At 55.7% G+C, this 111,728-nt stretch carries 110 protein-coding genes and 2 tRNA genes (1 of these 112 only partly in view); 49 read left to right on the top strand and 63 right to left on the bottom strand.

Going from position 1 to position 111,728, the window contains the following annotated elements:
• Positions 1–142: 142 nt before the first annotated feature.
• Genes AC2CGP_RS14750 through AC2CGP_RS14760 form a run of 3 tightly spaced genes read left to right on the top strand, consistent with a single transcriptional unit; the run spans position 143 to position 3,849 of the window.
• On the top strand, positions 143–1,198 hold the full coding sequence (locus tag AC2CGP_RS14750) for an amidohydrolase family protein (protein ID WP_015367314.1): 1,056 nt from the start codon (positions 143–145) through the stop codon (positions 1,196–1,198).
• A complete protein-coding gene (locus AC2CGP_RS14755; RefSeq protein WP_015704942.1) occupies positions 1,188–2,456 on the top strand; it encodes an MFS transporter in 1,269 nt (422 codons plus the stop codon). The genes AC2CGP_RS14750 and AC2CGP_RS14755 overlap by 11 nt, the downstream gene beginning before the upstream one ends.
• Before the next feature lie 58 nt (positions 2,457–2,514).
• Positions 2,515–3,849, top strand: a complete 1,335-nt coding sequence (locus AC2CGP_RS14760) for an MFS transporter (RefSeq protein ID WP_015367312.1) — start codon at positions 2,515–2,517, stop codon at positions 3,847–3,849.
• 39 nt (positions 3,850–3,888) lie between these two features.
• Here AC2CGP_RS14760 and AC2CGP_RS14765 read toward each other — a convergent pair whose 3' ends face one another.
• On the bottom strand, positions 3,889–4,605 hold the full coding sequence (locus AC2CGP_RS14765; protein ID WP_015704943.1) for an IclR family transcriptional regulator: 717 nt from the start codon (positions 4,603–4,605) through the stop codon (positions 3,889–3,891).
• Between the two features lie 166 nt (positions 4,606–4,771).
• Here AC2CGP_RS14765 and AC2CGP_RS14770 point away from each other — a divergent pair, with 166 nt between their 5' ends.
• Entirely contained in the window at positions 4,772–5,467 is a 696-nt protein-coding gene (locus AC2CGP_RS14770) for an RraA family protein (protein ID WP_015704944.1), read from the top strand.
• Entirely contained in the window at positions 5,464–6,411 is a 948-nt protein-coding gene (locus tag AC2CGP_RS14775; RefSeq protein ID WP_048230758.1) for a hydroxyacid dehydrogenase, read from the top strand. The genes AC2CGP_RS14770 and AC2CGP_RS14775 overlap by 4 nt, the downstream gene beginning before the upstream one ends.
• Before the next feature lie 79 nt (positions 6,412–6,490).
• On the opposite strand, the gene AC2CGP_RS14780 is transcribed toward AC2CGP_RS14775, so the two are convergent.
• A complete protein-coding gene (locus AC2CGP_RS14780; RefSeq protein ID WP_015704946.1) occupies positions 6,491–6,970 on the bottom strand; it encodes a GNAT family N-acetyltransferase in 480 nt (159 codons plus the stop codon).
• Between the two features lie 92 nt (positions 6,971–7,062).
• Between AC2CGP_RS14780 and AC2CGP_RS14785 the strand changes: the two genes are divergently transcribed.
• Positions 7,063–7,998: a LysR family transcriptional regulator gene (locus AC2CGP_RS14785; RefSeq protein WP_032711340.1), complete on the top strand. Its 936-nt coding sequence runs from the start codon at positions 7,063–7,065 to the stop codon at positions 7,996–7,998.
• Between the two features lie 2 nt (positions 7,999–8,000).
• On the opposite strand, the gene AC2CGP_RS14790 is transcribed toward AC2CGP_RS14785, so the two are convergent.
• Positions 8,001–8,408 (bottom strand): MAPEG family protein, encoded by a 408-nt coding sequence (locus AC2CGP_RS14790; protein WP_046884168.1) that lies wholly within the window; start codon positions 8,406–8,408, stop codon positions 8,001–8,003.
• Positions 8,409–8,508: 100 nt separating this feature from the next.
• Here AC2CGP_RS14790 and AC2CGP_RS14795 point away from each other — a divergent pair, with 100 nt between their 5' ends.
• A complete protein-coding gene (locus AC2CGP_RS14795; protein WP_045365521.1) occupies positions 8,509–9,399 on the top strand; it encodes a helix-turn-helix domain-containing protein in 891 nt (296 codons plus the stop codon).
• A gap of 484 nt (positions 9,400–9,883) precedes the next feature.
• Here the strand turns inward: AC2CGP_RS14795 and sra are convergent, their stop codons facing one another.
• The 14 genes from sra to fliF all read right to left on the bottom strand — a co-directional run bounded on the left by sra (position 9,884) and on the right by fliF (position 20,960).
• Positions 9,884–10,018 carry a stationary-phase-induced ribosome-associated protein gene (sra, locus tag AC2CGP_RS14800; protein WP_015367304.1) on the bottom strand — a complete coding sequence of 45 codons (135 nt, stop codon included), beginning with the start codon at positions 10,016–10,018 and terminating at the stop codon, positions 9,884–9,886.
• A 262-nt stretch (positions 10,019–10,280) separates the two neighbouring features.
• Positions 10,281–11,063: a flagellar biosynthetic protein FliR gene (gene fliR / locus AC2CGP_RS14805; RefSeq protein ID WP_209162582.1), complete on the bottom strand. Its 783-nt coding sequence runs from the start codon at positions 11,061–11,063 to the stop codon at positions 10,281–10,283.
• Positions 11,064–11,065: 2 nt separating this feature from the next.
• Complete coding sequence (gene fliQ / locus AC2CGP_RS14810) at positions 11,066–11,335, bottom strand: flagellar biosynthesis protein FliQ (protein WP_015367302.1); 270 nt, start codon at positions 11,333–11,335, stop codon at positions 11,066–11,068.
• Between the two features lie 17 nt (positions 11,336–11,352).
• Positions 11,353–12,114 carry a flagellar type III secretion system pore protein FliP gene (gene fliP, locus AC2CGP_RS14815; RefSeq protein WP_020079205.1) on the bottom strand — a complete coding sequence of 254 codons (762 nt, stop codon included), beginning with the start codon at positions 12,112–12,114 and terminating at the stop codon, positions 11,353–11,355.
• A gap of 2 nt (positions 12,115–12,116) precedes the next feature.
• On the bottom strand, positions 12,117–12,509 hold the full coding sequence (gene fliO, locus AC2CGP_RS14820; RefSeq protein ID WP_045360128.1) for a flagellar biosynthetic protein FliO: 393 nt from the start codon (positions 12,507–12,509) through the stop codon (positions 12,117–12,119).
• Entirely contained in the window at positions 12,509–12,925 is a 417-nt protein-coding gene (gene fliN / locus AC2CGP_RS14825; RefSeq protein ID WP_015367299.1) for a flagellar motor switch protein FliN, read from the bottom strand. Before fliN ends, fliO begins: the two co-directional genes overlap by 1 nt.
• Positions 12,918–13,925 carry a flagellar motor switch protein FliM gene (gene fliM / locus AC2CGP_RS14830; RefSeq protein ID WP_209162584.1) on the bottom strand — a complete coding sequence of 336 codons (1,008 nt, stop codon included), beginning with the start codon at positions 13,923–13,925 and terminating at the stop codon, positions 12,918–12,920. The genes fliN and fliM overlap by 8 nt, the downstream gene beginning before the upstream one ends.
• A 5-nt stretch (positions 13,926–13,930) precedes the next feature.
• Positions 13,931–14,419 carry a flagellar basal body-associated protein FliL gene (fliL, locus tag AC2CGP_RS14835; RefSeq protein ID WP_015367297.1) on the bottom strand — a complete coding sequence of 163 codons (489 nt, stop codon included), beginning with the start codon at positions 14,417–14,419 and terminating at the stop codon, positions 13,931–13,933.
• A 162-nt stretch (positions 14,420–14,581) separates the two neighbouring features.
• Entirely contained in the window at positions 14,582–15,775 is a 1,194-nt protein-coding gene (locus AC2CGP_RS14840) for a flagellar hook-length control protein FliK (RefSeq protein ID WP_213759514.1), read from the bottom strand.
• Positions 15,772–16,218: a flagellar export protein FliJ gene (fliJ, locus tag AC2CGP_RS14845; protein ID WP_015367295.1), complete on the bottom strand. Its 447-nt coding sequence runs from the start codon at positions 16,216–16,218 to the stop codon at positions 15,772–15,774. Before fliJ ends, AC2CGP_RS14840 begins: the two co-directional genes overlap by 4 nt.
• Positions 16,219–16,239: 21 nt before the next feature.
• Positions 16,240–17,601 (bottom strand): flagellar protein export ATPase FliI, encoded by a 1,362-nt coding sequence (fliI, locus tag AC2CGP_RS14850; protein WP_484502382.1) that lies wholly within the window; start codon positions 17,599–17,601, stop codon positions 16,240–16,242.
• Positions 17,601–18,302: a flagellar assembly protein FliH gene (fliH, locus tag AC2CGP_RS14855; protein WP_042892810.1), complete on the bottom strand. Its 702-nt coding sequence runs from the start codon at positions 18,300–18,302 to the stop codon at positions 17,601–17,603. Before fliH ends, fliI begins: the two co-directional genes overlap by 1 nt.
• A complete protein-coding gene (gene fliG, locus AC2CGP_RS14860; protein WP_020079200.1) occupies positions 18,295–19,287 on the bottom strand; it encodes a flagellar motor switch protein FliG in 993 nt (330 codons plus the stop codon). Before fliG ends, fliH begins: the two co-directional genes overlap by 8 nt.
• Positions 19,284–20,960 carry a flagellar basal-body MS-ring/collar protein FliF gene (gene fliF / locus AC2CGP_RS14865; protein ID WP_484502383.1) on the bottom strand — a complete coding sequence of 559 codons (1,677 nt, stop codon included), beginning with the start codon at positions 20,958–20,960 and terminating at the stop codon, positions 19,284–19,286. Before fliF ends, fliG begins: the two co-directional genes overlap by 4 nt.
• A 299-nt stretch (positions 20,961–21,259) precedes the next feature.
• On the opposite strand from fliF, the gene fliE reads away from it, so the two are divergent.
• The 3 genes from fliE to AC2CGP_RS14880 all read left to right on the top strand — a co-directional run bounded on the left by fliE (position 21,260) and on the right by AC2CGP_RS14880 (position 22,926).
• The gene (fliE, locus tag AC2CGP_RS14870) at positions 21,260–21,574 is read left to right on the top strand and encodes a flagellar hook-basal body complex protein FliE (RefSeq protein ID WP_015367290.1); all 315 of its coding nucleotides are present in this window, start codon (positions 21,260–21,262) and stop codon (positions 21,572–21,574) included.
• A gap of 263 nt (positions 21,575–21,837) precedes the next feature.
• Complete coding sequence (locus AC2CGP_RS14875) at positions 21,838–21,951, top strand: YmiA family putative membrane protein (RefSeq protein WP_071609815.1); 114 nt, start codon at positions 21,838–21,840, stop codon at positions 21,949–21,951.
• A 561-nt stretch (positions 21,952–22,512) separates the two neighbouring features.
• Positions 22,513–22,926, top strand: coding sequence for a hypothetical protein (locus AC2CGP_RS14880; protein WP_228304185.1), 414 nt, complete (start codon positions 22,513–22,515; stop codon positions 22,924–22,926).
• A 394-nt stretch (positions 22,927–23,320) separates the two neighbouring features.
• On the opposite strand, the gene fliT is transcribed toward AC2CGP_RS14880, so the two are convergent.
• Genes fliT through fliD form a run of 3 tightly spaced genes read right to left on the bottom strand, consistent with a single transcriptional unit; the run spans position 23,321 to position 25,566 of the window.
• A complete protein-coding gene (fliT, locus tag AC2CGP_RS14885) occupies positions 23,321–23,728 on the bottom strand; it encodes a flagella biosynthesis regulatory protein FliT (protein ID WP_045397410.1) in 408 nt (135 codons plus the stop codon).
• The gene (fliS, locus tag AC2CGP_RS14890; protein ID WP_015704959.1) at positions 23,728–24,138 is read right to left on the bottom strand and encodes a flagellar export chaperone FliS; all 411 of its coding nucleotides are present in this window, start codon (positions 24,136–24,138) and stop codon (positions 23,728–23,730) included. The genes fliT and fliS overlap by 1 nt, the downstream gene beginning before the upstream one ends.
• Positions 24,139–24,162: 24 nt before the next feature.
• Complete coding sequence (gene fliD, locus AC2CGP_RS14895) at positions 24,163–25,566, bottom strand: flagellar filament capping protein FliD (RefSeq protein WP_032711349.1); 1,404 nt, start codon at positions 25,564–25,566, stop codon at positions 24,163–24,165.
• Here fliD and AC2CGP_RS14900 point away from each other — a divergent pair.
• The 3 genes from AC2CGP_RS14900 (at position 25,560) to AC2CGP_RS14910 (ending at position 28,031) form a co-directional block, all read left to right on the top strand.
• Positions 25,560–25,805: a hypothetical protein gene (locus AC2CGP_RS14900; RefSeq protein WP_015367282.1), complete on the top strand. Its 246-nt coding sequence runs from the start codon at positions 25,560–25,562 to the stop codon at positions 25,803–25,805. The two genes, fliD and AC2CGP_RS14900, sit on opposite strands and share 7 nt — an antisense overlap.
• Positions 25,806–25,848: 43 nt before the next feature.
• On the top strand, positions 25,849–27,111 hold the full coding sequence (locus AC2CGP_RS14905; RefSeq protein WP_049052970.1) for a flagellin FliC: 1,263 nt from the start codon (positions 25,849–25,851) through the stop codon (positions 27,109–27,111).
• A gap of 197 nt (positions 27,112–27,308) precedes the next feature.
• Positions 27,309–28,031, top strand: a complete 723-nt coding sequence (locus tag AC2CGP_RS14910) for an RNA polymerase sigma factor FliA (protein WP_015704963.1) — start codon at positions 27,309–27,311, stop codon at positions 28,029–28,031.
• A gap of 30 nt (positions 28,032–28,061) precedes the next feature.
• Here AC2CGP_RS14910 and AC2CGP_RS14915 read toward each other — a convergent pair whose 3' ends face one another.
• The 4 genes from AC2CGP_RS14915 to AC2CGP_RS14930 form a co-directional block, all read right to left on the bottom strand.
• Entirely contained in the window at positions 28,062–29,231 is a 1,170-nt protein-coding gene (locus tag AC2CGP_RS14915; RefSeq protein WP_407248933.1) for a YncE family protein, read from the bottom strand.
• Positions 29,232–29,259: 28 nt separating this feature from the next.
• A complete protein-coding gene (locus tag AC2CGP_RS14920) occupies positions 29,260–31,482 on the bottom strand; it encodes a TonB-dependent receptor domain-containing protein (protein ID WP_047041766.1) in 2,223 nt (740 codons plus the stop codon).
• Between the two features lie 169 nt (positions 31,483–31,651).
• The gene (locus AC2CGP_RS14925) at positions 31,652–32,443 is read right to left on the bottom strand and encodes an energy transducer TonB (RefSeq protein ID WP_227509979.1); all 792 of its coding nucleotides are present in this window, start codon (positions 32,441–32,443) and stop codon (positions 31,652–31,654) included.
• Complete coding sequence (locus AC2CGP_RS14930) at positions 32,440–33,303, bottom strand: ChaN family lipoprotein (RefSeq protein ID WP_213759510.1); 864 nt, start codon at positions 33,301–33,303, stop codon at positions 32,440–32,442. The genes AC2CGP_RS14925 and AC2CGP_RS14930 overlap by 4 nt, the downstream gene beginning before the upstream one ends.
• A gap of 420 nt (positions 33,304–33,723) precedes the next feature.
• On the opposite strand from AC2CGP_RS14930, the gene AC2CGP_RS14935 reads away from it, so the two are divergent.
• Genes AC2CGP_RS14935 through AC2CGP_RS14945 form a run of 3 tightly spaced genes read left to right on the top strand, consistent with a single transcriptional unit; the run spans position 33,724 to position 37,368 of the window.
• On the top strand, positions 33,724–34,740 hold the full coding sequence (locus AC2CGP_RS14935) for an iron ABC transporter substrate-binding protein (protein WP_045375453.1): 1,017 nt from the start codon (positions 33,724–33,726) through the stop codon (positions 34,738–34,740).
• 23 nt (positions 34,741–34,763) lie between these two features.
• The gene (locus AC2CGP_RS14940; protein WP_213759509.1) at positions 34,764–36,338 is read left to right on the top strand and encodes an ABC transporter permease; all 1,575 of its coding nucleotides are present in this window, start codon (positions 34,764–34,766) and stop codon (positions 36,336–36,338) included.
• A 1-nt stretch (position 36,339) separates the two neighbouring features.
• Positions 36,340–37,368 carry an ABC transporter ATP-binding protein gene (locus AC2CGP_RS14945; protein WP_048230764.1) on the top strand — a complete coding sequence of 343 codons (1,029 nt, stop codon included), beginning with the start codon at positions 36,340–36,342 and terminating at the stop codon, positions 37,366–37,368.
• Between the two features lie 246 nt (positions 37,369–37,614).
• Here AC2CGP_RS14945 and AC2CGP_RS14950 read toward each other — a convergent pair whose 3' ends face one another.
• The 5 genes from AC2CGP_RS14950 to AC2CGP_RS14970 form a co-directional block, all read right to left on the bottom strand.
• Positions 37,615–38,580 (bottom strand): PDR/VanB family oxidoreductase, encoded by a 966-nt coding sequence (locus tag AC2CGP_RS14950; protein WP_032707732.1) that lies wholly within the window; start codon positions 38,578–38,580, stop codon positions 37,615–37,617.
• Between the two features lie 57 nt (positions 38,581–38,637).
• Positions 38,638–40,086 carry an NAD-dependent succinate-semialdehyde dehydrogenase gene (locus tag AC2CGP_RS14955; protein WP_213759508.1) on the bottom strand — a complete coding sequence of 483 codons (1,449 nt, stop codon included), beginning with the start codon at positions 40,084–40,086 and terminating at the stop codon, positions 38,638–38,640.
• An 18-nt stretch (positions 40,087–40,104) separates the two neighbouring features.
• A complete protein-coding gene (gene yeaW, locus AC2CGP_RS14960) occupies positions 40,105–41,229 on the bottom strand; it encodes a carnitine monooxygenase, oxygenase subunit YeaW (RefSeq protein WP_020079182.1) in 1,125 nt (374 codons plus the stop codon).
• Positions 41,230–41,267: 38 nt separating this feature from the next.
• Positions 41,268–42,875, bottom strand: coding sequence for a BCCT family transporter (locus AC2CGP_RS14965; protein ID WP_032705652.1), 1,608 nt, complete (start codon positions 42,873–42,875; stop codon positions 41,268–41,270).
• A 764-nt stretch (positions 42,876–43,639) separates the two neighbouring features.
• Positions 43,640–44,725, bottom strand: coding sequence for a tartrate dehydrogenase (locus tag AC2CGP_RS14970; protein WP_015367268.1), 1,086 nt, complete (start codon positions 44,723–44,725; stop codon positions 43,640–43,642).
• Positions 44,726–44,807: 82 nt separating this feature from the next.
• Here AC2CGP_RS14970 and AC2CGP_RS14975 point away from each other — a divergent pair, with 82 nt between their 5' ends.
• On the top strand, positions 44,808–45,803 hold the full coding sequence (locus tag AC2CGP_RS14975) for a LysR family transcriptional regulator (RefSeq protein ID WP_015367267.1): 996 nt from the start codon (positions 44,808–44,810) through the stop codon (positions 45,801–45,803).
• Here AC2CGP_RS14975 and puuE read toward each other — a convergent pair.
• From puuE to puuD, 5 genes are all read right to left on the bottom strand, one after another.
• Positions 45,790–47,055, bottom strand: a complete 1,266-nt coding sequence (gene puuE / locus AC2CGP_RS14980; protein ID WP_032707736.1) for a 4-aminobutyrate transaminase — start codon at positions 47,053–47,055, stop codon at positions 45,790–45,792. The two genes, AC2CGP_RS14975 and puuE, sit on opposite strands and share 14 nt — an antisense overlap.
• A gap of 46 nt (positions 47,056–47,101) precedes the next feature.
• A complete protein-coding gene (locus tag AC2CGP_RS14985) occupies positions 47,102–48,382 on the bottom strand; it encodes an NAD(P)/FAD-dependent oxidoreductase (protein ID WP_045365559.1) in 1,281 nt (426 codons plus the stop codon).
• Positions 48,383–48,384: 2 nt separating this feature from the next.
• A complete protein-coding gene (puuC, locus tag AC2CGP_RS14990; protein WP_045386351.1) occupies positions 48,385–49,872 on the bottom strand; it encodes an aldehyde dehydrogenase PuuC in 1,488 nt (495 codons plus the stop codon).
• A 250-nt stretch (positions 49,873–50,122) separates the two neighbouring features.
• Positions 50,123–50,680: an HTH-type transcriptional regulator PuuR gene (gene puuR / locus AC2CGP_RS14995; protein WP_002898590.1), complete on the bottom strand. Its 558-nt coding sequence runs from the start codon at positions 50,678–50,680 to the stop codon at positions 50,123–50,125.
• A gap of 25 nt (positions 50,681–50,705) precedes the next feature.
• Positions 50,706–51,458, bottom strand: a complete 753-nt coding sequence (gene puuD / locus AC2CGP_RS15000; RefSeq protein ID WP_161798760.1) for a gamma-glutamyl-gamma-aminobutyrate hydrolase — start codon at positions 51,456–51,458, stop codon at positions 50,706–50,708.
• 225 nt (positions 51,459–51,683) lie between these two features.
• Between puuD and AC2CGP_RS15005 the strand changes: the two genes are divergently transcribed.
• The 8 genes from AC2CGP_RS15005 (at position 51,684) to AC2CGP_RS15040 (ending at position 62,805) form a co-directional block, all read left to right on the top strand.
• Positions 51,684–53,102, top strand: a complete 1,419-nt coding sequence (locus AC2CGP_RS15005; protein ID WP_015367262.1) for a glutamine synthetase family protein — start codon at positions 51,684–51,686, stop codon at positions 53,100–53,102.
• Positions 53,103–53,453: 351 nt separating this feature from the next.
• Complete coding sequence (locus AC2CGP_RS15010) at positions 53,454–54,845, top strand: APC family permease (RefSeq protein ID WP_015367261.1); 1,392 nt, start codon at positions 53,454–53,456, stop codon at positions 54,843–54,845.
• 264 nt (positions 54,846–55,109) lie between these two features.
• Entirely contained in the window at positions 55,110–57,620 is a 2,511-nt protein-coding gene (locus AC2CGP_RS15015; protein WP_484502384.1) for a DUF2345 domain-containing protein, read from the top strand.
• Positions 57,620–59,761: a T6SS effector phospholipase Tle3 domain-containing protein gene (locus tag AC2CGP_RS15020; RefSeq protein ID WP_475702350.1), complete on the top strand. Its 2,142-nt coding sequence runs from the start codon at positions 57,620–57,622 to the stop codon at positions 59,759–59,761. Before AC2CGP_RS15015 ends, AC2CGP_RS15020 begins: the two co-directional genes overlap by 1 nt.
• Positions 59,762–59,770: 9 nt before the next feature.
• Positions 59,771–60,466, top strand: a complete 696-nt coding sequence (locus AC2CGP_RS15025; RefSeq protein WP_032710191.1) for a T6SS immunity protein Tli3 family protein — start codon at positions 59,771–59,773, stop codon at positions 60,464–60,466.
• Between the two features lie 2 nt (positions 60,467–60,468).
• On the top strand, positions 60,469–61,155 hold the full coding sequence (locus AC2CGP_RS15030; protein ID WP_475702349.1) for a T6SS immunity protein Tli3 family protein: 687 nt from the start codon (positions 60,469–60,471) through the stop codon (positions 61,153–61,155).
• Between the two features lie 13 nt (positions 61,156–61,168).
• Complete coding sequence (locus tag AC2CGP_RS15035) at positions 61,169–61,426, top strand: PAAR domain-containing protein (RefSeq protein ID WP_045412213.1); 258 nt, start codon at positions 61,169–61,171, stop codon at positions 61,424–61,426.
• Entirely contained in the window at positions 61,426–62,805 is a 1,380-nt protein-coding gene (locus tag AC2CGP_RS15040; RefSeq protein ID WP_045411904.1) for a hypothetical protein, read from the top strand. Before AC2CGP_RS15035 ends, AC2CGP_RS15040 begins: the two co-directional genes overlap by 1 nt.
• Before the next feature lie 96 nt (positions 62,806–62,901).
• On the opposite strand, the gene AC2CGP_RS15045 is transcribed toward AC2CGP_RS15040, so the two are convergent.
• Positions 62,902–63,024 carry a small membrane protein gene (locus AC2CGP_RS15045; protein WP_015367255.1) on the bottom strand — a complete coding sequence of 41 codons (123 nt, stop codon included), beginning with the start codon at positions 63,022–63,024 and terminating at the stop codon, positions 62,902–62,904.
• A 265-nt stretch (positions 63,025–63,289) separates the two neighbouring features.
• Here AC2CGP_RS15045 and AC2CGP_RS15050 point away from each other — a divergent pair, with 265 nt between their 5' ends.
• Both AC2CGP_RS15050 and agp read left to right on the top strand, forming a co-directional pair.
• Positions 63,290–63,514: a hypothetical protein gene (locus AC2CGP_RS15050; RefSeq protein WP_015704988.1), complete on the top strand. Its 225-nt coding sequence runs from the start codon at positions 63,290–63,292 to the stop codon at positions 63,512–63,514.
• A 442-nt stretch (positions 63,515–63,956) separates the two neighbouring features.
• On the top strand, positions 63,957–65,204 hold the full coding sequence (gene agp, locus AC2CGP_RS15055) for a bifunctional glucose-1-phosphatase/inositol phosphatase (protein WP_484502385.1): 1,248 nt from the start codon (positions 63,957–63,959) through the stop codon (positions 65,202–65,204).
• A gap of 66 nt (positions 65,205–65,270) precedes the next feature.
• Here the strand turns inward: agp and AC2CGP_RS15060 are convergent, their stop codons facing one another.
• On the bottom strand, positions 65,271–65,498 hold the full coding sequence (locus AC2CGP_RS15060; RefSeq protein ID WP_015367252.1) for a YccJ family protein: 228 nt from the start codon (positions 65,496–65,498) through the stop codon (positions 65,271–65,273).
• A 20-nt stretch (positions 65,499–65,518) separates the two neighbouring features.
• Complete coding sequence (gene wrbA, locus AC2CGP_RS15065) at positions 65,519–66,115, bottom strand: NAD(P)H:quinone oxidoreductase (protein WP_015367251.1); 597 nt, start codon at positions 66,113–66,115, stop codon at positions 65,519–65,521.
• Between the two features lie 391 nt (positions 66,116–66,506).
• Between wrbA and AC2CGP_RS15070 the strand changes: the two genes are divergently transcribed.
• Together AC2CGP_RS15070 and AC2CGP_RS15075 are read left to right on the top strand one after the other, a co-directional pair.
• Positions 66,507–66,680 (top strand): con-10 family general stress protein, encoded by a 174-nt coding sequence (locus AC2CGP_RS15070; RefSeq protein ID WP_015367250.1) that lies wholly within the window; start codon positions 66,507–66,509, stop codon positions 66,678–66,680.
• Between the two features lie 157 nt (positions 66,681–66,837).
• Positions 66,838–67,764 carry a DMT family transporter gene (locus tag AC2CGP_RS15075; RefSeq protein WP_032707741.1) on the top strand — a complete coding sequence of 309 codons (927 nt, stop codon included), beginning with the start codon at positions 66,838–66,840 and terminating at the stop codon, positions 67,762–67,764.
• 37 nt (positions 67,765–67,801) lie between these two features.
• Here AC2CGP_RS15075 and rutG read toward each other — a convergent pair whose 3' ends face one another.
• The 7 genes from rutG to rutA are packed head-to-tail and all read right to left on the bottom strand — an operon-like array spanning position 67,802 to position 73,224.
• On the bottom strand, positions 67,802–69,124 hold the full coding sequence (rutG, locus tag AC2CGP_RS15080; RefSeq protein ID WP_045386339.1) for a pyrimidine utilization transport protein G: 1,323 nt from the start codon (positions 69,122–69,124) through the stop codon (positions 67,802–67,804).
• A 21-nt stretch (positions 69,125–69,145) separates the two neighbouring features.
• A complete protein-coding gene (gene rutF, locus AC2CGP_RS15085) occupies positions 69,146–69,640 on the bottom strand; it encodes an NADH-dependent FMN reductase RutF (protein WP_020079167.1) in 495 nt (164 codons plus the stop codon).
• Between the two features lie 10 nt (positions 69,641–69,650).
• Positions 69,651–70,241 (bottom strand): malonic semialdehyde reductase, encoded by a 591-nt coding sequence (locus tag AC2CGP_RS15090; RefSeq protein WP_020079166.1) that lies wholly within the window; start codon positions 70,239–70,241, stop codon positions 69,651–69,653.
• A complete protein-coding gene (gene rutD / locus AC2CGP_RS15095; RefSeq protein WP_020079165.1) occupies positions 70,238–71,041 on the bottom strand; it encodes a pyrimidine utilization protein D in 804 nt (267 codons plus the stop codon). Before rutD ends, AC2CGP_RS15090 begins: the two co-directional genes overlap by 4 nt.
• Entirely contained in the window at positions 71,038–71,430 is a 393-nt protein-coding gene (gene rutC / locus AC2CGP_RS15100) for a pyrimidine utilization protein C (RefSeq protein ID WP_020079164.1), read from the bottom strand. The genes rutD and rutC overlap by 4 nt, the downstream gene beginning before the upstream one ends.
• Positions 71,423–72,133, bottom strand: a complete 711-nt coding sequence (rutB, locus tag AC2CGP_RS15105) for a pyrimidine utilization protein B (protein WP_047058261.1) — start codon at positions 72,131–72,133, stop codon at positions 71,423–71,425. Before rutB ends, rutC begins: the two co-directional genes overlap by 8 nt.
• Entirely contained in the window at positions 72,133–73,224 is a 1,092-nt protein-coding gene (gene rutA, locus AC2CGP_RS15110; RefSeq protein WP_020079162.1) for a pyrimidine utilization protein A, read from the bottom strand. Before rutA ends, rutB begins: the two co-directional genes overlap by 1 nt.
• A gap of 284 nt (positions 73,225–73,508) precedes the next feature.
• Here rutA and rutR point away from each other — a divergent pair, with 284 nt between their 5' ends.
• Positions 73,509–74,147, top strand: a complete 639-nt coding sequence (gene rutR, locus AC2CGP_RS15115) for an HTH-type transcriptional regulator RutR (RefSeq protein WP_015367241.1) — start codon at positions 73,509–73,511, stop codon at positions 74,145–74,147.
• On the opposite strand, the gene AC2CGP_RS15120 is transcribed toward rutR, so the two are convergent.
• Together AC2CGP_RS15120 and putA are read right to left on the bottom strand one after the other, a co-directional pair.
• Positions 74,144–74,539: a lysozyme inhibitor LprI family protein gene (locus tag AC2CGP_RS15120; RefSeq protein WP_032707747.1), complete on the bottom strand. Its 396-nt coding sequence runs from the start codon at positions 74,537–74,539 to the stop codon at positions 74,144–74,146. The two genes, rutR and AC2CGP_RS15120, sit on opposite strands and share 4 nt — an antisense overlap.
• Positions 74,540–74,704: 165 nt before the next feature.
• On the bottom strand, positions 74,705–78,667 hold the full coding sequence (gene putA, locus AC2CGP_RS15125; RefSeq protein ID WP_484502386.1) for a trifunctional transcriptional regulator/proline dehydrogenase/L-glutamate gamma-semialdehyde dehydrogenase: 3,963 nt from the start codon (positions 78,665–78,667) through the stop codon (positions 74,705–74,707).
• A gap of 422 nt (positions 78,668–79,089) precedes the next feature.
• Between putA and putP the strand changes: the two genes are divergently transcribed.
• Positions 79,090–80,598 carry a sodium/proline symporter PutP gene (putP, locus tag AC2CGP_RS15130; protein WP_015704992.1) on the top strand — a complete coding sequence of 503 codons (1,509 nt, stop codon included), beginning with the start codon at positions 79,090–79,092 and terminating at the stop codon, positions 80,596–80,598.
• Between the two features lie 96 nt (positions 80,599–80,694).
• On the opposite strand, the gene AC2CGP_RS15135 is transcribed toward putP, so the two are convergent.
• Positions 80,695–81,783 carry an AI-2E family transporter gene (locus AC2CGP_RS15135; RefSeq protein WP_015367237.1) on the bottom strand — a complete coding sequence of 363 codons (1,089 nt, stop codon included), beginning with the start codon at positions 81,781–81,783 and terminating at the stop codon, positions 80,695–80,697.
• A 241-nt stretch (positions 81,784–82,024) separates the two neighbouring features.
• Here AC2CGP_RS15135 and AC2CGP_RS15140 point away from each other — a divergent pair, with 241 nt between their 5' ends.
• A complete protein-coding gene (locus tag AC2CGP_RS15140; RefSeq protein ID WP_032707750.1) occupies positions 82,025–82,459 on the top strand; it encodes a DUF3574 domain-containing protein in 435 nt (144 codons plus the stop codon).
• Between the two features lie 33 nt (positions 82,460–82,492).
• Here AC2CGP_RS15140 and AC2CGP_RS15145 read toward each other — a convergent pair whose 3' ends face one another.
• Positions 82,493–83,677, bottom strand: a complete 1,185-nt coding sequence (locus AC2CGP_RS15145; protein WP_171829370.1) for a NupC/NupG family nucleoside CNT transporter — start codon at positions 83,675–83,677, stop codon at positions 82,493–82,495.
• Between the two features lie 274 nt (positions 83,678–83,951).
• Between AC2CGP_RS15145 and efeU the strand changes: the two genes are divergently transcribed.
• The 5 genes from efeU (at position 83,952) to AC2CGP_RS15170 (ending at position 88,831) form a co-directional block, all read left to right on the top strand.
• Complete coding sequence (gene efeU / locus AC2CGP_RS15150; protein ID WP_015367234.1) at positions 83,952–84,782, top strand: iron uptake transporter permease EfeU; 831 nt, start codon at positions 83,952–83,954, stop codon at positions 84,780–84,782.
• Positions 84,783–84,835: 53 nt separating this feature from the next.
• Positions 84,836–85,963, top strand: a complete 1,128-nt coding sequence (gene efeO / locus AC2CGP_RS15155; RefSeq protein WP_032714256.1) for an iron uptake system protein EfeO — start codon at positions 84,836–84,838, stop codon at positions 85,961–85,963.
• Positions 85,964–85,967: 4 nt separating this feature from the next.
• Complete coding sequence (gene efeB / locus AC2CGP_RS15160; protein WP_475702347.1) at positions 85,968–87,251, top strand: iron uptake transporter deferrochelatase/peroxidase subunit; 1,284 nt, start codon at positions 85,968–85,970, stop codon at positions 87,249–87,251.
• Between the two features lie 510 nt (positions 87,252–87,761).
• Positions 87,762–88,550, top strand: a complete 789-nt coding sequence (gene phoH / locus AC2CGP_RS15165; RefSeq protein WP_015367231.1) for a phosphate starvation-inducible protein PhoH — start codon at positions 87,762–87,764, stop codon at positions 88,548–88,550.
• 38 nt (positions 88,551–88,588) lie between these two features.
• Entirely contained in the window at positions 88,589–88,831 is a 243-nt protein-coding gene (locus AC2CGP_RS15170; protein WP_484502387.1) for a hypothetical protein, read from the top strand.
• 349 nt (positions 88,832–89,180) lie between these two features.
• Here the strand turns inward: AC2CGP_RS15170 and AC2CGP_RS15175 are convergent.
• From AC2CGP_RS15175 to AC2CGP_RS15185, 3 genes are all read right to left on the bottom strand, one after another.
• Positions 89,181–89,268 (bottom strand) — tRNA-Ser (locus AC2CGP_RS15175).
• Positions 89,269–89,414: 146 nt separating this feature from the next.
• Positions 89,415–90,092, bottom strand: a complete 678-nt coding sequence (locus tag AC2CGP_RS15180; protein ID WP_213759496.1) for an isochorismatase family protein — start codon at positions 90,090–90,092, stop codon at positions 89,415–89,417.
• Positions 90,093–90,111: 19 nt separating this feature from the next.
• Positions 90,112–90,972: a pirin family protein gene (locus AC2CGP_RS15185; RefSeq protein ID WP_032711387.1), complete on the bottom strand. Its 861-nt coding sequence runs from the start codon at positions 90,970–90,972 to the stop codon at positions 90,112–90,114.
• Between the two features lie 115 nt (positions 90,973–91,087).
• On the opposite strand from AC2CGP_RS15185, the gene AC2CGP_RS15190 reads away from it, so the two are divergent.
• Positions 91,088–91,993: a LysR family transcriptional regulator gene (locus AC2CGP_RS15190; protein ID WP_015367227.1), complete on the top strand. Its 906-nt coding sequence runs from the start codon at positions 91,088–91,090 to the stop codon at positions 91,991–91,993.
• Positions 91,994–92,388: 395 nt separating this feature from the next.
• Here AC2CGP_RS15190 and AC2CGP_RS15195 read toward each other — a convergent pair.
• Positions 92,389–92,476, bottom strand: a tRNA-Ser gene (locus tag AC2CGP_RS15195).
• Between the two features lie 268 nt (positions 92,477–92,744).
• On the opposite strand from AC2CGP_RS15195, the gene ghrA reads away from it, so the two are divergent.
• The 7 genes from ghrA (at position 92,745) to ymdB (ending at position 97,401) form a co-directional block, all read left to right on the top strand.
• Positions 92,745–93,683, top strand: a complete 939-nt coding sequence (gene ghrA, locus AC2CGP_RS15200; RefSeq protein ID WP_047058265.1) for a glyoxylate/hydroxypyruvate reductase GhrA — start codon at positions 92,745–92,747, stop codon at positions 93,681–93,683.
• A gap of 85 nt (positions 93,684–93,768) precedes the next feature.
• Positions 93,769–94,506: a phosphatase gene (locus AC2CGP_RS15205; protein WP_015367224.1), complete on the top strand. Its 738-nt coding sequence runs from the start codon at positions 93,769–93,771 to the stop codon at positions 94,504–94,506.
• Between the two features lie 23 nt (positions 94,507–94,529).
• Positions 94,530–95,084: a TorD/DmsD family molecular chaperone gene (locus AC2CGP_RS15210; protein WP_015705018.1), complete on the top strand. Its 555-nt coding sequence runs from the start codon at positions 94,530–94,532 to the stop codon at positions 95,082–95,084.
• A 102-nt stretch (positions 95,085–95,186) separates the two neighbouring features.
• Positions 95,187–95,669: a DUF1097 domain-containing protein gene (locus tag AC2CGP_RS15215; protein ID WP_047053118.1), complete on the top strand. Its 483-nt coding sequence runs from the start codon at positions 95,187–95,189 to the stop codon at positions 95,667–95,669.
• Positions 95,670–95,956: 287 nt separating this feature from the next.
• Positions 95,957–96,253 carry a fimbrial assembly protein gene (locus tag AC2CGP_RS15220; protein ID WP_223575861.1) on the top strand — a complete coding sequence of 99 codons (297 nt, stop codon included), beginning with the start codon at positions 95,957–95,959 and terminating at the stop codon, positions 96,251–96,253.
• Between the two features lie 230 nt (positions 96,254–96,483).
• Positions 96,484–96,786 carry a type 1 fimbrial protein gene (locus tag AC2CGP_RS15225; protein ID WP_015705021.1) on the top strand — a complete coding sequence of 101 codons (303 nt, stop codon included), beginning with the start codon at positions 96,484–96,486 and terminating at the stop codon, positions 96,784–96,786.
• Positions 96,787–96,876: 90 nt separating this feature from the next.
• Positions 96,877–97,401: an O-acetyl-ADP-ribose deacetylase gene (gene ymdB / locus AC2CGP_RS15230; protein ID WP_047058266.1), complete on the top strand. Its 525-nt coding sequence runs from the start codon at positions 96,877–96,879 to the stop codon at positions 97,399–97,401.
• A gap of 44 nt (positions 97,402–97,445) precedes the next feature.
• On the opposite strand, the gene mdoC is transcribed toward ymdB, so the two are convergent.
• Positions 97,446–98,606 (bottom strand): glucans biosynthesis protein MdoC, encoded by a 1,161-nt coding sequence (mdoC, locus tag AC2CGP_RS15235; RefSeq protein ID WP_047058267.1) that lies wholly within the window; start codon positions 98,604–98,606, stop codon positions 97,446–97,448.
• Positions 98,607–98,858: 252 nt separating this feature from the next.
• Here mdoC and mdoG point away from each other — a divergent pair, with 252 nt between their 5' ends.
• The 3 genes from mdoG (at position 98,859) to AC2CGP_RS15250 (ending at position 103,222) form a co-directional block, all read left to right on the top strand.
• Entirely contained in the window at positions 98,859–100,412 is a 1,554-nt protein-coding gene (gene mdoG / locus AC2CGP_RS15240; RefSeq protein WP_015367217.1) for a glucans biosynthesis protein MdoG, read from the top strand.
• The gene (gene mdoH, locus AC2CGP_RS15245; RefSeq protein WP_411303324.1) at positions 100,405–102,933 is read left to right on the top strand and encodes a glucans biosynthesis glucosyltransferase MdoH; all 2,529 of its coding nucleotides are present in this window, start codon (positions 100,405–100,407) and stop codon (positions 102,931–102,933) included. The genes mdoG and mdoH overlap by 8 nt, the downstream gene beginning before the upstream one ends.
• Positions 102,934–102,994: 61 nt before the next feature.
• The gene (locus tag AC2CGP_RS15250; protein ID WP_015367215.1) at positions 102,995–103,222 is read left to right on the top strand and encodes a YceK/YidQ family lipoprotein; all 228 of its coding nucleotides are present in this window, start codon (positions 102,995–102,997) and stop codon (positions 103,220–103,222) included.
• Here the strand turns inward: AC2CGP_RS15250 and AC2CGP_RS15255 are convergent, their stop codons facing one another.
• The 3 genes from AC2CGP_RS15255 to AC2CGP_RS15265 all read right to left on the bottom strand — a co-directional run bounded on the left by AC2CGP_RS15255 (position 103,223) and on the right by AC2CGP_RS15265 (position 106,045).
• A complete protein-coding gene (locus AC2CGP_RS15255) occupies positions 103,223–103,609 on the bottom strand; it encodes a MysB family protein (RefSeq protein ID WP_015705026.1) in 387 nt (128 codons plus the stop codon). It abuts the gene before it with no gap.
• 91 nt (positions 103,610–103,700) lie between these two features.
• Positions 103,701–104,951, bottom strand: a complete 1,251-nt coding sequence (gene mdtG / locus AC2CGP_RS15260) for a multidrug efflux MFS transporter MdtG (protein WP_015705027.1) — start codon at positions 104,949–104,951, stop codon at positions 103,701–103,703.
• Positions 104,952–105,124: 173 nt separating this feature from the next.
• A complete protein-coding gene (locus AC2CGP_RS15265) occupies positions 105,125–106,045 on the bottom strand; it encodes a Kdo(2)-lipid IV(A) acyltransferase (protein WP_020079153.1) in 921 nt (306 codons plus the stop codon).
• Positions 106,046–106,252: 207 nt separating this feature from the next.
• Between AC2CGP_RS15265 and trhO the strand changes: the two genes are divergently transcribed.
• Positions 106,253–107,317, top strand: coding sequence for an oxygen-dependent tRNA uridine(34) hydroxylase TrhO (trhO, locus tag AC2CGP_RS15270; protein ID WP_020079152.1), 1,065 nt, complete (start codon positions 106,253–106,255; stop codon positions 107,315–107,317).
• Here the strand turns inward: trhO and AC2CGP_RS15275 are convergent.
• The 7 genes from AC2CGP_RS15275 to mdtH all read right to left on the bottom strand — a co-directional run.
• Positions 107,303–107,416, bottom strand: coding sequence for a YceO family protein (locus AC2CGP_RS15275; RefSeq protein ID WP_015367210.1), 114 nt, complete (start codon positions 107,414–107,416; stop codon positions 107,303–107,305). The two genes, trhO and AC2CGP_RS15275, sit on opposite strands and share 15 nt — an antisense overlap.
• Before the next feature lie 58 nt (positions 107,417–107,474).
• Positions 107,475–108,593: an N-methyl-L-tryptophan oxidase gene (gene solA / locus AC2CGP_RS15280; RefSeq protein ID WP_015705029.1), complete on the bottom strand. Its 1,119-nt coding sequence runs from the start codon at positions 108,591–108,593 to the stop codon at positions 107,475–107,477.
• Between the two features lie 124 nt (positions 108,594–108,717).
• Entirely contained in the window at positions 108,718–108,972 is a 255-nt protein-coding gene (gene bssS, locus AC2CGP_RS15285; RefSeq protein ID WP_015367208.1) for a biofilm formation regulator BssS, read from the bottom strand.
• Positions 108,973–109,277: 305 nt separating this feature from the next.
• Positions 109,278–109,523, bottom strand: a complete 246-nt coding sequence (dinI, locus tag AC2CGP_RS15290; protein WP_015367207.1) for a DNA damage-inducible protein I — start codon at positions 109,521–109,523, stop codon at positions 109,278–109,280.
• Positions 109,524–109,596: 73 nt separating this feature from the next.
• A complete protein-coding gene (gene pyrC, locus AC2CGP_RS15295; protein ID WP_015367206.1) occupies positions 109,597–110,643 on the bottom strand; it encodes a dihydroorotase in 1,047 nt (348 codons plus the stop codon).
• A 130-nt stretch (positions 110,644–110,773) separates the two neighbouring features.
• Complete coding sequence (locus AC2CGP_RS15300) at positions 110,774–111,334, bottom strand: lipoprotein (RefSeq protein WP_015705031.1); 561 nt, start codon at positions 111,332–111,334, stop codon at positions 110,774–110,776.
• A 114-nt stretch (positions 111,335–111,448) separates the two neighbouring features.
• A protein-coding gene (mdtH, locus tag AC2CGP_RS15305) for a multidrug efflux MFS transporter MdtH (protein ID WP_015367204.1) crosses the window boundary here: on the bottom strand, positions 111,449–111,728 show its final stretch. It continues 929 nt past the right edge of the window; 280 of the gene's 1,209 nt are visible here — the last part of the coding sequence; its start codon lies off the right edge, out of view — the gene reads right to left on this strand; its stop codon occupies positions 111,449–111,451.

Below are 111,728 nucleotides of genomic sequence, written 5' to 3' on the forward strand. Positions count from 1 at the left end.
AGCGACTTTAAACATCTGTGATTCACCTCTTATTTACATCATTTAAACCAATCGTTAACTGGATAAAAACACGCCAGCCTCGTTATAGTAGTTTTGTAAAATAAAACACAGTTGTACATGGTACAACAATTGCGAGGTGTTCATGGAGATCGTTACCGCACCGCATCTTGCGGTCAGAAACGAGTGGCTTGCGTTACATCGTGAGCCGCCACTACAACCCGAGCTGCCCATTATTGATGCGCATCATCATCTCTGGGATCGGCAAACCGGACGCTATCTCACCCATGAGTTCAGCGACGATATCCAGACCTCAGGGCATCGCGTTTTCTCCTCGGTCTACGTGCAATGCCGCTCTATGTTGCGTCGCCACGGGCCGGAAACGTTGAAACCGCTTGGTGAAATTGAGTTTGCCAGCGGAATAGCCGCGATGTTCGCCAGCGGACATTATGCAAACGCTCTTGGATGTGAAGCCATCATCGGCGGCCTGAGCTTGCTGGCGGGCGATGCGATGCAGCCTGCCATCGAGAGCGCGCTGGCTTTATCAGGCGGGCGGTTGCGCGGAATGCGTAATCCATTGGCCTGGCATCCGGATCCGCGGGTCACGTCCAGCCCGGTTACACCACCGGCAGGACTGGCCCTGAGCGAACCGTTCCGCCGGGGCGCTGCCTGCCTTGCGAAAAATGGATTGTCGCTTGATGTGTGGGTTTACCACACGCAACTGGATGAAATTGCCGAGCTGGCGCGGCAAATACCAACGCTACAGATTGTGCTCGATCACTGCGGCGGGCCTGTCGGCGTAGGGCCTTATTCAGAAAGAGATCCTGACATGTTTCAGCAGTGGCGAAGCAGTATGCGACATCTGGCGGAACTGCCGAACGTATGCGTAAAAATTAGCGGATTTGGTATGACGGTCAGGGGATTTCCCTTCGCAGCGGCAGAAACGCCGCCGGATTCGCAAATGCTGGCACAGGCATGGCAACCGTGGTTTGAGACCATCATTGCTCTTTTCGGTGCGGAACGCTGCATGTTTGCGAGTAACTTTCCGGTCGACAAAGGCATGTTCAGCTACGGCGTCTTCTGGAATGCGTGCAAACGCCTGGCGCAACAGGCTTCCCCTGATGAACAGGCGCAGTTGTTCTGGCGCACTGCCGCAACCTGCTACCGGATAACCTCTGTGGAGAATATCAATGACCAGTAAAAGCGAGCTCAAGCAGTTTACTGCGACTAAAGCGACGCCTGACGCTTTGCCTCAGCACGTGGCTGAGAAACGAACTCTGGCGCTGGGCGGCCTTGGCTGGGCATTTGAAAGCTACGACTCATTTCTACTCTCATTATTATTGCCGGTATTAGGAGTGGTGTTTGGCGTGAATAAAAGCGAACTTGGACTGTTTATCAGCGTCACGGCCGGTGGACAGATCATCGGCGGGATCCTGTTTGGTTTTATCGCCGATAAAATTGGTCGGGTAAAAACGGCCATGACCTGTATCGCCATCTATTCACTCTTTTCCGGACTGTTAGCCTTTACGCACGATCAACAGCATTTCGCACTTTTGCGTTTTTGCGGTGCGCTGGGTATGGGCGGAATGTGGACGTCAGGTGCGGCGCTGATTGCTGAAACCTGGCGGCCAGAGCGGCGCGCGCGCGGCGGTGCTTTGATGCAAATGGGCTTACCCGTTGGCGCTATTCTGGCTATCAGCCTGACGGCAATCGTGAGCTCGGTTAACGGCGGCCTGGAGCAGGGCGCATGGCGCTATCTGTTTATGATCGGCGCGCTGCCGGTATTCATTATGAGCGTGGTGGCCTGGTTCACGCCGGAATCACAGGTTTGGCTTGCACGACAGCAGGGGAAAGCTAAGCGCACTCAACCTGCCTCGAAACTGGGCAAACACAATCTGAAAGGCCTGCTGCTGGCTTTCGTCTTTATCTTCTTTATTCAGTATCTATTCTGGGGGGTATTTACCTGGACACCCACCTATCTACGAGAAGTAAAACATCTGGATTTTTTACATAGCCTGAAATTTGTGCTCGCGCTGCAGGTCGGGGCGATCGCAGGTTTTCTGGTCTTTTCAGTACTGGCGGATAAATGGGGACGCCGTCCGATGTTCCTGATTTATCTGTTAACGGGCGCCATTGCCGTCGCGCTTTACCTTGTGACCACTCAACCCTTCATTCTGATGCTGGCGATTTTCATGGCTGGTTTTGGTGTTAACGGGATTTTTGCCGGATCTGGACCATTCCTTGCAGAAATCATCGGAGACACGTCATCGCGTGGCTTCCTGATGGGGCTCGCCTACAACGGAGGCCGGCTGGGCGGATTTATCGCGCCCCTGCTCATCGGCGCTGTGGCCAGCGCCGGCGGTTTCACTGCGGGACTGGCGACTACCGTGGTCGCCTTCCTGGCGGCAATGGTGGTGGTGTGGCTGGCGCCAGAAACCAGAGGCGTCAAGCTGAAGTAAGGCATGATATCTCTACATCGTTTTCCTGATAAACATAATGAAACCCTGCGAGGAAACAATGACCGAACAATCACCGAATAGCGCTATCGACAACGATGCGCTGGAAAAAGAGACCATGCGGCGGGTTATCTGGCGCATCCTGCCTTTTCTGGTCGTAAGCTATCTGGTCTCGATTATTGACCGGGGCAATATAGGTATGGCTGCGCTACAGATGAATGAGGATCTGGGCCTGAGCAAGGCGGCTTTTGGCTTCGCCAGCAGCTTATATTTTGTCGCCTACTTTATATTTGAGGTACCCAGCAACCTGGCGATGCAGAAGGTGGGCGCGCGATTGTGGCTCCCGCGGATAATGATCAGTTGGGGAGTGGTATCGATGTGCATGGCGCTGGTGCAAAATACAACCTCCCTTTATATCGTGCGTTTTCTGCTGGGAGCGGCGGAAGCGGGCTTTTTCCCGGGCGTGGTGCTCTATCTTACCTGGTGGATCCCTTCGCGTTACCGGGCGCGTATTATTGCCTCTTTTATGGTGGCCATTCCGCTGGCTAACTTTATCGGTTCACCGCTTTCAGGTTTGATCCTGACGCTGGATGGCTGGTTTGGGCTGCGCGGCTGGCATCTGTTATTCATTATTGAGGGGCTGCCTGCGGTGCTGCTGGGGATAGCCGCATTTTTTATCCTGCGGGACCGCCCACATCAGGCTGGCTGGTTGAACGAGCGGCAGAAAGCGTGGCTGGAAAACACCCTTCAGGCAGAGCGTCAACAGCAGAAACAGATCGGCCACATCAGCACATGGCAGCTGTTGAAGCACCGCCAAATCTGGCTGATGGCGCTGATTTATGCCGGCGCGTCGTCTGCTGGCACCACGCTTAGCGTCTGGTCGCCACAGCTACTGAAGTCTTTCCATCTTGATAACCTGACTACCGGGCTGCTTAATGCTATCCCCTATGGCCTGGCCTCGGTGCTGATGATTGTCTGGGGCCGGAGTTCGGATCGCACTAATGAACGTCGCTGGCACACGGCTCTCACCCTCTTTATGATTGCGGCTGGCGTATTCGCGGCGTTCATCAATCTCTCGCTGCCGATTACCATTGTTATTCTCAGTACCATATTAATTGGCGCTTATTCGGCGAAGGGGCCATTCTGGGCGCTGGCCTCAGGCTGGATGAGCAGCACCTCAGCCGCCGCGGGGCTGGCGGCAATCGGCGCGATAGCTAATCTGATTGGCGGAGTGGTGATGGTGAATGCCTATGGTGTGATTAGCGAACAGACAGGAAGCCATACGCTGGCGATGCTACCACTGGCTGGCTTGTGCCTGGCAGGCGGTATCGCGGTGCTGATCATGGGACGCCGTTACTCGCAGCCTGCCGGTCAGGAAAAACCGGTCACCCATTAATAAGCAAAGGCGGGGTTTTTCCCGCCTTTTCAACATACGTTATTCTTTTATATCGTAAAACGTTTCGCAGAAGGATTTACTGGCTCCTAACTTGATCGACAGGCGGTTGGCCGTCTCGCGCATTAGCTGGCTGAGGCCGCTTTCTTTGCGGTCCGCAGTCAGACGCGATGACGGTCCTGTCAGCGCCAGTGCCGCGATGGGGTTATCGTGGACGCCAAAAACCGGCATCGCGAAGGCCGCGGTGTGCGGATCGCGCGCGCCAGAGGTATAGAACGGCAGCGTTTCTTCGTCTTCCGAAAGCGCCTCACCCAGTCCCCAATGACGTAAAACTTTGCTGATAGCGGAGCCATCCAGTGGAAATTGACTGCCGGGCAGGTTGCTATGGCGTAATCCCTCTGACGCTTCGGCGCGGAACAGACACAGGCGTTGGCCGCCCTCTATCACATACCAGCTCGCGCTTTCACTGGAGGCCTGAGACAGCGCCTGCAATTCCGGTTGTACAATTCTCGCAAGCTGAAATGATTGCTCATAAAGCTTGCCGAGATAGAGCAGACGGTGGCCGAGCGTATAGGTGCCATCATCATGCCGGATAATGTAGTTCATACGCTCAAGCGAATTCATTAAGCGATAAACGGTGGTTTTGTGGTATCCCGAAAGCTGGGCCAGCTCAGTTAACGTCAGGCTGTCATTACCGGGCCGGAAGCAATCCAGTAAAGCGAGCGCCTTTTCAACGGCAATTACGCCTTCATTCCCCATCATTTTCTCCTTTTGGCCGAACAAAATTGTACCTGAATTTTGTGATTAACATCGTGTTTACATCACAAACACGCTCTCAGCGCTGGCGAAAAGAGAAGCAATGCTCGTATAGTTGTTTTATATAGTACATCCGTGTTGTACATAGTAAAACAAATGGAGACTAACCATGCCTGCATCACAACAGAAATTAATCAATGTGGATATTGAGCGCGTTAGCGCGGAGGAGGTCCGTCAGGCCGCTGAATATCAGGCGGCGATTCTCGCCGACGTAGCCGGACGCCGCGGCACATTACATGGCCGTATCAAGCCACTGGCGCCAAACATGGCTGTGGCCGGCCCGGCGATTACCGTAGAGGTCCGTCCGGGAGATAATCTGGCTATTCACGCGGCGATGGCCGTCGCCAAACCTGGCGATGTGTTAGTGATAGACGGCAAGGGCGATCTCTCCTGCGCTTTACTGGGTGAGATCATGGCCACGCAGGCGCAGGCCAGCGGCATCGCAGGTATCATCATTGACGGCGCGGTTCGCGATGCTGAAACCTTAAGTAAACAAAGCTTTCCTGTTTTCGCAGCCGGTCTTAATCCGTGTGGTCCAACCAAGTTCATTCCAGGCCGGGTCAATCATGCTATTTCGGTCGCGGGCGCCGCGGTGCAGGCGGGTGACCTGGTGGTAGGGGATATTGACGGCGTGGTGGTTATCCCCCGCGATGAAGTAGGCACCATCATTGAGCTGGCGAAAGGTAAACTGGAAGGGGAAGTCAAACGTCTGTCGGCTATCCACGATGGCGATCTTCGCCCACACTGGCTGGAGAATGCGTTGCGTCAGGCGGGTATGCTGAGCGAAGGGGAGGCATTGCCATGAGCGCTAAAAAAGTCGTACTGGTAACCGGCAGCGATTTGGCCGAAGCGGCGCTCGGCATGCTGGAAGATTATGAGCTCGTGTTTGCTGGCCGCCAACCAACAGAAAACCAATTGATAGAATTATGTCAGCAGCATAATCCGGTCGCCATATTAGTGCGCTATGGCAAGATTACGGCATCTGTGATGGATGCCGCTCCGGCGTTGAAGGTCATTTCCAAGCATGGCAGCGGCATTGATGTCATTGACGTCGAAGCGGCGGCGGCGCGCGGCATCATGGTTCGCGCGGCGACAGGCGCTAACGCCGCGGCGGTTTCAGAACACGCCTGGGCATTAATTCTGGCCTGTGCCAAGTCAATCATTCCGCTTGACCGCCGCCTGCGCGAAGGGCACTGGGATAAATCGACGCATAAATCGCTCGAACTGGAAGGCAAAACGCTGGGGCTGATTGGTCTGGGGGCGATTGGCAGTCGGGTGGCGAAAATTGCCGGCGCCTTCGGTATGAAGGTGTTGGCTTACGATCCTTATGCCGCCACGGTTCCTCCCGGATGCGAACGTGTTGATGTACTCGAAGACCTTCTCGCGCAGGCTGATGTTGTCTCCATTCATTGTCCCTTAACGCCGCAAAATCGGGGAATGATAAATGCCGTTACGCTGGCACAGTGTAAACCCGGCGCCATCCTGGTTAATACCGCGCGGGGCGGATTAATCGACGATGCAGCGCTGGCAGCGGCATTAAAAGGGGGGGCATTGCGCTGGGCGGCGCTCGATAGCTTTAACAGCGAACCACTCACTACGCCGCACATCTGGGAGCGGGTCGAAAATGTCATTCTGTCTCCGCACGTTGGCGGCGTAAGCGACGCCTCTTACGTCAAAATGGGTACCGCCGCCGCGGCCAATATTCTACAGGTAGTGCAGGATTCATCGCAGACTGAAACAGCGTACTAACTTGCCTTTCAGCAGCTCCGCTCTTTCGGGGCTGCTGTGCTTTTTGCAAAGAGCAAGCTGAGTGATGCTGTAACCAATGTTATTGCTCCGCAAAATTAACCAGCGCTTCGCCATCGAGGCGATAGCGTACCCATTCGCTTTGCGCCGCGGCGCCAATACTGAGGTAAAAATCAATGGCCGGCTGGTTCCAGTCCAGCACGCTCCACTCAAGGCGTCCGCAGCGGCGCGCAACCGCATACCGGGCAATGGTTTTTAGCAGCGCTCGACCCGCGCCCTGGCCGCGATAATCCGGTGAGATATACAAATCTTCCATATAAATACCGTTGCGTCCGAGCCAGGTTGAATAGCTGGTGAAGAACACGGCATAGCCCGCCGTTTTACCGTCAATTTCGCAGATCAGCGCTTCGGTCTTACTGTCGTCGCCAAACAAGGTTTCGCGGATCTCGTCGGGGGTAGTAACCACTTCCTGCGGGGCTTTTTCATACACCGCCAGCTCATAAATCATGTTGTAGATGGCAGAAGCATCGTCCGGACGGGCCTGTCGAATCGTAATACTCATTATTTTTCCTGTCGTATTCACACGTTAATGATATTGATGACGCTAAGCATAGGGGGTATTGTCAGAAGAATTAAGTGCAATGAAATCACCCAATGATGAATATTATGCATCCGGCGCTCAGACGCCTCGATCTCAATCTGTTGCTTGTTTTTGATGCCATCTATCGCCACAGTTCCGTTCGTCTCGCCGCCGATGAGCTGGCGATGAGTACATCCGCGTTGAGCCACGCGCTGTCGCGGCTGCGCGTGGCGCTGAACGATCCGTTGTTTTTTCGCGAAGGGCATCGGATGTGCCCGAGCGTCTATGCCACGCAACTCGCGCCCTCCATCGCTTCAGTATTGAAATTGCTTAATCAGGAACTCACGCGACAGCCAGAATTTAGTGCCGCCGACAGCACAGAGCGGATCCAGATAGCCATTACCGATTTCACCGCGTTATGCATTTTCCCTGCGCTAATGCAAAAGCTGCAGCATGAAGCGCCGGGCCTGCGTTTTGAGCTCCGTTATTTGCCACATAGCCCGGCGCTGACGGAGCTACTGGCGGGGGAGGTGGATCTGGCGCTGGGCTTCAGCACCGCTGAAGATATTCGTCATCATGAACTGGAGGAAATTGACTGGTTTGAGGATGAGTATGTGGTTATCAGCCATACCCGTCGCACGGCGCTGACGCTGGCGGATTATCTCGCCGCGCGGCATCTGGTGGTCACGCCGTGGAACGAAAAGCAGGGGGTGTTGGATTTACGTCTGCAGGAATTAGGCTATACCCGGCAGATAGCGCTCAAAACCCCCTCAATGCTTAGCGCGCCGTTTATTGTAGCGCAAAGCGATCTGTTAATGGCGATTCCTCGTTATGCCGCAGAGAAGTTCCTTCATGCCGCCCCGATCGCGATTTTTCCTTTGCCGTTCGCCATCAGCCCGTTCACCGTGAAGATCTATTCCCATAAACGCGGCGGGCAGCGAGGGGCAACCAAATGGCTGAAGACGGCGCTACAAAGCCTGGCGTTGGCAGAGAACGCCGGGAGTTTTTAACCTCAAAAAACGGAACTTAAAATAACTATCGCAATAGTAACCGTCGCGACAAAACCGCTCTGAAAGGCGAGCGTCCGGATAACGGGGATCCCGGCGGTATACGCAATATAATGGACGATGCGCGCGAGCAAATAAATTGTAGCCGCAATTAACGTTATGGCGTTATTGACGTTAAGCAACGCGGCGGCCACAACCAGTGGGGCAAAAATAACGAGGTTTTCTACCGCGTTGGCGTGCGCCTTTTGTGCACGCTGCGCCCAGGGCGACAGCCCGGTTGATGGCGAATGGCCATTACCCGCTGCGGGCGCGACGTTAACGCGCGTGGCTCTGGCAATAATATAGGGGATCCACATCATAACCGTTAGCAGACAAATTAACGTAAGGATAAGCAGTTCAGGGTTATTTTTCATGTTATTTGGCTCTGGTAATTAATAACGATAGAGGAAAGTCTATGGCTAAGGTTAAAATAGAACCATATGCAAAAATGACAATTTCAATACCATTAACGACATGAAGATAAATATTCTGGCTCTGGATGGCGTTTTCGACACCGGCTTAGCGACGTTGCTGGATACGTTCGCCGCGGCCAATGATATGGCGCGACGCCAGAGCATGAATATTTCTCGCTTTGATGTGCAAATGATTGCAATGACCGGGCAGGTTAAATCAGCCCATGGGCTGAGTATTCCTGCTCATCAGGCATCGGGTTTGGATTATCCCGACTGGATTGTGGTGCCGGCGATCAACGTTCACGCACGACAATCGCCACCGGATGGCTGGCACGATATTGCTGCCGCTAAGCGGTTTTTGCAAAACATGGCGAAGCACGGCGTTAAAATTGCCGCTGCCTGTTTAAATACCTTCATCCTGGCTGATAGCCGTTTGCTCAATGAGCAGGCCGCCACAACGTCATGGCTCAATGCGGCCCCGCCAATGCTTCCCGGCGCTATGATGGGCCATGTGGAGCTGGCGCTGTGGCTGATTCGCCAGAGCAGCCCGCCGCTTGCGGATTTGCTGACGACAGCGATGGCGGCTGATATCCGCCATCCTCAGGTTTCACGCCTGCCGGCAGGTTATCCTCAGCATGCCGATGACCTGATCAACCGCTTTGAGCACTGGTCGCGGGCGCATCTGGCGCAGGGATTTTCCCTGCAGGCGGCCGCCGGTGCGCTTAACGTGCATCCGCGCACCTTACAGCGCAGAATGGAAGCCGCGCTGGGGAAATCACCGTTGGCTTTTTTTCAGCAATTGCGGGTCGAACGAGTAAAGCAGCTGCTTGCCGAGGGGAAAGATATTGAGACGATTACCGCTGACGTGGGTTATTCGGAAGTGTCAACGCTGCTTGCGCTGCTGCGTCGTCAGACTGGAAAGGGAATACGGGCGCTGCGTCATGCTGTGTGAGCGTATTCGTTTAAAGAAAGCAATTATAGAGTAAAGAGGCGTTGTTTTTCCTTGACTATATTATTAACTCTTTTATTTTTCCGAATCAGGCAATATCTATATCTTTGATGGTCAAATTTAGAATGGAAACCGGCAGGAATATTTTTGTCGGGTAGCGGCTAACGCCTTACCCGACCTACGGAACGTACCATTGCGAACTGAAACTGCCTGTGTTGGTTGCCTTAATATCCCCGGTGGCGCTGCCGCTTACCGGGGCTATAGCGCTTTGCGATTTGGTAGCCCGGAGAAGGCGCAACGCGCCGCGTCCGGGAAAACCCTTAAAAAAGTTGCAAACCGATAACAGTGCGGCCTGCCTTTAATTTATTCACCATGCTTGCTGAAACTGCCGGTGGCCTCAAAATCCCCGGTGGCGCTGCCGCTTACCGGGGCTACCGCACTGTGCAATTTGGAATTATGTTGCGGATAGAACAATTGCCAGTCAGGATTATTTCTTTTTCTTCACCACTTTCCATTTTCCGCCAGCTGCAGTGTCGGCCAGCACGATTTTAAATCGGTTACTTTCCCAGTGGGGCAGGCCTAATATGCGCCGCGCTATACGGTTACCTTTCGCCTTAATCATGATGTCGCTCCTTATTTTATTAAAGATGCACTAAACCCACGCATGAAAATATTCTGCGTTTCCCGAGGTTTCAATTTTTCTAAAAAATAAAATTCACTAACAATTAAATTCAGGCTTTATTGTAGGGTGGCTATTTTTTAATTCAAGCCGCTATGAACATTCGGACCTTAGTAGCAATAAAAACGTTTTTCCAGGCTTTTATCCCAGTAAACGGTTTTTATTGCCATTTTGTCCGGCGAAAAAGAGGGAAATAACGGCAAGGTTAAAACGTCATACCGCCGATAACGGCCGCCAGGCGATCGAACATCTCGCCAAACAGGTGTTCGCAGAAGGGGGCCAGCATCGGCATCATCATGCCGAGGGTCATAATGCCAAAGGTCATGGTCACCGGGAAACCGATCACGAATACCGATAGCTGCGGCGTCATACGGTTGAGCAGACCCAGGGCGATATTGAGCGTGAGCAACAGACAAATCAGCGGTAACGCCAGCATCATACCGTTGATAAAGATTAATGAACCCAGTTGGGCGAGCGCCAGGAAACCGTTGCCGTTCAGCGGCTGGCTCTGGATCGGCAGGGTATGGAAACTGTCGGCCAGCAGCGAGATCAGCCACAGGTGGCCGTCAAAGCTTAAAAACAGCAGCATTGCCAGCAGGTTCAGCAGCCGCGCCAGCACCGGCATATTGGGGCCGCCGCTGGGGTCGAAGAAGGTGGCGAACGATAGCCCCATCTGCATGCCGATGACTTCGCCGGCGAGGCGTACCGCGGCGAAAGCCAGCTGCATCGTTAGCCCCAGCGCCGCGCCGATCAGGATCTGCTGAATCGCCAGCCATAAACCGGCAGCAGAGATAATGGGGATCGTGTTGGTGGGCAGCGTTGGGGCGATCAGTATCGCAATCAGGCCGCCGAGGCCGATTTTTACCTTTTTGCTTATCTGCTTTTCACTCAACACCGGCGCGGTGCTGATGAGGGCCAGAATACGCAGCAGCGGCCAGAAATACTGGCTGAGCCATTCGCTAAGCTGGGCGCTGTCAAAGGGGATCACGGCTAGCCGATAATATTAGGCAGGTTGCTGAATAATGTGCGCATATAGTCCAGCAGCAGGTTCAGCATCCACGGTCCGGCGATAATAATCGTCGCCACTACCGCGAGAATTTTGGGGATGAACGATAGGGTCATCTCGTTAATCTGGGTGGCGGCCTGCAGCAGGCTGACCACCAGCCCGCTGATTAGCGCCGCCAGCAGCAGCGGGGCGGCCAGCGCCAGGGCGACCTTCATCGCTTCGGTGCCAATGGCCATCACGGATTCTGGCGTCATGATTGTTCTCCGGCGGTTCAGGAATAGAAGCTCTGCGCCAGCGAGCCCAGCAGCAGCTGCCAGCCATCCACCAGCACAAAAAGCATTAACTTAAACGGCAGCGAGATCGTCGCCGGCGGCACCATCATCATCCCCAGCGCCATCAGCACGCTGGCGACCACTAAATCGATAATCAGGAACGGAATAAACACCGTAAAACCAATCTGGAAGGCGGTTTTCAGTTCGCTGGTGACGTAGGCGGGCAGCAGAATACGCATCGGTACCGCCTCCGGCCCGGCCAGCGGCGGCTGGTTGGCCAAACGAGCGTACAGCGCCAGATCGCTTTCGCGGGTCTGGCGCAGCATAAATTCGCGCAGCGGCTGCGCGCCTTTATCCAGCGCCGTATCAAGGCCGATCTTGTCCTGGCTGAAGGGCAGGTACGCCTCCTGATAGACCTTGTCGAACACCGGCGACATGATAAAGAAGGTCAGGAACAGCGCCAGCCCAAGCATCACCTGGTTCGGCGGCGCGGAAGGCGTGCCCAGCGCGTTACGCAGCAGACCCAGTACGATGATGATGCGGGTAAAACTGGTCATCATCAGCAGCATCGCCGGCAGGAAGGTCAGCGAGGTCAACAGCACCAGCGTCTGTACCGGCAGCGACCAGCTCTGGCCGCCGTTGGCCAGCGGCTGACTGATAAGCCCCGGCAGCTGTGCGAAGGCGGCAGGGCTCAGCAGCAGTAACGCGGCGGCGAGCCACGGCGCCCGACGGCGAAGGCAAGCGAACAGAGTAGGGAACATGGCTATTTTTCCGGGCGTTTGAGGACGTTTTGCATCAGCTGGCGGAAGTCGTTCGCAGGCGTGAGCGCCGTGTTATCTTCATCACGCGGCGGCGCCGGGAACTGATGAAGCGGGGTGATCTGCTGGGCGGTGACGCCCAGCACCAGCAGGGTATTATCGACTTCTACCACCACCACGCGCTCGCGCTGGCCAACCTGGCAGCTGGCGCGCAGGTTAAGCAACCGGCCGTTGCGCGCCTGCGGCGCAAAGCCGAGACGGCGGAACAACCAACCGGCCAGCAGGATCAGGAGCAGAATCGCGCCGAGCGCGCTGCTTACCTGCATGAGCGCCGAGCCGCCGGATATTGCCGGTTCGGTAACCGGTTGACTGGCCTGCACGGTAACGGGGGCGGTCATTAGCGGCTCAACCGACGCATACGTTCGGACGGGGTAATGATATCGGTAATGCGCACGCCGAATTTATCGGCCACCACCACCACTTCGCCCTGGGCTATCAGATAGCCGTTGATCAGGATATCCAGCGGTTCGCCCGCCAGGCCATCCAGCGCGACAACCGATCCCTGCGACAGGCGCAGCAGCTCTTTAATCGTCATTTTGGTGCGCCCCAGTTCAACGGTCAGCTTTACCGGAATATCGAGGATCAGATCGATATCCTGCAGGCTGCCGAGCGCATCCTGGGCCTCCAGCGATTTGAACACCCCATCGGTGGTGGCGCTGGATTTCTCAGACGACTGCTGTTCATTAAGCGCATCAGCCCACAGATCGTCTACGGATTCCTTTCCTGCGCCAGACGGTTGCTTAGGATCACTCATTGGGCTGTTCCTCACTCAGAGCATTCAAAATAGGGTTAATCAAGTGTTCAACACGAAGGGCGTACTGCCCGTTTAAGGTGCCATATTGGCTGGTCAGCACCGGCACGCCGTCGACATGGGCGATAATGCGATCCGGTTTATCTATCGGTAAAACGTCGCCTGGCTGCAGCTTAAGTATTTTCGATAAGCGCATCGGGATATCGACGAAGTTGGCAATCAGCTCCAGCTCAGAGTGCTGCACCTGCTTGACCAACGTTTCGCGCCACTGGCTATCTTCCTGACGGGAATTCTCCAGCGGCGGATTGGTCAGCAGTTCACGCAGCGGTTCAATCATGGCGAAAGGAATACAGATATTGAATTCACCGCTTAGCGCGCCAATCTCCACCTGGAACGGCGTGGTCACCACGATATCGTTCGGCGAGGTGGTGATGTTGGTGAATTTGACCTGCATTTCCGCACGCACATATTCGACGTCAATCTTATAGATTGCGCTCCATGCGTCGCCGTAGGAGTCCAGCGCCAGGCGCAGCATGCGTTTGATGACCCGCTGTTCGGTGGGCGTGAATTCGCGGCCTTCGACCTTGGTCGGGAAACGCCCGTCGCCGCCGAACAGGTTATCGACGGCGATAAATACCAGGCTCGGCGCGAAGACAAACAGCGCCGTGCCGCGCAGCGGGTTCAGGTGTACCAGATTAAGGTTGGTCGGCACCGGCAGGTTGCGGGCAAACTCGTGGTACGGCTGAATTTTAATCGGTCCGACGGTGATATCCGGGCTGCGGCGCAACAGGTTGAACAATCCCATGCGGAACTGTCGGGCAAAACGCTCGTTGATAATTTCCAGCGCCTGCAGGCGTTCACGCACCACGCGGCGCTGGGTATTCGGATCGTAAGGCTTAACCTCGCTCTCTTTACCGCCGACAACCTTCTCGGGCTCATCGCCCGTGTTGTCGCCGTTGAGCAAGGCGTCGATCTCTGCCTGTGAAAGAATGCTATCGCCCATGGTGATTACCGCAGTATGAAGGCGGTGAACAGCACATCGCTGACCACCTGCTTCGGTTGTCCCTTAACCAGCGGCGCGCTCAGCGTCTCTTTGATCTGCGCGACCAGCTGCTGTTTGCCCTGCTCATTGGCCAGATGACCGGCCTCCTGACGCGAGAGCAGCATCAGCAGGCGGCTGCGTACCTCCGGCAGGAAATCATTAAGCTGGCGGCGGGTTGCTTCATCCGGCAGGCGCAGCGTCAGGCCGATATACAGTACGCGGTCCGGATCGTTGTCCGGGGTCACCAGATTGACGGTGAAGGTATCCAGCGGCATAAATACCGGCGGCGCGGGCGGTTTTTCCTTTTCGATGGCGGTTTGCGCGCCGCCGTCGCGCTGTTGCAGCAGCCACCAGCTGTAACCTGCGGCAGCACAGGCGGCCACGGCGACGATCGTCAGCAGGATGATCAGTAAGGGGCGTTTGGGCGCGGTTGCCGGAAGGGAGTTTTGAGACATAGCCAAATCAAATTCCTGTTGTTCCGCCCGCCGCGTTGCTGACGGGCATCACGCGCGGCGGCGCCGCACGTATGACATATAAAGGTATTATCGCGGCTAACGCGCGAGGCAATAGCCGGAATAAACGGGCAAATGGGGGCCAGATTGGCCGTTTAGCGCCCCTCAGGCGAAAATATCGACGCCGTTGAGCTGGTTGGCCATTCGCTGCAGGGCTGCCGGGGCGCTGACTGGCTCAATCGGCGCGGCATCGCTGCCGCCGCCATGGCGTTCAGCGTAGCTGGCACGGCCTTCACCGTTACCGTTTTGCTGCTGCCACTGCGGCGTCGCCTCGCCGCCAACGCTGCTCTGACCGAGGTTGATTCCGCTCTCAGCCAGCGCGTGACGTAGCTGCGGCATAGCCGCCTCGACCGCCGCGCGTACCTGACCGTGTGCGGAAGCGATGTGCAGCTGCGCCTGTTTATCGTCGAGCTGCAGGGTGATCTGTAGCGCCCCCAGCTCCTGCGGATGCAGGCGCAGTTCGGCGCTCTGCTGGCCGTTGCGGTGGAACATCAGCACCTGCTGGCTCAGCGCCTGCTGCCATTCCGGGCTACCAAGCTGGGCATAAAGCTGCGGCGTCGGCGGCGCGGTTACCAGCGCACTGGCGGGCGTGGCGCTCTGGCTGGGGCTGGCGGCGGCGAAAGCGACGGCGGCTGGCTGCGCCGGAGTATTCTCCGCCGGACGTTCGGCCATATCGTGCTGCGGCGTGGTCGCGGTCTGCACAACAGGAGAAGGCAGATTTTGTCCGCTAAGGGGATCCGTGCCCGGCTGCGGCTTCGCCGCCGCTTCGCCTTCCGGCAGGTTCGCGACATGCTGAGTCGCCGCGTTGCCGATGTGGAGCGCGGTTTTATCGCCGCTGGTCGCAGCTGGTTGAGCCTGCGGTAGCGCGGTCTGCGGTAGCGCGGTCTGCGGCGGCGGGGCGACGATTGCCGCCGGCAGCATGGCGTACAGCGCCTGCAGCGTCGCCGGATCTAAGGCTTTCGCCTCGCTGAGCGGTGGCGTATCCGGGCGCGTATCCTCTTTTTTCGCTGTTGTGTCGACGGCGTTTTCCGCCGATGTCGGTAGCGCATTGCCCAGCAGCGCGCCGCGTTCGCCAAGCGCGGCCAGCAGCTGGTTAAGCTGGTTACGGCTTAGCGGCGGGGCGCTTTCATCGTCGGCGCTCAGCGCCGCCGGCGGCAGCGTGCCGCTTTGCGCGGGCGTGAAGCGCGCGCCAAGCAGTTGCGCAAAGGCAGATGACAGCTGAGCGTCATCGAGCGCCAGATCCGCCAGGGCGCTGGCGTCGCCGGGTAGGCTAAGGGCGGGCAAAGCATTGAGATTCATGAAGCGGTATTCCTTTGTGTACTGCGTTGCGCGAACTCATCCATCAATTTTTGATTGCGTTTGTTTTCCAACTGCAGCTCGGCGTTTTGCGCGCGCGTGTGCAGGGTATCGTAGGCGTTCAGCCGCTGCTGATGGTCCTGCCACTGCTTCACGGCGTGATCCACCTTTTGCCCCCACTGCAGAAGCTGCTGGCGCTGTTGTTCGATAGCCTGTTCGAGGGTGGCAATGAACTGCTGGTAGTTCTGCCAGCGCGAGCTTTCCATGCCGCCAGAAAGGGTGCTGTTGAGCTTTTGCCGGTACTCGTCCTGATAGTTAAGCAACATCGTCAGCTGTTGCTCGGCGGCCTGTTGCGCCTGGCGCGCCTGGCCCAAACGCTGCGCCGCCTGTTCGACGGCCTCCTGGGCCAGATTGCGCAGGGTAATCAAAGGGGACTGTGCTTTCATCGCGTGGCGTCTCCGATGGCGTTAAACAATCAGCTGCTGTAGCTGCAGACAGGCTTCGTCATAACCGCAGCGCTCGAAAATTCCCTGCTGCAGATAGGTCTCCATTTGCGGATACAGGGTAATGGCTTTATCCAGCAGCGGGTCGCTACCGGCGGCATAGGCGCCGACGCTTATTAAATCGCGGTTGCGCTGGAAGCTGGCCAGCGTCTGTTTAAAGGTGCGTACCCGGCGATAATGTTCGTCATCGATAAGTGACGTCATCGCGCGGCTGATCGAGGCTTCAATATCGATGGCCGGGTAGTGACCGGCCTCCGCCAGACGTCGGGACAGCACCACGTGACCATCGAGGATCGCGCGCGCCGAATCGGCGATCGGATCCTGCTGATCGTCCCCTTCGGTGAGTACGGTATAGAAGGCGGTGATCGAACCGCCGCCGCTGATACCGTTGCCCGCGCGTTCAACCAGCGCCGGCAGTTTGGCGAATACCGATGGCGGATAGCCTTTGGTTGCAGGCGGTTCGCCGATCGCCAGCGCGATTTCTCGCTGCGCCATCGCATAGCGGGTGAGCGAATCCATGATCAGCAGCACGTGCTGGCCGCGATCGCGAAAATCTTCGGCGATGCGGGTGGCGTAAGCGGCGCCCTGCATGCGCAGCAGCGGCGATACGTCCGCCGGGGCGGCGATCACCACTGAACGCGCGCGGCCTTCGGCGCCGAGAATATTCTCGATAAAGTCTTTGACTTCCCGGCCGCGTTCGCCGATCAGGCCGACGACGATAACGTCGGCCTGGGTGTAGCGCGCCATCATGCCCAGCAGCACGCTTTTACCGACGCCGGAGCCGGCGAACAGTCCCATACGTTGGCCGCGCCCAACGGTCAGCAGGCCGTTGATGGTGCGCACGCCGACGTCCAGCACCTGCTCGATAGGGGTACGCTGCAGCGGGTTAAACGGCGCGGTAATCAGCGGCGCGCGATAGCCGGTTTCCGGCGCGGGCAGACCGTCAAGCGGTCTGGCGCCGCCGTCGAGCACGCGTCCCAGCAGCGCCGGGCCCAGCGGCAGTTGTTTACCAGCGTGCTGGCCGTCCGTCGCGCTGCGGGCGTAAACCCGCGCCCCTGGCACAATCCCTTCGACCTCTTCCAGCGGCATCAGATACAGCCGCTGATCGTTAAAGCCGACCACTTCGCTTTCCACTTCCTGCACGCCGCCGCCGCCGTCGCGCTCGATAAGGCAGGTTGCGCCGAGCGGCAGCTGCAGGCCGGTGGCCTCCAGCACCAGACCGGTGGCGCGGATCAGACGGCCATAGCGTCGTACGGTCGGCGTACGGGCGATACGCTGCTCCAGCGCTTCAAGCGAATTCAGCCAGCGGCCGAGACGGGCGGTCATCACAGATCTCCCGGCGCGGCGAGGCGGCACAATTCGTGCCAGCGGGTGGCGAGACTGGCGTCGAGATCGCCCTCCTCGGCGCTGACCTTACAACCGCCGGGATGCAGATCGCCATCCGCCAGCAACCGCCAGCCGTGCAGGCTGAGGGTGGTGCCTAACTGCTGCTCAACGCGCTCATAATCTTGCGGGTGTACGCGCAGCTGCGGCTTGCCGTTGAACATCGGTTCTTGCTGGATCAACTGTTGAATTTGCGTCAGCAGGGCAGTGCCGTCGCAGACCGGCGGCTGGCCAAGCACCTGTTTCGCGGCGGTTAGCGCCAGCTGCATCAGGCGTGAGGCGATGACCGAATCGAGCGCATCAAGGGTGTGCTGAAACTCGCTCACCAGCTGCTGCCAGTGGTCGGTCAGCGGCTGTTGCTGCTGCTGTGCTTCCAGCAGCCCCTGCTGGCGGCCCTCCTCAAGTCCCTGCTGAAATCCGGCTTCATAGCCTTTTTGCTGGCCATCGGCATAACCGGATTGCTGACCTTGCTGCTCGGCCTGCAGGCGCAGGGCGGCAAGCTGCTGCTGCAGTTCCGCCTGAGCGTCAGGCTGCAAGGCTTCGTTATCCAACGTCGGTAGCGGTGGTTCGAAAGCTGGTCCTGCATCGCCGAGGTCGTTAAGCGACCAGGGCTGCCAGGGCATGGAATTAATGCGATCAGACATAGGTGTCCTCGCCGCCGCCAATAATCATTTCGCCGCTCTCCGCCAGCCGTCTGACTATCAGCAGAATCGCTTTCTGTTCGTTTTCCACCTGCGACATGCGCACCGGCCCACGGTTGGCGAGATCGTCGCGCAGAATATCGGCCGCGCGCTGGGACATGTTTTTGAGGAACTTCTCGCGCAGCGGCTGCTCGGCGCCCTTCAGAGCAATCAGCAGTGATTCGTTGTCCACGTCCTGCAGCAGGCGCTGGATACTGCGATCGTCGACCTCCACCAGGTTTTCGAACAGGAACATCTCGTCGATGATCTTCTGCGCCAGCTCGCCATCGTATTCGCGCATCGCGTCGATAACGGCTTCTTCCTGCTGGGTTTTCATCAGGTTGATAATCTCGGCGGCGGTACGCACTCCGCCCATTTTGCTGCGCTTGAGGTTCTGGCCGTCGAGCAGGTTGTTGAGTACTTCGGTCAACTCCGCCAGCGCCGCCGGCTGCACGCCGCCGAAGGTGGCGATACGCAGCATTACGTCGTTGCGCAGGCGCTCATCGAACTGCGCCAGAATATCCGCCGCCTGGCCGCGCTTGAGATGGACCAGGATGGTGGCGATGATCTGCGGGTGTTCATCGCGGATCAGGTCGGCGGCGCTCTGCGGCTCCATAAAGTTGAGCGTTTCCATCCCGGAGGTGGTTTCGCGGGATTCGAGAATATCCTCCAGCAGGCTGGCGGCACGCTCTTCGCCCAGCGCTTTCACCAGCACCGAACGCAAATAGTCGCTGGCGTTGACGCTCAGGGCGGCGAACTGTTCGGCATCGTCTTCAAATTCAGACAGGATCTCGCCGAGCTGTTTATGCGAGACCTGGCTCATGCCGGCCATGGTGCCGCTCAAAAGCTGGACTTCGCGGGAGGAGAGGTGCTTGAGCACCTCCGCCGCGCGGTCTTCGCCCAGCGTCATCAGTAAAATGGCGCTTTTATCGGTTCCGGTCAGGCTCATAGTTCGTTACTCATCCATTGGCGGATTACCAGAGCGACGACCCGCGGATCTTTATCCGCCAGTTCGCGGATGCGCTGGCTCTGGACTTCTGCGCTGACGCGCTGCTGCGATTTACGGCGCAGCGCCAGCTCCTCATTGCTTGGTTTATGGCTGTCGTTCGCTTTAGCGACCGGCGCGCTGGCGGCGGCGACCGCGGCTTGCTGTGCGGCCTGACGCTGCTGCAGCTGTGGCTTAATCAGCTTGCGCCACAATACCCAGCCGACCAGCAGTACCAGCAGATAACGTCCCAGTTCGAGCAGCAAATCGATAAACGCCTGGCTCTGCCAGAACGGCAGCTCGCCGCCGGTCATCTGATTGTCGGTAAATGGCGTATTGACCACCTGCAGGCTATCGCCGCGGCTGCTGGAGTAGCCCATCGCTTCGCGCACTAGCGCTTCAATCTGCGCCAGTTGTTCTTTACTCATCGGCTGCGCTTTACCGTCGGCGTTGAGGCTGTAGTTCACCACCACGGCGACCGACAGGCGCTCCACCGTCCCGGCTTTTTGTTGGGTATGGCGGATGGTGCGATCGAGTTCGTAGTTGGTGGTGGCGTCGCGTCGGGTGCTTAACGGGCCGCTGTTGGCCGCGGCGCTACGGGTGTTGGTCGCGTTGCTGGCGTTATTGGCCGCCGGTTTAGCGGTTTCAATCGGCGCGGTGGCCGGCGCGCTCGGCTGGTTGGATAACGCCCCAGGAACACCGCCCACCTGCGGTCCGCCGATTTGCTCGTTGCTGCTGGTTTGCTGCGAACGGATCGCCGCTTTATCGGGCTGCTGGTTCGGCTGGTACTGTTCGTCGGTCTGCTCGCGGGAGGCGAAATCGATCTGTGCGGTCACCTGAGCACGAACGTTGGCGCTGCCGACCACCGGCGCCAGGATCGTTTCAATGCGTCGCTGATAGCCGCTTTCCACTTCGCTGGCATATTTCAACTGCGAGGCGTTGAGGTCGCGCCCGGTGCCGTCAGACTGCGTCAGCAGGCGTCCGGCCTGATCGACCACGGTGACGTTGCCAGCCGGCAGGCCGGCGACGCTACTCGATACCATATAGACGATAGCGTTGATTTGGCCATCATCCAGCGCACGGCCCGACTGCAGCGTCAGGGTGACAGAAGCGGAAGGGGACTTTTGCTCGCGGACGAACAGCGAGGGCTTCGGCAGCGCCAGGTGCACCCGCGCATTCTGCACCGGCCCCAGCGATTCGATAGTGCGTGAGAGTTCGCCTTCAAGAGCGCGCTGATAGTTAATCTGTTCGCTGAATTGGCTGATGCCGAATTTTTCCTGATCCAGCAGTTCGAAGCCAACTGCGCCGCCCTTCGGTAGCCCCTGCTGCGCCAGACGCAGACGGGTTTCATGCACTTTCTCCGCCGGGATCATCAGCGCCGCGCCATTCTCGGCGAAGCGGTAGGGGATGTTCATCTGCGTCAGTTGGGTGACGATAGCGCCGCCGTCGCGATCGTTCAGATTGCTGTACAGCACGCGATAATCCGGGCTTTTCGCCCACAGCAGCAGCGCGACGATAATGGCGATAGCGGCGGAGGCGGCCACCAGCAGCGGTATTTTTGGATTGGCGCGCAGACGGCTCCAGATGGCCTGCAGGCCGTTGTCGCGGCTTTCGCCGGCGGATAACGAGGCACTCATGGTTGGCGGTATCCTTCGCTGGCGTTCAGGCGGCGACGCGCGCTGGCGTGCTGACGAACGGTATGGATAGCGTTATGTGACAAAACAGACTCCCTGATACACATCTTTTCTCAATAGCGGCGCTCCCATTTCTGGGCAGGCCATTATTCGTCTTATCAGATGATTCTGATTGCCCGATAAGCCGGGTTTTTTGCGGCTAATTAACCGCTTTAAGCAAAAATCGCTGTGTTAGGGTGTGCAGCATTGGAGAAGTACAGGGTGAAATAGCGCCTGGCGATCACGACAGTATTGAGGAAAAGATGGCGATTCAGGGTATTGAAGGCGTACTGCAACAGATGCAGGCGATGGCGATTCAGGCGGGAAATAACGGGCAGAATAGCGTACCGCAGGGAGTCAGTTTTGCCAGTGAATTGACCGCCGCGCTGGGTAAAATCAGCGATACCCAGCAGGCCGCGCGTCAACAGGCGCAGAACTTCGAGCTGGGCGTGCCGGGTATCAGCCTGAATGATGTGATGGTCGATTTACAGAAATCTTCAGTTTCGTTGCAGATGGGCGTGCAGGTGCGCAATAAGCTGGTGGCGGCCTATCAGGACATTATGAATATGCCGGTTTAGTCATACAATCCCGGCGCAATTGCTTCCTGCAAACCGCTATGCTAACGCTGGCGGTTTTGTCTATTTACGGCGACAACGGCAAAAAACTGCTCGCCTCTGCATTGATTTTGACCCATCGACTGGTGAATGAGTGATCCGAAATTATCATTACAGTTGATAGGGGATACAGATCAATAGCCGTTCATCGATCGACACAAACGATCTGACTACTAGCACTACAAACTGTATGGTCTTGCCAAAATAATTCTAATTTGGAATAGCAGATGTCCGGAAAAGTAGACTATCAGTTGCGGCGTAAGGTTTGGATTGGGATTTTTCTCGGTTTGTTGGTCTTTTGGGGAACCATTGCGACGATTGTTACCTTAGCGTTGGCTTAGCGCCAAAAGTTTCTACTGTTATTTAGTATCTCCCCGTCAGGTACAAGAAAGATCTGCTTTGTATTATCGGCGGAAGGTGAAAATTTAAATTTGGATGGCAATTCACTATCGTTTCCCGGCCCGGTGGCAAATAATCTGCGCAAATTTTGCTCCGCGGAGGCGTTATGCTGTGGCTTCAGACCGTTGTATTTTTTGTCGTTTTAGCTTTTGTCGCGATAGCGATGTTTCATGAAACCTGGCGACAGGATAGCGAGTAACCGCCGTTTCAACTTCCTCTGATCTGTCTCCCTCCTTAACAGTGACTAAACTTAGAGCATGGCTAACGGTCTTCTGGAGGGTGTTGTGAATAGATTCCACGATGAATACGACGAGCGGGAAATGTACCACATGGTCTGCCGTTGGGAAGATGAAGGCGGGGCGGTAGCGTAACGCATCTCTTTTAAACTGACCGCATTCTGGCGGCTCAGGCGTGAAATCGTTGTATGGCATGAACGCGCGCGCTTGACCCCTGGCAACTTCAGGGGCAATATTCCACGGACTGTGGTAACCCCGGCTGTCTGCATGACACCTGAGCATTTGGCTGAGCGATATAACGAGTATCTTCAGTCGGAAACGTTGGACAAATATATAACCAGCATGGAGGAGCCTGGCGTGGGAAAGCAGCTAACAGAAGATGATCTTCGTGAACATGGCTTCACCGATAAAGAGATTGCCCGCTTACGTGAAATCATGACGCGGCAAGAAAGTAACAATGAAACCTATGCTACTTTGATCGACAGTTTACGAAAACGTTTTTGGGGCGGCGTTATTGTTGTTTGTATTGCCTTTGCCATAGTCGTTTCGTGGATTTTTAACTTCGAAAGTAATGATTTTACTTATCCGCTAATCATTATTTTTATCCTGATTGCTGTTTGGAAATTAACACCTTTCCCGATGGCTTTTAAAGCTTATCTTATCTACTTGAAAATCGAGTGATTACTTATTATCAATTTCATATATGGTATTGCCTATTTGTATTCCTTTTACCGTTGATGAAACACCTTTAAGAGCCAACGCAGGGGCGCTCACTTCCAGAGGAATACATCCATATTTTATCCTCGTGACAGATATCAGATTAACCCGGTCAAGATAACACAGAGTATTTTACAGGCATATTTCCCTAAGCCTGTGAGTGGCTTATTTTAGCTGTCGCGATGTTTAGAATATTTAATTGATGAATGTATGAAGCGTAAATGAAATAATTGATTATATATTATTGCTTATTCACTCCTGTAAAATCCGCCGATGGCTTACCAGGCAACACTCTGCATTGCCCTGGTGAGACCCATCATGCGCTTCCTGGCCGGAATATCAGGCTGTAAGGTTGTTGTTATTGTAATTCTTCGCTTTTGCTCTTAATGGCGACCACGTTATCGGACTGCAGTTCGCCAAGCAGGAGCGAACGATCGTCGAACTGGCCGTAAGCGTTGTTGACCGCGTTCTGGCGGGTGGATTGATCGATCAGCGTTTTTAATTGTTCCATCCGCTGTTGCAATAGCCCTTTCAGTACTCCCTCATTGTCGATAATCTGCTTCAACTTAGCGTTGAGCATCTCTTGCAGAGCCAGCGATGGCCCCGCTTTGCCGGTAAATTCGGCGGTTTTCTCGACCGCCGTCACGTAGGCAAACTGCATTTCCACCAGCGCTTCCCATTGCCCGGCGCGTGCCAGGGCAATCATCTGGCTGCTCAGGGTATGGATCTGCTGATAGGCGGCTAAAAGCTGCTGTTGGCGTTCCATCACAATGTACCCTGAGCAGGTTGATAGTTTGGCCCAATTTGCCGCCAGGCATCGGCGATATTCTCCAGCAGCTTGACCACTTCGACGATCGCCGCTTCGTCATTATGCAGGTTGGCCTGCATCAGGCGTCGCTTCATATAATCGTACAGCGCCGCCAGATTATCGGCGATTTCGCCGCCTTGCTGGTGGTCGAGGCCGCTTTTCAACCCGTTGTCGATGATGTTGATTGCCTTCGACAGCGCCAGGCCTTTACCGGCGATATCCCCCTGATTCATCAGGATGCGTGCGCGAAGCAGGGCGTTAAGCGCCCCGTCGAACAACATTACGATTAACTGGTGCGGACTGGCGCTCATCGCGCTGCTTTCCAGACTGACCTGTGCGTAGGCTTGCGTGCCGCTACGGTTATACATGCTGTTTCATTACCTGATTAAGGGTTACTGGGACGAGAACTGCTGTTGTAAGTAGTTACCCGTGCTGCTCAGCTTGGACATCATGGTATCCAACTGAACAAACTGTTGTTTATAGCGATCGATAGTGTTCTGGATGCTGTCGGAAACAGTGTCGATCTGGATATTCAGGCGATCGAGATTGGTGTTGATGCTTTTGGTCGAGTTCTCGATGATGCCGCCCGCTTTAATATAGTTCTGGATTTCATTATGGATTTCGGTGGCCATCCCGGTGTCTTTACCGTTGCCGGCGAAGAAGTTGGCGACCTGATCCGGTTTCTCGTCGAGCGCTTTATTGAGCTTGGTGCTGTCGACTTCCAGCTTGCCGGTTTTGGGATTGGTTGAGATCCCGAGGTTGCCAAGGCCTTTCAGCTCCGGGTTGTCCTGAGCGGCGCTGAGCGCGCTTTTAATCGATGACTGAATGCCGCGCAGGGTGTTATCGCCCAGCAGCGCGCCGTTCTTGGCGCTTTGCGCTTCACCGCTTTTCACCGGGGTGTATTTGGTCAGCGAGCCGAAGGTGTCGAGCAGCGAATTATAATTATCCACCCACTCTTTGATTTTGTCGGCGGTGCCGCTTTTATCGATGCCGATCACCAGGTTTTGCGGTTCGCCGGCTTTGGTGGTGGTTTTCAAGTCGATGGTGACGCCCTGCAGCGCATCGGCAATCGAGTTGGTGCTGCGCTTAATTTTGGTGCCGTTGACGATAATCTCCGCATCCTGTCCGGCGACGGTCTGCTTCATCGCGCCGCTGTTGCTGCTGCTGTCGTAGTTGAGGATGGCGCCGAGCTTATCGTCGTTATTCACCTGCACCGACACGGTGTTTTTCTCGCCGGTGGTGGAGGAGCTCAGCGCCAGCTGATAGTCATTGTCGCCGACGCGCATGATGCTGGCGGTGACGCCGGCTTTAGCGCCGTTGATGGCATCGCGCATCTCCAGCAGCGAGGTCTGGTCGTCGCTCAGCGGAATCGTGGTCTCTTTTGGCGGGTCGCCGGCGGTGATCGTAATAGAGCGGTCGCTGTTGCCGGCGGTTCCAAGTTTCTCTTGTTGGTCGGTAATCGTCGCCTGGGTGGTCAGGGTTTGCGGCTGCGCCAGCTTCTGCACTTCAACGCTATAGTTGCCCGGCACCGCCTTATTGGTGGTGGTGATGGTGAACTGGTCGTGCTTGGTGGCGGTGGTGCTGTTGAAAAACTCCGGCTTGGCCAGCTCCTTGCTCAGGTTATCGAATTTTTCCAGCGAGCTTTTTAACGTGCCGTAAGCCGTTAGCTGCGCGTTATAGCTGGTTTGCTGAGTGGTATACGGCGTCAGGCGCTGTTGTTCCGCCTTGCTGAGTTTGTCCAGTAAACCGTTGAGGTCGAGTCCTGAGCCGATGCCTAAGGAACTGATCGATGCCATTGGTGTTTCTCCTTACTAATGACGTTATTCGCTTATTGCGTTATCGGCCCAGTGGAGAAAAAGTTTACCGAAAAAGTGAAAAAGGCGATGGCGTAATAGAAGAGGGAAAAAGCGCGTTATTTTCGCCATTGGCGGAGGGGCAAAAATTTTTCAAAAAATGGCTAAAGGTTGCAGAGGATACGTCGATACCAGAAGGGACGGTGGTTGACGCCGTGGGCAAGCAAGCCCGAACCTTTTAACCACGTTGCACTGAACGCAACTGACTCGTAAGGAATGCATATAATGGCACAAGTAATTAATACCAACAGCCTGTCGCTGATGGCGCAAAACAACCTGAACAAATCCCAGTCTTCCCTGGGCACGGCGATTGAGCGTCTGTCTTCCGGTCTGCGCATCAACAGCGCTAAGGACGATGCCGCGGGTCAGGCGATCTCCAACCGTTTCACCGCCAACATCAAAGGCCTGACTCAGGCTTCCCGTAACGCTAACGACGGTATCTCCCTGGCGCAGACCACCGAAGGCGCGCTGAATGAAGTCAACGATAACCTGCAGAACATCCGTCGTCTGACCGTACAGGCGCAGAACGGTTCTAACTCTTCCAGCGACCTGCAGTCCATCCAGGATGAAATCACCCAGCGTCTGTCTGAAATTGACCGAATTTCTCAGCAAACCGATTTCAACGGTGTGAAAGTACTGAGTAGCAATCAGAAGCTGACTATTCAGGTTGGCGCTAATGATAATGAAACGATTGACATCGACCTGAAAGATATCAATAAAAGCACTCTAAATTTAGATACCTTCTCTGTGGCATTCGGCGTCAATAAGGGGGATGTCGGTAAAACTGCTGTTGCTGCAAATGATTCCATTCAACTGGATAAAACAGTAACAATCGCTGCCGGGCAAAAAGCAAATTCTAAAGACGTTACTGGTTATGTTAAAGATGATAAGGGTGATATTTATGCTCGTACTGGCGCTACAGAGTATTACAAAGTAGAAAGCATTGACAAAGATGGAACAGCAACTTTTGCAGCGGCACCGGCAGCACCATCTGGTACGACTAAAGCAGTAACCGAAGGTAAGATTTCTGTTAAGGCAACCGATAATGCAGATAAAGATTTAGCTAATACTTTCGCGTACACGGGTACAGAGAAAGGTGCTCCTAAATATGTGATTAAAGATACTAGTGGCGCGACTGACCGTTATTACGCGGCTACTTTTGATGCCGATGGTAAAGTGGTTCGCGGCAACGAGCTCAGCTCAACTCCTGCTACTGAAGATCCGCTTGAAGCATTAGACAAAGCCCTGTCCCAGGTTGACCAACTGCGCTCCTCCCTGGGTGCGGTACAGAACCGTTTCGATTCTGTTATCAACAACCTGAACAGCACCGTGAACAACCTGTCCGCTTCCCAGTCCCGTATTCAGGATGCTGACTACGCGACCGAAGTGTCCAACATGAGCCGCGCGAACATCCTGCAGCAGGCGGGTACCTCCGTGCTGGCGCAGGCTAACCAGTCGACTCAGAACGTCCTGTCTCTGCTGCGTTAATCGCACGTCTGATTACTGTCGCATCGCAACCCCGCTTCGGCGGGGTTTTTGCTTTTTGCCCGTAGCCGCCTGGCAAAACGGCTGAATGAGAAAGCATGTCGTAAATAGAGACGCTTTTATGCGGTTTTTCCGGCGATTGGCATTTTTGCCCCTGCGCATAATAGCGCTGACTCTCTTATCCGCAGGTTTCAGAAATAGTGAGCGATTTGTATACCGCCGAAGGCGTGATGGATAAAAATTCCCTCTGGCTGCGCTACGTTCCGTTAGTGCGGCACGAAGCATTGCGCCTGCAGGTCAGGCTGCCCGCCAGCGTCGAGCTTGACGATTTATTGCAGGCCGGGGGAATCGGGTTGTTGAACGCCATTGAGCGTTACGACTCGCTACAGGGAACGGCCTTTACCACCTATGCGGTACAACGTATCCGCGGCGCAATGCTCGATGAACTGCGTAGCCGCGACTGGGTGCCGCGCAGCGTGCGGCGTAACGCCCGCGAAGTCGCCCAGGCGATGCAGAAGCTGGAGCAGCATCTGGGCCGCCCGGCCACAGAAAGCGAACTTGCGCAGACGCTGGGTATCACCCTTGCCGAGTACCGACAAATCCTGCTGGATACCAATAACAGCCAGCTGTTCTCCTACGATGAATGGCGGGAAGAGCAGGGCGAGAATGCCGAACGACTGCTGGAAGGGCACGAAGAGGCCAATCCGTTGCATCATCTGCTGGAAGGCAGCCTGCGCCAGCGGGTCATCGAGGCCATTGAAGCCTTGCCGGAACGCGAAAAAATGGTCCTTACCCTCTACTACCAGGAAGAGCTAAACCTTAAAGAGATCGGCGCGGTGCTGGAGGTGGGGGAATCCCGCGTTAGCCAGCTGCACAGCCAGGCGATTAAGCGCCTGCGCGCGAAGCTGGCCAACGAAGGCTAATAACCACCTGCCGGACAGGTGGTTAGCGGATTACGATTTACGCAAATCAATGCGCAGAATGCGCTCCTTCGCCCCTTCGACAAATACCTGAGGATCCCACTCGCGATTGAACCCTTCTTTAATGCCGACGTACAGGGTATCCATGTCCGGCGACAGCGCCATTTGATTCGGATAAACCGGGGCGCGGAATTCATGAGTCACCCGCCAGGTTTTGCCATCCACAACGCTGATGGTGCCGCTGGTGAAATTGCTGACGTACAGCTCGTTATATTTTGGATTGAAGCGCACCGCGTTGGCGCCCACTCCGGTACGCACGTAGCCCAGCGATTTGCCGTCTTTAAGAGCGAATATATACAGGCCGTCGTGAGGGCCGCTGCGATCGTCGTGATCGAAGGCGACCACGAAAATACGCCCTGAGTCGGAATCAACGATCAGATTTTGCGCGCTGGCCAACTGCGGCGCGTTAAGCGGGATGGTGCGGACAATCTGCTGGGTTCTGGCATCGATCTCGTTGATATAGTCGCGGCCGCCAACGTAGATCTTCTGCGTCTTTTCATCCAACGTCAGGCCGTAGGCGGTGCCGCGATAGGCACCTTTGACTTCACCTTTCAGCTGCAACGTCGTGCCGTCGAGCATCAACAATTTATGCAGCGGACGCATCCCGTCCTGGGTTTTCAGCATATGGCTGTAGCTGACAAATAACAGATTAGCGGCGCGGCTGTATACCATATGCCGCAGATGTTCGAAGCGCGCATCGGCGGCGCCGTCGGTTGGGAAGCTCAGGCGTGGACTGGTGCGGGTGATTTTACCGCTGGCGGCGTCGAACTGGCTGATACGCAGCGAAGCCGACTGGGTATGGCCGACATAAAGCACGTGCGCCGGCTGATTCATCGCCAGCGAGAAGGCGCGCCAGGGCATATCATAGCGCTGGATAACATGCAGGGTGGCCGGATTAAAGGCGTAAAGATAACCTTTATTGGCCGCGCGGTTAACCCGGTCGGTGGCCGCGGCGAATAGCAGGTTGTCGCCGTTGTCGAACGCCAGCTCATAAACCCCTTCGTTGGCTTCCTGCAGGTAATTGGTTTTCATCGCAAAGCGCGATGCCTCCCGCGGCGGCGGATCGATGGCGAAAGCCGGGTGGGGGAGCAGGGCGGCGAGCAGTAGCGCAGCCAGCGGTTTTATCAAGTTGCGATTAGGCATGATGGTTATCCTTGTTGACAAATAGGGCTCAGAACTGGATTTCGCCGCCGAAAATATAGGTGCGGCCGCGGGCGGTGGTGTTAACAGACGCGCCTTCTTTGGCGTTATCGAGACTCTGGTTCATACGGTTTAGCGCTTCGGAGTAGTCACGATTCGTTACGTTCTGCACGCTAAAGCGCAGCAGCACGTTCTCGGTCATCTGCCAGCTGCTATAGAGGTCGATAATGGTCGGGATATTCGGCATGCTCTCTTTAGGCACCGTATTGGTGTCGAGGCTAATGCCTTCGGTACTCAGGCGTTTTGATTTACCGGTGAATTTCACCAGGCTGCCGACGGTGAGTTTGCGATCGAACAGGCGCCCGCCGACATCCACCGTGGCGTAGCTGCTGGGGAGATCGCTCAGGTCGCTATAGGCGAAGCTATAGACCGTGCTGGCAATAGAGGTGGGCTGATCGGTGCGCTGCTTGCTCCACGACACATTGGCGTAGGCAAAACCGATGTCGTATCCGGCTTCAATCTCATAGCCCTCGGTGGTCACCGGCGAGGTGACGTTAACCGAGATATTGGCGTTGAAATCCGGCGAAGCATTGGCGACATCTTTACACAGCCCCCCGTTGCTGCACAGCAGGAAGGATTCGCTGGTGATGTAATCTTTAATCCGCGAGCGGTAGGTCAGAGCTTTCAGATGCAGGCTATCCTGCTCGCTCAATAATCCTTGTTTGATAACGTTAAAACCGGCCTCCCAGGTTTCGGCTTTTTCCGGTTTCAGGAACGGGTTCATCGATGCGCCGCCCTCGTTGGCGAAGAACACTTCCTGAACGTTCGGCGCACGCGAGGAACGGCTCCAACTGACAAACGGCTGCAGCCATGGCGTCACCTGAGCGGAGAAGGTCGCCGAGGGATTAAAACCGTTATCTTTGACGTTGAGTTGGGTGGCCCCTTGCGGGAAGCACTTTTCGTTATCTGCACAGGCCGGTTTATAGCCCTGTACCCGGCTGCGGGTATAGTTGAGATTAAGATCGAGCTGATAAATATCCTTGTTTAATGTCAGCCCGCTATAGAGCGAGGCGATCTTCTGCTTGCCCGCCGGGGCGAAGGCGTTGTGGTCGGTCTCGGTATCCTGCACGAAGCGGCGGGAATAGCGGGTGTCCATTAATTTGCCGCCGAGCTGGAAAGCGGCATACAGATCGTCGGTAATACGAAAACGGCTGGTGTTGTTCATGTCCAGCGCGTTGGACTTATTGGTGGTCGAGGAGTCGTTAAAATTATACAGCGACTCCGGTTTATATGCCTGATTGCCGCGGCTGGTGCTGGCTAATACATTGAACTCGACCAGTTCATTGAGCGGCGCGTAGTTATAGCGCAGATAGTAGTCGTCGCTGCTAATATCGCGACGGGTAAAACTATTGCGGTAATTACGCCCGGAAAACTCGAAGCGGTTAAATTGATCGACGTTGAAATTGATTTTATATAGCTGCGAGCGCGGCTCCTGACGCAAATATTTATTATCCTCGCCGATAAACTCTTCGCTGCTGCGTCCGCCGCCGTTTTTATAGGTCGCATAGGTGCGGGTGCCGCTGATGCCGAGTAGCGCGCCAAGGCCGCCGCCGTTATCGAAGGTGTCGGTTTTGCCGGCTACCGTTACCATACCGGTGCGGCCGAGTCCGTTATCGCCCACGGAAAAACGCGACAGTAGGCCGACCTGATGCCCCGGTTTTAACACATCATCGATGCCGATCGTGCGCAGATTGGCGCTGCCCGCCAGCGCGTTGACGCCTTGCGAACCGGCGCTGTTGCCGCGGGTGATATCCACTTCGGCCAGGAAGTTGGGGTCAAGCGGTACTCCGGCGGCGGTATTCGCCCCGCCGTGGTAGTTAGCTGGCGCCATGCCGAAGAAGGTCTGGGTGACGCCATCGACCATGGTGTTTACCCGGCCCAGCCCGTTCATGCCGCGAATATTGACGCTGATGGTGCCCTGCAGCGGGTCGATTTGCGTATAGGTGCCCGCCATGCTGCGCAGCGAGGCATCGAGGCTTTGCAGATTCTTATTGAGCGTTCGCGAACTGTAGGCGCCGGGACGGGTATAGCTCTCCTCTGAGGAGCCGACCTGGCCGGTATTTTCCGCCAGCGGGTTATCGGTAACGGTGATGGGAGAGAATACCGATTCCCCTTCGCTTTCGGCGGCAAAAGCCTGGCCGTTGACGATAAGTAGCCCGGTGACGAGCCCCGTGATTATTTGTGATTTTTCCATAATCCAATCCTGAGGTAATAAATAGTTAACGCACAAAAAGGGCAGCAGCGTGCATCGCGCTTATTGCTAAGTGCGATGACACATTGCCCAAAATAAAAAATTATTAGCGGTCAGTGACCGTGATAAATAACATCCAGGATGCCTGAATAAATAACAGGGAACCCTGGGTTTATATTTTTAATAAGCCGAACTCCACCGGCAGGGTGACCTTATTAATACCGTTACGCAGCAGCTCTTTTGGCGGCGGCGGAAGCGGACGCGCATTTTCCAGCGCCATCAGCGCGGCGCGATCCAGCGAATGGGTCCCTGACGAGTTCGCCAGCTGCGATTGCAACACCTCGCCGCGTTCGTTGACGCTGAAGGTAATAATGACGGTACCGGTACGTTTACGGCGGCGCGCATCTTCCGGGTAGTGGCGCATTTTGTTGATTTTGCCTTTCACCAGCGATTCCCAACTGATCTTATTCTTGCTCAGGCGCGCGGCATCGCTATCGAGCGGCGCGGTGGTGCGCTGAGTGAGGACGGCCGGTGCCGGGGGCGCGGCGTAGCTGGTGATGGTTGAATTACCCTTTTCCTCTTGCTGCTGACGGCGGGACTGTTTTTTAACCTCGATTTTCTTTTTCCGCTGCGGTTGGGGTTTGCTGGCGGAGAGCTTTATTTGCGCATTGTCGTGAATATGCAGCTTCGGCGCCTCTTTCGCCGCTGCTGTTTCCTGTTCGGTCATCGCCTCGACTTTGCGCTGCTGGGTGACGCCCGGCGGCAGCTCGGGATGAATCAATGACACTTCCAGTTCCGGCGCGTACTCCACCATCACCGCGGCGGGGGGGGCGGCATCCGGCGGCGAGGCGAAATGAACGATAAAAGGCACGGCCAGCGCCAGATGACCCAGCACGCTGGCCGTTGTTCCCGTGAACCAGCGAGGGCGCGACGCTATCAATGGCGTGGAGAGAGGGATATTCATTTTTCCGCCGCCACCGACCAGATGTAATCAGCCTGCTTCGCCGTCAGCGTGGTGCCGTCGGTGGTCAGCAGTAAGACCAGCGGTTTTTCCGCCTTGAGATCGGCCAGATGCAGCGGTACGCCAATATCTTTAGCCGCATGATAGCCGCCGGCAATTAACAGCGCCGGGCGCGGCGCGGCTTGCATTTGCATCGCCATCAGGCGATCGCGCTGCTGTTGGATAGCGAGCATAGAGGTAACCTGCTCGCCATCGATTTGCCCGTTATGCATCAGATAGATAATGGCCGATTGCGATTCATGTACCTGCGGGCTGTTGGAGAGCGTTCCGCGGGGAAACGTGGGATGCTGATAGATGTCGCTCACCTGCTGGCGGCTAAGGTTGGCTGCCAGCAGCGGATAAGGCGCTTGCAGCGCGGTCATCACGACGTCGCGATAAAGCGCCCACGGCCAGCCGGGGTTCCAGCGCAGGGTTTCCGCCGCGCGAGTGGCGCTCACGGTCGTCCCGCTGAGGCTGGCCCGCTTGACCCGATTGACCGCCTCCTGCTGGCTTAGGTCGATCATCTCCATCAGCACGCTACCCTGCGGGCGAAGGGTGTGGAGGTTCTGCAGCAGCCAGCGCTCAATCTGGTGATGCTGAGCGTTAGTATGTTCTTCGCCAACAATAACCAGCGGCGCCTGGGCGAGTTGGTTCAGCAATTGTTGCGGCGTCAGGGTGCGCCCGCTGGCGGTATCACGAATATTCGCCTTCTCTACCAGCGCGTGCTCCCCGGCAGGAGAGAGGGGGTGAACCGGGCTGTGACAGGCGCTCAGTAACCACGCGCAGCCTATAACCAGAGTCTTTAAAAGGGGTTCCTTAAACATAAAATATCCATTTTCGGCTTTTTAGTCGTCTTTTCTTCGTATCTTGCTGCTGTAACAGGATGATATGTGATATTGAGAATGATTATCAAGATCATTCTCATTTAAAATTATTGGCAAGGGTGATGATTTCACCCGGCAAACAGCTGGCCGTTGCTGTGTCGCGGAGAGAATCTGTGAAGACGATCAAGATTTTAAACAGCGATAATATTTAAATCTGCTGGCTTAATGTTGTCTTAATGTTTGTTTCGGTCGCGCGTTGAAATAAGCATTTTGTCATCAGGAAATTCTAATTGGCGGTGTTTTTCACTTTTTTAAAATGATGGTAATTGTTTTCATTATCATTCACATTCCTCTGTGATTTAATCCGTGCCAACCCGGTTTCTCCACGGCTTTTCGACTACCCATACTAAGGATTAGCTTATGAATTTCCGCTTATCGGCATATTGCGCGGCGATGCTCGCTGCTTCGGCTCTGTTTACCGCTCCGCAGGTTATGGCTGCTGACAATGGCGACGGCATCGTGGTGTATAACGCCCAGCATGAAAACCTGGTGAAATCCTGGGTTGACGGCTTTACCAAAGAAACCGGTATTAAAGTCACGCTGCGCAACGGCGACGATAGCGAATTGGGTAATCAACTGGTGCAGGAGGGGGCAGCCTCGCCGGCGGATGTCTTCCTGACCGAAAACTCACCTTCAATGGTGTTGGTTGATAATGCCAAACTGTTTGCGCCGCTGGATGCCGCGACGCTGAATCAGGTCGCGCCGCAGTATCGTCCTGAGCACGGCCGCTGGATTGGCATTGCTGCCCGCAGCACCGTTTTCGTCTATAACCCGGCGAAAATCAGCGAATCTCAGCTGCCGCATTCGCTGATGGACCTGGCGAAACCTGAGTGGAAAGGGCGCTGGGCCGCCTCACCATCGGGCGCAGACTTCCAGGCCATCGTCAGCGCCATGCTGGCATTGAAGGGCGAAAAAGCGACTCTCGACTGGCTGAAGGCGATGAAAACGAACTTCGTGGCCTACAAAGGCAACAGCACGGTGATGAAAGCGGTCAACGCCGGACAAATCGACGGTGGGGTGATCTACCACTATTACCGCTTTGTCGACCAGGCGAAAACCGGCGAGAACAGCAAAAACACCAGGCTGTATTACTTTAAAAACCAGGATCCGGGCGCTTTCGTGAGTATCTCCGGCGGCGGCGTACTGGCGTCCAGCAAACATAAAGAGCAGGCGCAGGCCTTTATCAAATGGATCACCGGCAAGCAGGGTCAGGATGAGCTGCGTACCAATAATGCTTTCGAATATGCGGTGGGCGTGAATGCCGCCTCTAACCCGAAACTGACGCCGCTGAAAGAGCTGGACGCGCCGAAGGTAGAGCCGTCAACGCTGAATAGCAAAAAAGTGATCGACCTGATGACCCAGGCTGGCCTGCTGTAATTTTATGCTGAAGTGATTTATCTATGTCTGTCCTGAGTCTGGTACTCGGAAAGAAAACAGGACGCCTACCCGAGCGCAGGCGTCCTGCATTTCCGATGGTTGCCTTAGCTGTACTGTTTTCAGTAATGGCGTTACTGCCGTTAGGTTTTGTGGCCGCGGTGGGGATTGAGACCGGCTGGCCGACCATTAAAGCACTGGTGTTTCGCCCGCGGGTAGCTGAACTGCTCAGCAATACGCTGTGGCTGACGCTGCTGGCGGTGCCTATCTCTATCGTACTGGGCGTGGCGGTGGCCTGGCTCACTGAACGCACCGCGCTTGCCGGGCGTCAGCTATGGTCGGCGCTGGCGGTCGCGCCGCTGGCTATCCCGGCATTTGTCCAGAGCTATGCCTGGGTCAGCGCGGTTCCCTCGCTGCACGGCCTGTCCGCCGGGGTGTTCCTCTCGGTGCTGGCCTACTATCCTTTTATCTACATGCCGGTGGCGGCGGTACTCCGTCGTCTCGATCCGACGCTGGAAGATGTTGCCGCCTCGTTGGGTACGCCGCCGTGGAAGGTTTTCTTCCGCGTGGTGCTGCCGCAGCTGCGGTTGGCTATCTGCGGCGGTGCGCTGCTGGTGGCGCTGCATCTGCTGGCGGAATATGGCCTGTATGTGATGATTCGCTTCGATACCTTCACCACCGCCATTTATGACCAGTTCCAGTCTACCTTTAGCGGCCCAGCGGCGAATATGCTGGCGGGAGTGCTGGCGCTGTGTTGTCTGGCGATTCTGCTACTGGAAAGCGTCTCGCGCGGCAAAGCGCGTTACGCGCGCATCGGCGCCGGCGCGGCGCGCGAACAGAAGCGTCGTCCGTTGGGTAATGTGGCCGCATGGGGCGCGCAACTGCTGCTGTTGACGCTGGTGATGCTGGCGATGGGCGTCCCGCTGCTGGTGTTGTGCCGCTGGCTATGGCTTGGCGGGGTGGAGAACTGGCTGCATGCCGATCTTTGGCATTCGCTGCGCCAGACCCTGCTGCTGGGAGCGGGCGGCGCGCTGCTGACCACCGCCTGCGCGATTCCTATCGCCTGGCTCGGCGTGCGTTATCCGCGCCGGCTGTTTCGCCTGCTGGAAGGCTGTAATTACATCACCAGCTCACTGCCGGGTATCGTCACCGCGTTGGCGCTGGTGACGGTCACCATCCACTATGCCCGTCCGGTGTACCAGACCGAGGTGACCCTGTTCCTCGCGTACCTGCTGATGTTTATGCCGCGAGCGCTGATTAACCTGCGCGCCGGTATCGCCCAGGCGCCGGTTGAGCTGGAAAATGTCGCCCGTAGCCTTGGGCGCAGCCCGGCCCGCGCCTTATGGAGCGTCACCATGCGGCTGGCCGCGGCGGGAGCGGCCGCTGGCGCCGCGCTGGTGTTTCTTGGCGTGAGCAACGAGCTTACCGCGACGTTGCTGCTATCGCCGTTAGGCACCCGCACGCTGTCGACCGGTTTTTGGGCGTTGACCAGCGAGATCGACTACGTCGCCGCGGCGCCCTATGCGATGCTGATGATCGTGATTTCGCTGCCGCTGACGGCGGTTCTTTATGTGCAGTCGAAAAAAATTGCAGGGTTGTAACATGCTGGAATTGTCTTCTATCTCGAAATCTTTCGCCGACGCGCTGGTGCTTGATAACCTTAATCTGGCAGTAGCGCCGGGAAGCCGTACCGCCATTGTCGGCCCGTCGGGTTCCGGTAAAACCACGCTGCTGCGGATTCTTGCCGGTTTTGAAACCCCCGACAACGGGCGAATCGTTCTGCAGGGCAATACCTTGTTTGCCGAAGGCGTGTTTGTGCCGGCGCATCAGCGCGGGATCGGTTTCGTGCCGCAGGAAGGGGCGCTGTTCCCCCATCTTAACGTCGCAGATAATATTGCCTGGGGACTCGATTGCAGTCGCGAAGAGAAACACCGTCGGGTGGCCGCACTGATGGAGATGGTGGCGTTAGATGCGACATTAGCGAACCACTGGCCGCATGAAATTTCCGGCGGCCAGCAGCAGCGGGTTGCGCTGGCGCGCGCGTTGGCCCAGCGGCCATCCCTGATGTTGCTGGATGAACCTTTCTCGGCGCTGGATACCGGGCTGCGGGCGGCGACGCGCAAAGCCACCGCCGATCTGCTGGCCGAGGCTGGCGTAGCCTCGATCCTGGTCACTCACGACCAGACGGAGGCGCTGTCGTTTGCAAGCCAGGTCGCGGTGATGCGGCAGGGGCGTTTCGCTCAGGTAGGGACGCCGTTCGAGGTCTACTCGCGTCCGGTTGACGAGGCCACCGCGCTATTTCTTGGCGATGCGCTGGTGCTCGACGCCGAGCTCATGGAAGGGCGCGCCCGTTGCGCCATCGGCGAGTTGCCGACCGACGATCCTCACGCCAGCGGCCGCGGACGCGTGATGTTGCGCCCGGAACAACTGCGGGTGTCGTCGTGCGCGCCGCAGGAGAGCGCCTTTCGCATCGTGGATGTCGATTTCGCCGGCCATATCTCCACGCTGACCGTGAGCGCGGCGGGGCAATCGATGCCGCTGGTGCTGAAAACCGTCAGCCAGGCCGCCTGGCAAGCTGGCGCCGCGGTTCGCCTGGACGTTATTGGTCAGGCGCGGATATTTTGCGCATAGCGGTGAAAAGCTGAACGTTCAGCCGGGATAAAAATTGATTTGGCGCGGAGATGCGTTAATTCGCTGCTGATGTAGCACATTGTGCTAATTACACTACCAGCGAAGGCTTTAGTATCCGCGCCACTGATCTCGTCGCCATGGAGTGGTAGGTCGTTGGAATATTTCCGCGGGGTCAGTCCATCTTATTGCGGTGCGAGCTGGAACTGTGATTGTCTCTCCGGCCAGCGCCGCTGGCCGGAGAGCGAGCTATAAATCCAGCACTAACCGGCCGCCTTTAGCGCGTGAGCAGCAGATCAGCATACTCTGCTGGCTGGCTTTCTCTTCATCGCTGTAATACTGATCGCGGTGGTCGGCTTCGCCCTCCAGAATCATCGTTTCGCAGGTGCCGCACACCCCTTCGCGGCACAGACATTCCACCTTCGCCGCTTTGTTATTCTCGATCACCTGCAAAATGGTCATCTCCTGCGGCACGGTAAATTCGCGTCCGGAACGCGCCAGCACCAGGGTAAATGCCTCTCCGCCTTTATCTTCAACGATAAATTGCTCAAAGTGCAGCTGGCTGGCGGGAACCTGATACCGTTCGGCGGCGGCTTTCACCGCCTCGTTAAGCGCTGCCGGGCCGCAGGTATAGATGTGGGTGCCGGGTTCGATATCGGCGAACAGGCGCGACAGGTCGAGACGGCTGCCGAGCGCTGATATGTGAATATCGACCCGGTCGCGCCACGGCGCTGCGCTGAGCGCATCGACGAAAGCATTATTGTCGGCGTCGTGGAAACAGTAGTGCAGCTGCCAGTCAGCCTGCTGCTGTTCCAGTTCAGGAATATGCGCTAAAAACGGCGTAATGCCGATACCGCCGGCGATCAGCAGATGTTTTCGCGCCTGCGGTTCGATGGCGAACAGGTTGTTGGGGGTGGACACCGTCAGGGTATCGCCCGGTCGCACCTGCTGATGCATAAAACGTGAGCCGCCTTTGGAAGGCGACTCCAGACGCACCGCAATCTGCCAGCTGGTGGTATCCAGCGGTGAGCTCATGAGCGAATAGGCATTGCTGTAGCGCTGCTCGCCATCCTGCATCTGGACGATAATATGGCTACCGCCGCTGAATCCCGGCAGCGGGGCGCCGGTCGGCGACACCAGCGTAAAACGCTTAACCTGGGCGGTGATCTGTTCAACATCGCGAACGATCGTCTCAAACATTTGATAATCAGACATCGCGGAACTCCATCAAAAAATCCCGGCGTGGCCAGTGCCGTCGCCGGGAGAGGACATTTACAACCCCTGGCAGAGATACTTCATCTCCAGGTAATCTTCGATTCCGTGTTCCGAGCCTTCGCGGCCAAGACCCGACTGTTTCACTCCGCCAAATGGCGCGACTTCGTTGGAAATCAGCCCGGTATTGATGCCGACCATGCCGTATTCCAGTTGCTCGGAGACGCGCCAGATACGGGCGGCATCGTTGCTGTAAAAATAGGAGGCGAGACCGTAGATGGTGTTATTGGCCTGCTCGATGACCTGCTGCTCATCCTCAAATTTCACCAGCGCGGCCACCGGGCCGAAGATCTCTTCCTGCAGCAGCAGTGACCCCGGCTGTACGTCGCCGATCACCGTAGGGGTGAAGAAATTACCGCCCAGCGGATGCGCTTTACCGCCGGTTAACAGCGTGGCGCCGCGGCTCATGGCGTCGTCGAGCAGGGACTGCACTTTGCGTCCGGCATCGGCGTTGATAAGCGGGCCAATCTGGACATCGGACTCGCTGCCATCGCCCACTTTCAGGGCGGCGACGCGGGCAACGAACTTATCGCAGAATTGGTCGTAGACGGCGCGATGAATATAGAAGCGGTTGACGCAGACGCAGGTTTGCCCGGCGTTGCGGAACTTGGCGATCAGCGCCCCCTCGACCGCTTTATCGATATCGGCGTCGTCAAAGACGATAAACGGCGCGTTACCGCCGAGCTCTAAAGAGAGCTTTTTGATGGATTCCGCGCACTGGCGCATCAGCACGCGGCCGACTTCGGTCGAACCGGTAAAGGAGAGCTTACGCACCCGCTCATCGCCGGTGAACACCGCGCCAATCTCACGCGACTGGCCGGTGACAACGTTAATGACGCCCTGCGGGATCCCGGCCTGATTCGCCAGTTCCGCCATCGCCAGCGCGGTAAACGGCGTTTCATTGGCAGGCTTAATTACCATCGTACAACCCGCGGCCAGCGCCGGGCCGGCCTTACGGGTGATCATCGCCGCCGGGAAGTTCCACGGGGTGATCGCCGCGCAGACCCCCACGCCCTGGCGGATCACCATCAGGCGTTTATCGGCGCCGGGGGAAGGGATTATTTCGCCGTTGGCGCGTTTCCCTTGTTCGGCAAACCACTCAATAAACGAGGCGGCATAGGCGATTTCGCCTTCCGCTTCCGCCAGCGGCTTGCCCTGCTCGGCGGTCATTATCTGCGCCAGCGCGGTCTTGTTTTCGAGGATCAGGCGGTGCCAGTTCTTCAATAGCGCGGCGCGCTGGGCGGCGGTAAGCGCGCGCCATGCCGGCAGCGCGGCTGCGGCGGCATCCACCGCTTGCTGCGCTTCCGCTCGTCCCATATTGGGGATTTGGCCGAGCATCGCGCCGGTGGAGGGATTGCTGACGGCAAGCGATGTACCGTCGGCGGCGTCGCGCCAGCTTCCGGCAATCAGCGCCTGCTGGCGAAACAGATTTGAGTGAAATACGGACATGGCTAACTCCTTCAACAATTACGGCTGGAACACCTGGGCGACCAGATTGTGGAAATGGGCGATCCCGTGCTCGGAGATCCCGCTGCCGCTGTTATCCGCCATAATGCGCCCCTGTCCACGATAGCCGCGGGACTTCAGCCCCTTCTGCACGCTTTCCACCAGGCGCAAATCTTCCGGGCGGAACACGTCGCGATACCACTCAATCAGCGCTTTCTGCTCGTCGGTCAGCTCTTCGTTGGTGAAATAGATGTCGTAATTCTGCAGGGTGGTCTCTTCATCCACCGGGAATTCATAAATGACGGTCATCATGCCCTTGATCGGCGTGACGTTGAGCATGGTGCACGGCCACAGCCAGAAGCCGTGAAACGCGGCGTCGGTGCCTTCTTCGAATTTAAATGACTGCTCGGACGGTTTGGCGAAGCCATACTGCAGCGTCCATTTGCCGTGCATGGTGTGCCAGTAACGGTCAACCTGCACGGAATCCGAGAAGCCCGGGTGCGCCGGGCCGCAGTGGTAACATTCCAGATAGTTATCGACGATATTTTTCCAGTTCGCCGGGGTAAGAGTGGTAAAGCGGGCCGCCAGTTTCAGCTCATGAACATCCGGGCAGGCTTCCAGCACTTTGTCCTGCAGCCCCGGTAGCTGCGTTTCCACGCTCTCCGCTTGCGGGTTCATATTGATAAACACAAAGCCGGCATACTCTTCAAGGCGAACCGGCACAAGCGTTGCCTTATCGCTATCGAAATTCTCCACGTTTTCGCAGTTGCGGGCGTGGGCGAGATTGCCGTCCAGCTTGAAGGCCCAGGCGTGATAGGGGCAGGTAATCACGTTTTTGGCTTTACCCTCGCCGCTCAGCAACTGGTGGCCGCGGTGTGGGCAGACGTTATAGAAGGCGCGCAGAATGTTGTCGCGCCCGCGGACGATAACGATATTTTCGCCGATGATCTCTCGGGTAATGTAATCGTTCGGCCTGGCGACTTCGCTGCCGTGGGCGACGCAAATCCAGCTATTGGCGAAGATACGCTCTTTCTCGTGCTCAAACGCCTGGCTGTCGGTGTAAAAACGGGCCGGAATGGTCCAGGCGTCCTGTGGATTGGCACAAAAGTTAATCGGCAGGGTAAAGTCAGGGCTTAAATTGCTCATGTAGGGTCACCTTGTGATTATTGTCAGTAAGCGTTTTTTTACAGCGACTGGCCGTCGCCTTTGAGTACCGCGCCAACCGGCAGCGTCTCGGCTTTAACGATCGGCTCGGGCGTATGGGTTTCTATCTGATGCACAGGCACGTGGGCGTAGTCCTGTTTTAGCCAGCGTACAAAGCCGCCGGTCTTGATCAGTAAAATGGCAAGGAACGGTAAGGCGGTTAGCACCACGGTGGTTTTCATGGTTTCCAGCGAAGCGCCGGTAAACAGAATCGATAGCGGGATAAGGGTTATCACCACGCACCAGAACAGGCGCATGCCGCGATCCGGATCCTCGCCTTCGCGCAGGTTACGGGTACTGGTCGCCGCCATGGTGTAGGCCACCGCATCCATGTGCGAAGCGAGGAAAACAATCATCACGAACAGATAGGCGGCGAGGAACAGCTTGCCCGCCGGCAGCGACATCAGCACCTGTTGGACGGCGGTTTCGCCGCCGAGGGACTGCATCACCTGCGGCACGTTAATCACGCCGTTGACGAACTGATGCATGGCATAGCTTTCCATCACCCCGAAGAAGAACCAGCAGCCGACGGTGCTGCCGAGGATAAGCCCCCAGATCACCTCTTTAATCTTACGGCCGCGGGAGACGCGGGTGACGAACATCGCCACCCCAGGGGTATAGGAGATCCACCACAACCAGTAGAAGACGGTCCAGTTGCGGGTAAAGGCGCCGTCGCCGAGCGGGTCGGTAAACAGGCTCATCTGCAGAAAGTTTTGGCTCGTCAGACCGATGGCGTTGATGATGTTATTGGTGATGAATTCGGTCGGGCCGATCAGTAATACCACCAACGGCAGCAGGAACGCCCCCCAGCCGACCATTTTGCTCAGACGCTGCAGGCCGTTGTTGATGCCAATCCACGAACTCATGCAGAAAATACCGCCGGAGAGCAGGATCACAAACGCCTGGACGGTGAAGTTATCCGGCAGTCCGGTGAGTGCTGACAGGCCGCGGGTGAAGGTGGCGGCAGTGACTACCAGCGAAATGGTTAACGCGCCGACGGTGGCAATCAGGAACATCAGATCGACCAGGCGGCCCCAAAAGCCCTGCGGATTAACGCCGGTGATCGCCGAAATAATCCCGGAAAGGCTGAGGCCTTTATTTTTCCGCACGTGGAAGTGATAGGCCATGATCAGCGAGGCGAGGGTGTAGGTCGCCCACGCGCTAATGCCCCAGTGGAAGAAAGAGTACGGGATGCTGTACTCCAGCGCTTTTGCTGAATGCGGCGCAATATTCAGGCCAGGGGTCTGGTAGTAATAAGCCCACTCGGCAACACCCCAGTACAGCGTAGAGGAGCCGAGTCCAGCGCAGATAAACATAAACAGCCATGAGAGAGTACTGTACTCGGCTTTGCCTTCGCCGAGCCGGATATTGCCGTATTTGCTGGTGGCCAGATATAACACCAGTCCCAGCGCCAGCAGCACCAGCACCTGTACCGCGGAACCCAGCAGGCGGGTGACGCCGTTAAAAATCGAATTAGCCGCCTGGGCGGTTTGTTGGGGGAAGAGACTTAATGTAGCGGCGATGAAAACAATGGCCGCCAGGCTGATGACAATCAGCGGCACATCTTTTTTCTTTACGTTGCTCAACATGAGTGATCTCCTGGGCACGGTTGCCCGTCGGTGGCTTTAGCCTGTCGTTGTTATCACGCTGTAGGGTCAGGGTTCGTAGCAAAATGCTATTAACAATTAGATTATTTCTTCGTTACATGAATTAAACAATTGGCCGATTCGTGAAGCAATAAAACACGGAACGGAAATAATAAAAGGTGAATTGGCGCAGGTTCTTTCCTTTCAGGAATCAATAAAGTTCGCCGCTGTGATGCGGTTCACTTGTCAATCGTGGGGTTTTCTGCATTCAGAGGATAGAGGGGAGTTGGCGCGAGTTTTCCCGGGTAGCGGCTGCGCCTTACCCGGGCTACGGTCCGAGCGACCTGCCTTTTATTTATTCACCACGCTGGCTGAAACTGCTGGTGTTGGTGGCCTCAAAATCGCTGAGACGTTCCCGGAAGGCCGGGGCAGCCCGCATGGATGCGGGCTGAGGGCCGTGTTTTGCAAGGACGCTGCCTCGGCCCGACCCGAAGCCTGCAGGGATAAGTCGAAGGTACCACGAAGTGGCGATTTTGGCGGCCAGAGCCCGGGAGTACAGAGGGCGGCGGCGACTGGCCGCCCTCTGTGCGCTCCCTGCGCCATGAGAGCTATAACGCAGAAGAAATATCGGGAGCGCAATGTGCTCTGAATTAACACAAAGCACATGTTTTTCCCGGACCAAAACCGTTGCAAACCGATGCGATATCTACATGAGCGTGCCATTGTTGCCCCGGTAAGCGCAGCGCCACCGGGGGCGGCCGGAGTAATTACGCCAAAATGGCCTTGCAGATAGCGTCGCTGACCTGCTGCGTTGAGGCGTTGCCTTTCATGTCCGGGGTTTTCGGCCCGCTGGCGATCACCTGCTCTATCGCCGCCAGAATGCCGTTGTGCGCGGCATGGTAGCGCTCGTCGCCGTTTCCGAGGAAATCGAGCATCATCGCCCCAGCCCAAACGGTAGCGATCGGGTTGGCGATATTTTTACCGTAAATATCCGGCGCCGACCCGTGAACCGGTTCGAACAGCGACGGGAAGGTCCGCTCTGGGTTCAGGTTAGCCGACGGCGCAATACCGATAGTGCCGGTACAGGCCGGGCCGAGATCCGACAGAATATCGCCAAACAAATTGGAGCCGACGACCACGTCGAAACGTTCCGGCTGCAGCACGAAGCGGGCGCAGAGAATATCGATATGCTGCTTGTCCCAGCGAATTTCGGGATAGCTTTTGGCCATCTCTTCCACGCGCTCATCCCAGTAGGGCATGCTGATCGCCAGACCGTTAGATTTAGTTGCGGAGGTCAGCGTTTTGCGCGGGCGGCTTTGCGCCAGCTCAAAGGCGTAGCGCAGGATCCGGTCAACGCCGCGGCGGGTGAAGACCGACTCCTGAATCACCACTTCATGCTCGGTGCCTTCATTGGCGCGGCCGCCGAGGGCGGAATATTCACCTTCGGTATTTTCGCGCACCACGTAAAAATCGATGTCGCCGGCCTTTTTACCTGCCAGCGGACAGGGGACGCCGGGGAACAGGCGCACCGGGCGCAGGTTGACGTACTGATCGAACTCACGGCGGAACTTCAGTAGCGATCCCCACAGGGAGATATGGTCGGGGACGGTATCCGGCCAGCCGACGGCGCCGAAATAGATAGCATCGAAGCCCTGCAATTGCTCGCGCCAGTCGTCCGGCATCATCTTGCCGTGATGGGCGTAATATTCGCAGCTTGCCCACTCCATCTGTTCGAAGCTCAGCGACAGATCCCAACGCTGCGCGGCGGCTTGCAGCACGCGAATACCTTCAGGCAGAACTTCTTTACCAATTCCGTCACCGGGGATGGCGGCAATACGACAGGTTTTTTTCATTCCGGTTCTCACTTTTTAGCGATGATGTTTGACCACCTGCCTATCCTATAATTGACTGGTTCATAATTAATCACGCTAACTGGTGAAACATAAAACACAGATCATGAATAATCTGCCGCTGCTAAATGATTTACGCGTGTTCATGCTGGTCGCTCGCCGGGCCGGTTTTGCCGCCGCCGCCGAGGAGCTTGGCGTCTCACCGGCGTTCGTCAGCAAGCGGGTTTCGCTGCTGGAGCAAACCCTGCATGTGATGTTGCTGCACCGTACCACCCGTCGGGTCACCATTACCGAAGAGGGGGAGCGGATCTACGAATGGGCGCAGCGCATTCTGCAGGATGTGGATGAGATGATGGACGAGCTTTCCGACGTGCGTCAGGTACCGCAGGGAACGCTGCGTATTATTAGCAGCTTTGGTTTTGGCCGTCGGGTGGTGGCGCCGGCGCTGTCGGCGCTGGCGCGCCAGTACCCACAACTTGAGCTGCGCTTCGATGTCCAGGACCGGCTGGTGGATTTAGTCAATGAAGGGGTGGATCTCGATATTCGCGTCGGCGACGATATCGCGCCGAATCTGATCGCCCGCAAGCTGGCGACCAACCATCGTATTCTCTGCGCGTCGCCGCAGTTTCTTGCCCGCCATCCGCAGCCGAAGCAGCTTAGCGATCTGGCTACCTTGCCCTGTCTGGTGATTAAAGAGCGCGACCATCCGTTTGGCGTCTGGCAATTGCACAGCAAAGAGGGCCAGCACGCGATCAAAGTGACCGGGCCGCTCTCCTCCAACCATGGTGAAATCGTGCATCAGTGGTGTCTGGATGGACAGGGGATCGCGTTACGCTCATGGTGGGATGTCAGTGAAAATATCGCCAGCGGCCATCTGGTGCACGTGCTGCCGGACTACTTCCAGCCCGCCAACGTCTGGGCGGTCTACGTGTCGCGGCTGGCGACCTCAGCCAAAATTCGCACCACCGTGGAGTTTCTGCGCCACTATTTTCAGCAACACTATCCCCAGCAGTGTATCGTCAGCAGCGAGGAAAACAGCCGGCGACCAGCGCCGCCGGCGGAGGGCGTTACAGACGAGTGACGCTCTGCAGAATCGTCAGCGCGCGGGAGAATTGGGCATCCGGGATGGTCAACGGATAGAGGAAGCGAATAACGTTGCCATACTGACCGCAGGTCAACAACAGCAGGCCCTGCTCCAGCGCCTGCTGCTGGATTTTCTGCGCAATCGCCGCCGACGGTTCGCCGGTCGCCGGATCGAAGAACTCGGCGGCGATCATCGAACCCACGCCGCGCGCTTCCACCAGCGCCGGACACCAGCCCTTAACTTCCTGTAGCGTCGCCAGCAGGCGCTCGCCGAGGAACTGGGCGCGCTCGCAAAGCGCTTCGTTATCAATGATATCCAGCACCGCATGCGCGGCCGCCACCGCCAGCGGGTTGCCGGCGTAGGTGCCGCCTAAGCCGCCCGGCGCCGGGGCATCCATAATCTGCGCGTTACCAACCACGCCGGAAAGCGGCATGCCGCCCGCCAGGCTTTTGGCCATCGTCATCAGATCCGGTTTATCGACATAGTGATCCATGGCGAACAATTTACCGGTGCGGGCAAAGCCGCTCTGTACTTCATCGGCAATCATCACGATGCCGTGCTCATCGCAGAGGCGGCGTACTGCGGCAACCAGCTCTTTCGGCGCGACGTTAAAACCGCCTTCGCCCTGTACCGGTTCGAAAATAATCGCCGCCACCTGTTTGGCTTCGATATCGGCTTTGAACAGGCGTTCAAGGGCGGTAATCGAATCGGCGGTGCTGATGCCGTGCAGCGCTGACGGGTACGGCACGTGGTATACCGAGCCGGGGAACGGCCCGAAGCCCAGTTTGTACGGCGCGACCTTACCGGTTAGCGCCATCGTCATATAGGTACGGCCATGGAAACCGCCGCCGAAGGCGATAACGCCGGGGCGTCCGGTATGGGCACGGGCGATTTTCACCGCGTTTTCGACCGCTTCCGCGCCGGTAGAGAAGAAGGCGGTTTTTGCTGGACCTTTTACCGGCGCCAGTTCGTTGAGCTTCTCTGCCAGTGACACATAGCTTTCATAAGGCACGATCTGATAGGCGGTATGGGTAAATTGCTGCAGCTGCTGTTCAACCGCGGCGACCATCCGCGGATGACGATGACCGGTATTCAGCACCGCGATGCCGGCGGCGAAATCGATATATTCATTGCCTTCGACATCGGTCAAGGTGGCGTTTTGCGCGCTCTGGGCAAAGAAGTTGCACATAACGCCCACCCCGCGCGGGGTAGCGGAAAGACGACGCTGATGGAATTCATTGTTGCTCATAATAAACACCCTTTAGCAAAAGTTAATCACGGAACCGAACGGCAAATCAGACCCCAAGGCGGTCGCGCAGGCTGTAGTAGGCGGCGCCCATGGCGGTAAAAGGAATTCGCAGGCTGCGCCCGCCCGGGAACGGGTAGTGCGGCAGTTTGGCGAAGGCATCGAAGCGCTCGGCATCGCCGCGCAGCAGTTCTGAAATCAAGCGTCCGGCCAGATGGGTGCAGGTTACGCCGTGGCCGCTGTAGCCCTGCATGTAGTAAATATTGTTATCGAGACGGCCGAATTGCGGCATACGCGACAGGGTCAGCAGGAAGTTGCCGGTCCAGCGGTAGTCAATTTTCACCCCCTGCAGCTGCGGGAAGGTTTTCAGCAGCTTCGGCATAATCAGCCGCTCAACGTCGTCCGGGTCACGGGCGCCGTAGACAACGCCGCCGCCGTACAGCAGGCGGTTGTCGCCGGTAAGACGGTAGTAGTCCAGCAGGTAGTTACAATCTTCCACACAGTAGTTTTTCGGGATCAGCGAGCGGGCGAGCGCTTCCGGCAGCGGTGCGGTCGTCACGACCTGAGTGCCGCACGGCATGCTGCGTTTTGCCAGTTCCGGCTCAAGCTTGTCGCCGAGATAGGCGTTACCGGCGACGATCACGTAGCGCGCGGTTACCTGGCCGCGCGCGGTACTGACCACCGCCGGGCTGGTGTGCTGAATTCGGGTCACCGGCGACTGCTCATATACCCGGCCGCCGTTAAGACGAATAGCGTCCGCTTCGCCGATGGCGAGGTTCAGGGGGTGAATATGGCCGCCGCTGTGGTCGAGCAGGGCGCCGACGTAGCGGTCGCTGTCTACTTCGCGACGAATGGCATGGCTGTCGAGCAGCTCCAGTTGGGTATTGCCGTAGCGCTCCCAGTTGGCTTTTTGCTCTTCCAGCGTTTCCATTTGCTTATGGTTCATGGCCACAAACAGGCCGCCTGGGCGGTAATCGCACTGGATCTGGTAGCGCTGAATGCGCTCGCGAATAATATCGCCGCCTTCGAACATCATGCTGCCGAGCATTTTGGCCGCATCCGGGCCGTAGTTCTTCTCAATAACGTCGATATCGCGGCTATAGGAGTTAACCAGCTGTCCGCCGTTACGGCCGCTGGCGCCGAAGCCGATACGCGCGCCTTCCAGCACCACCACGTCGTAACCCATTTCGGCCAGATGCAGGGCCGAGGAGAGGCCGGTGTAGCCGCCGCCGACGACGCAGACATCACAGGTGATTGATTCCTCCAGCGTCGGGAACGGTTCATATTTATTGGCGCTGGCGGCGTAGTAGCTAGTGGTATGTTCAGTCATGATCAAGACTCCAGAGCAATCCAGATGGTTTTCAGTTCGGTGAATTTTTCCAGCGCGTGCAGCGATTTATCGCGCCCGTTGCCGCTCTGCTTATAGCCGCCGAACGGGACGGTCATATCACCATCGTTGTAGTTGTTGACGAAGACCGAGCCGGCCTTCAGGCGGCGACTCATGCGGTGGGCGCGCGACAGATCGCGGGTCCACACCGCGGCGCCAAGACCGTAGTCGCTGTCGTTGGCCAGCTGCAGCGCCTCTTCTTCGCTTTTGAAGCGCGTGACGACCAGCACCGGGCCGAAGATCTCTTCGCGGCTGAGGGTTGAGGCCGGGTCGACATCAACGAAAATGGTCGGGCCGACGGCGGCAGGCCACGGATTTTTGCGCCCGTCGAGGAATAGCGTGCTTTTGGTTTCACCGCCGCGGATAAAGCTGTGCACGCTGTCGGCATGGGCGTTATCAATTAACATTCCCATGGTGGTATCGGGATCGAGCGGATTACCCGGCTGCCAGTTTTGCGCCTGTGCTTTCAGTAATGCCAGGAACTCGTCGGCGATGCTCTCTTCCAGCAGCAGGCGGGTGCCGGCGATGCAGACCTGCCCCTGGTTATAGAAGATACCGCCGGCGGTGGCGTTGACCGCTTTTTGCAGATCCGGACAGTCGGCGAAGACGATATTGGCGCTCTTACCGCCCGCTTCCAGCCACACGCGCTTCATATTGCTGTCGCCGGCATCTTTCAGCAGCTGTTTGCCGGTACGCGTGGATCCGGTGAAAGTGATGACTTCAACGTCAGGATGCAGCGCCAGCGCCTGTCCGGCCTCGTGGCCAAAGCCGCTGACCACGTTTAACACCCCGTCCGGAAGTCCGGCTTCTTTCGCAAGCCCAGCCAGACGCAGGGCGGTGAGCGGCGATTTTTCCGAGGGTTTGAGGATTACGCTATTACCTGCCGCCAGCGCCGGGCCGAGTTTCCAGCAGGCCAGCAGCAGCGGGAAGTTCCACGGCACTACCGCGGCAATCACGCCAATCGGTTCACGAACGATCATTGCCAGCTCGTTGCCGCCGGTGGGCGCCACTTCGCCATAAACTTTATCCAGCGCTTCGGCGTACCAGCGAATGGCGCGGGCGGCGCCGGGAATATCGTCGCGCAGGCTGTGGCGAATCGGTTTGCCGGTATCGAGCGTTTCCAGCAGTGCCAGCTCTTCACGATGGGTTTCCATCAGGTCAGCAAATTTCGTGAGAACCGCTTTACGCCGGGCCGGAGAGGCCTGCGACCAGTCGCCGTTATCAAAAGCCTGACGCGCGGCTTTCACTGCCCGTTCGACGTCGGCTGTTTTACCGCGGGCGACCTGCGCTAATGTCTGCTGTGCGGCAGGGTCGATAGTCTCAAAGGTGGTATTATCGGCCGCGGCGCAATATTCGCCGTTAATAAATAAGCGCGTTTCAATGGCCAGTTTTTTCGCTTTTTCCTGCCAGTAAGCCAGGTGCTGAAAATTCATCATGACTCCTTAAAAACATCATCGGCAAAATATAGGGTTCGGCGTTTTCAGGCTGCTCAGGGCGCAGGGCGTCCCCGGGGTAGAAAACCGTCTCTTCGCCATTCACTGGCGTTAATTATCTTTGGGCCGGCAGGAAATAAGATTTCCGCGCTGCGCAGGTATTAGTACTGCGAGTTCTTCGCCGCGGCGGAAATATTACATCCGCCGCGACAGGCCTGAAGAAAGCCTGAAACCTGCTCAGGCTAAGAAATCAGAATGTGGTGGGGGTATGGGCACTGATAATGCGGCAGATACCTGCCGAGGTGTTGCTGAAGCTATGAGGGATGCCGGTATTAATGGCATAGCTCTGTCCAGCCACCAGGTGGTACGACTGACCGTTAATCGTCAGCACGATCTCACCTTCCAGTATGGTGCCTATCTCCTCACCCTGATGCTTAATTCTCTCCCCGGTTGTGGTCCCAGGCTGGTAAGTTTCAAAAATCATCGCCAGCGTACGGTTCGGATTTCCGTTATGAACCAGTTTCATTGAAACGCCCTGACTCCCCATTTCGATAAGATCGTCCTGATTAATGACGACCTGCGGTTCATCCGGCTTTTCGGGTTCAGAAAAGAATTCCGAGAGCGACAGCCCATATACTTTCAGCAGCTTTTGCAGCGTACTGATGGCAGGACTGACTTTGTCCTGCTCTATGGTGCTGATGGCACTATGTGTTAACCCAGACAGTTCGGCGGCACGACGCTGTGAAAGACCCAGCTGTTGGCGGATCTCTGACAGACGTTTCCCTGGCGCCAGTCCGTCATCGCTCATATTTGCATTTCCTTAACTGTAGTGGTCAGAGCCGCCGCTTTTCGGCGACATGGCTCTGACAGGCGGTGATAAAACCATCAAACAACATACGCGACAGGGCGTATTCGCTACTGTTCCATTCAGGATGCCATTGCACGCCCAGCGCGAAAGGGTGGTCGTTGACGCTGACCGCCTCAACCAGCCCATCCGGTGAACGGGCCTCCACGCGCAGACGCGAACCCAGCGTTTTTGCGCCCTGGCCGTGTAGCGAGTTTACCCAAAACGTGTTGCAGCCCGGTATTAACTGAGAAAGTAAACCTCCTTCCTGCACCTCCACCTGGTGGGACGGCGCATACTGCTGCTCCACCGGTAGTTCAGGATCTTCGCGATGCTCCAGCAGTTCCGGCTGTTCAAACAGACGACGATACAGAGTCCCGCCGGTGGCGACAACCAGTTCCTGCAGCCCTCGGCAGATGGCGAAAATGGGGATGCGCCTTTCGAGCGCGGCGTTAATTAGCGCCATGCTCAGAAGATCACGCCCGGGGTCGGCGTCAGGCTCATCGCCGTTTTCACCATAAAGGTGCGGCTGCACGTTGCTGGGGCTGCCTGGCAGGTAGATCCCGTCCAGTTTATCGACTAACGCATCCAGCAGTTCCGGCTCGGCCAGCGCGTGCGGCAGGGCAATCGGCAGTCCGCCAGCGTTAACAATGGCATTCAGGTACTTTTCTTGCAGAGTCTGGGTCTGGTGACCCTTAAGCCTGTTTCTACACATCACGACGCCAATAACTGGCTTGTACATTATATTTTCCATGATCGCCCTCACAAAGTGGACTAAATTATGACCGCCAGTGGCTGATAAACGGCCATATCGTTCAATATTTTCTCAATCTAGCAGTGGAAATAGCCGTTTGCAAACTTAATTTAACATTTGACAAACATTTTGTTTGCATACACATTCGAAGGGTGGACATTATATTTGACGTTTTCAGTCAGGGTCCGAAAACTAAAACAACGGCGGTGAATCATGGATACCAATATCGTAGAAGTTGAGAATTTTGTTCAGCAGACGGAAGAGAGACGGGTAAGCGCGTTCGCTAAAGAAGTGAAGCGCTACCTCGAAACCTACCCCAACACTCAGTATGTCGATGTACTCCTCACAGACCTGAACGGCTGCTTCCGCGGCAAACGCATTCCGGTCGCCAGCCTCAGCAAGCTGGAGAAGGGCTGCTACTTCCCGGCGTCCGTTTTCGCGATGGATATTCTCGGCAACGTGGTGGAAGAGGCCGGGCTTGGCCAGGATATGGGCGAACCGGACCGCAGCTGTGTCCCGGTATTGGGCACGTTGACCCCTTCGGCAGCCGATCCGGAATACATCGGCCAGGTCCTGTTGACCATGGTTGATGAAGATGGCGCTCCCTTTGACGTTGAGCCGCGGAACGTACTCAACCGCCTCTGGCAGCAGCTCCGCCAGCGCGGATTGTTCCCCGTGGTAGCGGTAGAGCTGGAGTTCTATTTACTCGATCGCAAACGCGATGCCGAAGGCTACCTGCAGCCGCCGTGCGCGCCCGGCACCGACGACCGTAATACCCAAAGCCAGGTCTATTCCGTTGATAACCTCAACCATTTTGCCGATGTACTGAATGATATTGACGAACTGGCCCAGTTACAGCTGATCCCGGCGGATGGCGCGGTGGCCGAAGCCTCTCCGGGGCAGTTCGAAATCAACCTCCACCACACCGATAACGTGCTGGATGCGTGCGATGATGCGCTGGCATTAAAACGTCTCGTGCGTTTAATGGCGGAGAAGCATAAGATGCACGCCACTTTTATGGCGAAACCTTATGAAGAGCATGCGGGTAGCGGGATGCATATCCATATCAGCATGCAAAACAATAAGGGCGAAAACGTGCTGGCGGATGCGGACGGCGAGGATTCAGCCCTGCTGAAACGCGTGCTGGCCGGGATGATTGATCTGATGCCGGCGTCGATGGCGCTGCTGGCGCCGAACGTGAACTCGTATCGTCGCTTCCAGGCGGGCATGTATGTGCCGACGCAGGCGTCATGGGGGCATAACAACCGTACGGTAGCGCTGCGCATTCCGTGTGGCGATCGGCATAACCACCGCGTTGAATACCGCGTAGCCGGGGCGGACGCCAACCCGTATCTGGTGATGGCGGCGATTTTCGCCGGTATCCTGCACGGGCTGGATAATCCGCTGCCGCTGCAGGACGAGGTGGAAGGTAACGGTCTGGAACAAGAAGGCTTGCCGTTCCCGATCCGCCAGAGCGACGCCCTGTGGGAGTTTATGCAAAACGATCATCTGCGGGAGCGTCTTGGCGAGCGTTTCTGCCACGTTTACCACGCCTGTAAGAATGATGAGTTACTGCAGTTCGAGCGTCTTATCACAGAAACGGAAATTGAGTGGATGTTGAAAAACGCCTGATGTTCGCCCCGTAAGGGGCGCATTAGTTTAATCGGTAGCATCATACGGCCTGAGCGGAGCCTGGTCGTTCTTTTTTGCTGGGAGCCCAGCCATTTCCCGGATGTCGCGTTAAGGAGCGCAGGCGGCAACGGGGCTTCAGTTAACGACACAGTGTGTGACGAGGAAATGAGATGATGCAGATGTTCAAATATCCGCAGGGAGAAGGGGGCCTCTTTGGCCGCATTGGATGCCAACTTACCGCCGTTCATCGGTCCGTCTTACCCTTTTATTTACGCCTTACCCCCTTGCTAAGCAGGTTTGTTACCCGGTCTTTGTGCCCGCAAACTGTCGTCGGCATGGGGGGAATGCGTCATGGCTGCTAATCTTCCTGCAGAAAACGCCGCTCAGGCGGGGAAACCGCGTCTGCGTAAATCGCTCAAACTGTGGCAAGTGGTAATGATGGGGCTGGCTTATCTAACCCCCATGACGGTGTTTGATACCTTCGGCATCGTTTCCGGTATCAGCAATGGCCACGTTCCGGCCTCGTATTTGCTGGCGCTGGCTGGAGTGCTGTTCACCGCCATCAGCTACGGCAAGCTGGTGCGCCAGTTCCCGGAAGCGGGCTCGGCCTACACCTATGCGCAAAAATCAATTAGCCCGCACATCGGTTTTATGGTCGGCTGGTCCTCGCTGCTCGACTATCTGTTCCTGCCGATGATTAACGTCCTTTTGGCGAAGATCTACCTCTCCGCGCTGTTTCCGGAAGTGCCGCCGTGGGTGTGGGTGGTGACCTTTGTCGCCATTCTGACCGCGGCGAATCTGAAAAGCGTTAACCTGGTGGCCAACTTCAATACCCTGTTCGTGCTGGTGCAGATCTCCATCATGGTGGTGTTTGTGATTCTGGTGGTACAAGGGCTGCATAAGGGCGAGGGCGTTGGCACCGTCTGGTCGCTGCAGCCGTTTATCAGCGAGAATGCGCATCTGATCCCGATTATTACCGGCGCGACGATTGTCTGCTTCTCGTTCCTCGGCTTTGACGCCGTTACCACGCTTTCTGAAGAAACCCCGAATGCCGCGCGGGTGATCCCGAAGGCCATCTTCCTTACCGCGATGTACGGCGGCATTATTTTTATCGTCGCCTCGTTCTTTATGCAGCTGTTCTTCCCGGATATCCATCGCTTTAAAGATCCGGACGCCGCGCTGCCGGAAATAGCGCTGTATGTCGGCGGCAAGCTGTTCCAGTCGATTTTCCTGTGCACCACTTTTGTTAATACCCTGGCATCGGGCCTGGCGTCACACGCCAGCGTGTCGCGCTTGCTGTACGTGATGGGCCGCGATAACGTCTTCCCGGAGCGCATTTTCGGCTATGTGCATCCGAAATGGCGTACCCCGGCGCTGAACGTGATTATGGTGGGCATCGTCGCGCTGTCGGCGCTGTTCTTCGACCTGGTGACCGCGACGGCGCTTATCAACTTCGGCGCGCTGGTGGCCTTTACCTTCGTTAATCTCTCGGTATACAACCACTTCTGGCGGCGCAAGGGGTATAACAAAACCTGGAAAGATCGCTTCCACTATCTGCTGTTGCCAATGGTCGGCGCCCTGACCGTGGGGGTGCTGTGGTTGAACCTCGAGGCGACCTCGCTGACGCTGGGGCTGGTGTGGGCCGCGCTGGGATTGCTTTATCTGACCTACCTGACCCGCCGTTTCCGTAAACCGCCGCCGCAGTTTGACGCGACGAAAGCGGAGCAGGCCTGGGAGTCGTAATTTGCTGTTACCACGACAACCAGGCAGCCAGGCCTGATATCGAATAAGGGCTCCATGTTTATCATGGAGCCCTTTTTAATGACTTGAATATCTGCTTTACCCCATCTTTTTTTGTCGATTTTAAATGAACGGATTTTATTTCCGCTGTGAATATAATGGGCCGGTAATATTATATATTATGGGATAATAAACTTATATTTTAATTTTGTGTTGCTGGGCGTATTATTTTTGGTCAGTGCTGTGTTATCAAAAGGATATTTGGTTATGACAGAACAAACTAAAATAATTCAATTACAGGATACATTAAACCGTTATTTGCTTTACTTTCCGCGAAGCAAAAGTACGGCTGTCGATGTGCATTCTTTTATAGGCGAAGAGACGCTCAGTAAACCGTATCGTTATATCATCCGTTTTACCAGTGCCGATGACAATATCCCCGCCGGAGCTGTTCTCAATCAGATCGCGCAGTTTTATCTTCGGGCACCTAATCCGAACGCGCGTTGGCAGAGCGAGGCAGCCTGGTTGCTGGTACGCCAGATTAACGGCGTTATAGCACAATTTACCCGCCTGAAGTCGTCCTCAGATGAGGCGCTTTATGAGTGCGTGCTGGAGCATGAGCTTGCGCTGCTGGATAAAAATTATCGCTCAGCGGTGTATACGGATGTCACCGTGCCGGAAGTTGTTACGCAACTCATGAAAAATAGCGGCTACTTCAAAGGGTATAATATCGATTTCGACAGGCTGAGTTACACCTACCCTCGAAGGGGAATGATTATTCAGTGGAAAGAAACGGATCTGCAGTTTATTCGTCGGCTGTTGGCTGAAATTGGCATCTGGTTTCGTTTTGAGAATCACCATAAGGTTCAGACGGAAACCGTGGTGATTTTTGCTGATTCTGACAGTCGATACATTTACCGCGATAAAAAACTCCCCTACGTCCGCTATTCCGGGATGACCAGCTATGACGAGTATGTGACCGATCTGGAAGAACAGCACTCGCTGGTTCCTGAACAGGTATTAGTACGCACCTACAACTATCGCGATCCGTATTCTCCACAAGCTGTTAAAACCATTATCAATAATGATATCCCGGAGGGGATTACGTCCGGGGGAGAGTATCACTACGCCGATCATTACCTCGCAGACGGCGATTTTCACGCAACAGAAGCTGAGACAGCCACGTTTTACGCCCGCCTGCGCTATGAACGTCTACTGAATGAGCAGAGCCGGCTCAGTGCAACAACCAGCGATCCGGCGCTGCGGCCTGGCGTTATGTTTCATCTTACTGGGCCGGTACCAGACGGCTTCAAACCGGGTTTTTTGATTACCACCATGACGATTACGGGCAGTCGAGCCCGGCATTATCACGCGCAGCTCGCCGGCATTCCGTATCTGTCAGGATACAACTTTCGACCAGAGTATCTGTCGCGACCTGTCATTGCCGGTACGGTGCCCGCGCGGGTGGCCTCTATCGGAAGGGATAAAACGTATGCCGGGGTGGATGCCAGGGGGCGTTACTGCGTGAAGTTTGATTTTGATCTCAATGAAAAACGCAGCGGCTTTGAAAGCGCACTCGTCCGGCTGGGCAGGCCTTACGCCGGCGACACTTACGGTTTTCATTTTCCGTTGCTGGATGGGACGGAAGTTGCCATTGCCTTTGAAGGTGGCGACCCGGACAGGCCTTTCATTGCGCATGTGATGCATGACGGCGCTCGCCCCGATCTGGTCACAAACCGTAATGATACCCGCAATATTATCCGCACGGCAGCGCTGAACAAAATCCGTCTGGAGGACCGCCGGGGTAAGGAGCATATCAAGATTTCGACGGAGCACGGCAAGGGGCAACTCAATCTGGGCCACCTTGTCGATGCGGAAGGAAAAAAACGCGGGGAAGGGCTGGAGGCCCGTACCGATGACTGGATGGCTTTGCGTGCGGCAAAGGGGGTGATGATCACCACGCAAGCGCAGCCGCGGGCCCAGGGGCAGCAGTTGGATATGACCGCCGCGATTACGCAACTGGAAAAAGCGCTCTCGCTGGCAATGACATTGCAACAAAGCGCACTGACGGCCGGCGCCAGTAATGTGGATACCGATCGGCAAAATACGCTCGGCCAGACGCTGAATAGACTCAGCGGTGCAGCTCTGCTGACCTATGGCGGGCAAGGACAGGCGCATGTGACCCCGGAAAGTCTGCAACTGTCCGCCGGACAGGATGTGATTACGACGGCAGGTCGTCACGCCAGTATGAACGTGATGAAGAAATTCTCGCTGGCCGTTGGCGAAACACTCTCATTGTTTGCCCGCAAGCTAGGTATTCAGATGGTTGCCGGCGCCGGGGATATCACCACGCAGGCGCAGCGCGGCGCCATACATATGCTCTCTCAGCAGGATTTTACGCTAACCAGTTCGGACGGGAGACTGCATGGCAGCGCCAAACAGGGCATACAACTGGTGTGCGGAGGCGGCGGGATCCGTATCAGCCCTGATGGCCAGGTTGAGATTTTCTCTCCTGTCGGGGTCGATATTAAAGGGCCGAATCTCAGGTATCTGGGGCCAGAAAGCGCGCAGGTGCAAGCACCTGCCTTTGATAAAGGAACCTTTACGCGTCGCTATCAACTGCATGCTTCTGACGATCCGGAACAGGTTCTGGCGAATCGTCCTTTCAGGCTCAAGAGCTCAACCGGCGAAGTGCTCGAGGGCGAGACGGACAGCAATGGTTGCTCTCCATTGCTCGATTCGGCCGATCTTGATTCGTACAAACTGGAGGTACTGTAATGGCTGGCGAGAAAAAGAGGCCGTATTGCCCGCGTATTGTGTCCGAGAACGATGTGGGAGTGCATAAATCACTGGGGCTGGAGGCGAAGACCTGCAGGGTTGGCATTCCCCGACCGATGCCGGGGATAGTGATTTTGGTCCATGGCGTGAACGACGTCGGCGAGGCGTACCAGAATCAGGAGAAGGGGATTATTGCCGGACTGAAGAAACGGCTTAATCGGCCGGATTTTTACGCCCACGTATGGAAAGACTACCGAATCACCGTTCCCGGCCGTTCACCCATCATCCCGTTCTATTGGGGGTATAAGCCTGTCACTCATGCGGATTATGTGGCAGATCAGAAACGCTATCGTAATGAAGTAGGAAAGCTGAGGGACCAGGCCCATCTGCCGTTCGACGCCTATCAGGAAGATAATGAGGCTAAAAAAGCCAGCCTGGGGAATGACGGAAAAGGTGCATTTAAGTACCAGAACGACAACTTTGGTAATGCGCTGGAAGCGAACTTTGCCAAAGGGGGCGGGACCTTTGCGAATGCGACTACCACGATCCCGGATATGTTAGGGCCGGGGGCGGGAGGGGTAGCGTTAGCCGCAGCTGGATTTAGCACGCTGTACATGAACGGCGGTGATTTTACGCACCCTATTTTCCCTAATCCACATCGTATTTATCAGTTTTTTGCCGCGCAACGTCTGGCCGATTTGATCCTGACAATCCGAAGTGAGCCAGTGACGGAAAATGATGTGATTAATATCGTTGCGCATAGCCAGGGCACAATCATTACCATGCTGGCGAATATGCTGGTAAAACAGGCCGGAAGCCAGCCAGTTAACTGTGTCATTTTGAATCACTCGCCGTATTCGCTGGAAGGGCGTCTGAGTGAAGATATTCAGCCCGGGCATCACCAGACGGATAACGCCCGGCAAACGACCTTTAAAAATTTTTGTGCGTTGATGGCAACTCAGTACAAAGGCGGTGAAATATCAGAAGCTAACTTGCTGGCAATGGAAGGGGCCTGTACGTTACGAAAAGCGTCAGATAGCCCACTGCGGCAGGATGAAAAGTACCGTCGGGACAATAATGGCAAGGTCTATAACTATTTCTGTCCAAACGATGGCACGGTATCGCTGAAGAATATTCAGGGAATTGGCTGGCGGGGGATCCCCAGGAACATAGCCAGTGCTATTCCCAATCTGTATCAACGGGTGTTCTATCAGCATGGGCAGACCGGAATCGCCCCGACCGGGAAGCCTTTTGAGTTACCGCCATCACATAAAGGGGATGCGGAATATAGCTCTCTCACCAACACGGCTTATACCGCGCATGATGTTGTCGTTAATGGAGAAGAACTGCCGCAGCCGTTCGTCTTTAAACTGCAGGGGCAGGATAACCATCCGGACAATGATCCGAAAACGAGCGATAAACCGTATACCGCGTATATCGATCCGGACAGTCCGGATGCCTATATCTCCTATTCAGCAAAAGCCTACGCTATCAAACGAACTCGCAGCGCCACCTATTCGCTTAGCCGTTACGCAAGCCTGAGTTGGCACCCTGGCCATATTCTGACGGCGGATGAGCTGAAAATGGAAAGCTATGAGCGAAAGGTAGAAGTTATTCATGGTGAGGTCATTGGAACGAAAGACTTTTCTCAACTTACGCTGACATGGCTTAAACCTCGCGAAGAGCTTGAAAACGAATGGCAGAAAGCCGACCCGGTGGGTTACAGCCAGCACTCATCGATCGTTATGAGCGAATTTGCCCCATCCCATGCTATGGCGTTTGACCTGGCAATTGGTCCATGTCGTTCATTTGACTATAAAGCGGGTAAGTTCTGGGAAGATCTACTGCATCGTGCAGACTGGCGCGATCCTTTGAATGGAAATATCGCGGCTAAAGAATATTACCGTACAGGGAGGCTTCCGGGGGCTCAGACAAAGAATCATATGAATAAGCCGGATGAGGTGCTTCCACATGGCAATTATGGGGTGTTAAACGAATTTAACAATGCGACCAGGGTGAGGCCATCCCGCGACCTGGCTGCCGGTAATCAGGAAGTGGCAAACCTGCAGTGGGAGATGCCGAAACCCAAAAGTGACAGGGAACTGGGTATAGGAAACCAACGGTCAGCGTTCGATATCTAGGGAATATTTATGAAGCAGAGATACACATCAGGGACTGTTCTGGCGGCCATGCTTATGGTCGTTGGATGTCAGGCGCAACAGCCGCCGACGCAGGTCATTTATCGTTTCGATGACCACCGTTATCTGGAGCTGAAGGGGTGGGACTGTGAAGGTGAGCTTTGGTATACGGATAGCCAAAGGAAAATTCACTCGCAAATATACTCGCAGTTTTATCGCGTTTTCACCAGGAAGTTAGTCCATCCATCAGAGCGATACATCGCCATTATTGGTTGGGGGGCAGATGGTTTTCGAATATCAAAGGATTATGGTCAAACATGGTCCGATGCTCATTTTTCTCCGGGGCATAATGAGCCAAATGGCGATAATTACGCGCCTTATGATGACGTTCTCTCTTTCACCGTCGTCAACGACCAGGGTTTTTTGCAGACCAGGCACCGCCTGTATATGTCGTCCAAACCGTTCGACGATCCACGTCTGGCGGCTGGTGGCCCGGGTATCCAATATGTCATTGAAGGGGAAACTCACACTATTACCCCCCAGTTTCCCGGCTGGTCATGGGGGATGGTTTATATGACCAAACAAGGACTTGAGAACGATACGGCAAAATACCACACCAATTACCAGGGACTCCCCGACAGAGTACCCGAAGTAAAAGGCTACACCGGCTGGGATCGTATGCGTTGTGATATGGATGCGGGGAGATAGCCATGAAAGGATTATTCACCGCTCTGGCGGCCATGCTTATGGCCGTTGGATGTCAGGCGCAACAGCCGCCGACGCAGGTTATTTATCGTTTCGATGACCACCGCTATCTGGAGCTGAAGGGGTGGGGCTGTGAAGGTGAACTCTGGTACACGGATACACTGAGGGGGATTCATACCGAGCCGGTAAGTCAGTTCTATCGAATTTTTACCAAAAAATTTATCCACCCTTCTGATCGCTATATTGCTATTCCTAACTGGGAAATAGATGGGTTTATTGTCTCGAAAGATAACGGTCAAACCTGGAGTCCTGTCGGATATTCGCCGGGTTATAACGAGCCGGATGGGATGAATTCTCCCCCTCGAGATGATGTTCTCTCTTTCACCGTCGTCAACGACCAGGGTTTTTTGCAGACGAAGCACCGACTGTATATGTCGTCCAAACCGTTCGACGATCCGCGTCTGGCGGCTGGTGGCCCGGGTATCCAATATGTCATTGAAGGGGAAACTCACACTATACCCCCCCAGTTTCCAGGTTGGTCATGGGGGATGGTTTATATGACCAAACAAGGGCTTGAGAACGATACGGCAAAATTCCACACCAACTACCAGGGACTCCCCGACAGAGTACCCGAAGTAAAAGGCTATACCGGCTGGGATCATATGCGTTGTGATATGGATGCAGGACGTTAAGGGAGCAAAAATAATGAAAGGTGTCATTAGGTTAAATGATCCGCTGGCGGGCGGAGGAAAAGTGATCACATCATCTGGTGCTGAATTTATGGGAACCCCTGTCACCCTGAAAGGTGACAAAGTTCAGTGTGCTACGCACAAAGGGACTTTCGCTATTACTGAGTGCCACCCCTTTTGGACGATGAACGGTCGCGGTGTGGTGGTGGATGGCTGTAAAGCTGAATGTGGATGCGCGATACGAACGACGCTACAAACTGTGGGAGCGGTGTAATGGAATGGTGGCTATATTCTGAGCAGGAAGATATTCAGGATGAGATGCCTGTATTGGCTGTCGTGATGATTTATGTAGCGCTTATCGCGGTATGCCTGTTTATACAGGCGCTAGTCTGGCCTGAAAATAAACCTGTCACGTTTGAGTTCTTCATTCCTTCCGTATTACTTCCTGCCTGTGTTTTGACCACGATATTGTTCTTCGTGAAGATGGTATTGAGTGCGACAGTGTGTTACGCAGAAATACGCAAATATATTGCCAAATCCTGGGAGGTGGAGCTTAAAACCTATGCCCGAAAAAATATCGCGCTAGCCGCCTGGACTGCTCTAACCCCTTTAGAACAGCCTGCGCTCAATATGCTGAAACTGGAAGGGGAGTTTCCGTTAGCGCCGAAAACCCCACTCAGGATAGAAATTGAAGATCTTTTCGAGCAGACCCGTAATGAGCAAATTTTCACGAAATTGCTTACCCCAATAGCTATGATGTTGAACGGTAATAATTACCGCGGAATTGAAATTATCGTCTGGGTACGTGGGGGAGATAATTTCTGTGTAGATGCATTGAGGAGGGTGCTGGAGCATCTGAATATCCCTAACGCCAACGCCTGTGAAATCGAATACCTTACCGAGTGTCCGGAGTACGGCATGGTGGATAAATGGATCGCTGCGCCCGATGACAACGTCATTAACCGAATCGTCATTACTGTCGATATGCATGAAGAAGATAGCGATTCTAAAAGCATGGAAAGCGCCTGTGCGTTTTTGTTCACTAATCACTATGTCAGAGGAGCAGGCGAAAAGCCGGTATATCTTTATCAGCCGATGTCCGGCGTTACTGATGTAGAAGAAAAGATGCCGGTCTATCTGGAGGTTAAGTCCGTTACTGCACCTAAAACACTGTGGTATACAGGATTGTCCAGAGTGGATAAATACCCATTATTGCAGGCGTTAGATGCAAAAAATCTGGCGTCAGAACGCCTGGATATGGAGGCCTCACTAGGGGAAAAGAGTGCCGGTTATCGATGGCTGGCTTTGGCGCTGGCTGCCGATGCCGTTAGGTATGCGCAAGGCGAGCAGCTGGTGGCGACATCTGAAAATAACAAGTTTGCTATTACTTCCTTGTCTTCAAAGAAGACGAATTTACCCGACAAAGCTAAGTGGGGCCATACGATACCGCCAGTTGTGCACAGCGTTATAGTATCGGGAGGCCTGATGATTTCGTGGCTGTTTTATAATGTGAGTTTTACGCCTAAACCTGAACATATCTCTACGCTGTGGATCGTGGCGAGTATAGTCATTCCTGCAATTATCGCTTTTGGCGCTGGTTTGTCATTGACTGTTTTAGCCGTCAATAAGGCATATCAACATATGGGGTATTGAGCTGAATCTTATTGTATAGACGGGAAGAAGCCGACCGTGAGATCGGCTTCTTCCCTGGTAATACGCAGCCCGGGTGTAAAGATTGGCAAAGTGAAGTTATTTCTTTTTTTTATCGGTTGGCAACTGACCGGCGCGACGTTCTTTGATGTAAGACACCAGGCTGTAAACGGCGACACCCAGTAGAGCGATCGCCACGATAAAGAGCAAGAAACCCGACATAAATTAACCTAATAATTTGTTTAAACAGAAGAAAAAATAACGCCTCACGAAGACGATAACATCGGGATGTTTCCGAAAGATGACCTAAAAGTGCCAAAGGCATCCAGCATGGCTCAGTATGTTAAAATATTGATGGTGTTAATGTATTGTGACGCTATGTGCGCGCCTTAGCGTCTGATGTAACACTCCGTTAAGTCATTTTACAGACGGATGGGATTGCGGCTGTTACGCTAACCGTTGAATGAGAATTTTCTGAGAGTAATGCATGTTTAAAACAAGTCTCGCCGGCCTGCTTGCTTCGGCGCTTATGCTGACGGCTTTTGCCAGTTGGGCGCAGTCGGAAAGCCAACAGGTTCGCGAACGAATTGTCGAGCAGGTGTTAAAACCCTGCGAAGGTAAAAAGGCCGGGGATAAAGTGGTGATGGTCGACCGCCGGGGCGGCGAACATGAAGCGATTTGTACGCTGGCGGCGGTGCCATTACCGGAATAGGTAGCCGCTTTCGCCACTCCCTCTGCGACACTCATCCTGACTCTGTTTTATGCTTTCGGTAGCGGTTAAGATCATACCAACTGAGGTACTCGCGGGTTATGGCTTGCGCTTTATCCGGGCGACCTGCCGTTAATTTATTCACCATGCAGGCTGAAACTGCCGGTGTTGCGGCCTCAAATCCCCGGTGGCGCTGCCGCTTACCGGGGCTACAGCGCTGTGCGATTTGGTAGCCCGGAGAAGGCGCAAAGCGCCGCGTCCGGGAAAACTCCTTAAGAAAGTTGCCAACCGATAACCGTATCTACGGTCCTGAATCTGCCGCTCCCGGCCATCTCTGAAGTGTTAAAAAAGCGACCGACGCCTCAGTTTGTGAGCCATTGCCCGCAAAAATGTCATAAATCCGTCACAATGATGGCGATGATAATAAATGACTGAGGATGAAGGGATGAAAAAAAGTCTACTCGCCGCCGCGGTGGCCGGGGCCGTATTGTTATCCGCCGGCGCCCAGGCGCAGGACGCCGTTGCGCCGGAAGGGTATCAACTGCAACAGGTGCTGATCATGAGCCGCCACAACCTGCGCGCGCCGCTGGCCAATAACGGCAGCGTACTTGAGCAGTCGACGCCGAAATCCTGGCCGCAGTGGGATGTACCAGGTGGCCAGTTGACCACCAAAGGCGGCGTGCTGGAGGTCTATATGGGCCACTATATGCGTGAGTGGCTGGCGCAGCAGAAGCTGGTGACCAGCGGCGAATGCCCGCCGGAAAATTCCGTCTACGCCTACGCTAATAGCCTGCAGCGCACCGTCGCCACCGCGCAGTTCTTTATTACCGGCGCTTTCCCTGGCTGCGGGGTGCCTGTGCATCATCAGCCGCAGATGGGAACGATGGATCCCACGTTCAACCCGGTCATTACTGACGATTCAGCCGAATTCGCGCAAAAAGCGGTGCAGGCAATGGAAAAAGAGCGTCAGGGGATGCAGCTCGCTGAGAGCTACAAGCTGCTGGAAGATATGACCGACTATCGTAATTCGCCATCCTGTAAAGAAAAGCATGTCTGCTCGCTTAGCGACGGTAAAGATACCTTTAGCGCCAAATATCAGCAGGAGCCAGGTGTTTCCGGGCCGCTGAAGGTCGGTAACTCGCTGGTGGATGCCTTCACCCTGCAGTACTACGAAGGTTTTCCGAAGGATCAGGTGGCGTGGGGCGAAATTGCCAGCGATAAGCAGTGGCAGGTGCTGTCAAAACTGAAAAACGGCTATCAGGACAGCCTGTTTACTTCCGCGGAAGTGGCGCGCAACGTCGCTAAGCCGCTGGTCAAATATATCGATAATGCGCTGGTGGGCGATGGCGCCGCTAAGGCGAAAGTGACGCTGCTGGTCGGGCATGATTCCAACATCGCTTCGCTGCTGACGGCGCTGGACTTTAAACCCTACCAGTTACCCGGCCAGTATGAGCGCACCCCCATCGGCGGCAAGCTGCTGTTCCAGCGCTGGCACGATAGCGGCAGCAATCGCGATTTAATGAAGATTGAGTATGTCTATCAAAGTACTGAACAGCTGCGCAACGCGGATGCTTTGAGCCTGCAATCTCCACCGCAGCGGGTCACGCTGGCGCTTAACGGTTGTCCGGTTGATGACCAGGGATTCTGCCCCTTGGAGACGTTCAAAAAGGTCATGAACGAGGCGGCAAAATAAAACAAAAAACCCGGAGCAGTCCGGGTGATGAATGAGCGCGGGCGCAATGCCCGCGCAATTGCGCTATCAGACGTTTTTACGTTCGATGGTCTGTTCGCCCCAGAAGAGGCTGTCTTTATCGGTTTTGGCGAAAGCTCGCGACAACACCTCATCGCTGCCTTCTTCCCAAATTTTCTCCGCCAACTTTTCATCGTAATTCGCGAGTTCGAAAATGGCTTCGGCGATTTCCAAAGAGGTATTACGTAAGCTTGCCCATTCGCCCACGTGGTGGGCCTTCGCTTCTTGATTCGGCATGCAACTCCTCCTGTTGAAGGTTAGCCGTGTAATTTCACAGCTACATTGGCGACGTGCTCACCCTGGTAGCGAGCGATAGCCAGCTCTTCCTGGCTTGGCTGACGGGAGCCGTCGCCGCCTGCGATGGTGGTTGCGCCATATGGCGTGCCGCCGCGCACCTGGGAGACATCAAATAGCTCCTGCGCGCCGTAGCCAATCGGCACAATGATCATCCCATGATGGGCAAGGGTAGTCCAGGTTGAGGTAATTGTCTGCTCCTGGCCGCCGCCGGTACCGGTTGAACTAAAGACGCTGGCGACTTTGCCATACAGCGCGCCGGAAGCCCACAGGCCGCCGGTCTGATCCAGGAAGGTGCGCATCTGTCCCGACATATTGCCGAAACGGGTAGGGGTACCAAAGATGATGGCATCATACTCCGCCAGTTCCTGCGGTGTGGCGACGGGCGCATTTTGTGTTTTCCCGCCTGCTTTGGCAAACGCTTCAGCCTGCATAGTTTCCGGCACGCGCTTCACAACCACCTCAACGCCGTCAACTTTATTTGCCCCTTCGGCAACGGCATGAGCCATGGTTTCGATGTGTCCATACATGGAATAATAAAGCACCAGAATTTTAGCCATTTGCATCACTCCTCGGTTGCGTAATTGTCCAGCCAAACGACTGGCTACCTATAAAGATAAGACCTGTGGCGCAGAGTGCAAATCCAACAAACATTTGTTTGATTTATAACAAAATGGCAAAGATTAATTTGCAACATGCCTCGTAGCAAATAGATACATTTTGCGCAGGGCTGATTTCAGCTGTAAGAAGAAATGCTTAGCGGTTGCGATCGCCGCTGGCGTCTGGTTTTGACGATTAAATGTTGCGGAATGTGACTATTTGCTTGGGGAATGAGTTTCATTTACTACGCTTATAAGCACGCGATGCATAATGGCCATGCCATATGCCGCGGGGGCTTAGGCCCTGAACTCACCTAATGCAATATGATGTCAAACCCAATGGAGGTCAGTAATGGCAAACCATCGTGGCGGTTCCGGCAATTTTGCCGAAGATCGTGCCAGAGCATCAGAAGCAGGTCGTAAAGGTGGCCAGCACAGCGGGGGGAACTTTAAAAACGATCCTCAACGCGCCTCGGAAGCTGGCAAAAAAGGGGGTAAAAATAGTCACGGCAATCGCAATAGCTAGCCGGGACTGTCTTTTATGATGCGGTGTTAATCTCCCCCGACCCTGCCGCATCACCCTCGCCGCCGACGTATGTCGGCGGTTTTTTTGTCTATGGGTGTTGCTTTCGGCCTGAAGCGCCTGCGAAACTGGTTAGCTATTTATTGCTATTGGTCGCCTCATGTCTTCGCTCAAACTCTCGATAACGCCGCAGGAACTGATCCTGATTGTGATCACCATGTTCTGGGGCGGTACCTTTCTTGCCGTACAGTACGCCGTGAACTTTAGCGGGCCGTTTTTCTTCGTCGGTCTGCGCTTTGCCACCGCCGCGCTGGCGGTGGCGCTACTGTCGCTGCGTACGTTACGCGGCCTGACCTGGCTTGAGGTTAAGGCCGGTGTGGCGATCGGCGTGGCGATTGCGCTCGGCTACAGCCTGCAAACCTGGGGCTTACAGTCCATCTCCAGCAGTAAATCGGCGTTTATTACCGCCATGTATGTGCCGCTGGTGCCGCTGTTGCAGTGGCTGTGTCTGGGGCGCATGCCTGGCGTCATGTCCTGCGTGGGCATCGTGTTGGCGTTTATCGGGCTGATCCTGCTGGCGGGGCCGGAAAACAATCTTCTGGCTTTGGGGATTGGCGAAATGATTACCCTGGCAAGCGCGGTGGCTATCGCTGCCGAAATCATTTTAATCAGCGCGTGGGCGCGTCAGGTCGATGTGCGACGGGTGACGGTAGTACAGCTGGCGACCGCCTCGCTGGTGGCTTTTGCCGCGATGGGGCCTGCAGGGGAGTCTATCCCGCCGATGCGCCCGGAACTGCTGGCCGTCGCGCTGGGACTCGGAATTTTCAGCGCCATTATTCAGGTCACCATGAACTGGGCGCAGCGTAGCGTATCGCCTACGCGGGCGACGCTGATTTACACCGGCGAGCCGGTTTGGGCTGGCGTGTTTGGTCGTATTGCCGGCGAGCGTCTGCCGCTGCTGGCGCTGGTGGGCTGTCTGTTTATTCTCGCCGGAGTGCTGGTCAGCGAGCTGAAGTGGAAGAAAAAATCGCGGCCGCAGATTGCAGCAGAGGAAGCGCCAGAGCTTGCCGAGCGGCGCGAACCCTAATTATGGCCCCGGCGCACGTCGCCGGGGCGAACCCTCGTTATATCGTGGTGGCTTTTGCCACCTTTTCCTGATGCTGACGGCGGTTAAGCAACGCATGCAGTAAAATAGCGCCGAAAGTCGCCGTCCCAATCCCTCCAAGGCGAAAGCCCCCCAGCGATAAAGTAAAATCGCCTGCGCCCAGAACCAGCGTCACCGCTACCATGATTAAATTCGCATTCAGGCTGAGATCGACCCGATTCTGCACCCATATCCGCGCCCCGGTGACCGCAATCAAACCAAAGACCACGATTGACGCGCCGCCAATGACCGGGCCTGGGATCGTATGAATCAGGGCGCCGAACTTGGGAGAAAAACCGAGCAGGATGGCGATCAGCGCCGCGGCGACAAACACCAGCGTTGAATAGACTTTGGTCACCGCCATAACGCCGATGTTCTCCGCATAGGTGGTGACGCCGCTACCGCCGCAGGCGCCGGAAAGCAGGGTCGCCAGCCCGTCGCCGACAAACGCGCGCCCCATCCAGGGATCCAGATTGCGCCCCGTCATTCCCGATACGGCCTTTAAATGCCCCAGGTTTTCCGCCACCAGAATGATGGCCACCGGCGCAATCAGCAGCATCGCCTGGCTGTCAAAGGTGGGGGAAGTCAAGTGCGGGACGCCAAACCACGCCGCCTGGGTGACAGGGGCAAAATCCAGCGGTTTACCAAGAGCGAATCCGTTGGCCAGCAGCGCATAGAGCGCACAGGCGATAATAAGCCCCACCAGGATCAGCAGACGCTGCAGCAGTCCTCGGGTAAAGACCGCGACGGCGCCGATACAAAGCACCGTCAGCATCGCCATCCAGCTGTCGAAGGCGTTGGCGGAAACGCTGTGCACGGCAATCGGCGCCAGGTTAAGACCGATCGCCATCACCACCGCGCCGGTTACCGCGGGTGGCATCAGTCGCTCTATCCAGCCGGTGCCGATTTTCATCACCACCAGACCGATCAGGGTATAGAGCAGCCCGCAGGCGATAATGCCGCCGAGGGCGATGCTGAGATGAGGATTCAACCCCTGGCCCGTAAAGCCGGTCACGGTGATGACCACGCCGACGAAGGCGGCGCTGGAGCCAAGATAGCTCGGTATCCGGCCGCCGGTGACGACAAAGAACAGCAGAGTGCCCACCCCCGACAGCAGGATAGCCAGGTTGGGGTCAATCCCCATCAATAAAGGCATCAATACGGTCGCGCCAAACATCGCCACGGCGTGCTGCACGCCCATGATCAGCGTTTGCCCGGCGGATAAACGTTCATCCGGGGCGACAACGCCGGCATCTGCGGCGGGGGTGGTTAACTGCCAGCGAGGAAAATCGAAGAGTGCCATGATGATATCCCGGGTGAGAGGTTAACAAACGGGCCGCATAAGCGTGTGATAGCCGCGGTCAAACCACATCAGGCCGCGCGGTTCCGGCTGGCGGGCGATAGCTACAACCTGGCAAAACAGAATGTCATGGGTGCCGACCTGTAGCCGCTGGTCGATGCGGCAGTCGAAACTGACCAGCGCCTCTTTCAGCCGCGGGCAGCCGGTCGCGCCGGTTTGCCAGTCGGCGGCGGCAAAGCGCTCATCCATTGCCGTTTTACCGCCAAAGAGCGTCGACAGGGCCTCCTGTCCGGCCGCGAGGGTATTGACGCAAAGGGCCTGATGTTCGCTGAATACCGGCCAGACCGAAGCCGAACGGTTGAGGCACACCAGCAGCGTCGGCGGGGTATCGGTTACGCTGCATACCGCGCTGGCGGTAAAACCGGCGCGCCCGGCAGGCCCTTCGGTGGTGATAATGTTGACCGCCGCGCCGACATGGGCCATGGCGTCACGAAAACTGTGTTGATCCGCTACGTTCATTACCGTCTCCTTATGCCAGCAGGCAGGCTTCATCAAAACTCAGGCGCGGCAGCCGGTCGTACAATTTGCCGGGGTCGCCATAGCCGATATTCACCAGTAGATTGCTTTTCCAGCCGCTGTTGGCGAAAAACGCCGCATCGACTTTCTCGCGGTCGAACCCCGACATCGGGCCGGTGTCGAGGCCCAGCGAGCGGCAGGCGAAAATCAGATACGCTGCCTGCAGCGAGCTGTTGCGAAAGGCGGTTTCCTCGGCCAGCTGCGGACTGGAAGTAAACCAGCTCCGGGCGTCGCCGTGCGGAAACAGCGCGGGCAGGCGCTCGTAAAACGCGTTATCCCAGGCCACGATGGCGGTGACCGGCGCCTGCATGGTTTTTTCCACATTGCCGCTGGAGAGCGTTGGGCGGAGTTTCGCTTTGCCCTCGGCGCTGCGCACAAAAACGATTCGCGCCGGTGAACAGTTGGCCGAGGTCGGGCCCAATTTCATCAGGTCGTAAATTGCCCGCAGTTGCTGGTCACTAACCGCGAGATCCCGCCAGCCGTTGTAAGTTCGGGCATGGGTGAATAGGGTCTCGCAAGCCTTTTGGTTGATTGCTTCGCTCATATATTCTCCTCGGCGACCGGCAGCAGGGTCGTCAGGCCGTCGCGTAAAATAGGGTTAAAAGTGTCGCTGTCGGTAACGTTACAGGCATGGCCGCCCCAGGCCATTTCCACGAGTCGGCTACCGGGAATCGCCGCCTGCAGCATTCGCGAGCAGGAGGCGGGGACCAGCAGGTCGTCGGTGGCGCTGATGATGAGCGTCGGGCAGGCGATAGCCGCCGCGCGGCGCGAAAAATCCGCCTGTTTCAGGGCCTGCAGCCTTTTCAGTAGATTCTCCTTGCCCTGGAAATGGCTAATAGCCAACGCGTCTTCCGCTTCAAGACGCGGCAGGCGGGCCGCCATCCACTCCGCCGGATAGAGAAACAGCGGCTGAGCCTCGACCCACGCCTGGGCGCCGCCGGCATGCAGCAGGCGTTCGCGGACCTGAAAGCAGCGGCGGGTATGCGGGGAAAGCGTTAGCCAACCGTTTACCAGCACCAACGCGCTGACCGCGCGCGGATAGTCGAGCGCCAACTGCATCCCAATCAGCGCCCCCAGGGCGTGGCCAACCAGCGCGAAGCGCATGATGCCCGCCGCCTGCAGGGCGCTGAACAGCTCCTGCGCCATCGTCGCCATGCTGTAATTTTCCGGCAACGGGCCGCGGTTCTCCCCGGTACCGTTATGGTCATAGCACACCAGTTGATAATGCTGTTCCAGCGCCGCCCGCTGCGCCAGCCAGTACGCGCTACCCCCGCCAAGCCCGGCGCTCAGCACCACCACCGGCGCGCCGGGCCACGGCGGCGGGGCGATATTGAGCCTCATCATGTTGGAGTACCGATATGGGCGACGCTGGCAATTTCCACCAGCGCATCGGGTTTCACCAGCCCGCACTGAATACAGAAACGCGCCGGTTTATCACCGGGGAAAAACTCGGCGTAAACCTCGTTAATCGCGGCGTAATTTTGCCAGTCGGTGATAAAGATACTGTTGAAAGTCACATCCGCCATACTGCCCCCCGCCGTTTCGATAACGCTTTTGATAATCTCCAGCACGTGACGGGTTTGCGCCTTTGGGTCGCCGGGGTAGAGCACATTGTTTTGCTTATCGAACGGCAGAGTGCCGGAGACATATACCACTCCGTCGGCGAGCGTCCCTGGAACAAAGGGGGCAATCGGCGTAGCGGTGCCGGGGGGAATAATCACCTGTTTAGGCATAGCGTTTCTCCTCGGTAAAAGCGAGCGGGGCTTCGGGTTCTATGGCGCGACAGAAGCTGCCGACGTCGCTGACCCAGCCGAAAAAGGTTTCAATGTTGAATAACGCCGCCTGTTGCGCGAAGACGGGACCTGCCTGATGGGTGGCATCCTCCAGCACCACGCCGAAGTATTCGAGGAAGAAACCATCGCGCAGCGTCGATTCGACGCAGACGTTGGTGGCGATGCCGGTGAACACCAGGTGGCGAATACCGCGGCTGCGTAGAATGCTGTCGAGCGGGGTATTGAAGAAACCGCTGTAGCGCGGTTTCGGCAGGACGATATCGCCCTCCCGGGGCCGTAATTCGTCAACCAGTTGATAATCCCAACCGCCTTTTGCCAGCAGCTTGCCCTGTAGTTCCGGGCGTTGGCGCATGGTCTTCAGCGCGTTAGATTTATGGTAATTCGGCGAGCCGGGGCCGCCGGCTTCCACATACTGTTCGTCCCAGCCATTCTGGAACCAGATAATTAACATGCCGGCGGCGCGGGCGGCGGCCACCGCGAGATTAATATTATCGATAACCGGCCGGGTGGCGGAGACGTCAAAACCGGCGAGATCCAGGTATCCGCCCTGGCTTGCATAGGCGTTTTGCATATCGACCACGATCAGCGCGCTGTGCTGCGGCGACAAAGTCAGCGATTCCGGGCGAGCGGGAAGGGTAATCATCAGGCCACCTCGCGGGTAATGGGATCAATATGGTCACGGCAGCGCATCAGCGGCTGAATACGTTCGCCGAAGGCGTCAATGCCCTGCAGGAAATCATCGAAGGTCAGCAGTACGCCGTCGGTACCGGGGACCGCCGCCACCTCATCGAGCATACGGGCGACGTTGGCATAGGAGCCGACGAGGGTGCCCATATTGATGTTGACCGCGGAGGTGGGGTCGGCCATCTGACGGACGTTGGTATCGCTGCCGGAGCGGGTATCTTTCTGGCTCTGTTCGGTCAGCCAAGCCAGCGCCTCTTCATCCGCGCCGGCCTTGTAGTGTTCCCATTTAGCGCGAGCCGCTTCGTCAGTTTCGTCGGCGATCACCATAAACAGCACGTAGGAGCCGACCTCGCGGCCGGTTTTTTCCGCCGCCTGCATCATACGTGCGGCGGTGGGCGCGAAGGCGGCGGGGGTATTAACCCCTTTGCCAAAGCAAAAGTTGTAGTCGGCGTGTTGGGCGGAAAACGCCATGCCGGCGTCGCTTTGCCCGGCGCAGATAACCTTCATCGGCTGCGAGGGCCGTGGGCTAACCCGGCAGTCGTTCATGGTGAAGTAATCACCTTTAAAATCGCTGCGCCCGGTCCCCCACAGATCGCGCAGAACCGTAACGTATTCAGTCAGGTAGTCATAGCGGCTGGCGAAGTATTCATCGCCGGGCCAGATCCCCATCTGGTCATATTCCGGTTTTTGCCAGCCGGTCACCAGATTCACGCCAAAACGTCCGCCGGAGATAGAGTCGATTGTCGAGGCCATGCGGGCGACGATAGCCGGAGGGAGCGTCAACGTCGCGGCGGTGGCATAAATCTCGATCTTCGAAGTCACCGCCGCCAGACCGGCCATCAGGGTGAACGATTCCAGGTTATGATCCCAGAACTCGGTCTTCCCTCCGAAGCCGCGTAGTTTGATCATGGAGAGCGCGAAGTCGAAATGGTAGTGCTCGGCCTTCTGAACAATCGCCTTATTCAGTTCGAAGGAGGGCATATACTGCGGTGCATGGGTGGAAATTAACCAGCCGTTATTACCAATGGGAACGAAAACACCGATTTTCATAACTACCTCTCTGTCGTCATGGAAGATGAAATTGCGCGGTGCGGCATCCTGCCTCTCCCCGAACCACCTCGCAGCGGAAATAAAGCAAAGGTAATGCCAGTTTTAAAAAAGTGTTTGTTATTAATGTGTTGTGAAATGGTTACTGGATTTAAGGATAAAAATGTGGACCGAATGGTCAAAATCAGTGCACGAAAAAACGGCAGTCATGCGCGATTGGAGTGCGCAGGGTCGTGTCGGCGAGGGGCTTTTGCTATGCTGAAGACGACTACTGAAGGAGAAGACGTATGGCACAGGGCGCCGTGAAAAAAACCGGCAAGCGTTCACAGGCGGTGAGCGCCAAAAAAGAGGCCATTCTGGCCGCTGCGCTGGAGACCTTCTCGCAGTTCGGCATTCACGGTACGCGGCTGGAGCAGGTCGCTGAACTGGCCGGCGTATCTAAAACCAATTTACTCTATTACTACCCATCAAAAGAGGCGCTGTACGTTGCCGTACTGCAGCGGATCCTCGCTATCTGGCTGGCGCCGCTGCGGGCATTTCGCGAAGATATCAGCCCGCTGGTGGCGATCCGCGAATATATTCGCCTCAAGCTTGAGGTATCGCGCGATCATCCTCAGGCTTCCAGGCTGTTCTGTCTGGAGATGCTGCAGGGGGCGCCGTTGCTGATGGGCGAACTGACCGGCGATCTGAAGGCGTTGATAGATGAAAAGTCGGCGATAATCTCGTCATGGATTGATAGCGGCAAGCTGGCGGCGGTCGATCCGCAGCACCTTATCTTTATGATCTGGGCGACAACACAGCATTACGCCGATTTCGCCACTCAGGTGGAGGCGGTAACCGGCGCAACGCTGCAGGATGAGTTGTTTTTCCAGCAAACCGTGGATAACGTGCAGCGGATGATTATCGAAGGGATCCGCGTACGTTAATTAGCTGGCGGCAGCGGGCAGTTTTGGTCGCCGTCTTCGCACTGAAGTAGCGAGGCGAGGAAGGCCTCGCGCTCGACGCTCTTATCGGTCATGCACTGGCTTATCAGCATCGGTTGCATACTGCCGCCTTCCGCGCCGGAAGCGAGAAACGCGCAGTCGGCGTCACGCAGGGAAATCCACGCCTGCTGGGCTTTTTTCAGCAATTCCAGCTGTTGGCCGGAGGCGCGTTTCAGCGCCTGTTGCCAGGTCTCATTCAGCTTTTTATCGGCCGCCTGATATTGCGCGGCGGCGCACTGATTCATTTCGGTTTGCGTGTTGGCGTTGCTACAGTCATCCGCCCACGCCGCGCCGCTGGCCAATAGGGCAGCGGCGGCAATTAAAGTGCGTTTCATCGTTCTACTCCCATAAAAAAAGCTCCCGTCCGGGAGCCTTAATTAGCACAGCTGTGGTCGGCTGTCATTAGTTGAACGCGCCGTAGATTTCCCGGATGGCGGCCGGGCTACCCTTTGGCGGGGTTATGTAGCCCCGGTAAGCGTAGCGCCACCGGGGAGCCCGTTTTAGCCGATGGTCATCAGGCTGGCGTTACCGCCTGCCGCGGCGGTGTTGACGCTCAGCGAACGCTCGACATACAGGCGCTCCAGCAGCAGATTGGTTTCGCCGCGGGCAAAGCCCTGCACCGATACAATCGCCCCGTCGCGCGCCGCCACCTGCTCACACAGCTCGCGCAACTGATCGGAATCACCGTGATAAATGACCGCGTCGAAAGCCTGGCTGGTCAACTGATCCGCTTTCGCAAAATGAATGCGCTCGCTGACCTCACGCGGCAGTTTCTTCGCCAGTTCGCGCTGCAGGGCGCTATCCGGCCACAGCACTTCACAGCCAACCGCCATTGCCGCAGCCAGTTGAATCAGCGCGTCCTGCTCGTTATCCGCCACGCACAATACGCGCTCGCGCGGCATCAGCGTCAGGGTATTGCGCTCGCCGGTTGGCCCTGGCAGCAGACGTTGGGTGCCGCTTTGCGCCAGATCGCTGTATTGCTGACACAGCGCCTGCAGTTCAGGACGGCCAGCCGCCCACTGCTGCAGTGCCTGCAGCGGTTTTTCCAGCAGCGTTTTCAACTGGGCGTCCAGCGGACGCTCCGCATCCTGGCGGGCGAAAGTGACGCCGACCGCGTCCTGCGGGCGACTGGAGAGCAGACGATACAGGTACAGCGGGCCGCCGGCTTTCGGACCGGTACCCGATAACCCTTCGCCGCCGAACGGCTGTACGCCGACCACCGCGCCAACCATATTGCGGTTGACGTACAGGTTGCCGACTTTCGCGCTGCCGGTGACCTGAGCGATGGTTTCGTCGATACGGGTATGCACGCCGAGGGTCAGACCGTAGCCGGAGGCGTTAATCTGCTCGACCAGCTTATCCAGTTCGTTACGGTTATAGCGCACCACGTGCAGAACCGGGCCAAAGACCTCTTTTTTCAGTTCGTCGAAGCTCTCGAGTTCGATAAGCGTTGGCGCCACGAACGTACCGTGATTCCATTCGCGGGCATCTTCGCTATTTTCACGTACCGCCTGGAAGACATTACGGCCTTTCGCGCGCAGCGCCTGAATATGGCGCTCGATATTCTCTTTGGCTTCCGCGTCGATTACCGGGCCGATATCGGTGGTCAGACGACCCGGATTCCCCATCCGGCATTCGCTCATCGCGCCGCGCAGCATGGTTAACGTATGGTCGGCGACTTCTTCCTGCAGGCAAAGCACGCGCAGGGCGGAACAGCGCTGGCCGGCGCTGTCGAAAGCCGAGGCCAGTACGTCGATCACCACCTGCTCGGTGAGCGCCGACGAGTCGACGATCATCGCGTTCATGCCGCCGGTTTCCGCGATAAGCGGCGTCGGACGGCCCTGCGCATCAAGGCGGTTAGCGATGTTGCGTTGCAGCAGCGTCGCTACTTCGGTCGAACCGGTAAACATTACGCCGCGAACGCGTTCATCTGAGGTTAGCGCGGCGCCGACGGTTTCCCCGCGGCCCGGCAGCAGTTGAATCACCCCCGGCGGTACGCCGGCTTCCAGCAGAATCGCTACGCCTTGCGCGGCGATAAGCGGCGTCTGCTCGGCCGGTTTGGCCAGCACGCTGTTGCCTGCCGCCAGCGCCGCGGCAATCTGGCCGGTGAAGATCGCCAGCGGGAAGTTCCACGGGCTGATACAGACGACCGGGCCTAATGGGCGGTGGGTTTCATTATCGAAATCGTCGCGCACCTGACCGGCATAATAGTGCAGGAAGTCGACCGCTTCGCGCACTTCAGCAATGGCGTTGCTGAAGGTTTTGCCAGCTTCGCGCACCAGGATCCCCATCAGGGTCGGCATCTGGCTTTCCATTAACACGGCGGCGCGCTCAAGAATGGCGGCGCGTTCCTGCGGCGGGGTGGCGAACCAAATTGGCGCGTTATTGATAGCGCTGGTCAGCGCCAGCTGCACTTCGGCATCGCTGGCTTCGCGGACGTAGCCGACGATATCTTTCGGTTCCGCCGGGTTGATGACCGGCTGCATTTCGCCTTCGGCCACCGGCTGCTCCAGCATCGGTAGCGCCTGCCACTTGTGCAGCGCGCTGTTAAGCAGCGAAGAGGAGAGGGAGGCCAGACGATGTTCGTTAGCCAGATCCAGACCGGCGGAGTTGCTGCGGCCGAGACCGTACAGATCGCGCGGTAGTGGAATTTTCGGATGCGGCAAGCCGGCCTGGCCTTCCTGCTGCGCCAGTTTTTCGACCGCGCTGACCGGATCGGCCACCAGTTCATCCAGCGGCAGGGTATTATCCGCGATACGGTTAACGAAGGAGGTATTGGCGCCGTTTTCCAACAGACGACGCACCAGATACGCCAGCAGCGTTTCATGGGTACCGACCGGCGCGTAGATACGGCACGGACGGTTTAGTTTGCCGTCGGCGACTTTGCCCACGACCTGCTCATACAGCGGTTCACCCATGCCGTGCAGGCACTGGAACTCATACTGGCCAGGATAGTAGTTTTGCCCCGCCAACTGGTAGATAGCCGCCAGCGTATGGGCGTTATGGGTGGCAAACTGCGGATAAATCAGGTTCGGTACCGCCAGCAGCTTCTTGGCGCAGGCGAGATAAGAAACGTCGGTGTAGACCTTACGGGTATAAACCGGATAGCCTTCGAGGCCTTCCATCTGCGCGCGTTTGATTTCGCTATCCCAATAGGCGCCTTTCACCAGGCGGATCATCAGGCGACGACGGCTGCGGGTCGCCATGTCGATCAGCGAATCAATCACAAACGGGCAGCGTTTCTGGTAGGCCTGGATAACAAAGCCGATTCCGTTCCAGCCGGCCAGCTCCGGTTCGAAGCACAGTTTTTCCAGCAGATCGAGGGAGATCTCCAGACGATCGGCCTCTTCGGCGTCGATGTTAATACCGATGTCGTACTGGCGCGCCAGCAGCGTCAGCGATTTCAGCCGCGGATAGAGCTCTTCCATGACCCGATCATACTGCGCGCGGCTGTAGCGCGGGTGCAGCGCGGAAAGTTTAATCGAGATCCCCGGCCCTTCATAAATGCCGCGGCCGTTAGAGGCTTTGCCGATGGCGTGGATCGCCTGCTGATAAGAGACCATATAGGCCTGCGCATCGGCGGCGGTCAGCGCGGCTTCGCCAAGCATATCGTAGGAGTAACGGAACCCTTTCTCTTCCAGCTTGCGGGCGTTAGCCAGCGCTTCGGCGATGGTTTCCCCGGTGACGAACTGCTCGCCCATCAGGCGCATCGCCATATCGACGCCTTTGCGGATCAGCGGTTCGCCGCTCTTGCCAATAATGCGGTTCAGCGAGCGGGAGAGGCTGGTCTCGTTATGCGTCGACACCAGTTTCCCGGTAAACAACAGTCCCCAGGTGGCGGCATTGACGAACAGCGATGGGCTGCGGCCGATATGCGATTGCCAGTTGCCGTTGCTGATTTTGTCGCGGATTAGCGCGTCGCGGGTGGCTTTATCCGGAATACGCAGCAGCGCTTCGGCCAGGCACATCAGCGCCACGCCTTCCTGTGAGGAAAGCGAGAACTCCTGCAGCAGGCTTTGCACCATGCCGGCGCGGCCGCTGGCGGTTTTCTGGTTGCGCAGTTTTTCCGCCAGCTGGTAGGCCAGCTTGTGCGCCTGTTCGCCTAACGGCTGCGGCAGACGGGCCTGCTCCAGCAACATCGGTACCGCATCGGTTTCCGGGCGACGCCAGGCCGCGGTGATCGCCGCGCGGCTGACCGACTGCGGCAGAATTTGTTCGGCGAATTCGAGGAACGGCTGATATGGCTCATCCGCCGGAGCGCCGGCTTCATCACTTTCATTGGCGGCGCCGGAAAGGAGCGCCGGCAGTTCCGGCAGCGTCTCGTCGTTTTCCAGCTTTTCCAGATAGTTGAAAATGGCTTGTTTAATCAGCCAGTGCGGCGTGCGGTCAATACGGCTCGCGGCGGACTTAATGCGTTCGCGCGTGGCGTCGTCAAGTTTTACACCCATGGTAGTGGTGCCCATTGCGGGAACTCCTGTTAGCTATGTAATGCCCTTTTATTGGTTGCGTAGAAATATCACCTATGTTGCAACTTTGTGCAACCTTGTTAATTGTGACCTGGCTAGCAAGCTGAGAAATGAATGAATTGTTAATAGTCTTGATAAGAATTTCCAATAAATAGCCTCATTCAAATAACGTATTTATCTGCGTTGCTTAACAGTTTTTTCAGGTGCAACCCGTAAAAACGTGAGGGAGTGCAACCTATAGAAAATTGCTATTTTTCCTGAGACAACTTTCGTGTAAATGCTGTGTTAAATCGTTTGTGAAATACCGACGCATCCGTCAGGATACGCTCGCCCAATACAACCAATACGCCATTACCCCGTTCCGGTAGTGGCTAAAACGACAAAGTTGGACGTTGTCGAAATAAATTCTGGAGATTTGCATGGCTATTAGCACACCCATGTTGGTGACGTTTATTGTTTATATTTTTGGCATGGTACTGATAGGTTTTATTGCCTGGCGCTCAACCAAGAACTTTGATGATTATATTCTCGGCGGGCGTAGCCTCGGGCCGTTTGTTACCGCGCTCTCTGCCGGTGCATCGGATATGAGCGGCTGGCTGCTGATGGGGCTTCCGGGAGCAATTTTCCTCTCCGGGATTTCCGAAAGCTGGATCGCCATCGGCCTGACGCTGGGGGCGTGGATTAACTGGAAACTGGTGGCCGGGCGTCTGCGCGTGCATACCGAAGTCAACAACAATGCCCTGACGCTGCCGGACTATTTTACCGGTCGTTTCGAAGATAAAAGCCGCGTGCTGCGTATTATCTCCGCGCTGGTTATCCTGCTGTTCTTCACTATTTATTGTGCTTCCGGGATTGTTGCCGGCGCGCGTCTGTTCGAAAGCACTTTCGGCATGAGCTATGAAACCGCGCTGTGGGCCGGCGCCGCCGCGACGATCGTTTATACCTTCGTGGGCGGTTTCCTGGCGGTGAGCTGGACCGATACCGTGCAGGCCAGCCTGATGATCTTCGCGCTGATTTTAACGCCGGTGATGGTGATTATCTCGGTCGGCGGTTTCGGCGATTCGCTGGAGGTGATTAAGCAAAAAAGCATCGAAAATATCGACATGCTTAAGGGACTGAACTTCGTGGCGATTATTTCGCTGATGGGTTGGGGTCTGGGTTATTTCGGTCAGCCGCATATTCTGGCGCGCTTTATGGCGGCGGATTCGCACCACAGTATCGTTCATGCCCGTCGTATTAGTATGACCTGGATGATCCTCTGTCTGGCGGGCGCGGTATCGGTCGGTTTCTTCGGTATCGCCTACTTTAATAACAACCCGAGCCTGGCGGGCGCGGTTAATCAGAACGCCGAACGGGTATTCATCGAGCTGGCGCAAATCCTGTTTAACCCGTGGATTGCCGGGATCCTGCTGTCGGCCATTCTGGCGGCGGTCATGTCGACCCTGAGCTGCCAGCTGCTGGTCTGCTCCAGCGCTATTACCGAAGATCTGTATAAAGCCTTCCTGCGTAAAAACGCCGGTCAGAAAGAGTTGGTCTGGATCGGCCGCTTCATGGTGCTGGTGGTAGCGCTGATTGCTATTGCGCTCGCCGCTAACCCGGAAAACCGCGTACTGGGTCTGGTCAGCTACGCATGGGCAGGCTTTGGCGCCGCCTTTGGCCCGGTAGTGCTGTTCTCGGTGATGTGGTCGCGTATGACCCGTAACGGCGCGCTGGCCGGGATGATCATTGGCGCGGTCACGGTTATCGTCTGGAAACAGTTCGGCTGGCTGGGACTGTATGAAATCATCCCTGGCTTCCTGTTCGGCAGTATCGGGATTGTGGTCTTCAGCCTGCTGGGCAAGGCGCCATCGGCGGCCATGCAGCAGCGTTTTGCTGAAGCGGACGCGCATTACCACTCTGCGCCGCCGGTACGCGCCACCGCTGAATAAAGTAGCGAGCGCCAGAAACCGCAACGGCTCCCATCAGGGAGCCGTTTTTTTTCGCTGCCTGTACGGCCCGGCGGAAAGCTACTGGCGGTAAGGCGGTTACTTCGCCGCGCCTTCGTTTACCCAGTTCATGAAGATCAGATACCCGATGGAGAGCAGGGTCGCGCCAATAAACATCCCGAGAATGCCATCGGTGGCCATGCCGCCCAACGCGCCGAGCAGAACGATCGGCATCGGCGCATCTACGCCGCGGCCCAACATCAGCGGTTTGAGGACGTTATCGACCATTCCCGCGACAATCAGCAGGACGGTGAACACGACATTCACCGCGGTGCCGTGGTCGCCTGTCATCCACATAATGGCAATCGCCGGGGCGGTGACTAGTATTACCGGAATCTGCGCGATGCCGAGCACCAGCGCCAGCACAAAGAAGATCCCGGCGGCCGGGATCCCCGCCAACGCAATGATAATTCCCGTCAGCAAGGCCTGAATCAGCGCCACGCCAATGACCCCCTGCGCCACGGCGCGAATAGTGCCGGTGCACAGGCGGCTCAGGGCAAGACCTTTATTTTCATCAGTGATACGGATAGCGATACGTTTAGCGCTGCTGGCGCCCGCCGCGCCCCAGGTCATGATGGCGCCGGCAACAATAAAGGAGAGGACAAAGCCCAGCAGCCCGCCGCCCATACTCGCCAGCACGCCGAGCACCAGTTTCGCCGCCTCGCCAATTTGCGCGTGATAACTGCTCAGTACCGCCGGCAGGTCCGCCGAGGCCTTCAGCCAGAACGCATACAGCTTACCGCCGACGAGTGGAATGGAGGCGACGTTAGCCGATGGCGGCGGCAGCGTCAGATCGCTTCCGCTGACTTTATCAATCAGGCTGCCGGCGCTTTCGCCAAGCGAGGTCACCATGAAAATGGTCGGGATGACGATAATCAGCAGGCCGAATAACACTAATATGGTCGATGCCAGTCCCTGTCGCCCGCCTATACGTCGCGCGATGTGCTGATGTAAAGGATACAGCGTGACGGCCAGAATCAGCGCCCACAGCATCATGTTCAGGAACGGCGAGAAGACGGTAAAGCAGAAGGAGGCCAGCGCCAGTATCAAGCCGAACTTAATAAACATATCGAGAAAGCGGGTGACAATTCTTTTCTCAATATTGGCTAACTCATTATTTTCTATCATGAATTATTCCAGTTGTTATTTTACGCGGCCGCCAGGCCAGTTAAAAACGCTCAACTATAGAGAAGTCTTTGAAATAAAAAACGCAGGAAATAATTTAAAAAAGAATTTCGCCCAGGTTGTGTTTATCAGTGTAGAACAAAAGAAAATCTGCCGTATCGCCAGAGAGTAATGTTCGCGCATCTCTTGCTAATTCACTGAAAATACGCTGATATCTGTGTACAAAAAACAATGAGGATAGCAAATGAAATTACCCCAGGGCGCTGCGGCGCTGATCGTTGCCGCACTATTGGCAGGATGCGTGGCGCCATCCGAGAAAAGCGCCGCGCACGTTGATTATAACGGCTGTCAGGCGGATAACAGGATGATGCAAACCACCCTCTATTTCGGCCTTAGCCGCCCGGCGGGAAAAGATATTACCGCTCAGGAATGGCAGCAGTTTGTCGACCGCGATGTGACGCCGCGTTTTCGCGATGGCCTGACGGTATTTGACGCCCGCGGCCAGTGGCTAGGCAACAATGGCGCAGTCGCCCGCGAATCCAGCAAGGCGCTAATGCTGATTCATAGCAACGATGCGAAAAGCGAGCAGGGGATTGAAGCGTTGCGTAATACGTATAAGACGCGCTTTGCCCAGGAGTCCGTTATGCGCGTTGATCAGCCGGTCTGCGTACACTTCTGAAACGCAGGGCGGGGAGCTCCCCCGCCCGATGAGTTACAGCACCAGTCCGGCAAAACTGGCGGACAGCAGGCTCACCAGCGTCGCGCCATAGACCAGACGCAGGCCGAAACGGGAAACGGTATTGCCTTGCTGCTCGTTAAGCCCTTTAATCGCCCCGGCAATAATGCCAATGGAGGCGAAGTTGGCAAACGAGACGAGGAACACGGAAAGGATCCCTAGCCCGCGCGGCGTCATGCTGGCGGCAATTTTCTGCAGCTCGATCATCGCCACGAATTCATTGGCAACCAGCTTGGTAGCCATAATACTACCGGCATTTAGCGCGTCGCTTAATGGAATACCCACCAGCCACGCCAGCGGATAAAATACGTAACCGAGGATTTGCTGGAAGCTTAAGCCGAAAACGGTCGCAAATAACGCATTAACGGCGCTAATCAGGGCGATAAAGCCGATTAGCATCGCCAGAATAATCATCGCCACCTTAAAGCCTGCCAGGATATATTCGCCCAGCATTTCAAAGAAGCTCTGCGATTCATGCATCTTCTCTAGCTTTATTTCTGCTTCGCTACCGGGGCGCGTAGGATTAATAATCGACAGCACAATAAAGGTGCTGAACATATTAAGAATCAACGCCGCTACCACGTATTTCGCATCAAGCATGGTCATATACGCGCCGACGATCGACAGTGATACCGTTGACATGGCGGTCGCCGCCATCGTGAACAGGCGACGTGAGGAGAGGTCCCCGAGTACGCCTTTGTAAGCAATAAAGTTTTCCGACTGGCCGAGGATCAGCGAGCTGACGGCATTGAATGATTCCAGCTTTCCCATGCCGTTCACCTTCGACAGCAGGGTGCCGATCAGACGAATAAAGATCGGCAGAATACGCCAGTGTTGCAGAATACCTATCAGCGCGGAAATAAAGACAATCGGACACAGTACGCCGAGGAAAATAAAGGCCAGTCCTTTTTCATCCATCCCGCCAAATACAAAATTGGTCCCTTCAGCGGCGAACCCGAGTAACGAAGCAAAAAATCCTGAAATATTTTTCACTACCCATAAACCGCTTTCGGCGTGAAGGAAAAAGAAAGCCAGGGCGATTTCAATAATAATTAACTGCAGAATGTAGCGAATGCGGATTTTTTGTCGGTCATAGCTGGCAAGCCAGGCGAGGGCGAGAATAACCGCCAGCGCCAGCAGGAAGTGCAAAATTTGAGTCATGTTATTTATTTCGCAGATAAATCAGGACCGCCATTTAGCCACAGCGCTCCGGCCCGGTAAATATGTGGCATAAAAAATCATGCTATTTGCCATTTTAATGCTTAGCTGGTGAGGTATTTTCGCAAGTGACTATTTTGTAGCGATTAATTTACAACTAGTCATCATTCCCTGAACATTTCGCTTGTGTTTCTCATTGTTGTAATGATAATCACTATCAGAAATATTTACCTATCTTTGCATCCGTTGACTGCGGTTCACATTTAAGGGTTTCGGCATGTTTGTTCCATTTCTCATCATGTTACGCGAAGGGCTGGAAGCCGCGCTGATTGTCAGCCTGATTGCCAGCTATTTAAAACGAACCCAGCGCGGCAACTGGATCGGCGTCATGTGGATTGGCGTATTCCTCGCGGCGGCGCTTTGTCTCGGGTTAGGGGTTTTTATCAACGAGACCACCGGAGAATTTCCGCAGCGCGAGCAGGAGCTATTTGAAGGCATCGTGGCGGTGATAGCGGTATTTATCCTCACCTGGATGGTGTTCTGGATGCGTAAAGTGTCGCGCAACGTCAAACAACAGCTGGAGCAGGCGGTGGATAACGCGCTGCAGCGCGGGAATAACCACGGCTGGGCGCTGGTGATGATGGTGTTTTTTGCGGTTGCCCGCGAAGGCCTGGAGTCGGTTTTTTTCCTGCTGGCGGCATTCCAGCAGGATGTGGGCATCTGGCCGCCGCTGGGGGCGATGCTCGGCCTGGCGACGGCGGTGGTATTAGGCTTCCTGCTTTACTGGGGCGGTGTCCGCCTTAATCTCGGCGTGTTCTTCAAATGGACCAGTCTGTTTATCCTGCTGGTGGCGGCCGGTCTGGCAGCCGGGGCGATTCGCGCCTTCCACGAGGCGGGACTGTGGAATTATTTCCAGAATGTCGCCTTTGATCTTAGCAACGTGGTATCGACGCATACGCTGTTCGGCACGCTGCTGGAAGGCATCTTTGGTTATCAGGAGACGCCCACCGTCAGCGAAGTGGCGGTTTATCTTCTCTATTTGATCCCGGCGCTGGTGTGTTTTGCCTTGCCGCCGGGCAGCAAAACGACAGCATCGCGGGCCGCGTAATTCAGGCGCCGCTGATTAATATAGTTACAACATACTTTTCGAAAGGGATGGCCATGATAATTCAATTTCGCCGTACTGCGCTGCAGTTAACCGTCGCCGCGCTGTTCAGTTCCGCATGCTACGCTCAGGCTGCGGATATTCCGCAGGTAAAAGTTACCGTTAACGACAAGCAGTGCGAACCGATGAATGTGACGGTGAAGGCGGGTAAAACCCAGTTCATCATTCAGAACCACAGCCAGAAAGCGCTGGAGTGGGAGATCCTGAAAGGCGTAATGGTGGTCGAGGAGCGTGAAAATATCGCGCCGGGATTCACGCAAAAATTGACGGCTAACCTACAGCCGGGCGAATACGATATGACCTGTGGCCTGCTGACTAATCCGAAAGGAAAGCTGATTGTCACCGGTGAAACCAGCAAAGATGCGGCGAAAGCCGATGCGGTGCTAAGTCTTGGCGAGGCGATTACTGCGTATAAAGCCTACGTCACCGCGGAAACCGCGCAGCTGGTTAGCGGTACTAAAGCCTTTACCGATGCGGTAAAAGCTGGCGATATCGAGAAAGCGAAAGCGCTGTACGCCCCGACCCGTCAGCACTACGAGCGCATCGAACCGATTGCCGAACTATTCTCTGACCTCGACGGCAGCATTGACGCCCGTGAAGACGATTTCGAGAAAAAAGCCGAAGACCCGAAATTTACCGGCTTCCATCGTCTGGAAAAAGCGCTGTTTGGCGATAACAGCGTTAAAGGGATGGAAAACTATGCTGAACAGTTGAACAGCGATGTGCTGGAACTGCAAAAACGCATTAGCGAGCTGGCCTTCCCGCCGTCGAAAGTGGTGGGCGGCGCGGCAGGGCTGATTGAAGAAGTGGCGGCCAGCAAAATTAGCGGTGAAGAAGATCGCTACAGCCATACCGACCTGTGGGATTTCCAGGCCAATATCGACGGCGCACAGAAAATCGTCGACCTGCTGCGCCCGCAGCTGCAAAAGGATAATAGCGCGCTGCTGGCCAAAGTTGACGCCAACTTCAAAAAAGTTGATGTCATCCTTGCTAAATACCGCACGAAAGACGGTTTCGAGACCTATGACAAACTTACTACCGCTGACCGTAATGCGCTGAAAGGGCCGATCACGACGCTGGCAGAAGATCTGGCTCAACTACGCGGAATTTTGGGCCTGGATTAAATCGATGACACAACCAAAACCTCGCGACGTGAATGAACCGTCACGTCGCCGCTTACTGAAGGGGATCGGCGCGCTTGGCGGCGCGCTGGCCATCAGCGGCGGTTGCCCGATGGCGCAGGCGGCGAAAGCGGAAAGCTCCCCCGGCACGCTCGCACCCGATGCGCGTCAGGAAAAACAGCCATTTTATGGCCCGCATCAGGCGGGAATTCTGACGCCGCAGCAGGCCTCGATGATGCTGGTGGCGTTTGATGTGCTGGCGGCGGATAAAGCTGACCTCGAACGCCTGTTCCGCTTGCTGACTCAGCGGATCGCCTTTTTAACCGCAGGCGGTCCGGCACCGGATACCCCGAATCCCCGATTGCCGCCGATGGATTCCGGGATTTTAGGGCCGTGGATTGCGCCGGATAACCTGACTATCACCGTCTCAGTCGGCCATTCGCTGTTCGATGAGCGCTTTGGATTAGCGGACAAAGCGCCTAAAAAACTGCAGGCAATGACGCGTTTCCCGAATGATTCGCTGGATGCTGCACTGTGCCATGGCGATTTGCTACTGCAGATTTGCGCCAATACCCAGGATACGGTGATTCACGCACTACGTGACATTATCAAGCACACGCCCGATCTGCTGAGCGTGCGCTGGAAGCGGGAAGGGTTTATTTCTGATAGCGCGGCCCGTAGCAAAGGCAAAGAGACGCCAATTAACCTGCTGGGCTTTAAAGACGGTACCGCTAACCCGTCGAGCCAGGATAAAGCGCTAATGGATAACGTGGTGTGGGTTACTGCCGACCAGGACGAACCGGCCTGGGCGATCGGCGGCAGTTACCAGGCAGCACGTATCATTCAGTTCCACGTTGAGTTCTGGGATCGTACGCCGCTGAAAGAGCAGCAGACGATTTTTGGTCGCGATAAACATTCTGGCGCGCCGTTGGGGATGAAACATGAACATGATGTTCCGGATTATAGTCGCGATCCGAATGGTGAAGTGATCGCTCTTGATAGCCATATTCGTCTTGCGAACCCGCGTACGCCGGAGACGCAATCCAGCCTGATGATGCGCCGCGGTTACAGCTATTCGTTGGGGGTCACCAACTCCGGACAACTGGATATGGGGTTATTGTTCGTTTGCTATCAGCACGATCTGGAAAAGGGATTCCTGACGGTGCAGAAACGGCTGAACGGCGAGGCCCTGGAGGAGTACGTTAAACCGATTGGCGGTGGATACTTCTTTGTGTTGCCCGGCGTGATGAACGACCAGCATTATCTTGGACAATCTCTTTTGCAAGCCTGATACGCGTCCTGCCGGCGAAGGCAGGGCGTTTTCTGCTGTTTTTCTCGGATTCAATATATTTCCTGCCATGTGTTATATTTCTGTAATACAAATGACGGATAGTTTTCTATAGTAAATTGAGAAATCATTGTTGCGTCAATGTAAAAAATAAGTTGCATTAAGAATATTTTTTGATGTACTTATTACATACGCGGTAGTTCCCGGCAGTGATGTCGCTCACTATGGAGATCGCGAATGGTAAGGTCCTGTAGCGGACAACGTAAAACCACATACCGTACTTTCCAGCACGGAGGCCCAGCTTCCGGCAGCGATTTTCACTCTGTAACCCCAATCTCTTCCACTATTAATCAGGCTAACTCTGGCAGGGTACGCGGTGCGCGTAGCCGCGGCTCGTTGTCCATTCAACCGGCAAGCAATGGCTTACAAGGAAGCCAAACCTCAATCGTTCGTGCGCATAATCGCGTTGCTCTTGACGCGCGTGATGTAAACCAACAACGCAAGGTGCTATCCATGGGAAGACAAAAAGCAGTGATCAAAGCTCGTCGTGAGGCAAAACGTGTGCTGAGACGGGATTCGCGTAGCCATAAACAACGTGAAGAAGAATCGGTCACATCGCTTGTGCAAATGAGTGGCGTAGAAGCAATCGGCATGGCGCGGGATAGCCGCGATCTTTCGCCGATTGAAGCGCGTAATGAAGCTCAGGCGCATTATTTGAATGCCATCGACAATAAACAGCTGATTTTCGCCACCGGCGAAGCCGGGTGCGGGAAGACCTGGATCAGCGCGGCTAAAGCAGCTGAAGCCCTGATCCATAAGGATGTGGACAGAATTATTGTTACCCGTCCCGTTCTGCAGGCCGACGAAGATCTCGGCTTCTTACCGGGAGATATCGCCGAAAAATTCGCTCCTTATTTCCGACCAGTATATGACGTACTGGTGAAGCGGTTGGGCGCTTCCTTTATGCAATACTGCCTGCGTCCGGAAATCGGCAAGGTAGAAATCGCGCCGTTCGCCTATATGCGCGGACGCACCTTTGAAAACGCGGTGGTGATTCTGGACGAGGCCCAGAACGTGACCGCGGCGCAAATGAAGATGTTTTTGACCCGCCTCGGGGAGAACGTCACGGTGATCGTCAACGGCGATATTACCCAATGTGATTTGCCCTCGGGCGTAAAATCAGGCCTGAGTGACGCGCTGTCGCGTTTTGAAGAAGACGACATGATTGGCATCGTGCGCTTTACCACCGATGACTGCGTGCGTTCAACGCTTTGCCAGCGAACGTTGAAAGCCTATTACTAAACGCTAGTGAGTGTGCAAAGCCCGGGATGTCCCGGGCTTTGTTGTTTTCGCAGCATTCCCCGGCGGCGCTGCGCCTGGACGGGCTACTGGTGGTGGTGCGGCCTGTGGGATTCCCGGCGGCGTTGTACCTGGACGGGCTACTGGTGGTGGTGCGGCCTGTGGGATTCCCGGCGGCGTTGTACCTGGCCGGGCTACTGGCTGGTGGTGCGGCCTGCGGGTTTCCCGGCGGCGCTGCGCCTGGATGGGCTACTGGCTGGTGGTGCGTCCTGTGGGATGAGTAGCCCGGGCGAGGCATTTATGCCGACCCCGGGAAAGTTTACAGGGGCCAGATGCGAAAAGAGCCCGTACTTGCGTACGAGCTCTTATCTCGAATATGGCGGTGAGGGGGGGATTGACTCGCTTCGCTCGCCGTTACTCGGCCCATCCATGGGCCTCGCCCCTTCGGGGCCAACGCAGGCGTTGTTCAAAAACGCTCCCGGCGTTTTTGTCGGGGCAGCCCGCTTACTGCGTTCGCGGTCTGTCCAACTGGCTGCGCCAGTTGTCGAACCCCGGTCGGGGGTTCTCATCCCCCCGTACGGAGAATATAAAAGAAAAGAGCCCGTACTTGCGTACGAGCTCTCATCTCGAATATGGCGGTGAGGGGGGGATTCGAACCCCCGATACGTTGCCGTATACACACTTTCCAGGCGTGCTCCTTCAGCCACTCGGACACCTCACCATATTGTCTTGCTGCTCACCTTGGGTGGGCAACGGGGCGCTACTATAGGGAGTTGCGCTAAAACGGTCAAGCATATTTTTTTCTTTCTTTACCGTTCGGTTAAGCAATGAACACTGCCCCGTCGATTCATCGACGGGGCAGCTATTTTAACGCTGGGAATCCAGCTTTTCGTTGTTCTTCACGACGTCCTGCGCCTTGCTGTAGCTTTCAATCAGCAACTGATACGCCGGGAAGACTTTGGTATACACCTCAGCCCACTCGGCGGCATCCGGACGGTTCCAGGTGCGCTGCATTTCAGAGGCTACCGCGGCGGTATCCATTGGTACTACGCCGGCCTGGACTACGCGGGCCAGGGTGATCTCCTGCGCCATTTTGCTGTAGGTACCGGAGGCATCGATAACGGCAAACACTTTATAACCGTCGGCGACGGCGGCAATTGCCGGGAAAGCCATGCACACGCTGGTAATGGTACCGGCGATGATTAAGGTTTTACGTCCGGTCGCTTTCACCGCTGCGACAAACTCCGGGTTGTCCCAGGCGTTGATCTCGCCTTTACGCGCAATATACTTCGCATGCGGCGCATTCTCATGAATTTCCGGAATCAACGGGCCGTTCGGACCTTGCGGCACGGAAGCGGTGGTGATCACCGGGATCCCGGCAAGCGATGCCATTTTCGCCAGCGCGGCGGCGCGAGCGCGCAGTTCCGGCATCGGCATATCGCCAACGGTCTGGAACAGGCCGCTTTGGTGGTCAATCAACAGCATCGCGGTATCGTTAACATCAATCACCGGACGAGAACCGTTAAAGTTAGCTGGAGTAGACATATTCTTCACCTCAATTTCGTTAGATTTGGCCAAAACGGCCGCTGTTAAAATCGCGAATTGCTTCGGCAATTTGCGTTTTGGTATTCATCACAAACGGGCCGTAGCCCACGATCGGCTCCTGTAGCGGTTCGCCGGCCATCAGCAGAACCTTCGCGTTGGAGCTCGCTTCCAGATGGAAGGCTTCACCTTTTTGGCTCAGCACTACCAGCTGTCCTTCCCGTGCGTTTTCCGTACCGTTGACGGTGACTTCGCCTTCGAGCACGACCAACGCGGTGCTCCAGCCTTCCGGCTGACGCAATGTCACATCGTGACTTTGTTTGAGCTGCATATCCCACACGTTTAACGGTGAGAATGTGTGCGCTGGGCCGGCGACATCGCCGTAACGTCCGGCAATCACTCTGACGGTCCCGGCGTCGTCTTCCAGCGTTGCTTGCGGAATGACGTCTGCGGTAATGCTCTGATAGCCCGGGGTCGTCATTTTGTCTTTCGCCGGCAGGTTGACCCACAGCTGCATCATTTTCAGTTCACCGCCGGAGCGGGTGAACGCTTCGGAGTGAAACTCTTCATGCAGGATCCCGGCGCCTGCCGTCATCCACTGCACGTCGCCAGGGCCGATAACGCCGCCTCTACCGGTTGAGTCGCGATGCTCGACTTCACCGGAGTAGACAATGGTGACGGTTTCGAATCCGCGATGCGGATGCTCGCCGACGCCGCGTTTACCGCTTCCCGCCGGAAACGTGTGCGGGCCGGCGTAGTCAAGCAGTAAGAACGGGCTCAATTGTTCGCCGTGGGTCTGGTAAGAAAACATTGAGCGAACCGGGAAACCGTCGCCCACCCAGTGCTGCGAAGGGGCGGTGTAAACGCCAGTAATCTGTTTCATGGTTATCTCCTGCGTGTCTGTATCTGATGTGAATAAGCTTATATCTGGGGCTAATATTCCGGTAGATAGCGAAAATGACCTATACTGTTCTAAAAATGGAACGATGGAGAAAAGGATGCAGGATCTCAACGACCTGGCCTGGTTTGTTCAGGTGGTCGACCATGGCGGTTTTGCCGCTGCCGGTCGGGCGCTCGACCAGCCCAAATCCAAACTCAGCCGCCGCATTGCGCAACTGGAAGAGCGCCTGGGCGTGCGTCTGATTCAACGAACCACCCGACAGTTCGCCGTCACGGAAGTCGGCCAAACTTTCTATCAACACTGCAAGGCGATGTTGATAGAAGCCGAAGCGGCGCATCAGGCGGTAGAAACGCTGCAGTCTGAACCGCGCGGCAGCGTCAAGCTCACCTGTCCGGTAACCCTGTTGCATGCCCATGTTGGCCCGATGCTGGCGCGCTTTATGGTGCGATATCCTGGGGTGACGCTACATCTGGAAGCCACCAATCGGCGGGTGGATGTGGTGGGCGAGGGGGTTGATGTGGCCATTCGCGTGCGACCAAGGCCATTTGAAGATAGCGACCTGGTCATGCGGGTGTTGGCCGATCGCGGCCATCGCCTGGTGGCGAGTCCGGCGCTGATAGCCAGGCTTGGGCGCCCGCAGGCGCCGGCGGAATTGAGCACCTGGCCGGGGCTAAGTATTGGCGCCGGAAAACATCAGCATAAATGGCAACTTACCGGGCCAGAGGGGGCGCGGGCCGAGGTTTATTTCACGCCGCGGATGGTGACCAGCGATATGCTGGCGCTGCGCGAGGCGGCTATGGCGGGCGTTGGTGTGGTTCAGCTTCCTTTATTAATGGTGCGCGATCAGTTGGCATCAGGGGAGTTGGAAATCGTGCTTGATGAGTGGCAGCCGCGGCGGGAAGTCATTCATGCGGTGTTTGCTTCGCGGCGCGGTTTATTACCTTCTGTCAGAGCGCTGGTGGATTATCTCAGCGAAGAGTATCAACGGATGGAAGAGGATTAGCTCAGGCTCTTTTTCCCGGCGGCGCTGTGCCTGGACGGGCTACTGGTGGTGCGGCCTGCGGGTTTCCCGGCGGCGCTGCGCTTGGCCGGGCTACTGGTGGCGGGGCCTACGGTATAGGTAGCCCGGGCGAGGCATTTATGCCGACCCCGGGAAGGGCGGCGGTGCCATATGCGAAAAAAGCCCGTACTTTCGTACGAGCTCTCATCTCGAATATGGCGGTGAGGGGGGGATTGACTCGCTTCGCTCGCCCCTGTGGGGCAGCCCGCTTACTGCGTTCGCGGTCTGTCCAACTGGCTGCGCCAGTTGTCGAACCCCGGTCGGGGGTTCTCATCCCCCCGTACGGAGAATATAAAAGAAAAAAGCCCGTACTTTCGTACGAGCTCTCATCTCGAATATGGCGGTGAGGGGGGGATTCGAACCCCCGATACGTTGCCGTATACACACTTTCCAGGCGTGCTCCTTCAGCCACTCGGACACCTCACCATATTGTCTTTCCCGTTGTTGCTGGGAACGGGCGCTAATGTAGGGAAATACGTATCTCCCGTCAATCAACTTTTTTAAAAAAAGATGCGTTTAGCCAAACTTCAAACAACTTGCTTCTTAAACGCGCGGGAATCGTTTTTTTTGTCACCATTCTCTTTATTCCTCAATAGCGATACGAAATTTGTTATGCTGGCAAACCAATACAAAACAAAGAGTAAAACACGACGCAAACCTCAACCTACTCACGCGTCAGTAATCAGGAGTCATTATGGAGATTATTTTTTACCACCCGACGTTCGATACCCCCTACTGGATCGCAGAGCTGGAAAAACATCTGCCGGGAGCGCGCGTTCGTGAGTGGAAACCTGGCGACAATCAACCAGCCGACTATGCGCTGGTCTGGCATCCACCGGTAGAAATGCTTCAGGGACGCGAGCTGAAAGCGGTTTTTGCTCTCGGCGCTGGCGTGGATTCCATTCTTAGCAAGCTGCGGGAGCATCCGGAAATGCTGCCGCTTTCTGTCCCGCTGTTCCGCCTCGAAGATACCGGCATGGGCCTGCAGATGCAGGAATATGCGGTAAGCCAGGTACTGCACTGGTTCCGCCGCTTTGATGATTATCAGGCGCTGAAGCTGCAATCCCGCTGGCAGCCGTTGCCGGAATACCGTCGCGAAGATTTCACTATCGGCATTATGGGGGCAGGGGTGTTGGGCGGCAAAGTCGCGGAAAGCCTGTTGCGCTGGGGTTTCCCAGTGCGCTGCTGGAGCCGTAGCCACAAATCCTGGCCGCAAGTTGAGAGTTTTGCCGGTCAGGAAGAACTGGGCGCATTTTTACGGCAAACCCGCGTGCTGATCAACCTGTTGCCAAATACGGCTGAAACCGTCGGCATCATTAATGAAACTTTACTCTCTCAACTTCCGGATAACAGCTATGTTCTGAATCTCGCCCGCGGCGTACATATAGTTGAGCCGGATTTACTGGCCGCGCTTGACAGCGGTAAGGTGAAAGGGGCGATGCTGGATGTCTTTAGCCGCGAACCGCTGCCGAAAGAGAGCCCGCTGTGGGCGCATCCGCGTGTGGCCATGACGCCGCATATTGCCGCCGTTACCCGTCCACAGGAAGCAATCGCTTATATTGCCAGTACCATTAGCCGCCTGGAGCGTGGTGAAACGGTCAGCGGGCAGGTCGATCGCCAACGCGGCTACTAATCGATAACCCCGCTACGGCGGGGTTTTTACTGATCATGACTCCTGATTCCTGCTATTCTTGCCACAAACAGAGGAGGAGATTGTGATGTATCCTGTTGACCTGCACATGCATACCGTCGCCAGCACCCACGCCTATAGTACCCTGCATGACTATATTGCCGAGGCCAAACGTAAAGGCATTAAACTTTTTGCCATCACCGATCACGGCCCGGATATGGCCGATGCGCCGCACTACTGGCATTTCGTCAATATGCGTATCTGGCCGCGTCTGGTAGATGGCGTCGGCATTCTGCGCGGCATTGAAGCGAATATTAAAAATACCCAGGGTGAAATTGACTGTACCGGACCAATGCTGACCTCGCTGGATCTGATCATTGCCGGTTTTCATGAGCCGGTATTTCCGCCTCAGGATAAAGCCACCCACACTGAAGCGATGATTGCCGCGATTGCCAGTGGCGCAGTCCACATGATTAGCCATCCAGGCAATCCGAAATTCCCGATCGATATTCCGGCAGTAGCCGAAGCAGCGGCAAAGCATCATGTGGCGCTGGAAATTAATAATTCCTCTTTCCTTTCATCGCGTATCGGTAGTGAAGATAATTGCCGGGCAATCGCCGCCGCCGTGCGTGATGCGGGTGGTTGGGTGGCGCTGGGTTCGGACTCCCATACCGCCTTTACGCTTGGCGAATTTACCGAATGTCGCAAAATCCTCGACGCGGTGAACTTCCCGGAAGAGCGGATCCTTAACGTCAGTCCGCGTCGACTACTGAATTTCCTCGAATCACGCGGAATGCCGGCGATTGCGGAATTTGCAGACCTTTAATTTGAACCACTGGAACATATTGTATGAATGAATTTTCAATCCTCTGTCGCGTGCTGGGCTCGCTGTACTATCGTCAGCCGCAGGACCCGCTGTTGGTGCCGCTGTTCACGCTGATTCGCGATGGCAAGCTGGCCGCCAGTTGGCCGCTGGAACAGGATGAATTACTGGAGCGTCTGCAGAAGAGTTGTGATACCCAGCCGTTAACCGCTGATTACAACGCCCTGTTCGTTGGTGACGAATGTGCGGTCTCGCCTTATCGCAGCGCGTGGGTTGAAGGCGCCACGGAAGCGGAAGTCCGCGGTTTTCTTACTCAACACGGTATTCCCACTGGCGATGGGCCAACCGATCATATTGGATCCCTACTGCTGGCCGCATCCTGGCTTGAAGATCATGCCTCAGATGACGAAAGCGAAACGTTGGAAACGTTGTTTGCTGATTACCTCTTACCGTGGTGCGGCACCTTCCTCGGTAAAGTCGAGGCGCATGCGCAAACCGCATTCTGGCGTACCATGGCGCTACTCACGCGTGAAGCTATATCCGCCATGTGGGATGAGCTGCAGGAAGAAAACGACGAATAATTGTGATGTAAGTCACCTTTAGTGTGAAACAGCAAGCTCACGCATTCATATTGTGTGTTCTGGATCGCATTTGGTTGCCGCGTATCTGCTATGATACGCGGCATGAACATACTCTTCGCAATCGCACTCACGACGGGCATTCTCTCCGGTATTTGGGGATGGGTGGCGGTCTCACTTGGCCTGCTGAGCTGGGCCGGTTTCCTCGGCTGTACGGCCTATTTCGCTTGCCCGCAGGGCGGCCTGAAAGGGCTGTTGATTTCCGCCTGCACGGTCATGAGCGGCGTGATATGGGCGCTGGTGATTATTTACGGTAGCGCGCTGGCGCCGCAGTTGGAAATCCTCAGCTATGTGATGACCGGAATAGTCGCCTTCCTGATGTGTATTCAGGCGCGTCAGCTGTTGCTCTCTTTTGTTCCCGGAACCTTTATCGGCGCCTGCGCGACCTTTGCCGCGAGCGGCGACTGGCACATTGTCGTGCCATCGCTGGCGCTGGGATTGGTCTTTGGCTATGCCATGAAAAACAGCGGGCTGTGGCTGGCGGCGCGAGCGGCAAAGAATAAGTCTCTGGCTAACGATAACGTCTGATTTTCTTCACATTTCCTCGACGACGGGAGTAAGCTTCCCGTCACTCGCTACATGAAAGCCTTTTCGCATCAACCCCTCTTCGATTGTTTTTTCCTCTTAATGCAGACATTTTGAGCAAACAAACCATAATAATTTGATACCGTTTGCAAAAACGGAGAGAAAAAAGTATCAACGGGTACTTCATATATATACTGATTTTGTATGTAGTTGCTTGTATTCAACTGCGCTCATGGATGATTTGTAAGGTTTTTTTGACCGTTACGCAGAGGGGTTTTGCCGTGAAAAAAATGACTGGCGTACTACTTGCTACAGTTTGTTTCCTTCCCGCTTTATTGACTTTTTCAACTACCTCTAACGCCGCAAGCGGCGTGATTCGTTTCCACGGCGGCGTTGTCGAACCGCCTTGTAAAATTCGTTCTTCAGAAGATCAGGTCTCGATGGCTTGCGCTAAGCAGAAGTCAGTCACTTTTTCTGCCCAGCAGGTAGCCCGGGGAGATCTGCAACATGCCAATATCAAATCTACACAGTTCACCTTTATCAATCCCCAGCACACCAACGCTATTCTCGAAGTGAGTTATCGGTAATAGCAAGGCCCCTGCAGATCCAGCGGGGGCCTTCGCCGCGCCTCTCTCCTGACATTCTCACGCTGCTTTTTTGTAGCAAAATCAAGATGAATCGATTTTGTTAGCAAAAAGAAAACAAAAAGTAATATATTTGTATTTCATAACGCAATCATTGCCTTGCCGTATTCTGGCGGCGCAGTGCGCTCATGGATGGCCTGTTGCTTCTTTGCTATTAAACAGAGGAGACTGCCGTGATAAAAAAAATCCACACCTTCGCGATGCCATGTCTGATGTTGTCGTGCTTGTTTGGAGCAGTGCACGCCGCGCCGACCGACGGCGTTGTCGCCATTTATGGGCAGGTCGTCGATCCGTCCTGCGAAGCCAATAGTGTGGGCGAAAAGATTGAAATGGCCTGCCAGCAGCTGCCTACCCGGGCGCTTTCGCCCCAGGTGCTGACGACGGGAAATTACAGCAATGACGCCGTCCGTTCAGCACAATTAAAGTATATTGATCCGCAACATACCCGCGCTATCCTCGAAGTGAATTATCGCTAATTACTGCCCCTCAGGCTTCCGCCTTGGGGGCTATCATGCCATAGTAGACACCACGCTAAGTATGAAGACGTTTGCCGACAGGAGGGGGAAATGGTTGTTCAACCTGAGGTGGTTCTCGGCGATATCACGACGTTGCAGGTAGATGTTATTGTCAACGCGGCAAACCCATCGTTACTGGGCGGCGGCGGTGTTGATGGCGCCATTCATCGCGCAGCGGGCCCGAAACTACTGGCAGCCTGCAAAATAGTCCGCCAGCAGCAGGGCGAATGTCCGCCCGGGCATGCGGTTATCACCAGCGCCGGTAATCTACCGGCCAGCGCGGTGATTCATGCAGTCGGCCCCGTCTGGCACGGCGGTGACGAGCAAGAGGCCGAATTACTGACGGATGCCTATCGCAATAGTCTGTTGCTGGCGGCAGCCAATAATTATCGATCTATTGCTTTTCCGGCTATCAGCACCGGCGTATATGGCTATCCGAAACAGGCGGCGGCGGAAATTGCGGTGAAAACGGTGAAGGCTTTCCTCACCCGATATAATCCACTGGAACGAGTGTGCTTTGTCTGCTTTGATAACGAAACGGCGGAGATCTATCAGCGATTATTGCTGGCAGAATGAATCGCGGCACCGGCAGCACGCAGGCGCGCTGCCGGTTGCGGATTTTAGTTAACCGACACCGGCGCTTTCGCCGGTTTTTGCTGCGGTTTGCCTGAGAACAGGAAGCGCAGCAGCGGAATACGTAGATGGATTTCGTACAGCACCAGCGCAATACCCACTACAAACACCAGCCCGGCGATAAAACCTAACAGATTCGATTTGATTATTGGCGTAATCCACGCCCCGTACAGCAGGGTGAGGGGATGATGCACCAGGTAGATAAACAGCGAGGCGTTGACGAAGTAAGTCACCCGAGCGGACTGGAAGTTGAGCAGGCGGTGGCCCAGCGAGAATACCACGTTCACCATCCACAGCCCAAGCACCATGGTAATCACCGATTCGGTTTCATACATCCAGCTATCGCCGGAACCATACTGCTGGTTAAGACGATAGGCGATAAAGCCCAGCAGTGCGCCGACAAAACACCAGGGTGATGAGGTGGTGAACATCGCTTTTAGCCGCGGGTTGATGAACGTCTGAGCGCCGAGAACAAAGAACGGCAGATAGAACAGGGTCTGCATAACGATGAAGTTAAACAGTCCGTTGCTGAGAATCGGCGGGTAAACGATAAAAATAGTGCGACGAATTACCGCATACAACACGCCAAGTCCAAGGAAAATAAGCGATAATTGACCAAATGTGACAGTGTCACCAAAGCTGGCGGTCTGCGTTTTCCCTCGATTGGCCAGCCACTTAAACAGCACCACGCCGAGAGTGGTCAGCACGACCAGCACCAGCAGGAACCACAGATGAGAGATAAGCTCCCATGCCAGGGTGTTGAATTTGTCATAGCCGGAGAGCGTGTGCCAGTTTTGCGCTTTACCATTAACGTATTGCAGCATCAAGAACTGCGGCAAAGTCAGAAGTGGAATCGCGGTGAGCATCGGAATGCCAACGCGCTCTACGCGTACTTTCCACCATTTCTTTAGGGGATAGCGTAAAAACAGCATGTAAGAGAAGTAGCCGGAAATAACAAAGAAGACCTGCATGCGGAAAGCATGGATAAAGTCGTTGAACAGCGTTAACCCCCAGGAGGGTTCCAGGCTATTCACATGCCAGCTGTGGCTGGAGTAGATAAGCGAAATGTGAAAGGGTATCCCCAGCAGCATCAGCCAGGCGCGGATGCTGTCGAAGAAATATTCACGCTCTACTGGTGTTTTATTCATAAATTCACAACAATCTCAGACAATTCGTCTTATCACTCGCGGCGATAACGGTTACATTCCCAGCAACCCTACATGAACTCAGGGTATCTGTCTCCAGGATAAGTACGCAAAGTGCAATATGGGACAGAGAACTGTTTATTCCCTGGTCCGCTAAGCTGAACAATGCAGGGATTATGTTGTCGGATTGCCTGAGTTTCCATTAAAATAGATCGGATCGATTTAAGCACACAAAGGGGGAAGTGCTTACTTACTATGAAACATAAACCACAGATGATGAAAATGCGTTGGTTAAGCGCAGCCGTAATGTTGTCCCTGTGTACTTCATCTGCATGGGCATTCAGCATTGATGACGTAGCAAAACAGGCGAAAACGTTAGCCGGGAAAGGCTATGAAGCGCCGAAAAGTAACCTGCCCTCCGCCTTCCGCGATATGAAATACGCGGATTACCAGCAAATCCAGTTCAATCACGACAAAGCGTACTGGAATAACCTGAAAACCCCGTTCAAGCTGGAATTTTACCACCAGGGCATGTATTTCGACACGCCGGTTACTATTAATGAAGTGACCAGCACCAGCGTACGTAAAATTAAATATAGCCCGGATTATTTTAATTTTGGCAATGTGCAACACGATAAAGACACGGTGAAAGACCTTGGTTTCGCCGGTTTTAAAGTACTGTATCCGATCAATAGCAAAGACAAGAATGACGAAATCGTCAGCATGCTCGGAGCCAGCTACTTCCGCGTTCTTGGCCAGGGTCAGGTATACGGGCTTTCCGCCCGCGGCCTGGCTATCGATACCGCGCTGCCGTCAGGCGAAGAGTTTCCTCGTTTCCGCGAGTTCTGGATTGAGCGCCCGAAAGCGACCGATAAGCGTTTAACTATCTATGCGCTGTTGGATTCCCCGCGTGCGACCGGCGCCTATCGTTTTGTGGTTATGCCTGGGCGCGACACCGTGGTTGATGTGCAGTCGAAGGTTTATCTGCGCGACAAAGTCGGTAAACTCGGCGTGGCGCCGTTGACCAGTATGTTCCTGTTTGGGCCGAATCAACCGTCGCCGACGACTAACTATCGTCCGGAACTACATGATTCCAACGGTCTGTCGATTCTTGCCGGTAACGGCGAGTGGATCTGGCGTCCGCTGAATAATCCGAAACATCTGGCCGTCAGCAGCTATGCGATGGAGAACCCGCAAGGGTTTGGCCTGCTGCAGCGTGGCCGCCAGTTCTCCCGCTTTGAAGATCTCGACGATCGTTACGACCAGCGCCCGAGCGCGTGGATCACCCCGAAAGGCGACTGGGGTAAGGGTAAAGTCGAATTGGTTGAAATCCCGACCAACGATGAAACCAACGACAATATCGTCACCTACTGGACCCCGGATCAGCTGCCGGAACCAGGCAAAGAGATGAACTTCAAATACTCTATTACCTTCAGCCGCGATGAAGACAAACTGCATGCGCCAGATAGCGCTTATGTGGTGCAGACTCGCCGCTCAACCGGTGATGTGAAGCAGTCTAACCTCATTCGCCAGCCAGATGGCACTATCGCTTTCATCGTTGATTTCACCGGCGCTGACATGAAAAAAATGGCGGCGGACACGCCGGTAACGGCGCAGGCGAGCATCGGCGATAATGCCGAAATCGTGGAAAACTCCGTGCGCTATAACCCGGTTATCAAAGGTTGGCGTATGACCCTGCGCGTGAAAGTGAAAGATCCGAAGAAAACCACGGAAATGCGTGCGGCGCTGGTCAATGGCGATCAGACGCTGAGCGAAACCTGGAGCTATCAGCTGCCTGCCAATGAATAAGATAACGAATTATATCGACGCATTGCCGCTGTCGGATGCTGAAAAGGCCGCATTACCTGATGCGAGCCTGCAAGCCGTACATGAAGCGCTTGACGCAGAGCATCATCATTTTCCGCGCGATGAAGATTCCCCGTTAGGATCGGTTAAAGCGCGGCTGGAGCATAGCTGGCCGGACTCTCTGGCCGGCGATCAGCTGGTGAAAGATGATGAAGGGCGCACGCAGGTTCATGCGATGCCGAAAGCGAAACGTTCCTCGATGATCCCCGACCCGTGGCGCACCAACCCGGTAGGCCGCTTCTGGGATCGCCTGCGTGGCCGTGACGTGACTCCGCGCTATCTCTCTCGCCTCACGCAAGAAGAGCGTGAAAGCGAGCAGAAATGGCGTACCGTCGGCACCATTCGTCGCTACATTTTGCTGCTGCTGACGCTGGCGCAAACGGTAGTGGCCACCTGGTATATGAAGACCATCCTCCCTTATCAGGGCTGGGCGCTGATCAATCCATCCGATATGGTTGGCCAGGATCTGTGGGTCTCCTTCATGCAGCTACTTCCTTACGTGTTGCAGACCGGCATCCTGATCCTCTTTGCGGTACTTTTCTGCTGGGTCTCGGCCGGTTTCTGGACCGCGCTGATGGGCTTCCTGCAATTGCTGATCGGGCGTGATAAGTACAGTATTTCGGCATCCACCGTAGGCGACGAGCCGCTGAACCCAGAACACCGGACTGCGCTTATCATGCCTATCTGTAACGAAGATGTTGATCGCGTGTTTGCCGGTCTGCGCGCCACCTGGGAATCGGTGAAAGCGACGGGTAACGCTGCGCATTTTGACGTTTACGTGCTCAGCGACAGCTACGACCCGGATATTTGCGTTGCCGAGCAAAAAGCGTGGATGGAATTGATTGCCGAAGTGCAGGGTGAAGGCCAGATCTTCTATCGTCGCCGTCGTCGTCGTGTGAAGCGTAAAAGCGGCAACATCGATGATTTCTGCCGTCGCTGGGGTAGCCAGTATAGCTACATGGTGGTGCTCGACGCTGACTCAGTAATGACCGGCGAGTGCCTGAGCGGGCTGGTGCGCCTGATGGAAGCGAATCCGAATGCTGGGATCATCCAGTCTTCGCCGCGCGCTTCCGGTATGGATACCCTTTATGCGCGCTGCCAGCAGTTCGCCACCCGCGTGTACGGCCCGCTGTTTACCGCCGGGCTGCACTTCTGGCAGTTAGGTGAATCGCACTACTGGGGTCACAACGCCATTATCCGCGTGAAGCCGTTCATCGAACACTGCGCGCTGGCGCCGCTGCCGGGCGAAGGTAACTTTGCCGGCTCGATTCTTTCGCACGACTTCGTGGAAGCTGCTCTGATGCGCCGTGCGGGGTGGGGCGTTTGGATCGCCTACGATCTGCCTGGCTCCTATGAAGAGCTGCCGCCGAACCTGCTGGATGAACTGAAGCGTGACCGACGCTGGTGTCAGGGTAACCTGATGAACTTCCGCCTGTTCCTGGTGAAAGGGATGCACCCGGTACACCGTGCGGTGTTCCTGACCGGCGTCATGTCCTATCTGTCGGCGCCGCTGTGGTTTATGTTCCTCGCGCTGTCGACGGCGCTACAGGTCGTGCACGCCCTGACCGAGCCGCAATACTTCCTGCAGCCGCGTCAGCTATTCCCGGTATGGCCACAGTGGCGTCCGGAACTGGCTATCGCGCTGTTTGCTTCGACCATGGTACTGCTGTTCCTGCCAAAACTGCTGAGTATCATTCTGGTGTGGTGCAAGGGGCCGAAAGAGTACGGCGGCTTCTTCCGCGTGACGCTCTCCCTGTTGCTGGAGGTACTGTTCTCGGTGCTGCTGGCTCCGGTGCGCATGCTGTTCCATACCGTGTTCGTGGTCAGCGCGTTCCTCGGTTGGGAGGTAGTGTGGAACTCACCGCAGCGCGATGATGACTCAACACCGTGGGGCGAGGCCTTTATGCGTCACGGTTCGCAGCTACTGCTGGGGCTGGTATGGGCGGTTGGCATGGCGTGGCTGGATCTGCGTTTCCTGTTCTGGCTGGCGCCTATCGTCGTGTCGCTGATCCTCTCTCCGTTTGTCTCGGCGATTTCCAGCCGCGCGACGGTAGGTCTGCGCACTAAACGCTGGAAATTGTTCCTGATCCCGGAAGAGTATTCGCCGCCGCAGGTACTGAAAGATACCGATGCTTACCTGACTTTGAACCGTCAGCGTTCGCTGGGCGATGGCTTTATGCACGCGGTGTTTAACCCATCGTTCAACGCTCTGGCGACGGCAATGGCTACGGCGCGTCACCGCCACGGCCATATTCTGGATATCGCCCGTGAACGCCACGTTGAGCAGGCGCTGAATGAAACGCCTGATAAACTCAACCGCGATCGTCGGTTGGTGCTGTTAAGCGATCCGGTAACGATGTCGCGTCTGCACTATCGCGTGTGGAACGCTCCGGAGAAATACTCCTCCTGGGTGGGGGCGTATCAGCAGCTCACGCTGAACCCGCTGGCCTTGAAAACGAAGTAAGCCGTACGTTAAGGAAAATACCGGCAATTGTGCCGGTATTTTTTTGCCTGAGAGGAAGTGAATGAGAATATTTGTGCTTATCGCCATGACGCTGGTACTCAGCGGCTGCGGCAGCATTATTAGCCGTACGGTACCGGGGCAGGGCCATGGCAACCAATATTACCCCGGTGTACAGTGGGATGTTCGTGATTCAGCCTGGCGCTATCTGACCATTCTCGATCTGCCATTCTCGCTGGTATTTGATACGCTGTTGCTACCGCTAGACGCCAGCCACGGCCCCTATGAGTAATTAACGCTCGTCCCACTCATCGGCTGCGGTCTGCCCCTCTTCGGTATCCAGGGAAGGCTCCAGCTGAAACTCGCCTTCATCCCATTCGTGTAGCGTATTTTCTTCCACCCATTCCTGGCGTAGCTCGATTTCGTCATAATCGCCGTCAAATACGCTCTGTGCCGCTTCGCCACTGAGCATGGCCAGGCACTCGCCTTCTTCATCTTCGCTGGCGAAGAATTCAGCCCGCCAGGCGATATCGCCATCCTGGAGAATATACTTCTGCATATTGAACTGTTCGATGTTGGCAGTTTCTTCATCGCTGTCGGGATTATCGGCCAAAAACTCTTCCCGGGCGGCGTCGATGGCCTCTTCGAGCGTGGCGTAGAAAACTGATTCCGTTGACATAGCTAACCCCCTAAGAAGAATGAAAAAGGAACACGTTTCAATCTATAGAAGGCGGTTAGTCTGGCGTCAAGGCAGAGAAGCGCTGAAGCGCTTAATTTACCGAACGTTTACCCGAGCCCCCGTCATCCGCTGAAGCGTCGTGCCGTGGGCGGCGCAGACTGATGGTCGAGTAAAAAGCGTTAAACAGGACGACACAGGCGGTGACGAGGAACACGGCGCGGAAGCCGTAGTTGGCCGAGACCGAGGCGCCGATTAACGGGCCGGTGACGTTGCCGATATCGCGAAACGACTGGTTATAGCTGAAGATACGTCCCGAAATCTGGCTGGTGGAGTTGTACACCAGCAGGGTTTGTACGGCGGGTAACAGCGCGCCGTCTGCGGCGCCGAGCAAAAAGCGCAGAATGCCTAGCTGTAGCGGCGTCTGAACGAATGACATCGGGATCAGTAATAGCACAGAGATAACCAGAGCAACTATCAGGATCTTTTCCGGCCCAATGCGATCGCCGAGCTTGCCTAAACGTGGCGCGCTCAATAGGGCGGCAATGCCGGGTACGGAAGCAATCATGCCGCTAATAAAGGCGATATTACTGACGTTACCAGCCAGGTCGCGCACGTAGAGCGTCAGGATCGGCGCAATGGAGCCGGTAGCGACCTGGATAATCAATGAGGTGACGAACAAGCTCAGCACCAGTTTAGGATTCTTAAGCGAACCGAAAACGTCCCTGGCATTGAGCATCTCTTTTTTGTTCACCGGAACAAAGTTTTCGCGGATTAAAAACAGGGTGAACAGGAAGCAGATAAACAGCACCGTGGCGGTCATAAAGAAGACGGTGCGCAACCCCCAGTGGTCGGCAAGGAAACCGCCAGCCAGCGGGCCGAGCAGGGCGCCGCTTACCGCGCCGGTTGAAAGCGTTCCTAGCGCCCAGCCGCTTTTCTGACGGGGGATCTGGGTGGCGATCAGCGCATTGGCATTGGGAATAAACCCGCCCAGTAAACCCAGCAGCGCGCGCAGGATCAGGAATTGCCAAATGTTCTGCGCCATGCCCATCAGCATCATGACGATAGCCATCCCCAGCGCCGAACGCAGCAGCATAATCTTACGCCCTTTACGGTCGGCTAATCCGCCCCAGAACGGCGAGGCAACGGCGGAAAAGAGGAAGGTTATGCTAAAGACCAGCCCTGACCACATATTCAGCGCGCTATGGCCGGTGACGCCCAACTGTTCGACGTAGAGCGGCAAAAAAGGCATCACGAGGCTAAAGGCGGCGCCGGTTAAAAAGCAGCCAAGCCAGGTGACGGTAAGATTTCTTTTCCAGTTAATAGGTGTATCAGCAGACGACATAAGGTCTCACTGGCCCGCGGCGCGGGTCAAAATAAAGGAAAATATGAGCCTGCTAATTATGCGCCTGAGAAATGGTTGTCGCAATGGAGCATAGCTTTTAAAGCTAAAGGAGTATTTAAGAGGACTGGCGGTAGAATTTATCCGGGCAGAGAACCGCCCGGATAGTGAGTCAATCAGTAGCGCGAAGGCACGCCTTCCGGACGGGTTTTAAAGCGGCGATGCAGCCACATATATTGCTCTGGCGCCATCAAAATGCACTGTTCGACGATTTTGTTCATCCACGCGGCGGTGGTTTCTGCGTTTTCCAGAGGCGGATCGCATTCCGGCGGCAGCATGATGAGCTCATAGCCTTTGCCATTCGGTTTGCGCCGTGGGACGAATGGCACAATGCACGCTTTAGACATTTTCGCCAGCATCCAGGTCCCGGAAGTGGTGGCGGCCTGCTCGACGGCGAACAGGGGGGCGAAGACGCTGGCGGTCGGGCCGTAGTCATGGTCCGGGGCATACCAGACCACTTCGCCTTTTTTCAGCGCGCGGATCATGCCTTTGAGATCTTTACGGTCAATCATATCTTTGTTGGAACGCAGGCGGCCCCAGGTCTGCAGCCAGTCGATAACCGGGTTGTCATTCGGGCGATAGACGCCGATACCGGGTTGATTCATGCCGAACATGCGCGCACCCATTTCCAGCGTCAGGAAATGAATGCCAATCAGCAGGATGCCGCGGTTTTGTGCCTGCACGTCGCGGACATGTTCAAAGCCGATGGTGTCTGTCCAGCGCGAAATGCGTCGGGTTGGCCAGAACCATGCCATCCCGGTTTCCATCAGGCCCATGCCGACGGACTCGAAGTTTTGAACTACCAGTTGATGACGCTCCTGCTCGCTCTTCTCAGGAAAGCAGAGCTCAAGATTACGATAAGCGATTTTTGCGCGGCGTTTCATAAAACGCATCGCCAGACGACCAATGGCATTACCGAGACGGTAGATAACCGGATAAGGGAGTTGGACAACTAACCACAACAGGCCTATGCCCAGCCAAAGCAGCCAGTAGCGCGGATGGAGCAGCGCGGCGGAAAATTTCGGTAAATGGGTCATTTCATACCTGTCTGATTAAACAACGCGTTCTATTATCGCATTTTTTTCCGCTACCGCCAAAAGCAGTCTCCGGCTGAAGCCGATTGTTAACGGCTGAAAACCGCGTGGATGAAATGTAGCGTAAAATGTAGGGATGTAAATTAACGGTGTTTGCTATATGATGCCCGCCGTTTATTTTACTCATTTCCTATGTCGAGCAGGTACACCATGCCAGTGTTACACAACCGCATTTCAAATGAGACGTTAAAGGCGCAGATGCTGGCTGAGACCGAGCCGCGCACGACGATCTCGTTCTATAAATATTTCACTATCGTTGACCCGAAAGCGACCCGCGACGCTCTGTGGCTGGCGTTGACTAAGCTGAACGTCTTTGGCCGCATCTATCTGGCCCATGAAGGTATCAATGCGCAGATCAGCGTGCCGGAAAGCAAGGTCGCAGCGCTGCGTGAATTTCTCGATAGCTTCGATCCGGCGCTAAAGGGGTTACGTCTGAACATCGCGCTGGATGATGACGGTAAATCCTTTTGGGTCCTGCGCCTCAAGGTCCGCGACCGCATTGTGGCCGACGGTATTAATGACCCAACCTTTGATCCCTCTGATGTGGGCGAGTATCTGAAAGCGGCGGAAGTGAACGCGATGCTGGACGATCCGGACGCGGTATTCATCGATATGCGTAACCATTATGAGTACGAAGTCGGTCATTTTGAGAACGCGATGGAAATTCCGGCGGATACCTTCCGCGATCAATTGCCGAAAGCGGTTGAGATGATGCAGGAGTACAAAGACAAGAAGATTGTCATGTACTGTACCGGCGGTATTCGCTGTGAGAAAGCCAGCGCCTGGATGAAGCATAGCGGTTTCAATAAGGTGTGGCACATCGAAGGCGGGATTATCGAGTATGCGCGCCGCGCCCGTGAACAGGGATTGCCGGTACGCTTTATCGGTAAGAACTTTGTCTTTGACGAAAGAATGGGCGAGCGTATTTCTGATGATGTGATTGCCCACTGCCATCAATGCGGCGCACCATGCGACAGCCACACCAATTGCCTGAACGACGGCTGCCATTTGCTGTTTATTCAGTGTCCGGCTTGTGCCGAGAAATTTGCCGGTTGCTGCAGCGAAGCCTGTATGGAAGAGCATAAACTGCCGGAAGAGGAGCAGCGCAAACTGCGGGCGGGGCGAGAGAATGGCAATAAGATTTTTAATAAATCCCGTGGTCGTCTTAATACCAAATTAGGTATCCCGGATCCCGACCCGTCAGTAAAACCATAACCAGATGAGGTCGATTACTGCTAGCAGCAGCCACAGCGCGAGATAAATCATAAAGTGCTCGCGCACATTGTTGACTAACCAGTGATACAGGCGACGCATAAACGTTCTCAATCAATAAACGGCCTCCATTGAGGCCGTTTCGTTTTATGGCTGGCTATTATTGTGAAAATCGCGCCAGCGAGAAGGGAGTCAAATCAAACTCCGTCGTTTCACCTTGCGCAAATTGCGTCGCAATTTCGCCAAGTACCGGGGCAAATTTGAAACCGTGGCCGCTTAAACCGGTAATGAGTAATGTGTTGTCGTGACCGGGAAGCGTATCAATGATGAAATCTTCATCTACCGTATTATCGTACGTACAGGAGGCGCCGTGCAGGCAGCCGCCAATTCCGGGCAGCACGTTGCGCAGGAAGTTGAACGACTCAGACCCATCGCTGGCGACAGCGCCAAACGGTTTCCGCTCGCCCGGTTCGGAAATCAGCTGGCCGCCATTGTGTTTGCCGATCTTCAATTCGTTGTCTTCCGCCGGGAAGCCATAATACTGATCGCCATTCGGTAGTTCGCCGGTGAAAGCAGGGAAGTTATTTTTCGTGCTATAGCGACCATCGGCCTGGAACCAGGCGAAGACTTTACGTACCGGTTGAATGGGCAGTTCCGGCAATAATTTCGTTACCCAGGTTCCGGCGCTGATCAGCAGTTTTTTGCCATTGTAACTGCCGTCAGCGGTATCGATGGTCACGCCATCGGCATGATGATGGATCGCGGTCACCGGACAGTTGAAGAGCTGGGCACAACCCGCCTCACGCGCCAGCCGGATCCAGGTTTCAACCGCCAGTTCGCTGCGTAACACGCCGGAAGCCGGCTCAAAAATTGCCCGATAATCTTGTGGGATACGGATCTCCGGCCAACGCTTCATGACAGCTTCAGCGTCCAGTTCCTCTACGTTAAGCTTAAACTGACGCGCGCTGTGGGCAACGTTATTGAGAAAATCGGAGCTGGCGGGGCCCAGGTTAATGACGCCGGTTTTTTCGAATACGGCCTCGCCGCTGTCTTGCGCGAATTCGTCCCATAGCTGCTGGGCACGTAGCACCAACGGTACGTATTTTTCGCCCTCGCCATAAGCGTGACGAATCAGACGCGTGTTGCCATGGTGGCTGCCTTCCTGATGCGGCGGTTTGTGGGCATCGGTCATCAGGACATTCAGACCGGCGCGGCGGGCGTAATAGCCAGCGGCAGCGCCAACGGAGCCGCTACCGATAATGATGAGGTCGTATTGCATGGTGAGTTCCGGGTTATTGTTTTATTAGCAGGGTAATTAACATCTGCCGGATGTACAAGCGCGAAAAATAATTCAGGCACCCGCAGGTGCCTGTTCAGTGAATATTTAGACATCATCGGTGATGCTAATGTCTGCGATACTCATTTGCCTGGTAATCGCCAGATTCTATCTTCGCTATTCCTGCTTCCAGAATAGAAATAAACTGACGTGCGACGTCCGTCGTTAGCCATAGCGTCTGGCCAATTTCTGCTTCTTTATCGCTTTCTTGGGTGGGGTTTTGGTAGTGCAGGCGCAACATCAGCGCATCGTAGCTATCAACGGTGCTGATGTCCCATCCGACGAGGGGATGGGTCTGGATGACTTCATTATTCTTTTCCATCATAACCCCTTATTCATATGTTAAAAGACAACAATTCTCGAGGTTTAATGCTTGTTTTCTGAAGCAGGTTAATTATATCAGCAGTTAAGTACAAACTCGAGAAAATAAATAAATAGCGACAAATTTTGCGCTGATTGGCGGTTTTTTGCGCGAGTTTCGTCCTGGGTCTCATTATTTTTTAAGGAATTTATCAGGATATTAAGGAAAGTCTTAGTTGTGAGCGGAGATAAAAAAGCCGGGGCGACCCGGCAAAAAAAAAGCACAATGAGGGAGCAAATTGATTTTGCGTAAGCAGACCCGGAGGCTTAGTCGTGGATAAACCAGTCGTCGGCGCTTTCCCAGGTTTCCTGCAGGATTTCGCTAATCCGGTCTTTGTCTTCTTTCAGGCCACCGATGACAGATAAATTATTGCCGGCGGCATAACGTACCGTGACCTGGTTTTCACGTTCCGGGTAATAGTGAGCGATACGCTTAGCGAGTTCGTTATTCAGCGCTTCCAGCGCGCCGTTGGGTAAGGCTGTGGTTTTGGCAATTGACACTTCGATGCGCATAATGGCCCCCTGGGTAATATACTGGTTATTTATACAGTAACGCTTGCACATTTACAACAGGGGGCAAAAAACTTTATTTTTTCATCGTCCAGCGCACGGTTTCGCCGGCCAGGAACGGTATCAGCGTATCGCCAGGAAGGGCGATGCTTTCGGCGACGGTACTCTCTTCGCGTACCAGTTCAACGTAGCTTTCATTCACCGGCAGGCCGTAGAAACGCGGGCCATTCAACGAGCAGAAAGCCTCAAAATGTTCCAGCGCATTCATCTCTTCAAAGACGGTGGCGTAACTACCAAGCGCGGTCGGGGCATTGAAACAGCCCGCACAGCCGCAACTGGCCTCTTTACGGTGGCGTGCATGCGGAGCGGAGTCGGTGCCGAGGAACGCGCGACTGAACCCGCTGGCGACCAGTTCACGCAGCGCCTGCTGGTGGATATTGCGCTTGAGGATCGGCAGGCAATATAGATGCGGGCGAATACCGCCAACCAGCATATGGTTGCGGTTAAACATCAGATGCTGCGGCGTGATGGTGGCGGCCAGCAGTTCGTTGCCGTCGCGCACGTATTCAGCGGCATCTTTGGTGGTGATATGTTCGAAGACCACTTTTAACCCCTGCAGCCGTTTGCGCAGCGGTTCCATCACCGTCTCAATAAAGCGCGCTTCGCGATCGAAGATATCGATATCAGCATGGGTAACTTCGCCGTGTACCAGTAGCGGCATGCCCAGTTTTTCCATCCGTTCCAGCACCGGCATAATGGCATCGGTGCTGGTCACGCCGTGACTGGAGTTGGTGGTGGCGTTTGCCGGGTAGAGTTTGGCTGCGGTAAATACGCCTTCACGGAATCCGCGCTCCAGTTCGTCCGGATCGAGCGTGTCGGTCAGGTAGCAGGTCATCAGCGGAGTGAAATCATGCCCGGCGGGAATCGCATCGATGATGCGCTGGCGGTAAGCAATGGCAGCAGCGACGGTCGTTACTGGCGGTACCAGATTCGGCATCACGATCGCCCGGCCATAAAACTCACTGGTGTAAGGCACGACGGTTTGCAACATATCATCATCGCGTAGATGGATATGCCAATCGTCAGGGCGGCGGATTTTCAATACCTGGGGTTGTGCTGTCATGGAAGGCTCCGGCTAATTGGTTCAGTCATCAGGGCTGTTTTTTGCCGGGCACTAAGGATAAGCGTAAACGTTTTCCTTTGCACTCATTTCCGTAAAAAATTAAGGGCGCCATATTCAGCGCCCTTATTGTTTAATCAGTGAAGGGGATGATTATCTCGCCCGGTTTCACTTCAATGCCTTTAGCGTATTTCTTAGCCAGGGCTTCGCCGGTGCTGGCATCTTCACGCAGAACGTAGGCTGGTTGCTGATTGAAATAGCTGCGCAGCGACTGATTCAGATAAGGGATCAGCGTCTGTACCACGGAGGTGAGCTTTTCCGGCTTAACTTTCGCATCGACGACTTCCATTTCACGCAGATAAATCGCGCCTTGCTCTTTATTGAACACCGGCAGCGCTTTGAGCTTCAGGTCGATGGTCGCTTTCTGATTGCCAAACAGCGAATTCAGATCCAGATTAGCGGTTCCGCTCAACGACACCTTGTTCGGCTCTTCACGACCAATGGCGCTGGTCAGGTTTTGCAGCTCAATGTGCGCATCCGCTACGCCAGGCAGGCCGATATCTTTAGCGAAGTGATTACGTTTCTGCAGCGCCTGGTTAATCTCCTGCTCGCTAACGGAGTATTGCGTAAGCTGGTTACATCCGCTCAGAAGGCCGCTGACAATCAGCGCGGCCGCGATCAACATCTTTTTCATTGGGTTCCTTAACGTCATGCCATAGCTAATCCTGACACAAAGCAGCATGGTCTGCTAGCCCCGCTTGTACTAGCGGAAAATGCTGAAAAAAAGGATTACCACTTTGGCTGATTGTCAGGTGCGCGGTTCCAGCATGCCGGAAGCCGACCGTTTCTGGCTAAACTGCCACCATAGCGCAATGAAAGTTGCAAAGCCGATAATGCCCAGCATCAGCCACGGTAGTTCAGGTTGATTAAGCACTTTACCTGCATCAAACAGCCAGCCGCCGCCGGCATACCCCAGCGCGCCGCCAAATGCCAGACCAAGGCGGCTGAAACCCATATAGCTGCCGCGAGCGCGGGCATCAGCCAGTGAAGCGCCCAGCGTTTCGCGCGCAGGTTCGGCAATGATCGAG

It is taken from the genome of Klebsiella sp. SYXHC3 (genome assembly GCF_057196925.1).

What these genes read in the sequence shown, in the direction of transcription:
- AC2CGP_RS14750 (WP_015367314.1), top strand. Translation starts at nt 143, where the DNA reads ATGGAGATCGTTACCGCACCGCATCTTGCGGTCAGAAACGAGTGGCTT.
- AC2CGP_RS14755 (WP_015704942.1), top strand. Translation starts at nt 1,188, where the DNA reads ATGACCAGTAAAAGCGAGCTCAAGCAGTTTACTGCGACTAAAGCGACG.
- AC2CGP_RS14760 (WP_015367312.1), top strand. Translation starts at nt 2,515, where the DNA reads ATGACCGAACAATCACCGAATAGCGCTATCGACAACGATGCGCTGGAA.
- AC2CGP_RS14765 (WP_015704943.1), bottom strand. Translation starts at nt 4,605, where the DNA reads ATGGGGAATGAAGGCGTAATTGCCGTTGAAAAGGCGCTCGCTTTACTG.
- AC2CGP_RS14770 (WP_015704944.1), top strand. Translation starts at nt 4,772, where the DNA reads ATGCCTGCATCACAACAGAAATTAATCAATGTGGATATTGAGCGCGTT.
- AC2CGP_RS14775 (WP_048230758.1), top strand. Translation starts at nt 5,464, where the DNA reads ATGAGCGCTAAAAAAGTCGTACTGGTAACCGGCAGCGATTTGGCCGAA.
- AC2CGP_RS14780 (WP_015704946.1), bottom strand. Translation starts at nt 6,970, where the DNA reads ATGAGTATTACGATTCGACAGGCCCGTCCGGACGATGCTTCTGCCATC.
- AC2CGP_RS14785 (WP_032711340.1), top strand. Translation starts at nt 7,063, where the DNA reads ATGATGAATATTATGCATCCGGCGCTCAGACGCCTCGATCTCAATCTG.
- AC2CGP_RS14790 (WP_046884168.1), bottom strand. Translation starts at nt 8,408, where the DNA reads ATGAAAAATAACCCTGAACTGCTTATCCTTACGTTAATTTGTCTGCTA.
- AC2CGP_RS14795 (WP_045365521.1), top strand. Translation starts at nt 8,509, where the DNA reads ATGAAGATAAATATTCTGGCTCTGGATGGCGTTTTCGACACCGGCTTA.
- sra (WP_015367304.1), bottom strand. Translation starts at nt 10,018, where the DNA reads ATGATTAAGGCGAAAGGTAACCGTATAGCGCGGCGCATATTAGGCCTG.
- fliQ (WP_015367302.1), bottom strand. Translation starts at nt 11,335, where the DNA reads ATGACGCCAGAATCCGTGATGGCCATTGGCACCGAAGCGATGAAGGTC.
- fliP (WP_020079205.1), bottom strand. Translation starts at nt 12,114, where the DNA reads ATGTTCCCTACTCTGTTCGCTTGCCTTCGCCGTCGGGCGCCGTGGCTC.
- fliO (WP_045360128.1), bottom strand. Translation starts at nt 12,509, where the DNA reads ATGACCGCCCCCGTTACCGTGCAGGCCAGTCAACCGGTTACCGAACCG.
- fliN (WP_015367299.1), bottom strand. Translation starts at nt 12,925, where the DNA reads ATGAGTGATCCTAAGCAACCGTCTGGCGCAGGAAAGGAATCCGTAGAC.
- fliM (WP_209162584.1), bottom strand. Translation starts at nt 13,925, where the DNA reads ATGGGCGATAGCATTCTTTCACAGGCAGAGATCGACGCCTTGCTCAAC.
- fliL (WP_015367297.1), bottom strand. Translation starts at nt 14,419, where the DNA reads ATGTCTCAAAACTCCCTTCCGGCAACCGCGCCCAAACGCCCCTTACTG.
- AC2CGP_RS14840 (WP_213759514.1), bottom strand. Translation starts at nt 15,775, where the DNA reads ATGAATCTCAATGCTTTGCCCGCCCTTAGCCTACCCGGCGACGCCAGC.
- fliJ (WP_015367295.1), bottom strand. Translation starts at nt 16,218, where the DNA reads ATGAAAGCACAGTCCCCTTTGATTACCCTGCGCAATCTGGCCCAGGAG.
- fliI (WP_484502382.1), bottom strand. Translation starts at nt 17,601, where the DNA reads ATGACCGCCCGTCTCGGCCGCTGGCTGAATTCGCTTGAAGCGCTGGAG.
- fliH (WP_042892810.1), bottom strand. Translation starts at nt 18,302, where the DNA reads ATGTCTGATCGCATTAATTCCATGCCCTGGCAGCCCTGGTCGCTTAAC.
- fliG (WP_020079200.1), bottom strand. Translation starts at nt 19,287, where the DNA reads ATGAGCCTGACCGGAACCGATAAAAGCGCCATTTTACTGATGACGCTG.
- fliF (WP_484502383.1), bottom strand. Translation starts at nt 20,960, where the DNA reads ATGAGTGCCTCGTTATCCGCCGGCGAAAGCCGCGACAACGGCCTGCAG.
- fliE (WP_015367290.1), top strand. Translation starts at nt 21,260, where the DNA reads ATGGCGATTCAGGGTATTGAAGGCGTACTGCAACAGATGCAGGCGATG.
- AC2CGP_RS14875 (WP_071609815.1), top strand. Translation starts at nt 21,838, where the DNA reads ATGTCCGGAAAAGTAGACTATCAGTTGCGGCGTAAGGTTTGGATTGGG.
- AC2CGP_RS14880 (WP_228304185.1), top strand. Translation starts at nt 22,513, where the DNA reads ATGACACCTGAGCATTTGGCTGAGCGATATAACGAGTATCTTCAGTCG.
- fliT (WP_045397410.1), bottom strand. Translation starts at nt 23,728, where the DNA reads ATGGAACGCCAACAGCAGCTTTTAGCCGCCTATCAGCAGATCCATACC.
- fliS (WP_015704959.1), bottom strand. Translation starts at nt 24,138, where the DNA reads ATGTATAACCGTAGCGGCACGCAAGCCTACGCACAGGTCAGTCTGGAA.
- AC2CGP_RS14900 (WP_015367282.1), top strand. Translation starts at nt 25,560, where the DNA reads ATGCCATTGGTGTTTCTCCTTACTAATGACGTTATTCGCTTATTGCGT.
- fliD (WP_032711349.1), bottom strand. Translation starts at nt 25,566, where the DNA reads ATGGCATCGATCAGTTCCTTAGGCATCGGCTCAGGACTCGACCTCAAC.
- AC2CGP_RS14905 (WP_049052970.1), top strand. Translation starts at nt 25,849, where the DNA reads ATGGCACAAGTAATTAATACCAACAGCCTGTCGCTGATGGCGCAAAAC.
- AC2CGP_RS14915 (WP_407248933.1), bottom strand. Translation starts at nt 29,231, where the DNA reads ATGCCTAATCGCAACTTGATAAAACCGCTGGCTGCGCTACTGCTCGCC.
- AC2CGP_RS14920 (WP_047041766.1), bottom strand. Translation starts at nt 31,482, where the DNA reads ATGGAAAAATCACAAATAATCACGGGGCTCGTCACCGGGCTACTTATC.
- AC2CGP_RS14925 (WP_227509979.1), bottom strand. Translation starts at nt 32,443, where the DNA reads ATGAATATCCCTCTCTCCACGCCATTGATAGCGTCGCGCCCTCGCTGG.
- AC2CGP_RS14930 (WP_213759510.1), bottom strand. Translation starts at nt 33,303, where the DNA reads ATGTTTAAGGAACCCCTTTTAAAGACTCTGGTTATAGGCTGCGCGTGG.
- AC2CGP_RS14935 (WP_045375453.1), top strand. Translation starts at nt 33,724, where the DNA reads ATGAATTTCCGCTTATCGGCATATTGCGCGGCGATGCTCGCTGCTTCG.
- AC2CGP_RS14940 (WP_213759509.1), top strand. Translation starts at nt 34,764, where the DNA reads ATGTCTGTCCTGAGTCTGGTACTCGGAAAGAAAACAGGACGCCTACCC.
- AC2CGP_RS14945 (WP_048230764.1), top strand. Translation starts at nt 36,340, where the DNA reads ATGCTGGAATTGTCTTCTATCTCGAAATCTTTCGCCGACGCGCTGGTG.
- AC2CGP_RS14950 (WP_032707732.1), bottom strand. Translation starts at nt 38,580, where the DNA reads ATGTCTGATTATCAAATGTTTGAGACGATCGTTCGCGATGTTGAACAG.
- AC2CGP_RS14955 (WP_213759508.1), bottom strand. Translation starts at nt 40,086, where the DNA reads ATGTCCGTATTTCACTCAAATCTGTTTCGCCAGCAGGCGCTGATTGCC.
- yeaW (WP_020079182.1), bottom strand. Translation starts at nt 41,229, where the DNA reads ATGAGCAATTTAAGCCCTGACTTTACCCTGCCGATTAACTTTTGTGCC.
- AC2CGP_RS14965 (WP_032705652.1), bottom strand. Translation starts at nt 42,875, where the DNA reads ATGTTGAGCAACGTAAAGAAAAAAGATGTGCCGCTGATTGTCATCAGC.
- AC2CGP_RS14970 (WP_015367268.1), bottom strand. Translation starts at nt 44,725, where the DNA reads ATGAAAAAAACCTGTCGTATTGCCGCCATCCCCGGTGACGGAATTGGT.
- puuE (WP_032707736.1), bottom strand. Translation starts at nt 47,055, where the DNA reads ATGAGCAACAATGAATTCCATCAGCGTCGTCTTTCCGCTACCCCGCGC.
- AC2CGP_RS14985 (WP_045365559.1), bottom strand. Translation starts at nt 48,382, where the DNA reads ATGACTGAACATACCACTAGCTACTACGCCGCCAGCGCCAATAAATAT.
- puuC (WP_045386351.1), bottom strand. Translation starts at nt 49,872, where the DNA reads ATGAATTTTCAGCACCTGGCTTACTGGCAGGAAAAAGCGAAAAAACTG.
- puuR (WP_002898590.1), bottom strand. Translation starts at nt 50,680, where the DNA reads ATGAGCGATGACGGACTGGCGCCAGGGAAACGTCTGTCAGAGATCCGC.
- puuD (WP_161798760.1), bottom strand. Translation starts at nt 51,458, where the DNA reads ATGTACAAGCCAGTTATTGGCGTCGTGATGTGTAGAAACAGGCTTAAG.
- AC2CGP_RS15005 (WP_015367262.1), top strand. Translation starts at nt 51,684, where the DNA reads ATGGATACCAATATCGTAGAAGTTGAGAATTTTGTTCAGCAGACGGAA.
- AC2CGP_RS15010 (WP_015367261.1), top strand. Translation starts at nt 53,454, where the DNA reads ATGGCTGCTAATCTTCCTGCAGAAAACGCCGCTCAGGCGGGGAAACCG.
- AC2CGP_RS15015 (WP_484502384.1), top strand. Translation starts at nt 55,110, where the DNA reads ATGACAGAACAAACTAAAATAATTCAATTACAGGATACATTAAACCGT.
- AC2CGP_RS15020 (WP_475702350.1), top strand. Translation starts at nt 57,620, where the DNA reads ATGGCTGGCGAGAAAAAGAGGCCGTATTGCCCGCGTATTGTGTCCGAG.
- AC2CGP_RS15025 (WP_032710191.1), top strand. Translation starts at nt 59,771, where the DNA reads ATGAAGCAGAGATACACATCAGGGACTGTTCTGGCGGCCATGCTTATG.
- AC2CGP_RS15030 (WP_475702349.1), top strand. Translation starts at nt 60,469, where the DNA reads ATGAAAGGATTATTCACCGCTCTGGCGGCCATGCTTATGGCCGTTGGA.
- AC2CGP_RS15035 (WP_045412213.1), top strand. Translation starts at nt 61,169, where the DNA reads ATGAAAGGTGTCATTAGGTTAAATGATCCGCTGGCGGGCGGAGGAAAA.
- AC2CGP_RS15040 (WP_045411904.1), top strand. Translation starts at nt 61,426, where the DNA reads ATGGAATGGTGGCTATATTCTGAGCAGGAAGATATTCAGGATGAGATG.
- AC2CGP_RS15045 (WP_015367255.1), bottom strand. Translation starts at nt 63,024, where the DNA reads ATGTCGGGTTTCTTGCTCTTTATCGTGGCGATCGCTCTACTGGGTGTC.
- AC2CGP_RS15050 (WP_015704988.1), top strand. Translation starts at nt 63,290, where the DNA reads ATGTTTAAAACAAGTCTCGCCGGCCTGCTTGCTTCGGCGCTTATGCTG.
- agp (WP_484502385.1), top strand. Translation starts at nt 63,957, where the DNA reads ATGAAAAAAAGTCTACTCGCCGCCGCGGTGGCCGGGGCCGTATTGTTA.
- AC2CGP_RS15060 (WP_015367252.1), bottom strand. Translation starts at nt 65,498, where the DNA reads ATGCCGAATCAAGAAGCGAAGGCCCACCACGTGGGCGAATGGGCAAGC.
- wrbA (WP_015367251.1), bottom strand. Translation starts at nt 66,115, where the DNA reads ATGGCTAAAATTCTGGTGCTTTATTATTCCATGTATGGACACATCGAA.
- AC2CGP_RS15070 (WP_015367250.1), top strand. Translation starts at nt 66,507, where the DNA reads ATGGCAAACCATCGTGGCGGTTCCGGCAATTTTGCCGAAGATCGTGCC.
- AC2CGP_RS15075 (WP_032707741.1), top strand. Translation starts at nt 66,838, where the DNA reads ATGTCTTCGCTCAAACTCTCGATAACGCCGCAGGAACTGATCCTGATT.
- rutG (WP_045386339.1), bottom strand. Translation starts at nt 69,124, where the DNA reads ATGGCACTCTTCGATTTTCCTCGCTGGCAGTTAACCACCCCCGCCGCA.
- rutF (WP_020079167.1), bottom strand. Translation starts at nt 69,640, where the DNA reads ATGAACGTAGCGGATCAACACAGTTTTCGTGACGCCATGGCCCATGTC.
- AC2CGP_RS15090 (WP_020079166.1), bottom strand. Translation starts at nt 70,241, where the DNA reads ATGAGCGAAGCAATCAACCAAAAGGCTTGCGAGACCCTATTCACCCAT.
- rutD (WP_020079165.1), bottom strand. Translation starts at nt 71,041, where the DNA reads ATGATGAGGCTCAATATCGCCCCGCCGCCGTGGCCCGGCGCGCCGGTG.
- rutC (WP_020079164.1), bottom strand. Translation starts at nt 71,430, where the DNA reads ATGCCTAAACAGGTGATTATTCCCCCCGGCACCGCTACGCCGATTGCC.
- rutB (WP_047058261.1), bottom strand. Translation starts at nt 72,133, where the DNA reads ATGATTACCCTTCCCGCTCGCCCGGAATCGCTGACTTTGTCGCCGCAG.
- rutA (WP_020079162.1), bottom strand. Translation starts at nt 73,224, where the DNA reads ATGAAAATCGGTGTTTTCGTTCCCATTGGTAATAACGGCTGGTTAATT.
- rutR (WP_015367241.1), top strand. Translation starts at nt 73,509, where the DNA reads ATGGCACAGGGCGCCGTGAAAAAAACCGGCAAGCGTTCACAGGCGGTG.
- AC2CGP_RS15120 (WP_032707747.1), bottom strand. Translation starts at nt 74,539, where the DNA reads ATGAAACGCACTTTAATTGCCGCCGCTGCCCTATTGGCCAGCGGCGCG.
- putA (WP_484502386.1), bottom strand. Translation starts at nt 78,667, where the DNA reads ATGGGCACCACTACCATGGGTGTAAAACTTGACGACGCCACGCGCGAA.
- putP (WP_015704992.1), top strand. Translation starts at nt 79,090, where the DNA reads ATGGCTATTAGCACACCCATGTTGGTGACGTTTATTGTTTATATTTTT.
- AC2CGP_RS15135 (WP_015367237.1), bottom strand. Translation starts at nt 81,783, where the DNA reads ATGATAGAAAATAATGAGTTAGCCAATATTGAGAAAAGAATTGTCACC.
- AC2CGP_RS15140 (WP_032707750.1), top strand. Translation starts at nt 82,025, where the DNA reads ATGAAATTACCCCAGGGCGCTGCGGCGCTGATCGTTGCCGCACTATTG.
- AC2CGP_RS15145 (WP_171829370.1), bottom strand. Translation starts at nt 83,677, where the DNA reads ATGACTCAAATTTTGCACTTCCTGCTGGCGCTGGCGGTTATTCTCGCC.
- efeU (WP_015367234.1), top strand. Translation starts at nt 83,952, where the DNA reads ATGTTTGTTCCATTTCTCATCATGTTACGCGAAGGGCTGGAAGCCGCG.
- efeO (WP_032714256.1), top strand. Translation starts at nt 84,836, where the DNA reads ATGATAATTCAATTTCGCCGTACTGCGCTGCAGTTAACCGTCGCCGCG.
- efeB (WP_475702347.1), top strand. Translation starts at nt 85,968, where the DNA reads ATGACACAACCAAAACCTCGCGACGTGAATGAACCGTCACGTCGCCGC.
- phoH (WP_015367231.1), top strand. Translation starts at nt 87,762, where the DNA reads ATGGGAAGACAAAAAGCAGTGATCAAAGCTCGTCGTGAGGCAAAACGT.
- AC2CGP_RS15180 (WP_213759496.1), bottom strand. Translation starts at nt 90,092, where the DNA reads ATGTCTACTCCAGCTAACTTTAACGGTTCTCGTCCGGTGATTGATGTT.
- AC2CGP_RS15185 (WP_032711387.1), bottom strand. Translation starts at nt 90,972, where the DNA reads ATGAAACAGATTACTGGCGTTTACACCGCCCCTTCGCAGCACTGGGTG.
- AC2CGP_RS15190 (WP_015367227.1), top strand. Translation starts at nt 91,088, where the DNA reads ATGCAGGATCTCAACGACCTGGCCTGGTTTGTTCAGGTGGTCGACCAT.
- ghrA (WP_047058265.1), top strand. Translation starts at nt 92,745, where the DNA reads ATGGAGATTATTTTTTACCACCCGACGTTCGATACCCCCTACTGGATC.
- AC2CGP_RS15205 (WP_015367224.1), top strand. Translation starts at nt 93,769, where the DNA reads ATGTATCCTGTTGACCTGCACATGCATACCGTCGCCAGCACCCACGCC.
- AC2CGP_RS15210 (WP_015705018.1), top strand. Translation starts at nt 94,530, where the DNA reads ATGAATGAATTTTCAATCCTCTGTCGCGTGCTGGGCTCGCTGTACTAT.
- AC2CGP_RS15215 (WP_047053118.1), top strand. Translation starts at nt 95,187, where the DNA reads ATGAACATACTCTTCGCAATCGCACTCACGACGGGCATTCTCTCCGGT.
- AC2CGP_RS15220 (WP_223575861.1), top strand. Translation starts at nt 95,957, where the DNA reads ATGACTGGCGTACTACTTGCTACAGTTTGTTTCCTTCCCGCTTTATTG.
- ymdB (WP_047058266.1), top strand. Translation starts at nt 96,877, where the DNA reads ATGGTTGTTCAACCTGAGGTGGTTCTCGGCGATATCACGACGTTGCAG.
- mdoC (WP_047058267.1), bottom strand. Translation starts at nt 98,606, where the DNA reads ATGAATAAAACACCAGTAGAGCGTGAATATTTCTTCGACAGCATCCGC.
- mdoG (WP_015367217.1), top strand. Translation starts at nt 98,859, where the DNA reads ATGAAACATAAACCACAGATGATGAAAATGCGTTGGTTAAGCGCAGCC.
- mdoH (WP_411303324.1), top strand. Translation starts at nt 100,405, where the DNA reads ATGAATAAGATAACGAATTATATCGACGCATTGCCGCTGTCGGATGCT.
- AC2CGP_RS15250 (WP_015367215.1), top strand. Translation starts at nt 102,995, where the DNA reads ATGAGAATATTTGTGCTTATCGCCATGACGCTGGTACTCAGCGGCTGC.
- AC2CGP_RS15255 (WP_015705026.1), bottom strand. Translation starts at nt 103,609, where the DNA reads ATGTCAACGGAATCAGTTTTCTACGCCACGCTCGAAGAGGCCATCGAC.
- mdtG (WP_015705027.1), bottom strand. Translation starts at nt 104,951, where the DNA reads ATGTCGTCTGCTGATACACCTATTAACTGGAAAAGAAATCTTACCGTC.
- AC2CGP_RS15265 (WP_020079153.1), bottom strand. Translation starts at nt 106,045, where the DNA reads ATGACCCATTTACCGAAATTTTCCGCCGCGCTGCTCCATCCGCGCTAC.
- trhO (WP_020079152.1), top strand. Translation starts at nt 106,253, where the DNA reads ATGCCAGTGTTACACAACCGCATTTCAAATGAGACGTTAAAGGCGCAG.
- AC2CGP_RS15275 (WP_015367210.1), bottom strand. Translation starts at nt 107,416, where the DNA reads ATGCGTCGCCTGTATCACTGGTTAGTCAACAATGTGCGCGAGCACTTT.
- solA (WP_015705029.1), bottom strand. Translation starts at nt 108,593, where the DNA reads ATGCAATACGACCTCATCATTATCGGTAGCGGCTCCGTTGGCGCTGCC.
- bssS (WP_015367208.1), bottom strand. Translation starts at nt 108,972, where the DNA reads ATGGAAAAGAATAATGAAGTCATCCAGACCCATCCCCTCGTCGGATGG.
- dinI (WP_015367207.1), bottom strand. Translation starts at nt 109,523, where the DNA reads ATGCGCATCGAAGTGTCAATTGCCAAAACCACAGCCTTACCCAACGGC.
- pyrC (WP_015367206.1), bottom strand. Translation starts at nt 110,643, where the DNA reads ATGACAGCACAACCCCAGGTATTGAAAATCCGCCGCCCTGACGATTGG.
- AC2CGP_RS15300 (WP_015705031.1), bottom strand. Translation starts at nt 111,334, where the DNA reads ATGAAAAAGATGTTGATCGCGGCCGCGCTGATTGTCAGCGGCCTTCTG.